The sequence below is a fragment of the Pseudonocardia ailaonensis genome, assembly GCF_039531635.1.
Lineage (GTDB): Bacteria > Actinomycetota > Actinomycetes > Mycobacteriales > Pseudonocardiaceae > Pseudonocardia > Pseudonocardia ailaonensis.
In genome coordinates this window covers 764433-876972 of the sequence record NZ_BAAAQK010000005.1, presented here as the reverse complement: position 1 = coordinate 876972, position 112540 = coordinate 764433, and the positions used below count along the sequence as shown (strand labels likewise).

Sequence of the window (112540 nt, the reverse complement as noted above, 5' to 3'; positions counted from 1 at the left end):
CGCCGGAGATGTTGCCGAGACCGGCGACGATGACGACGACGAATCCCTTGAGGATGATGCTCTGCCCGACCGTGGGATAGACGGCCTCGGCCGCGCCGGCGGTGGCACCGGCGAGCCCCGCGAGCGCGACGCCGACGGTGAAGGTCAGCCGGTGGACGTGCTCCACGCGGATGCCGGTGAGAGCGGCACCGAAGGGGTTCTCCGCGACGGCGCGCATGTGCCGCCCGAGCGGGGTCCGGTAGACCACCGCGAACATCACGACCGCGGTGAGCAGCGCCAGCCCGGCACTGAGCAGGCTCTGGACCGTGATGTGGACCGATCCGGCCGACACCGTGGAGTTGAGCCAGGGGAGGTCGGTCTGCTTCGGGTTCGGGTTCCACACGATCTGGGCGAGCTCGAGCATCAGGTAGCTGAGCCCGACCGTCCCGACCAGGGTGGCGGTCTCGTCGAACCGCACCAGGCGGGTGATGTAGACGCGGGCCAGGAGCCAGCCGAGGAGCGCCGCCCCCGCCACGGCGATCGGCACCCCGACGAGGTAGGGCCATCCGAGCAGGTTCGTCACCGTGTACACGATCAGTCCGGCGACCATGTAGAACTCGCCCTGCGCGAAGTTGATGATCTTGAGGACGCCGAAGACGAGGCTGAGGCCGAGGCCGATGAGGGCGTAGGTCACGCCGGCGGCGAGCCCGTTCACGAACAGCTGGACGAAGGTGCTCATCAGGCGCTCCCCGCTCAGGCCGGACCGGGCACGAGCGCCAGCGGACGGACCGGCGAGCCCGTGGCCCCGCGGAGCCGCAGCGGCGCGACGACCAGGAGGAACTCGCTCACGCCTGCGGCGCACAGCTCGTCGAGCGCGACGGCCTCCATGATGTGGATCCCGCGCTCGACCAGGAGCTGGCGGTGCACCGGCAGCCCCGGCCCGGGCGTGAACTCGAACGCCAGGGTGTCCGAGCCGAAGAGGTCCCCGCCGTGGTCGAGTGCCCACCCCACGGCCTCGGTCCCCGGGCCGGGCGCCTCGTGCACGTCCGGCAGGGCGGGCCAGTCCCGCGCCCAGCCCGTCCGGAAGAACACGGCCGTGCCCGGGACGATCCCGACGTCCTGACGGTGCAGGGCCGCCTCGACCTCGGCCGCCGACACCCGGTGGCCCTGCTCCAGAACGTCCACGCCGAGCAGCGCCGGAAGGTCGAGGACCACCGCCCGCTTGACGATCGGCGCCACGTTCTCGATTCCGAGGCCCGAACCGTGCTCGGGGCCCGGCGAGGGTTCGACCCCGCCGTGCAGCAGCCCGTCCTGGGAGATGTGGGCGAGCCCGTCGATGTGGGTCCCGACGTGCACACCGGTGACGAACATGTCGCAGGACGCGCTGAGCCCGTCGTCGTAGACGACGTCGCCGTGGCGCTTGGTCTGCTGGTAGAGGAAGGGCACGTGCGCGACGCCCCGGGGCACCTCCGGTTCGAGGACGTGCCCGAGGTCGAACACCCTGGCGTCGACGGCGAGCGCGGTCAGGGTGGCGAGTGGTGCCGCGGTGGTCACTGGTCCTGCACCTTCTGGATCTCGCCGTTCACGACGCGCGTCACGTACGGCGTGAGGTTGATCCGCCCGTTGGCGTCGAACACGTTGCGGCCGCGGGCACCCTCGAAGTCGACCTTGCGCATCGCGGCCGCGATCTTCGTCTTGTCGGTCGTGCTGTTCGCGCCCTTCATCGCCTGCGCCACGACCATGATCGCGTCGTAGGAGGTCGCCGAGAAGTACTGCGGGACCTGGTCGGGGTAGGCCTTGCGGTAGTCCGCGGTGAACTTCTGGGTGGACGCGTCGCCACCCGAGGTCGTGTAGACGGACGCCGTCGTGACGCCGTCGAGCAGGCCACCGGCGAGCTTGATCGCGGTCGGCGTGACCTGCTCCCCCGAGACCCACACGAACGGGATCGAGGAGTTGAGCTGCTTGAGCTCGCGCATGATCGTGGAGATCGTCACGGCGCTGCCGGTCACGTAGAGCCCGTCCGGCTTCGCCGCGATCGCCTTGGTCACGATGGCCGAGTAGTCCGTGTCCGTGGGCTGGTAGTAGGCCTCCGAGAGGATCTGCGGACCCTTACCCCCGGACCAGGCGTCCTGGTAGACCTTGAACAGACCTCGGCCGGCGTCGTCGTTCGACAGGACGAAGGCGGCCGTCCTGACCTTCCCCGCCACGTACTTCGTGAGCGGAACCTCCTTGGTCGTGAAGGCCGAGTTCGTCGCGACCACGTTCGGGTAGTTCGGTGAGGTGATGCCGTCCGCGGACGCGATCACCGAGACGAACGGGGTTCCCTCGCGCTTGACCGTCTCGATCTCGGCCAGACCGACGGTGCTGTTGTAGGCCGCCGCGATCGCGTTGTCACCGTTCGCCTGGAACTTCTTGACGGCCGCGACCCCGACCTGAGGGTTCGACTGGTCGTCCTGGATGTCGAGCACGATCTTGCTGCCCAGCACGCCACCCGAGTCGTTGACGGTGGTGGCCGCCAGCTGGGCGCCGCGGACCATCTCGGCCCCCTCGGCGGCGTAGAGCCCGCTCGTCGGGACGGTCATGCCGATCGTCACGGTCCCGCCGGAGGACGGGGAGCCGCCCTCGCCCGAACCGGCGCCGCCGGTTCCGCACGCGGCCACCGTGGTCGCCGCGAGTGCGACCACGCAGAGGGAACGGATGACGCCCGTACGTCTAGCCATGGTGGGTCCTTCCCTCGGGACCGGGTCCGTGCAGGAGGAGGACCGTCGCCCAGCCGGTGATGTGGGTCGTTCCGTTCTGTCTGTCCACGGAGAGCTCGAGATCGACGGCCCGTCCGTCGGAGCGGTCCTCGGCGGCGACGACGCGCCCGCGGTAGGTCAGCACGTCGCCGGGCCAGACCTGGGCGTCGAACCGGACACCGAAGCGGCGCACCGACTCCGGGCCGAAGGTCTCGGCGACGTACGTCCCGAGGATCCCCGCCTGGAGCATGCCGACGGAGAACACGCTCGGATAGCCGGCGGCCCGCGCGACCGCCTCGTCGTGGTGGAACGAGGTGAAGTCTCCGGAGGCTCCCTGGTAGCGCACGATGTCGGTGGCCGTGAGGGGATCGTCGACGAACTCGGTCAGCGTGTCGCCGACCTGCCAGCCGCGAGTGGTGGTCACGACTCCTCCTCCAGGGCGGGCCGGCCGGTCTCGATGGTGGTGTTGCGCATCTCGGCGACCACGTGGCCCGACTCGTCGCGGAACTCGGTGAGGGCCACGACGAACCGCATCGTCCCGCCACGGCGTCCGGTCTTGGTGTAGGTCTTCTCCACGCGCTGCTGGGCGGTGAGGCGGGCGCCGACCTTCGGTGGCGGGCCGCTGAAGACGAACTCCCTGCCTCCGTGCAGCACCCGGTCCGCCTCGAGCCCCTGCCGGGTGTAGGGCAGCGCGTCCGGCGGCGCCCAGTGGAGGAACACCGAGAGGAACGTCGGCGGGGTGACGGCGTCCGGCCGGCGGGAGTAGCCGTCGGTCCCCCGGGTCGCCCGCACGAACTCCCGGAACTTCCCGAGCTCCATCACGACGGGGAACGCGGGACCGTTCCCATCGGTCGGCCGGGTGTCGTCGACACCGGATTCCTGTGCTGCCATGTCCACCCCGAGACCGTCGACGACACCGAGAATGGATCCATGATCTCGGCGTTGAGTACGCGGCCGACAGTAGGGCGGCAAGCCGGTCTCGAACAGATCCTTGCCGCACAGTGGAAACGCGGTGTCGACCTCGGCGACGAGCTCAGGCGGGAGATGGTGATGTATCCATGGACGACAGACAGGCGGCGGCAACGATGTGTGCCACGCGGCCCGGCCTCTCGACCGGCACGAGGTGTGCCGCCCCCGGCACGGCGTGCGCGACGAGCCCGGGCCAACGCTCTCCGAGCACCCCCGCGCTGCGGGGAGGGGTACGACGGTCGAGCTCGCCCCAGATCCCGGTCACGGCGACGTCGCGGGCCGGGCGTGCGTCGTACGTCCGCGCGGAGGCGAGCACCTCGCAGCACCACGCATAGGAGCCGGGATCGACGGCGTCGAGCTCGCTCAGGAACGCGTGGGTGCGATCGGGGCGGGAGGCCCGGTAGGCGGCTCCGAACCAGTGTTCGGCGGCGACCCTGCAGACGCCACGCATCCCCGTCCGGCGGACCTCGCCGGCGCGCCCGAGCCAGTCCGCGGCCCCCGCATCGCTGCCGACCGACGTCACCACCACCGAGTCCAGCCGGTCGTCCCCGGCCACCCACCGCAGGCCCACGAGAGCGCCGAGTGCGCTTCCGACGTAGTGGACCGGCGGCCCCTCCGGGTCCGCGAGCAGCAGGTCCGCCACGCCCTTCCGCACCGCCGCGACGAGGTCGTCCACGGAGAACGAGCCATCGGCGACAGGGCTGTCCCCGTGGCCGGGCAGATCCCAACCCACCGCCGTGCAGCGGTCACCCAGCACCGCCACGACCGGCATCCACAGTGACCGGACGGACAGCCCGAGCGCAGGTCCGAAGACGAGGGTCGGACGGTCCCGTCGGCCCTCGTTGAGCTGTCGCACCACGATGTGCGGCCTCGCCCCGTACACCGGGTCAGCCCGGCGACGGGGTGAGAGGGTCAGAGTCCGACATAGGCGGTCCGCAGCGACTCGGAGGCGAGGATCTCGGCGCTGGTGCCGTCGGCCCGCACCCGACCCTGGTCGAGGATCAGGGCGCGGCGCGAGGCGCGCAGGGCCAGCCGGGCGTTCTGCTCGATCAGCAGCACCGCCACGCCGCGCTCGAGCAGCCGCGGGACCAGGCGGAGGATGACCTCGGTGGTGAGCAGCGGCGACAGCCCGAGCGAGGGCTCGTCCATCACGACGACCCGCGGGCGCGCCAGCAGCGCCTTGCTGATCAGCAGCATCCGCCGTTCCCCACCGGAAAGCGTGCCGGCGCGCTGGTCGAGGCGCTCGCGCAGGCGAGGGAACAGCTCGAAGCACGTCTGCAGGGCAGAACCACCGCCGGAACCACCGAACTCGTCGCTGACGGTGAGGTTCTCCCCCACCGTCATCGAGGTGAAGAGCCCACCGCGCTCGGGGACGAGGGCCAGACCCTGGCGCACGATCTGGTCGCCCCGTTGCCCCAGGATCTGCGTGCCGCCGAGCCGGACCGCCCCGCTCCCCGCACCGCCGATGCCGAGGAGGGTGCGCGCGAGGGTGGTCTTGCCGGCACCGTTGGGCCCGATGACCGCGACGCATTCGTCCGGCGCGACCTCGAGAGACACGGAGTGCAGGACCTGCCGCTTGCCGTAGGAGACCGAGAGGTTCTCGACGCTCAGCATCAGACGCCTCCCGTCCACTGTGGTAGCTCGGATCCGTCGAGGTCTGCCCCGAGGTAGGCGGACATGACGTCAGGGTCGGCGAGGACGACCTCCGGTGGGCCTTCAGCGAGGTTCCGGCCCCGGTCGAACACGTAGAGCCGGTCGGCCGCCCGCGACACCGCGGCCATGTTGTGCTCGATCATGAGGATCGAGAAGCCCCGTTCGCGCAACGTCGCGAAGATGTCCAGCGCCCTGCTCATCTCGACGTCGTTCATGCCGGCCAGCGGCTCGTCCAGGAGCAGGACGCCCGGGAAGACGGTGCAGGCGGTGACGCTCATGGCGATCCCGAGCAGGCGCTGGCTGCCGAACGGGAGCTCGTCGGCGTTCTCGTCGAGGGCGCCGGAGAGGTGGAACCGTTCCGCGATCGTCTCGACCTCCGCGCCTCTGCCGACGTCACGCCCGAAGGTGCGCAGCAGGGTCCGGAACGCGCCCGGCCCGTTCGCGGCCTGGATCCCCAGCCGGATGTGGTCTCGCACCGTTCGGGACTCGAACATCATGTTGGCCTGGAACGTCCGCACCAGTCCGCGGCGGGCGAGCTGCCAGCTCCGCTGACCGGTGACGTCGTCCCCGCGGAAGCGGACGGTTCCGCCCGAGGGCCGCCGCCGCCCGGACAGCACGTCGAGCGCCGTCGTCTTGCCCGCTCCGTTGGGCCCGACGAGCCCCAGGAACTCGTTCTCCGCCAGGGTCAGATCGATCTCGTCGAGGGCCTGGAGACCCCCGAACCGCACCGACACGGCCTCGGCGGTGAGCAGTGTCGTCATCAGGTCCTCCAGCCCAGGGCCGCCCGCACCCGCAGGACGACGAAGAGCAACACCGCGAACACGACGACCCGGTAGTCGTCGAGCGCGTGCAGGTACTCCGGCACGACCGTGAGCACGATGGCCGTGGCCACGGTGCCCCACGCGTTGCCGAGGCCACCGATCGCCACGACGACGATCGCGTTGAAGGCGGTGAAGATGGTGAAGTTGTCGGGGCCGACGAAGCTGATGTACTGCGCGTACATCCCGCCGGCGAGGGCCGCGAGGCCGGCCGAGAAGGCGAAGGTCGCCAGCCGGTAGAAGCCCGGCCGGAATCCGAGGCTCTCGACCAGCACCTCGGAGCGTTTGATCGACTTCAGGACGTTGCCGAACCCGCCGCGCAGCACGACGACGTTGAGCACGAGGACGACCAGCACGACGAGCCAGACCAGGTAGAACTGGCGCACCCCGGACTGGACGAAGATGCTGCCGGGCACCGGGATCCCGTCGAGCGGGGCTCGTGGGATGTTGGCCAGCCCCACCGAGCCGCCGGTCACGGACGTCCAGCCGCCGAACACGTTCGCCAGGAACAGGCCCATGCCGAGGGTCGCGATCGCGAAGCTGAGGGTACGGGTACGCAGCGCCGGGATCCCGACGGCGACTCCGACGGCCGTTCCCGCGGCCGTGGCGACGAGGAGGGCCGGCCAGAAGGACAGGGTGTTCCCCACCGTCAGGATGCCGAGCACGTACGCCCCGACGCCGTAGAAGCCACCGTGCGCGAAGCTGATCTCCCCCGGCCCGCCGATCAGGAGGTTCATCGCCAGGGCGAGGATCGCGAGCAGCCCCGCCGCCGTCGCCACGCGCAGCCGGTACGCGTCCGCGAAGACGAGCGGCGCGACCGCCACCAGCACGATCGCCAGCGGCAGGGCGAATCGCAGCGGCAGCCGCGGCACCGGGATCCGACGCCGCCGGCGGCCCCGCGCCGTGCCGGGCTCGGGAGGGCTGATCGTCTCGGTCACACCCGGGCTCCCTGCACTCCGTTCGGCCGCGCGATCAGCGCGACGAAAATGATCAAGAAGACGACCGCGGACGACCAGGACTGTGAGCCGAAGCCGGCGAGAAGGCTCTCCACGACGCCGAGTGCGAGCCCGACGACGGTCGCGCCGACGACGCTGCCCATACCGCCGACGACCACGATGGCGAACGCGACGAGCAGCGGCTGGTCCCCGAGGAAGGGGGTGATCGGCACGAAGGTCGCCAGCAGCAGACCCGCCAGACCCGCCAGGGCCGTCGCGATCACGAACACCCACCGGTGCACCCAGTCGACGTTGATCCCCGAGATGCGCGCGGCATCGGGATCCTCCGCCACCGCCCGGGTCGCGCGGCCGAACTTGGTGTGCCGCACCGCCCACGCGAGGACGGCCGTCGCCGCGAGGGCGACGACGAGCGCGATCACCCGCTGGACGGACAACGTGACGCCGCCCAGCGACACCGACCCGTCGAGCGGGAAGCTCACCTGCCGGGCGTACTCCTGCCCGAAGAACTTCTGGAAGCCGCCCTGCACGAACTGGTTGACCGCGAACGCGGCGAGCATCAGTGCGAGCTCGCCCGAGCGGCCGAGGGGCCGGTAGACGACCCGCTCCAGCACCAGACCCAGCAGCCCGAGCGCGACGATGACCACCGGGGCCGCCACGAGCAGGTTCCAGCCCATCGCCACCACGAGGGCGAAGGTCAGGTAGGCGGCCACCATCACGAACACGCCGTGGGCGAAGTGCGGGATGCGCAGGACCCCGAACACCAGGGTCAGCCCGACCGCGACCAGGACGTAGAGCGCGCCGAGGACGAGACCGTTCAGCGCGTACCCGACTGCCAGGCCCACGGGCTACTTCACCGACTCGGTGTCGACGATCTTCCCGTTCTCCCACTTGGCGGCCACGAAGTCGACCGAGATCTCGTGGCCGGGGCCGAAGATCACCCCGCCCTGGGCGTTGAGCGGGTAGAGCTGACCGGCGTACGGCTTCAGCTGCTGCAGCGCCCCGATCACCTTGCCGGGGTCCACGGTGCCGGCCTGCGTCAGACTCCCCGCGAGCGCCTTGACCGCCTCGTAGCCGACGAAGGTCAGGCCGCCCGGGTCCGCGTTGAAGCGGCCCTTGTACTCCGTGACCGCCTGCTTGGCAGCGGCACTGCCGTCGGCCTCCAGGTTCGCCCAGGTCGGGGGCGAGACCTCGTAGACGTTCGTCATCGCCGCGGCCGGGATCGCCACACCCACACGGTCGAGCGGGGTGGCGTTCACCCCGGTGATGGGGATGTTCCAGCCCAGCTGCCGCGCCTGCTTGACGAAGAGGAGCTGCTCGTCGGCATACATGCGCAGGAACACGACGTCCGGGTTCGCCGCGCGGATCTTGCCGATCATGGAGGTGAAGTCGGTCTGACCGGTCTGCATCGTCTCCTGCGAGATCAGGTCGATGCCGGAGGCCTGGTAGTCCGCGACGGTCTGCGGCGTGGCCTCCACCTCGCCGGCGTGCTTGATGTCGGTGACGATCGTCGCCCGCTTCGCACCGAGCGCCACCTGGAACTTGATGTTCTGCTTGTTGTACTCGGCGATCGTCGGGTTCATGCGGAAGACGCTGGGCACCTTGGTGAGCGGCCCGAGACCGGCACCGGCGACGATGACGGGAAGATCCTGCTGGTGCTGCTGCAGGAAGGGCAGGATCGCGTTGCCGACGCTGCTGGTGTCCGGCCCGATGAGGAAGTGGATGTCGTCGTTCTCCACCATCCGGGTCAGCTGGGTGAGACCCGTCGCCGGGTCACCGGCCGTGTCGTAGTGCGACACGGCCAGCTTGTAGGAGGTCGAGCCGACCTTCACCCCGCCGGCGGCGTTGACGTCGGAGACCGCCAGCTCGATGCCGTTCTCGATCCCCACACCGATGGACCCGGCGGGCCCGGTGGTCGCAATGAGTGCACCGATCTTGATCGTGTCGTCGGCGCCCGCGCTCTGGCCGCCCTGAGCACAGGCGGCCAGCGTGGCGGCGACCATCGCGGCCAGGGCGACGCGCAGTGCCCGCGACACCGCTCGGGTTCGGGTCATGACTCCTCCTGATCGTGGCCGTGCTGCCGCGCTGCTGCGTTCGTGTCGTCGAGGTGGGTGCCGAACCAGGCGACGGCGGCATCACGTGCCGCGGCGAAACCCGACTCGTACACCGCGTAGTGACCGCCCGTCAGCAACAGGAGCTGCTTCGGCTCGTGGGCGCGTCCGTAGGCCCAGAGCGAGTCGGCGGTCGGGGTCGTGCGGTCCCCGTCGCACACGATCATCAGCAGCGGGGTCGGCGCGATGCGCGGGACGAGCCACCCCGGCTCGTACCCGAAATACCATTCGTAGCTGCGGACCGTGACCTCCGGGCGGTACCCGGTGAAGTGCTCGGGATCGTGGCGGGCGCGGAAGGCGACCGTGTCCGTGGAGCCCGCGCGCGCATAGCCGGCCTCGCCACCGGCGAAGCGTCCGTCGCGGTCCTCGGCCCACCGGGCGCGCATCGCGGCCAGATCGTCCTGCGCGAGGCGGCCGGTCAGGTTGCGCCGGCCGCTGATCGTCTGGGCCTGCGACACCACGCAGGACACCCGGCGGTCGTCGGCCGCGACGGCGAGCACGTGACCGCCCGAGTAGCTCGTTCCCCAGATCCCGATCCGGCTCGGGTCGACGACACCGAGCGAGAGCAGGTAGGTGATCGCGTCGGAGTATCCACGTTGCTGCGCAACGGGATCGAGCTCCTGACGAGGCAGCCCGTCGCTCTCGCCGGTGCAGGGGTGGTCGTAGGACAGGGACACGAACCCGGCGTCGGCGAAGGCTCCCGGGTAGTCGTGCAGGGCGAAGGTCCGCTCGACGAAGGCGAAACCGTGAGTGGACACCACGGCGCCGAAAGGGCCCTCGCCCTCCGGGACACGGAGGGTGCCACGCAGGGTCAGCCCGCCGGACCCGAACTCGACGCGCGAACGGCGGTAGGCGCTCATTCGGCCACCTCGACCGCGGTCCCCGTCCGGGCTTCCCCGAATGCGCCCTCGGCCGTGAGGCTCGCGATCCGCTCCGCGCTCGCGCCGGTCCACTCCGCCAGGACCGGCTCGTTGTGCTCCCCCAGCTTCGGCGGCGGCAGGCGGGTCGCCGCCGTCGAGCGCGACAACCGGGCGACGTGGCCGGGGACGACGAACCGCGTCCCGTCCTCGGCGACCGTGCGGGAGACCATGTCCCGATGGCGGATCTGCGGGTCGGCCATCGCGTCGGCGATGGTGGCCACCGGCCCGAAGGGGATGCCGGCCGCGCCGAAGACCGCGCCGAGCTCCTCGAGCGTCCGGCTCGCGGTCCACCGCTGCACGAGCTCCTCGAGCTCTGCGCTGCGCCGCAACCGGCCCGACAGGGTTCGGAAGCCCGGGTCCCGCAGCGCCTCGATCCCGGTGGCGGTGACGAGCCGCCCGAACATGATGTCGTTGCCGGCACTGATGTAGGCGTGTCCGTCGGCAGCCTCGAACAGCCCGGACGGCGACACCATCTGGTCGCGGTTGCCCACCCGGGCCATCGACTCACCGGTGGCCGCGAGCGCCGGCACGGCGACACCCATGATCGAGAACGTCGCGTCGAGCAGGGCCACGTCGACCGACTGGCCGATCCCCGAGCGCTGCTTCTCGTAGAGCGCGGTCAAGGCGCCCAACGCGGCGTAGAGGCCCGTCACGTGGTCCGCGACGAAGGTCCCGACCATGTGTGGTCCGGTCCCGTCGGTCCCGGTGGCCCACATCAGCCCGGACAGCGCCTGGGCGATCGAGTCGAAGGCGACCTGGTCGCGCCGCGGGCCGGACTGGCCGAACCCGGAGACGGACACCACCACCAGCGCCGGGTTGAGGTCGTCGAGCACCTCGGCCGTCAGGCCCATCTTCGCGAGCGTGCCGGGCCGGAAGTTCTCGACGAGCACGTCGGCGGACGCGATGAGCTCGCGCAGCACCCCGAGGCCCGGGGCACCGCGCATGTCGAGGGTCATCGCCCGCTTGTTCCTGTTGAACCAGGACGTGTAGATGCTCTCGCCGTCGTAGGTCGGACCGGTCCAGCGTCCCGGCTCGCCCCCGGGACCCTCGATCTTGACGACGTCGGCGCCCATGTCCCCGAGGAGCATGGCGCAGAAGGGCCCCGCGATGAACCGCGACAGATCCAGCACGCGGATCCCCCGCAGTGCGCCGCGGCCGAACCCCGGATCGGCGGCGATCATGCGGGCACCCCCGCACGCAGGAAGCCCTGGGGGTCGACCTGCTCGCGGAGGACCGCGAGCTCGTCGGCCGTCGGGTCCGGTGTCGGCAGCGCGGCGGCGCAGTCGAGGTCGAACCCGGTCTCCTCGCGCACCCGCTCGACCGACACCCCCGGGTGGACGTACCGCAACCGCATCACACCGGTCACGTCGTCGAAGTCGAGCACCCCCAGCGGTGTCACGACCAGCGCGGGGCCCGAACCGGGGACCTGCATCTCGGCGCGTCCCGCCTTCCCGCCCGGGTGGCCGACGGCGGAGACGTAGTCGACGCGCTCGACGAACGTCCGCCGGTCGTGCCGCGGCATCATCACGATCTCGCGGCCGTAGAAAGCCATGTGCTCGGTGACCATCACGGGCCCGACGAGCCGGACGTGCGAACCGTCCGGCCGGTCGATCCGCACCGTGTTGACCGAACCGACCCGGTCGATCTGGGCCGCCGAGCAGAATCCGACGGTCACGTCGCTGCGGTACATCGAGTGGATGCCCGGCCAGGTGTCCTTGCGCGCCTCCGACGGCACGTCGTACCAGGACAGCGGAAACTCGGACCGGGGCAGCGCACCGAGGTCGCGAAGGCTGGGGTTGTGGCACCAGCCGGCCATGAACAGGGTGAGGTCGGGCGCATGCGTCAACCGCGCGAGCTGCATGGCCGCCACCGGGATGTAGGTCCCGAACATGGCCGTCGGGCCTCCGGTGGTCAGTCCGGTGAACCCCACGTCGTCGGCGCGCAGCGTCCGGGCGACGAGTACGGCGAGCCGCTCGTGCAGGGACACCTCGCTCACGCGATCACCGCCCAGCGCTCGCGGTGGAACAGCCGTGCCGCACCGACCGTCTCGAGATAGGCCTCGTGGGTCGCGCCGCGGACGTGGTCGTCGAGGAAGCCGTCGAAGGAGTCGGCCCCGGTGGCGGCCGGCAGATAGGTGTCGCGCATGAACTCGTCGTCCACCTCGTAGAAGCCCGGCAGGGCTGTGGGATGGGCGCCCCACGGCGCATGGGCGACAAGCGTCGTCCGGAACGCGGGGATCTGGGTCAGCTGCGGGTTGCGGAGCACGAAGTTGCTGTCCACGACCCGCTCGACGGTCACCAGGACGACGTCGGCGGCGCACGCCATCGTGAGGTCCAGCCCCTGGGGCAGCATCCGCGACTGCGGATAGAGGATGTTCCCGAACTCGTCCGCGGCCGGCGCATGGATGACCGCCACCTCGACGTTCGCCGCCGGCACAGCGTGATACGGACGCCCGGTCAGCGGACACGGGAACGGGACGATCTCCGGGTTGCGCGCCGCGATGTCGGTCCCGACCAGCTGCGCGACCGGCACGAACGTCAACCCCTCCTGCCCGGCCCGGAACCGGTCGAACGCGACGCCCTCGGAGTAGTCGACGACCTCGACCGCCCCCGCCTCGGCCGCCCGCCGGTAGTTGGGCGCCAGGCCGAACTCCTCGAGCCCGACGTAGGCCGTCTCGATTCGGCGCACGGCCCCGGCCGCGACGAGGACGTCGACCTCGATGCCGTTGCTCGTGCCGACGACGACCAGCTCCCGGGAACCGCGCCGGACCAGTTCCCGCACGGCTGCCATCGGCTTGCCGAACATCGGGAAACCGCCGAAGGCGATCCGGCAGCCGTCGGGCACGCGGGCCGCGAGATCCTCCAGCGCGACGAGCTTGACCGTGCGCGATGGCCGTCCGGTTCGGGCGGCTGTGGCCACGAGCGTCCTCCTAGCACTCCGGTGTGCAGCGATCACGGGTCGAATGCGCCTACGGAGGCTCCATGGATCCATCCGGATCCGTATCGGCCGGTTCGTCCAGGCAATTCGTCGTCCGCGTGCAGAGGCTACGACGGCAGATGTATCCATAGCAAGGGGCGGTCACCGTCGATCTGCTGTACGGTCAGCACACTCCTCGGGCGGGTGGCATCGCCGCGTGAGGGGCTTCCACCCGCACGAACCGACTACGCTGTCGTTCGGTCGCGCGAGGGAAGGCACGTCGCGACTCATCGAACGCCGAGGGGACATGTATCCAGAGGAGAGCCGGAACGGGGTGGAAGTCGCCAGCCATCGTGTGGCGCGGGAGATCCGGGAGCGCATCGTTACCGGCGACCTGCCGCCCGGGACACGCATCTTCCAGGATGAGCTGGCCGACGAGTTGCACACCAGCCGGATCCCGGTCCGGGACGCGCTGCGCATTCTCCAGTCCAACGGCCTGGTGACGCTGAAGTCCAACCGTGGCGCGTGGGTGATCAAGCTGTCCCACCGCCAGTACGACCTCAACTACAAGATCCGCGAGGAGCTCGAGCCGCTCCTCATCGCCGAGAGTCTCGCCCAGATCACCGACGAGGACGTGGCGGCGATCGTGGAACTGCAGCGCCGCATCGAGGAGGGGCCCGACGACGCGACCTATCTCGCCCTGGACCGCGAGCTCCATTTCAGGACGTACAAGGGGCACGAGGGTGAGCTGATGGACACGGTCACCCGGCTCTGGGACACGACGGCCCACCATCGCCGCATGTTCACCAAGCTGTCCCGACCGACGCTGCAGGTCGTGTTCAACGCGGAGCACCAACTGCTGATCGAGGCGCTGCGCAACCGCGACGCCGAGGACGCCCGCGCGATCCTGGCCATGCACATCCGGCGGACGCGCAGGAGCCTCGCGCAGCATCCGGAGATCTTCGAGTAGCCGGCTTTCCCGGCCGCGTCACCCGGCCGCGAACCGCGGGGACCGGTGCTCCCGGCGCGCCGCGAGAGCCTCGGCGACATCGGGCCGGCGCAACGACTCCGCCATCGGGGCGAGGGAGCGGTGGACCGCGGTCTCCATCGGCAGGGTGGTGTCGGCATAGAGCTGTCGCTTCATCTGCCGCAGGGCCCAGGGAGAGCAGTTGTCCGCGACGTCGTTCGCCCAGGCGAGGGCTCGCGTGAGCACCTCACCCGCGGGCATCGCCTCGACCGCCAGCCCGATGCGCGCCGCCTCGTCGCCTCGCAGAGTCCTGCCGGACAACAGGATCTCGACCGCGCGGCTCATCCCGACCACCCGCGGCAACAGCCACGCCGTCCCGTGCTCGGCGATCAGGCCGAGCCGGGCGAAGCTCGTGACCAGCTTGGCGTCCTCGGCGACGAAGGAGACATCGGCGCACAGCATGAGCGCGAAGCCGATCCCCGCGGCCGGCCCGTTGACGGCCGCGACCACCGGAGTGCCCAGCTCCAGCACGGCGGTCGGGAGATTGTCGAGGGTGCTGCGCTGGTGCGCCGGCCGATCAGCCGCACCTGCCAGGGCCGCGGTGTCGGCCCCCGCGCAGAATCCGCGACCCGCACCGGTGACGACGATGACCCGGACCTCCGGGTCGCGGTCGAGCGCCCGGAGCCGCTCGACCAGGTCGACCCGCATCTCGAACGACAGGGCGTTGAGCACCTCGGGACGGTTCAGCGTGACCACGGCGACGCGGTTCTCGACGCCGGAGGAGATCTCGGGGCGGGGGTCCTCAGACGACACCGTCACGCTTGAGCTCCTCGATCTCGTCGGGCATGAGGTGGCACAGGACGCGCAGCACCTCGTCGGTGTGTTCGCCGAGCGCCGGCGGTGGACGTCGGAGTGTGGCGGGCGACGCCGAGAGCTTCGCGGTGATGCCCGGCACCGCGCAGGCACCCAGGGTCGGATGAGGCATGGTCACGAGGAGCTCGCGGTGGCGCACGTGATCGGACGTGACCACCTGGTCGATGGTCGCCACCGGCCCGTACGGGATCCGCGACCTCTCCAGCAGCTCGCAGACCTCCGTGGTGGTGAGCTGCGACGTCCACGCCTCGACGACCGAGGCGAGCGCGTCCCGGTTGGCCACCCGCATGGCCGGCTCCGAGAACTCCGGCGCTCGCAGGCGCTCGTCGTCAACGGTCGCGGCGAGCGAGGCGAACAGGGCGTTGCTGCCCGCGCTGAGCCAGACGTGGCCGTCGCGGGTGCCGAAGACCTGGGACGGCGCGGTGAAGCGGTCCCTCCGGCCGATCGGGGGGAGCCGGGTTCCGGTCTCGGTGAAGGTCGGCACCGTCAGACCCAGCACCGAGAACAACGCGTCGAAGAGCGCGACGTCGACCTGCTGACCCTCACCGGTCGCCTCGCGCGAGCGCAGGGCCGCCAGCACGCCGATGGTGCCGTACAGGGCCGCAAGATGGTCGGCGACGAACGCACCGGCGAGCAGCGGTCCGGTGTCGTCGGTCCCGGTGAGCGACATCAGACCGGTCATGGCCTGGATCACCGAGTCGAAGGCAGCCCGCTCCCGCCAGGGGCCGTCCTGCCCGAACCCCGACAACGAGGCGACCACCAGCCGCGGGTTGAGCTCACGGAGACGATCGGCCGTCAGACCCATCCCGTCGAGGGTGCCCGGGCGGAAGTTCTCGACGAGGACGTCCGCCTCCGACACCAGGGTCTCGAGGACCGCGATCCCCCGCGGGTCGCGCAGGTTCAGCTCGATCGCCCGCTTATTCCGGTTGTACCAGTTGGAGTACAGACTGTTTCCCGCCTCGTCGCGGGCGATGTGCCGGGCGTCCTCACCGCCCTGACGCTCCACCTTGACCACGTCCGCGCCGAAGTCCGCGAGCAGCATCGCGCACATCGGACCGGCGATGAACCGGGAGAGATCGACGACCCGGATCCCGTCGAGCACGGGCGGCATCCCCGTCACCGGGCGACCGGCACGAGGTCGCGGCCGAGCAGCTGCAGGGTGGTCGACGCGAGCTCGGCGATCTCCCCGGGCGACGGCGGTGCCGTCTCGCCCTCGACCACGACCGCCGCGGGAGGACTCGCCGCGGGGCCGGTGAACGGGACGCACACGCGCCAGCGCCCACCGTCCCCACCGCGAGCGGCCGCCCACCCTCGCGCGCGGATGCCGGCGATCTCCCCGACGAGCTCGTGAGCGCCGCGCCGACGACCGGCGGTGCTCGTGGCCCGTCCCGGATGAGCACGGTCGACGGCTCGGTCCACGATGTCGAGGAGAGCGTGCGCTCCCCCGGCCTGCTGGGCGTAGAGGACCCGCCCGACGATCGACCGGACCATCGGCACACGATCCCCGATCCGACGGTCGACACCGCCGGGGTGGGCACTCGCGACACAGACTGCATCGATGCCCTCCTCGACGAAGACGAGCACGTCGAGGCCGGTCGAGCCTGCGATGGCGGCGGCCGGCGCGGCCACCGCGCGTCGCAGGTCCAGGACCGGGTCACCGATCGCGGCAGCCCATCTCACCATCGTGCGGCTGAGCCGGTAGTACTCGCCGTCGCGGACGAGGAAGTCCTCCACCACGAGGCTGCGCAGGATGCGAAGCGCCGTCGACACCGGGAGCGCGGTCGACCGGCTGACGTCCGCGAGGGTCAACTGCGCGTCGCGGGGCAGGAAGCACTGCAGGACACCGTGCATGCGGTGGATCGTCTGCAGCGCGGAGTCCGGCGGCGACGGCGCTGCCAGGGCCGGCGCGCTCACGCCGCGGCCACGGTGACGTGACGAAACGCGGGAGCGGTGACGACCGGAGCGCCGACGGGTCCGTCGACATCCGCCGGGACCACCTCGAGCCGCGCGATCTCCCGGACCTGTCCCTGCTCGACGCTCATGGGTGTCCCTTCGTCGGGCCGCGAGGCGCTCCCTCGCGCAGCGACACCAGGATCTGTAGTTCAACCCTCCAAGACAAGTGCCGCGAAGACCAACCACATCGCTTTCTGGGGGGTGCATCATTGTGCACATGGCCAACGCACCGGGGCTCAGCGTCGCAGCGCGGATCGCCGCTCATCTGGAGCGGGACACCTCGGCGCTGCTGGAACGGGTCGCCGCGACCTACCGCCGCAATCCCGGCTACTCGGGCTTCGACCACAGCACCTACCAGGCCGACGTCATGGCCGTCTCGGCGGCCAACCTTCGCCTTCTCGCCCAACGTCTGCGTGGCCAGCAGCTCGCCGAGGACGACATCGCGATCATCGCCGAGTCCGGCGCCCGCCGGATGACCCAGCAGGTACCGGAGGCGGAGGTCGGCCGCGCCTACCGGCTCTGGTCGATGGCCGTCTGGACCGAGATCACCGAGGCCGCCCGGGAGATCGGCGACATCGACGCCGCGGACGTCGTCCCCCTCGCCGCCGTCGTGCTCGAGCACAACGAGTACGTCGGCGGTCTCGCCGCCGACGCCTACGAGGGCGAGTCCCGCGGCATCTGGGTCCAGACGACCCGTCTCGACGACGTCACGATGGGCGAGCTCGTCACCGGCACCGCACAGCGCGAACAGATCGAGGCCCTGCGACTGCAGTGCCTGGGCGACCGGGCCGACGGCCCCGTGACGCTGTTGGCGGTGACGACCCGTGAGCGCGGGGCCGGCATCACCGCCGGCAACGCCGCGGTCCGGCAGGTCGTCGACTCCTGCCGGAGGGCGGCGGACACCCGCATCTTCGTCGGTGTCGTCGACCGCGACGTCATCCTCATCGGACAGCCGCCCGAGCCCGAGAGGTGGATCTCCGACCTCGGGGCCTTCGGGCTCCAGCAGGTCGCCATGGTCCACCTCCCCTCACTCGGGAGCTTCCGATCCGGCCTGATCGCCGTGCCCGAGGCCCGCGAGATGCTCGCCGCGGCGCGGGCCCTCCCTGCGCGCCGCACCCCCTACACGTGGCGCGAGACGGTGCTCACCGCGATCGGGATGACCGCCCCGCCCGGCTTCGCGGCACGCCTCCGGAACAGCCTCGTCCGGATCGTCGAGTACGAGGAGCGGAGGGGGACGCCGCTCCGACAGACCCTCCACGTCCATCTCGACAACGGCGAATCCGTCACCAGGACGGCGGACGCCCTGTTCTGCCACCCCAACACGGTGCGGCACCGACTCGGAAGGATCTCCGCACTCACCGGGCTGGATCCCGCCAACTCCACGGACCTGGCCGTCCTCGCCATCGCTCTGGCACTCGCGCCGAGCGCCGGACCACGCACCGGCTGAGCCGCCACCCAGTGGCGACCGCCGCACCGTGCGGGAACCAGGCCGACGCCGGGGGCACCGGACGCTCGCGGCGGACAGCTCGGGACGGAGAGTCATCTGTCTCGGTCGGTGTGGGGACGGATGACCGATCCACCAGCCCCGACCGTGCGCTTGGCTGGACCCTGACCGGGCGCATCGCCTGCCCGACCGGTCCCGCGTTCGAGGGAGAACGATGACCACCAGCAACGACCTGATCCGGGGCCTGCCCAGCGCGGTGGAGGTCGAGGGGTACATCGAGACGCTGTCGAACTGGGGGCGGTGGGGTGCCGAGGACCGACTCGGCACCCTGAACCTGATCACCCCGCAGAAGCGGGTCGAGGCCGCCGCGCTGGTCCGTGAGGGTCAGGTCGTGTCGCTGTCCCGCGACATCGACCCCGAGGACGCGGACCCGCTGCACACCGGAATCGCGAAGGTCCAGCGCTTCATGGGAATCGGCGAGCTGGAACACCACCTCGGCCGGGGGGTCTCCCGGTTCGACGGGATCACCGACTACGTCGGGATCGCGGCGCACGGCTCCAACACCCATCTCGACGGGCTCGCGCACTACAGCTGGGACGGCAAGCAGTACAACAACCGGCTCGTCACCGACACGGTCACCTCCATCGGCGGCTGTCTCGAGCTCTCGGTCCGGGACGCGTACGAAGGCATCGTGAGCCGCGGTGTCCTCCTCGACATCGTCGCCCTCCACGACGGCGACTGGCTGGAGCCGGGACACGCCATCGGGCCCGAGGAGCTCGAGGAGGCCGAGCGACGGCAGAAGGTCACCGTCGGATCCGGCGACGTTCTCCTCGTGCACACCGGGCACGTCGCCCGGACCCTGCAGCACGGCGTGGCGCGAGAGAACGGCAAGGTCAGACAGCCGGGCCTGCACGCCGGCTGCCTCCCCTGGCTGCGCGAGCGGGACGTCGCGACGCTGGCGAGCGACGCGATCCAGGACGTGCAGCCCTCCGGCTACCCGGACGTCTCGTTCCTGCGACCCATCCACACGGTGGGTCTGGTCGCACTGGGGCTGTGGCTGATCGACAACATGGAGCTGACCGAGCTGGCCGCCGCGTGCGCCGAGCGCGGGCGATGGGAGTTCTTCTTCGCGATGCTGCCCTGGCGCATGGCCGGGGTGACCTCCAGTGCCACCAACCCCGTTGCGATCTTCTGACCGCGCTTCTCGAACGACATGCCGCACGGCGAGATGAGGACACGATGAGCGACACGGTGGACGTCCTGGTGATCGGAGCCGGTTTCGCCGGCCTGCACATGGTCTACAAGCTCCGCGAAGCGGGCTTCGCCGTGCACGGCCTCGAGGCGGGCAGCGGCCCGGGCGGTACCTGGTACTGGAACCGGTATCCGGGCGCGCGCTGCGACTCGGAGGTCATGTACTACTCCTTCTCCTTCCTGCCCGAGCTGGAGCAGGAGTGGCCGCTGCAGGAGCGCTACCCCGCCCAGCCCGAGATCCTGCGCTACCTGGAGAGGGTCACCGAGCTGCTCGACCTGCACAAGGACTTCACCTTCGACACCCGGGTCGACCGCCTGACCTTCGACGCGGACACGAACCTGTGGACCATCCGTGGCGAGGCGGGCGGCGAGTGGACCGCCCGATTCGTCGTGACCGCCGTCGGATGCCTGTCGGCGGCCAACGTTCCGCAGATCCCGGGTGCGGACTCGTTCGCGGGGCGGACGCTGCACACCGCCGCCTGGCCGCACGAGCCGGTCGACCTCGGAGGGAAGCGGGTCGGTGTCATCGGCACCGGCGCGTCCGGGATCCAGGCGATCCCGGTCATCGCGACGCAGGCCGCCCACCTGACCGTCTTCCAGCGGACAGCGCAGTTCACGCTGCCCGCCGCGAACGGTCCGCTCGATCCTCGGATGGTCGAGCTCTGGAAGCAGAACTACCCGGAGTGGCGGCGGCGAGCACGGCTGTCGTCGGCCGGCATCCCGTACACCCCGACCGACGTCTCGGCGATGGAGGTCACCGCCGAGGAGCGGCGCGCCCGCTACGAGGCGGCCTGGGAGCAGGGCGGTTACCAGTTCGGGCTGGGCACGTTCAACGACATCCTGCTCAACGAGGAGTCGAACGCCACCGCGGCGGACTTCGTCCGGGGCAAGATCGGCGAGCTGGTCGACGACCCGGAGGTCGCGGAGCTGCTCACGCCTCGGGGCTACCCCATCGCAACCAAGCGGATGCCGCTGGACACCGGGTACTACGTCACCTACAACCGCCCGAACGTGTCACTGGTCGATCTGCGGCGGTCGCCGATCGAGGAGATCACGGAGGCCGGCATACGCACGACCGCGGGCCTGCACGAGCTCGACGTGATCGTCTACGCGACCGGCTTCGACGCCCTGACCGGTCCGCTCACCGCACTGAACGTCATCGGCCGCAACGGGTCCGCGCTGACCGACGCCTGGTGCGAGGGCCCTCGCACCTATCTCGGCGTGGCGATTCCGGACTTCCCCAACCTGTTCACCATCACCGGTCCCGGTAGCCCGTCGGTGGTCAGCAACATGCCGGTGTCCACGGAGCAGCACGCCGAGTGGATCGGCAACCTGTTGATCCACCTGCGCGAACAGGGGATCGAGCGGGTCGAGGCGACTCGCGAGGCCGCCGACCAGTGGACCGATCACGTCCAGCAGGTCGCGTCGGGGACGCTCTACCCGCGGGCGGCGTCGTGGTACATGGGCGCCAACATCCCGGGCAAGCCGCGCGTCTTCCTGCCCTACGTCGGCGGGGTCGGCAACTACCGCAAGAAGTGCGATGACGTCGCAGCGAGCGGCTACCCGGGGTTCGCGCTCACCGCGGGCCGGACCCGGGTCTGACCCCGACGGATCGAGACGGAGGAGACGACGATGGCGCTCGACGAGGCAAGCGCGGGCTTGCTCGAGCAGATGGCCCAGCTGGACGCGAAGCCGCTGCACGAGATGGCTCCCGAGCAGGCCAGGGACTTCGTGGCGACGATGGGCGGGCGTGGCGGACCGGGGCCCGCCATGCACCGCGTCCGCAACACCCGTGTCCTGGTCAGCGGCGGCGCGGTGCCGGTGCGGATCCTGACGCCCGCCGAACAGGTGCGCGGTGTCATCGTCTGGTACCACGGCGGCGGCTGGGTGCTCGGCGGGACCGACGAGGCCGAGCCGGTCGGCCGCACCTTGGCCGACCGCACCGGCTGCACGGTTGTGCTCGTGGGGTACCGGACGGCACCGGAGTACCGCTTCCCCACCGCGGTCGACGACGCCTGGGCCGCCTACACATGGACGCTGGAACGCCTCGACGAGCTGGCGGGCGGGACGGCTCCGGTCGTCGTCGCCGGTGACAGCGCGGGAGGGAACCTCGCCGCGGTCGTCGCCCAGCGAGCGGTTCGCCGGGGGACGCCGCTGCCCGCGCTGCAGGTCCTCGTCTACCCGGTGACGGACTGCGACCTGAGTACGACCAGCTACGAGGACCCGGCGAACCAGCTGCTGCTGAGCCGGGACACCATGACCTGGTTCTGGGACCACTACGCCCCCGACGAGGTCGCGCGGCTGCATGCGGACGCCTCACCGCTCCGGGGCGCGTTCGCGGGGCTGCCCCCCGCGGTCGTCCTCACCGCCGAGCACGACGTCCTTCGGGACGAGGGCGAGATCTACGCCACTCGGATGATCAAGGCGGGTGTGCAGGTCGAGCATCGCCGGTTCGCCGGCCAGATGCACGGCTTCTTCACCATGATCGGAGCTCTGCCGGGTGCGGAGGCCGGCATGGACTACGTCGTCGGGGCCATCGACAACGGCCTGGGCTGAGCCACCCGCACCGGCCGACACACCCCGGGGCGAGCTGGAGACGCCTCGCCTCCAGGGGACGTCACGGATCCGGGCCGTCGCCGCGGACCCACAGGGCGAGCTGCACCCTCGACCTGAAGTTGAGTTTCGTGAGGATGTGGCTCACGTGGGTGCGAGCGGTCCGTTCGGAGACGAAGAGGTCGGCCGCGATCTCGAGGTTCGACTTCCCTTCCGCCACGAGCGCCGCGACCTCGTGCTCCCGCTTCGTCAGCGCGGGAGTGGTGCGGCCGTCCACGGCCTGCACGAGCCGCAGGGCCAGGGCCGGGTCGAGGTACTGCTCGCCCTTCGCCGCGGCCCGGACGGAAGCCAGGATGGTGTCCGGCCTGCTGGACTTCATCACGTACGCGGAGACCTCCTGGGCGAGTGCCCGCCGGACGCGGTCGGAGTCCCCGTACGCGCTCAGCACGACGACCCGGGTGGGGGCCCCCAGCTCGACAACGCCACGAGCGATCTCGAGCCCGCCCACCTCGGGCATCAGCAGGTCGGTCACGACCACGTCCGCCGGACACCCCGCTCGGGCGAGCTCGTCGATCTCGCGCAGGGCCTGCCGCCCGTCCGCCGTCTCGCCGACCACCTCGACGTCCCCTGCACTCTCGAGGAACGCCCGCAGGCCCTGACGGACGATCTCGTGGTCGTCGACGAGGTAGGTGCGGATCTTCGACAACGGACGCCTCCGGAGCCGGCGGACTTGCCGGTGTGCGGCACACTACCGCGATGTGGACCAGCCGATGACGGACCGGGCGCCCGCCCCGTTCTCATGGGCCCGCGTGCATCCCGACGGCCGGTTCGTCGACGGGGACCGGCGGCTGTTCGACCTCGCCACGGCCCGCCGGTCGGTCCTCGTCCCGAGCGGGGGACGGCATGCCTGGGACAGCACGCCCGACCGCGATCTGATCTGGCGCATCGGGCCGAGCGGCACCCACTGGCTGCTGGAGGGATTCCCGGATCCCGGGCCGGTGCTGACCTGGACCGAGCTGCAGCGGACCGACGCGGCCCATTTCCTGTCCGTGACGGGCTCGACGACCATGGACGGCACGGTCCGCGACCTGGCTGCGGACTTCGTGGAGGCCAGCGGGCTCGCGGACCCGCTCGTGATCCTGATCGACTCGACCGGCGACCCGACCTTCGCGGGCGGGCAGTCCATCTCCCACCGAGCTCTGGCGGCGATGGAGCGCACCCGGCGGAACGGCGCTCCGATGATCATCTGGGAGGCGTTCGACGAGCGCCGGATGATCATCGATCCGGACTGGTTCGCCGTCGCTCGCCGCGACGAGCGCTTCGCCCCGGTGGGCGCCCTGCTCGCGGACGGGCGCGAGGGTGCCTACGTCGCCATACCGCTGGCCGTGGGCCGCCGCGTGATCGGAGTCCTGTCGGGGATCTGGACCCGATCGGAGCAGCTGGACGCCGCCCGCGTGGTCAGATGGTGGACACTCGCCGACCGGCTGACTCTGGCCCTGCGCTACTCCGACGCGAACCGGCGTACCCGTGCGCACGGTGCCGAGGCGGCGTGGGCCAAGCTGCGCGACGACCTGCACGCCACAGTGGCACAGGACGTCTTCGTTCTGTCTCTGGAGGTCGCCCGGCTCACCGCGGGGACGGGCCCGGTCTCACCGGCCGACATGGCGACGACGAAGACGCTCACCGAGCGCCTGGTCAGCGGAATCCGCGCCGTCATAGCGAGCCCCGACGAGGACACCGGCGACGTCGGCCCGGCCGAGCGGCTGCGCGAGCTCGCCGAGGACGTCCACTTTCGGTCGACCGCCCATGTGCACTTCGACCGGGAGATCGACTGGGACCTGCTCAGCTCCGCCTTCGCCGACGACGTCGTCCGGATCGTGGCCGAGGCGTTCCGGAACGCGCTCAAGCACGCCCACCCGACGACGATCACGGTGTCCGCCACGCTCGAGTCCTCGACCCGGAACCTGCGACTGGTGGTGGCCGACGACGGGCGTCCCCCCGCCGCCACGGTGCCCTCGGGGACCGGTGCGGGCCTCGACCTGCTACGCCGGATCATCGAGGAACGCGGCGGCGTGCTCACCCTCGACGTGTCGTCCGCCGGAGCCACCCTCACCGTCGTGGTGCCTGCGGAGCTGAAGTCGGAATGGGCGGTGGCCCAGCAGGCCCTCGACGAGCGCTCCCCCGAGCAGTCGGACACACGGCAGTAGGCGGTCGGCGGCATCGAGACGTATGTCGCACCGAGAAGGCGACACACCGCAGACGCAGGCGGGCTCGGGCCGCTGCGAGGCTGGGCACACGGCGTGGATCCCGGTCGGGCAGATCAGAGCGGTGTCCACCTCGGACAGCGCCGCCGCCTTCCCGATGCCGGCGGGCCCGGCCGTCTCACGCGGAGGGGTAACGGAAAGGCGAGCTCGGCCGGTGGCGAAGCAGCTCCGACCCCCTCGTCCCCGGATGGCCCGGTGGACACATCCGGAGACGTGACGAGCAAGGAGCACCACCTCGTGACCGACGCCGCGCACGCGCGTGTGAACCCCCTGATCGAGCTTCTCGAGGCCGACAAGCCGATCTTCTCCGTGTGGGCCAACTACTACGGTGTGGGCGCCGACTACCAGGTCGCCGCCTCCCTGCAGGCCAGTCCTCACTACGACTTCCTGCTCTACGACCTCGAGCACCAGCCCTACGACCTCGGGCAGCTCCGCAGGTTCCTCTGGGACCTGCTCGACCCGGCGACGCTCGTCACCGGTGGCCGCGGCGCGATCAAGCCGGTGATCGCCCGGATCCCGCCCGGCGGACGGGACTCCACCACCTGGGTCACCAAACAGGTCCTCGACATGGGCGTCGCCGGGCTGATGCTGCCCCACGTCGAGACGCCCGAGCAGGCGCTGGGGGCCGTTGCCGCCGCGCGCTACGCACAGCACCCCGACGCCCGGGATCTCCATCCGGAGGGCCTGCGCGGCTACAGCCCCGCCGTTCCCGCCCGGTACTGGGGGCTGGACCCGCACGACTACCAGGCGCGCTCGGACATCTGGGGCCTCGACCCCCTCGGTGAGCTCCTTCTGATCTTCATCATCGAGAGCAGGCGCGGGGTGGACAACGTCCGTGCGATCGCCGAGGGACTGACCGAGGCGGGCGTCAGGTGCATCCTCTGGGCCGGCGGCGGGGACATGTCGATCTCCTACGGCGAGCCGCCCTACGGCGGGGAGCAGCCGGCCACCGAGGCGGGCATCGAGGCGGTGCTCTCGGCCGGGCGGGAGTTCGGGCTGCCCGTCGGGATGAACAACTACCGGTCGGTGGAGGCGGACTTCGCGCGGGGCGCCCGCGCGTTCTTCACCCTCGGCCCCCAGGCGATCGCCACATCGCCGCTGTCCGACGAGGCCCGCCGGGCCGTCGGGCGCTAGCGAGACACGGGAAGGAACCACGGTCATGCCGGTCACAGACTTCACCGGGTCCGTCGCACTCGTCACGGGTGCCGCAGGGGGCATCGGCCTCGGGATCGCCGAGGCGCTCCTCGCCGAAGGCGCCCGGGTGGCGCTGGCGGACATCGACACGGTCGAGCTCGGACGGACCGTCGACGATCTGAAGGCTCGGGGGCATGCGGTCCTCGGGGTGGAGCTGGACGTCACCGACCGGGCCGCGTGGGCGGCGGCGGTCGATCTCGTGCGGGAGACCTGGGGCGAGCTGCGCGTCCTGGTGAACAACGCCGGCGTGAGCACGCTCGGCATGCCGTTCGAGACGATCGAGCCGACGCTCTGGGACAAGGTCGTCGACATCAACCTCACCGGCGTCTACAACGGCATCCACGCCTCGCTGGCCTCGCTGCTCGCCGACGGCGGGGGGCACATCGTCAACACCGCCTCGGTCGGGGGCCTGCTGGGCATACCGGCCCTGGGGCCGTACGTGGCGACGAAGTTCGCCGTGGTCGGCCTCAGCGAAGCCCTGCGAGCGGAGCTGTCCGACCAGGGAGTCGGCGTTTCGGTCCTGTGCCCCGCATCGGTCCGGAGCAGGCTGTGGCGCACCTCGCGACCGGTGCGTGGGCTACCGGACGTCGACACCCCGCCTGCGGACGCGAGCGGCCAGTCCGGGCGCGAGGGCGGTATGGATCCCGCCGAGGTGGGCCGGCGTGTCGTGGACGGAGTCCGGCGAAACGACCTCTACATCCTCACCCATCCCGAGATCCGGTCCTGGCTCGTTCGCCGGCACGACGGACTGGTCGCGGCTCTCGACCACGCAGGCGAGTACGTCGACTGAGCGAGACCGATCTCATCGAGCGCAACCCGGCTCCTGCCGCTTCCTTCCCGCCGTCCCGGGCCACGAGGGGGGTCGGCGAGGCGCTCGGGCCCGCGGTGCAGAACCTCGAGGTCGGTGACCGTTCGCACGAACCGCCCCGAACGCAACAGGCCCGAGAGTCAGGAGACTCATCGGGCCTGATCAGAAGGGTGGAGCTGAGGGGATTCGAACCCCTGACCCCTTGACTGCCAGGATTCTGTCGAGACCCTCACAAGCCTCTCACCAGCAACTACACCACCGGAGGGTTTCTCTGCAGCCTCTACAACTCGCACCACGCGCAGAGTTTCGCACCACGAATGGCTCCATGCCTCACGTCTGGTCGTCTGACACTCGGCTGCGACGGCAGCAGAGGATCCCGACGACAACCGGCGCTGTCCAGCACCAGCCGAGTACAGGTGACCGACGCCGAGCTTGATCCACCACTGAGCGCCGGGGCAGCACATCCGAGGCCATCTCCGGGGTGGCATGTGTTGTCAGCCTGCGGCCGATCACGATCGACGGCGAGACGATCAGCCCCCGCAACGGCTCACACCCCGAGCAATTTCTTCCGCCCGATCCCACGCCGCGGAATCTCCGCCCGGCTCGTACCGGGCGAGCTCGACCGAGGCCCGCAGCAGCGCCCGCAGCTCGGGCAGCCCACCCGCGACCGCGCCGAGCGCCCGGGCCTGGACCAGCGCGTTCCCGTAGGCGGCGGCCTCGACCGGCCCCGCCAGGACGGGCAGCCCGCAGGCGTCCGCGGTCAGCCGGCACAGCAGAGTGTTGAGGGCCCCGCCCCCGACTACGTGCACGATCTCGACCTCGTGCCCGGACAGGCGAACCGCGTCCCGCACCGCCCGCCGATGCGCGAGCGCGAGGCTGTCCAGGATGCAGCGCACCAGGGCGGGCCGCGACGCCGGCTCCGGATACCCCGCCCGTACGCACGCGGCCCGGATCCGGGCCGGCATGTCCCCCGGCGCCAGGAAGCCGGGATCGCCCGCGTCCACGACCGCGGCGAGACCGGGCTCCTGCGTGGCCGCGGCGAGCACCGGGCCGAGGGCGGGGTCGCCCCAGGACCGCAGGCACTCCTGCAGCAGCCAGAGCCCCATGACGTTGCGCAGGTAGCGCACGGTCCCGTCGACGCCGAGCTCGTTGGAGAAGTTGGCGGCCCGGCCCTCCTCCGAGGTCAGCGGGGCCCGCAGCTCGACGCCGGCGAGCGACCACGTCCCGGTCGCGATGTAGGCGTACCGGTCCGTGGCGGCGGGCACGCCCACCACGGCCGACGCGGTGTCGTGGGAACCCACCGCGACGACCGGGACGGGCCGGTCCACGCCCACCTCCGCGCGGACCGGCGCGGTCAGCCCGCCGACGACCGTCCCCGCCTCGACCAGCGGGGCGAACAGCACGGGATCGAGGCCCAGGCGCCCCATCAGGGTCGTGGCCCAGGCCCGCGAACGGGCGTCGAGCAGACCGGTCGTCGAGGCGTTGGTGACCTCAGCGACCCGGGCGCCGGTGAGCCAGTGGGTCAGCAGGTCCGGGATCAGCAGCAGCTGCTCGGCCGCCGCGAGCTGCGGGGTCCCCGTGGCCGCGACGAGCTGGTAGACGGTGTTGAACGGCAGCACCTGGACCCCGGCCGTCCCGTAGAGGACCTCCGCGGGGACCCGCTCGTGCACCCGCGCCGCGACCCCGTCGGTGCGGGCGTCGCGATAGTGCACCGGGTTGCCGAGCAGGGCGCCGGTCGCGTCGAGCAAGCCGTAGTCGACGGCCCATGAGTCGATGCCGACCGCGTCGAGCGGACCCCCGTGCGCCGTGCGCCGCAGGCCGGTCAGGATCCCCTGGTGGAGGCCGAGGACGTCCCAGTGCAGGGTCGGTCCGACCTGCACCGGCCCGTTGGGGAAGCGGTGCACCTCGGAGAGCGCGACGCCGCCGGGCCCGACCTCGACAGCCATGACGCGACCGCTCGACGCGCCGAGGTCGACCGCGGCGACCCGCACCGTCATCGCAGGAACGCAGCCGCGACGCCCGAGTCCACCGGGACGTGCAGCCCGGTCGTGCGGGTCAGGTCCCCGCCGGTGAGGGCCAGGACCGCGGCGGCGACGTGCTCCGGCAGCACCTCGCGCTTGAGGAGGGTCCGCTGGGCGTAGAACTCGCCGAGCTTGTCCTCCTCCACCCCATACACCGCGGCGCGCGAGGCGCCCCAGCCGCCGGCGAAGATCCCGGACCCGCGGACGACGCCGTCGGGGTTGATCCCGTTGACCCGGATCTGGTGCGGGCCGAGCTCGGCGGCGAGCAGCCGGACCTGGTGGGCCTGGTCGGCCTTCGTCGCGCCGTAGGCGACGTTGTTCGGGCCGGCGAACACGGCGTTCTTGCTGGAGATGTAAACGATGTCACCGCCCATCCCCTGCTCGACCATGATCCGGGCGGCCTCGCGGGAGACGTCGCCGGTGCCTCCTCGGACGACATGTCAGCGCTCCCCGGTCCGACGCGACCTCGGCACATCCCGGCACATCCCGGCTCGACACCCCGTCCAGATCGCTCCGCCAGCAACGGCGAATCCTACGTCGGTCGGGGGCCGGGCGGACCCGGCCGGCCACCAGCCCTTCCACCACACTCGCGCCGGGGTCGCGCAATCCTTGACACCCTTCGCGCGCCGATGCCACGATCAATAACATGAATTCAGCTCAGGATCAGGCGCAGGTGTCTCCGCCGACGGTCGCTGAGAGCCCCGGCGTCTATCCCGCCGGATACGGAACCCGGCTGCGGCGACCGGCGGACCCGGGCCGCAGGCCGAACATCCTCATGATCGTCCTGGACGACGTCGGGTTCGCCCAGTTCGGCTGCTTCGGTTCCGACATCCGTACACCGACCTTCGACCGCCTCGCCGGGGACGGCCTGCGGTACAACAACTTCCACGTCACCTCCATCTGCTCCTCGACGCGCGCGAGCCTGCTGACGGGGATGAACCACCATGCGGTCGGCATGGGCGCGCTGGTCGACCACCCGATCGACTACCCCGGGTACACGGGGCGGATCCCGGACGGGGTGGAGGCGCTGCCGGCGACCCTGCGCCGCGCGGGCTACAGCACGTTCGCCGTGGGCAAGTGGCACCTCATCCCCCGCTGGGACACCAGCGCGGTGGGACCGTTCGACCGGTGGCCGCTGGGGCTGGGGTTCGAGCGCTTCTACGGGTTCCTGGGCGGCGAGACCAACCAGTGGGCGCCGACGCTCGTCCGCGACAACCAGATGGTCGACCAGCCCCGTCGCCCCGAGGAGGGCTACCACCTGTCCGAGGACCTGGCGGACACCGCGATCGGCATGATTCTCGACCAGCAGCACGTCCGTCCGGACAAGCCGTTCTTCTGCTACCTGGCCCCGGGTGCGATGCACGCGCCGCACCAGGTCACCGAGGAATGGTCGGACCCCTACCGGGGCGCCTACGACCGGGGCTGGGACGACTGGCGGGACGAGGTATTCGCCAAGCAGCAGGAGCTCGGTGTCGTCCCGGCGGGCTCGGCGGCGAGCGACCGGCCCTCGTGGGTGCAGTCCTGGGACTCGCTGTCCCCCGACGAGCGCCGGCTGTTCGCGAGGATGCACGAGGTGTACGCCGGGTTCATGACCCACACCGACCACTGCATCGGCCGGATCGTCGCCACGCTCGAGGAGCTCGGCATCCTCGACGACACCGTCATCGTGGTCACCTCGGACAACGGGGCCAGCGCCGAGGGCGGCGACGTGGGCAGTGTGAACGAGCACCGGCTGGTCAACCGGCTGCCCGACGACGTGGCCCTGAACCTGGCACACCTCGACGAGCTCGGCGGGCACCGTGTGCACAACCACTACCCGTGGGGCTGGGCCTGGGCCGGCAACACGCCGTTCCGACTGTGGAAGCGCTACACCTGGCTCGGCGGGACCCGGGTGCCGTTCATCGTGCGCTGGGGCGCCGGGGTCGAGCAGGACGGACAGGTCCGGAGCCAGTTCTGCCACGCGGTCGACATCATGCCGACCCTGTGCGAGCTCGCCGGCGCGGAGCCCCGGTCCACGCTGCGCGACCTCGACGGCACGAGCTTCGCGGCCACGCTCCGGGACGGCGCCGCGGAGACACGCACCACCCAGTACTTCGAGATGTACGGCTCCCGGGCCCTCTACCACGACGGCTGGCGGGTCGTGACCGACCACATGGCCTCCGGGTTCGCCGTCGAGGACAAGGTCGAGGGGAGCCGGGACTTCGGCACCGACCACTGGTCGCTGTTCGACACCGCACACGACTTCGCCGAGGCGAACGACCTCGCGGAGACCCACCCGGAACGGGCCGAGGAGCTGGTCCGGCTGTGGTGGGCGGAGGCCGGCCGGAACAACGTCCTCCCGATGCTCGACGTGTTCGGCGCGCCGAAGAGGGACGTCCACCTGGGCCCGTCGCCGATGCCGTCGCGGCAGACCTACGTGTACCGGCCGGGCGGCTCCCCCGTCCCGGAACGGTGCTCGGCCCCGCTCGCGGGCGGGTTCACCGTGTCCGCCGTCGTCCACGTCGGCGACGAAGAGCCGTCGGGCATCCTCTGCGCGCAGGGCAACTGGAACAACGGCTGGGCCCTGCTGGTCGTCGACGGCGACTACCGCTACGTGCTGAACCGGGCGGGTTCGGAGATCGGCCTCGGCGCCCCCTGCACCCTCGGTCGCGGCCGGCACGAGCTGGGGCTGGAGTACCGCTGCGGGGACGGGGACGGTCGCCTCACGCTGCGCGTCGACGGCGAGGTCGTCGCCGAGAGGGGCCTGTCCGAGTCCATGCCCCGTCGCTGGCAGATCGGCGACGCGCCGTTGAGCATCGGGCGGGACAGCGGCTTCCCGGTCACCCCGGCGTACCGGCCGCCGTTCACCTGGAACGGGACCATCGAGACGGTGACGTTCGAGGTTGCGGACCCGGAACACGGCACGCCGAGTCTCGGCAGCGCTCTCGTCGCGGACTGACCGCACCCACGACGACACCGATCCCCGTGGCGGACCGCCACGGGGATCGGTCGTGTGCGCCCCCGGGTGTGCTGCCGGGGGGCGGGGGTCGGACCGGGGGTCGTGCGACGAGGCGACCTGGTCGGTCCCGACGGGTCACGGCCGGCGCGTCGACCGTCGACGAGGACGGCCCAGCCGGTTCAGGAACCTCCCCGCCGACGACGGGTGGGCACCGCAACTCTCACGGTCAGTACTTGCCGTCGCGGACCGCGGCCACCGGCGACTCGTCGAAGATGTCGTCGACCGTGAGGGTCTTGTCGTAGGAGAGCACCTTGGCCTCCCGGAACATGTTCTGGTACACCGGGAAGAGCTGCTTCTGGTTCGCGGCGTCGAGATCGGCCGAGTACTTCGCGAGGCCGCTCTGGATCACGTTCTCGGGTGTCGAGCCCAGGATCTGCGCCTGCGCGTCCAGGACGGTCTTGTCCGCGAGATAGTCCCCCTGCAGGTACGTGCGGTTCGTCCGCATGATCGCCCGGAAGAAGGCGGCCGCCGCCTCGGGCTCGTCCTTGAGCCACTGCGAGTTCGACAGGAACAGGGCGATGGGCGGACTCTGCTGGACCAGCGTGAACCGGCTCTTCTCCGGCTGCAGGACATTGACCGCCGCACCGAACAGCGAGCCACCGGCGATCTGCCCCCGGATCAGGGCGTTCGCGACGTCGATGGAACCCGGGATGTTCGCCAGCACGACGGAGTCCAGGGGCAGACCGACCTTCTTCGCCGCAAGGTAGAAACTGCCGGCCCCCGGGCTACCGAAACTCCCCGCACCGGGGCCGAAGGACACCTGCTGACCGCGGATCTTCACCGGATCGATATTGCCGTCCTTGACGAAGTCGTTGTTGACGTAGAGCCCCTCGCTCGGAGGCTGCTCCTGCGCCGCGGTGGTCGTGTACTTGAGGGGTGAGTTGTCCCGGGCCAGCAGGTTGAACGCCGCCGCGTTGAACCCGGAGAGCTGGACCTGCGCCTTCCCCTGCGCCGTCAGGACCGAACCGTCGGTCGTCGGGACGATCTGCAGCTCGACGTCGAGGTTCTCCTTGTCGAACTCCTTGAAGTGGTCCGCCAACAGGACACTCATGAACGACTGGGCCGGTGCGGAGTACAGCACCGTGACCTTGGCCCTCTTGGCCAGCGGCCGTGGTTGCGGCGTGTTCGGACCGGTACCGACCGAGGCCGGCCCTCCACCACCGCCGGCCGAGGTGCCCGACGAGGATGTCCCGGCCGAGCCGCAGCTCGCCACCGCCACGAGAAGTACCGCGCTGAGCACGGCGACGCAGATCCTTCGCCACCTGACTACGACATCAACCATGTTGTTCCTCGACTGGTTCGGATTCCTCAACGGTGGGCCCGAGAACACGATCCTCGGCCGCCCCGGACAACCACGCGGCGACGGTGCCGGGATCGACCGGCCGGTCGACGGGGTGGACTCGACGATGCGGGAACGGATCGGTCGTCCACGATCCGACGGTTCGCGGCCGGCGATCGCGGCGGGACATGGGCTGCGTGGTCAGCTCCTCATGCACCCCCGTCCGTCCGGACCGGTCGTCAGGTGCACTCGAGCGTCGCCTTCGGCGGCCCGGTGGGCGAACCGTGGGGAAGTCACGAGCAATCTGACGGCACTGTCGATACTCATCTAACTGAGTTGAACTCGATTCGAGCAACAGTGGCACAACGGCCCGGGCCGGTCAAGGCGGCACCTGGCTCACACAGGGCTGTTGGTCAGGACCCTGCGTCGGGCCCGGAGCCGAAGTCCTCGTGGAAGTCGCGGACATGGGCCTCCATGAGGTCCGCCGCCCGGGAGCCCCGGCCGTCGGAGATCGCGGAGTAGATCCCCTCATGCTCGCGCCGCAGCCGCTCCCGCAGACCCGCCCAGTCCCCCGGCGCCGTCATCGCCGTGAGGAGTCGGCCACGCAGGGACTCCCGGATGGCCACGGTCAGCTCGTCGACGAGCCGGTTGCCTGCCGTGCCCGCGACGGCGACGTGGAAGGCGACGTCGGCGTGGCTGAACGCCAAGGGGTCGAGGTCGGCTTCCATCGCGTCCAGCTCGGCGTGGATCCGCAGGAGGTCCTTGGCCGTGCGGCGCCGCGCAGCACGACCCGCGGCGAAGCCCTCCAGCAGGATGCGCGCCTCGATGACGTCGTCGACCGGGAACGACTCGAGCGCGAGGTGCAGCGCCAGCACCCTGCCCAGTGCCCGGGCGGGGGCCGGGACGACGATCGTCCCCGACCGGTCGCCGGTCCCCACCTGCGACCGGATCACCCCCTGGGTCTGCAGCACGCGCATGGCCTCCCGGACGGCCTGCCTGCTCGCTCCCAGCTGTGCTGCGAGCTCCCGCTCCGGGGGGAGCCGATCGCCCGGCCGGAGCTCGTGGGAGGTCAACAGTCGCTCGACGTGGTCGAGGACGACCTGGTACGTGCCCGGCCGCGGACGATCACCGGATGTCATGTGACCCCCTCATCGCCGCCCCGCCGGCCTCCGCCGGGTGGGACGGTACAACGTCCCCTGGGTTGCTTTGGTTGTACCATAGCGCTGCCTTGGTCCGACCATCGTACTTTTCCGTCACCGAGGACCCAGGAGGCCCGATGACCCGCGTCGGACTGATGGTCACCTGCCTGAACGACACCCTGTTTCCCGGGACGGGGCGGGCAGTGGTGATACTGCTGCGGAGGCTGGGCGTCGAGGTCGACGTTCCGCCCGAACAGACCTGCTGCGGCCAGCCGATGGTCAACACGGGCTACCTCGACGAGGCCGTTCCGTTGGTGCGCAACCACCTTGAGGCGTTCGAGGACTGCGACGCGGTCGTCGCCCCGTCCGGTTCGTGCGTGGGATCCGTGCGGCACCAGCACCGCCTCGTCGCCGAGCGTTCCGGGGACCCGGGGCTCGTGAGGGCGGTCGAGCAGGCGGCGCCGGTGTACGAGCTCACCGAGTACCTGGTCGACGTCCTGGGGGTCGTGGACGTCGGTGCCTACTTCCCGCACCACGTCACCTACCACCCGACCTGCCACTCGCTGCGCATGCTCGGCGTCGGCGACCGTCCGACCCGCCTCCTGCGAGCGGTGCGGGGGCTGCGGCTGCACGATCTGCCGGCGGCCGCCGAGTGCTGCGGGTTCGGGGGGACGTTCGCGGTCAAGAACGCGGACACCTCGGTCGCGATGGGCGGCGACAAAGCACGACGGGTCCGCGAGAGCGGCGCCGAGGTCCTCGTGGCGGGCGACAACTCCTGTCTCATGCACATCGGGGGCATGCTCTCCCGCCAACGTTCGGGGGTACGGGTGATGCATCTGGCCGAGGTGCTCGCACAGACCGGGTCCACGCCGACGGTCGAGGTGGCCGGCCGATGAGCGGCACCTTCCTCGGCACTCCCGCGTTCCCCTCGGCGGCGCGCGCGGCCCTGTCGGACAGCCAGCTGCGCCGCAACCTCGCGCACGCGACGGGGGTGATCCGCACCAAGCGTTCCGGCGTCGTCTCCGAGGTCGCCGAGTGGGAGGAGCTGCGGCTGGCCGGCGAGGCGATCAAGAACCGCGTCCTGCGCCACCTGCCGGAGTACCTCGAACAGCTGGAAGCCTCGTTGACGGCCGCGGGCGCCACCGTGCACTGGGCGCAGGACGCCGACGAGGCCAACGCCATCGTCGTCGACATCGCCCGCCGCCACAGTGCCGACGAGGTCGTGAAGGTCAAGTCGATGGCCACCCAGGAGATCGATCTCAACACGGCCCTCGAGCAGGCCGGGATCCGCGCCTGGGAGACCGATCTCGCCGAGCTCATCGTGCAGCTGGGCGACGACCTGCCCAGCCACATCCTGGTCCCCGCCATCCACCGCAACCGCGCGGAGATCCGCGAGATCTTCCTGCGGGAGATGGGCCGGGCCGGGCGTCCCGCGCCCGCAGGCGTGTCCGACGAGCCCACCGACCTCGCCGAGGCGGCTCGCGCCCACCTGCGCGAGAAGTTCCTGCGCGCCCGGGTCGCCGTGTCGGGCGCGAACTTCGCCGTCGCCGAGACCGGAACCCTGACCGTCGTGGAGTCCGAGGGCAACGGCCGGATGTGCCTGACGCTGCCCGAGGTGCTCATCTCCGTGGTCGGCATCGAGAAGATCCTGCCCACCTACCGCGACCTGGACGTCATGCTCCAGCTCCTGCCCCGCTCGTCGACCGGGGAACGGATGAACCCGTACACCTCGACCTGGACCGGGGTGACACCCGGCGACGGGCCGCAGGAGGTGCACGTCATCCTGCTGGACAACGGCCGGACGACGGTCCTGGCCGACCCCACGGGCCGGCAGGCGCTGCGGTGCATCCGCTGCTCGGCCTGCCTGAACGTGTGCCCGGTGTACGAGCGCACCGGCGGCCACGCCTACGGCTCGGTCTACCCGGGCCCCATCGGCGCCATCCTCACCCCGCAGCTGCGGGGCGCGGCCGGCGACGGGCCGCCGAACCCCCAGGCCGACTCCCTGCCGTACGCATCGAGCCTCTGCGGTGCGTGCTTCGAGGTCTGTCCGGTGCGCATCGACATCCCGGAGGTGCTCGTCCACCTGCGGAGCCGGGTCGTCGACCGCAGGAGGGCAGCCACGCGGCTGCCGTCGGCACAGGACACCGCGATGAAGCTCGCCTCGTGGACCTTCGCGACGGCGGGCCGGACGAAGGCCGCCGAACGAGTCGCGACAGCGGGTGGCCGGATCGCGTCGGCGTTCTCCCGCCGGACGCCCGGCGGACGCCGGGTGCTGGGGTCCGTCCCCGGCCCAGGTGCGGGGTGGTCCGCTGCGCGGGACATCCCGCTGCCGGCCACGGAGTCGTTCCGCGCGTGTTGGGAGCGCACCGACGGAGGGCGCACCGAGCGCCCCGGGAAGGACGGGCAGCCGTGAGCTCTCGCGAGGCGATCCTGCAGCGCGCACGCCGGGCCCTGGCCGACGTACCGGCCGGGGACCCCGCCGACGACGTGCCGGTGGTGCGGGCCGAGCCCTCCCGCCTGCTCACCCTCGAGCAGGTCGTGTCGCTGTTCGCCGAGCGGGTGGCGGACTACCGCGCGACGGTGGAGCGGATTTCCGCGGACCAGGTCGCCGGGGCTGTCCGCGCGGCGCTCGCGGAGCGGACCGCGCCGGGTACCGCGCGGCTGCTGGTGCCGCGCGACCTCCCCGACGGGCTCGTCCCGACCGGCGACGAGGTGGGCATCGACGTGGGCATCGAGGTCGTCCTCGACGGGCCGGACGTGCCGATCGCCGAGCTCGACCGCTGCGACGCGGTCCTCACCACGGCCCGGGTCGCCGTCGCGGAGACCGGGACCGTCGTGCTGGACCACGGGCCCGGCCAGGGTCGCCGCGCCGCCAGCCTGATCCCGGACCTGCACCTGTGCCTGGTCCGGGAGCACCAGGTGCGGCACGGTGTGCCGGAGGCGATCGCCGAGCTGGACCCGCTGCGCCCCCAGACGTGGATCAGCGGACCGAGCGCGACGAGCGACATCGAGCTCGACCGGGTCGAGGGAGTCCACGGTCCTCGAACGCTGCACGTCCTGATCGCCGCGGACTGAGCCCGGCGGCGGACCCACGCCGCCGGCCCGAGGAGCTCGGCCGTCAGCCCCGCAGCAGGGGGCGGGCGGGACCCCGGCGGGGACCGGCCTCTCCCGCCGGCCCCGGGCGGATGCCGTACCGGCTGATCCTGCGGTACACCGTGGCCCTGCTCATCCCCAGGCTCTCGGCGGCCTGGGCCACCGTGACCCCCGGCTGGGCGAGGGCCCGGGCGATCTCGTCCCGCTCGAGGGTCTCGAGCCGCGTGAGGACCCGGCCCGGACCGCAGAGGACCTCCGGGGCGAGGTGCCCGGAGTCCACGACGTCGCTCTTCAGGACCGCGTCGCTCACCACCCGGCGGAGCTGACCGACGTTGCCCGGCCAGGTGAAGGCCGCGAGGGCACGCGCGGCCGCGGGGGTGAACCGCACGTCGGTCCCGCGTGCGCACCGTCCGAGGTGCTCGGCCAGCGGGCTGATGCCGTCCGGGCGAAGGCGCAGCGGCGGGAGCTCCACGACCACGTCGAGCAGGCTCACGAGGGGGTCCGGGACGGCGGCGACGTCGGAGGCGGTGACCGCCAGCGAGACGCCCGGGGCGCCGGACACGATCCGCGCCAGCTCCGCGGCCGCCCACAGGGGCAGGGCATCGACCCCGCCGACGATGACCTCGGCCCACCCCTTCCGCAGCTCGGGCACCCACAACGCGAGCCAGGGCTCCAGATCGCGCTGGTCGGGCGGCCTCGCCTCGAGGATCCTCCGGTCGCGGCCGGCCTCCCGCAGCGCCGTCCTGAGCAACGCCGTCTTCCCGACGCCCGGCTCCCCGACCACTCCGGCGGTCCGGCCCGTCCGGACCGCGTCGACGACCGTGGCGAGCGCGTCGTCCCAGGACTTCCCCGCGCCGACGGCATCGGGTCCGTACCGGCCGGCGGGGACGACGCGGAAGACCTCGCCCCTGGGGGTCCGCTGCGGGACGGTGCCGTGGCCGGTGACCAGGGCGGAGATGTGGGCGGCGGCCGTCCGGGCCAGCGCGAGGAGGAGCGCGTCCGACCGGTGGGTCCACGTCGTGAGGTTGACGCTGCCCAGCAGGCGGTGGTGCACCGGGTCGATCACCGGCGCGGCGGCGCAGGTGTACCCCCACAAGCCGGTGCAGTAGTGCTCGGAGCCGCGGACCAGCGACGGGGCGCGGTCGGCGAGGGCCAGGCCCAGCCCGTTCGTCCCCGCCTCCCGCTCCGAGAAGGCGAACCCCGGTGCGAGGTGCGTGGCGTCCAGCGCCCGGGTCAGGGCGGGTTCGTCGCACATCCGGCTGAGCACCAGGCCGTCGGCGTCCGTCAGCATCATGCTGACGGGCTCGCCGCTGAGGGCCTCCTTCAGCCCGCGGAGGACCTCGTGCCCACACCGGAAGTACAGCGACTCGTCGTCGACGCCCCCGGCGAACACGGGATCGACCGCGTCCACCGGGGCACCGTAGTCCCTGCTCCGCCGCCAGGACGCGGACAACCGCGGGCTCACGACGACGCTCCGCTCGACCGTCACCCACACCTCCTCGTCGACCCGGACGCCGACACCCACGGACCTCAGGTGGCCGGTGCGACCTCGCCGAGGAACCCGAGCACCAGCTTCGTGACCGCATCGGGCTGCTCGACCATCGGCCAGTGCCCCGCGTCGGGGATGCAGACCTTGTCCAGCAGCTGCGCGAAGTACTCCTCCTGCTGGTCGAGCGGCGCCTTCGACAGGGTCGTGTCGAATTCGGCCGTCCGGCGCGTGACCGGCTCGTCACTGCCGTAGGCGAACATGGCGGGCACCAGGATGCGCGCCTCCTCGAGCCACGGCGTGAGCTCGCGGATGCGGGGCATGTTCCGGTAGTAGTTGAGCGGCCCGCGCATCCCCGACTCGCGGTAGAGGCTCAGGCAGTAGTCGATGTCGGCCTGGCTGTGTCCCGGGATGGAGGTCGGGGCCGGCCCGAGACCGTCGAACAGCGTGCGGTCCTTCGGCCCGCCGCTGATGATCTCGGCCATGTCCTTGCCGCTGTCGTTGCTCGACGCGGCGTACCACATCCACATCAGGCTGTTCGTGAGGTCGGCGTCGAACTCCGCCTCCGCGACACCCGGCTGCAGGAAGTAGCGGGCGTACCAGAAGGAGTCGGCGTGCATCGCCGGCTCGGCCCAGTTGCGGAGCATCTTCGGCACGTAGGGAACGGAGAAGCCGAGGACACCGCGGACGCGGTGGGGGTAGAGCAGCGCCACGTGCCACGCGGTGATGCAGCCCCAGTCCTGGCCCACGACCGTGAACTTCTCGGCGCCGAGGTGGTCGGCCAGCCCGACGATGTCGGCCGACACCTTCCGGATGTCGTAGTCCTCGACACCCGGGGGACGGTCGCTGAGGCCGTAGCCACGCTGGTCGGGAGCCACCACGCGGTAGCCGGCCTCGACCAGGGGACGCACCTGGTTGCGCCAGACGTACCAGCTCTGCGGGAACCCGTGGATCAGGACGACGAGCTCCCCCTCCCCCTCGTGGGCCGCGTGCAGGCGGAGGCCGTTGGTCGGGATCATCTCGGTGTGGATCCCGGCGGGGTTGTTCGCGCTGATGGGTATCGGTCCTTCCGGTCGTCGACGGTCAGCGACGGTACTGCGAGGTCCAGAGGTAGGGGCGGGAACCGTCGGAACTCAGTACCGGCCCTGCAGGACGTTGTCCACGGGGCTGGAGTCGAAGACGTCCTCGACGGTCAGGGTCTTGTCGTAGGACAGCACCTTGGCCGCCCGGGACAGGTCCTGGAAGACCGGGAAGTACGTCTTCGGCACCTTCGGGTCGAGGTCGGCGGCGTAGCCCGCCAGACCGTCGGCGACCAGGTTCTCCGGCGTGGTGCCGAGGATCTTGGCCTCGGCGTCGACCACCTTCTGGTTGTTCAGGTAGTCACCCTGCAGATAGGTGCGGTTCGTGCGCATGGCGGCCCGGAAGAACGCGGCCGCGACCTCCGGCTGGTTCTTGAGCCACTCGGCACTCGCCAGGAAGGTTCCCGTGGCCGCGTTGTGCTGCACCATCGTGAACCGGTCCTTCTGCGGCTGCAGCAGGCGCGCGGCGGCGCTCCACAGCCCGGCACCGGCGATCCGGTTGTTGAGCAGGGCGATGGCCCCGTCGGTCACGCTGCTGATGGTCGCCGGGGTGACGGCGTCCAGGGGGATGTCGTGCTCCTTGGCGTGCATGTACCACTGCAGCGCACCCGTGTTGCCGAGGCCGCCGCCGCCGGAGCCGAACATGACCGTCTGGCCCTTGATCTTGGTGGCGTCGACGTGGCCGTCCGTCACGAAGTCGTTGTTGACGTACAGACCCGCGGCGGGAGGCTCCTCCTGGCAGGCCGTGGTCACGTACTTGATGGGCGACGGGTTCTGGGCGAGCAGGTTCAGCGCCGAGGCGTTGAATCCGGCCATCTGCACCTGCGCCGCGCCCCGGGCCACCAGGACGGCGCCGTCGGTCGTCGGGACCTGCTTCAGCTCGACGTCGAGGTTCTCCTTCTCGAACTCTCCCATCTGGGCGCCGAGCAGCACGCTCATGAAGGTCTGCGCCGGCGCTGAGTACAGCACCGTCACCTTCGTGCGCTCCTTGAGCGGGCTCGGCTTCGGCGTGTTGGGCCCGGAGCCGACCGACGCCGGGCCACCCCCCTGGGCGACCGTGTTCGTGGAGCCGCCGGATCCTCCGGATCCACATGCGGAAAGGGCAATCAGCGCGATCGCCGTGACGGCGACCCCCAGTTGCCGCCCCCGTCTCCATTGACCAGAACGGAACATCACGGACTCCTTTGTGGACTTCGTGGGGCTGTGCGTTCCTTGCGCGGGGCCGCTCCGCTCACCGGCCCCGGGGCGCCTCGACCGAGGCGTGCGTCGTGCTGCGCGGACACCCACCGCGAGCGATCGAACCTCCGGCGGGTGAGCCCACTGCCGAAACGTCCCGCTCGCGGTGTCGCATAGCGTAACCTGTATTGAGTTCATGTCAATCCCAGTTCCCGCCGACGCGGGAAGGATGTCCGGTCGAGCTGAACCGGCATCAGCACGAGCCCGGGCACCGCGGGTGCCGGCTCACCGGTCCGGACGTACGACGCCGACCGGAGGAGCCGGGGTGGTCGGCCCCTCCGGTCGGCGAGGACGTGCGGAGGGTGCTGCGGTCAGGCCCGGCGACGCCGGCCCGCTCTGCGGAGCCCAGTCATTCCCGAACGCCCGGGACCACGACCTCGGGCATGCTCAGTGGGCGGGGCAGGGGCAGCGCGAGGGAGTACGGAATGGCCGAGATGAGCTCGTGACCCACCCCGTCCGGGTCCGTGAACACCACGACCCGGCGGGTCCCGCCGAAGTCGGGCCCGAAGTCCCACTCCTCGGGCGGACCCGAGACGCGGACGCCCGGGAACTGCGCCGCCTGCTCGACGAGCGTGGCGTACGCGGCGTCGATGTCGTCCACCTCCAGGGCCAGGCGCTGGAAGCCGAGATGCAGACCGCTCTCGTAGGGGATCCCGGAGTTCTCCGGGCCACCGGTCCACGACAGGCGGTCGAGGAACAGCCGGGGGTCCCCACGGGCGGCGAAGAAGGCCGCGTCGTATCCGGCCTTGCCCCCGTAGGCGTCGAAGGTGTTGGTGACCGGCGGCCCTGAGACGCTGGCGGTGTGGTCGACGCCGACGAGGTCGCGGTAGAAGCGAATCGTCTCGTTCACGTCCTTGGAGCTGCTGGCCAGGTGGGCCAGACGATCGACGGAGGCGGGTGCCGCACCCGGCCGCCGGTCGACGAACTCCAGCACGATCCCGTCCGGGTCGGGGAAGGCGATCGCGGTGACGTCCTCGGCGGGCGGGCTGAACGGCTGGACGCCGGCGGCGACCAGCTCGTCGTACACCACCCGGGTCGGCCGCTCGGACCGGAAGGCCAGCCGGTACCACCCGATCTGCGACGCGCGGTCGTAGGGACGGCCGACCGGCTCGGGGGTGAGCCACTGCACGAGATGAACCGCGCAGTAGTTCGGGTTGTGGGAGTTCTGGGTCGGGGTGACGACGCCGCCGTCGGAGGCGTCGCGCAACAGGTACCCGGTGAACTGCCCGCGGTCGATGCCGAGCGCCGGGAACGACTGGACCGGGGACCGCGTCCGACCGAACACCCGCATCGGGGTGTGGCGCTCCCAGAACTCGCGGGCCCGCTCGAGGTCCGACACGTTGACGACGATGTGGGAGATCCGGTTGATCCAGGGTCGCAGACTGGCGGGCCGCGGCCCGCTGCCCGAAGAGCTCATCGAGGAGCCTTCCTCTCGTGCGGTGGGTCGTGGGCGACCGGGACCGCACCCGGCCGGCTAGTACTTGCCCTGCAGGACATCACGTACCGGGGTGTCGTCGAATGCCTTGTCCGTGGGAAGCGGCGCCCCGTAGGAGAGCACCCCGGCTGCCCGGGACAGGTCCTGGTAGCTCGGGAACAGTCCCTTCGGGACGGAGGAGTCGAGGTCCGGCGAGTAGCGCGCCAGCCCGTCCGCCACCACGTTTTCGGGGGTCGACCCGAGCAGCTTCGCCTCGATGTCGAGGACGTTCTTGTTCTCGAGGTAGTCGCCCTGCAGGTAGGTGCGGTTGGTACGCATCACGGCCCGGAAGAAGGCCGCGGCGACCTGCGGCTGGTCCTTCAACCACTCGCTGTTCGCCACGTAGACGGCGGCGGCCGCGTTGTGCTCCACCATCGTGAAACGGTCCTTCTGCGCATCCAGCAGGCGCGCGGCGGAGGTGAACAACCCGCCCCCCGCGATCCGGTTGTTGAGCATGGCGATCGCCCCGTCCGTGGAGCTGCTCAGGACCGCAGGCGTGACGGCGTCGAGCGGGATGCCGTTCTTCGTCGCGTGCGTGTACCACTGCAGTGCGCCGGGATTGCCCAGCCCACCGCCACCGGGACCGAACATCAGCGACTGGCCGCGGATCGCGGCCGGATCGACGTGGCCGTCCTTGACGTATTGGTTGTTCACGTACAGCCCGGCCGTGGGGGGCTCCTCGACGCTGGCCGACGTCACGTACTTGATCGGGGCCGAGGACTGGGCGAGCAGGTTCAGCGCCGAGGCGTTGAACCCGGCCATCTGCACGTCGGCCTCACCGCGGGCGACCAGCACGGCGCCGTCCGTGGTCGGCACCGTCCGGAGCTCGACGTCGAGGTTCTCCTTCTCAAACTCGCCCATCTCCTTCGCGATCAGGACGCTCATGAAGGAGGTGGCCGCGGTGGAGTAGAGCACCGTCACCGTGGTGCGTTCCTTCAGCGGGCTGGGGTTCGGGGTGCCGGGGCCCTGACCCACCGAGGCCGGGCCGCCTCCGTCGGCCTCCACCGGGCCCGAGGCGGACCCTCCGGATCCGCATGCGGTCAGCGCCATCAGCGCGACCGCGCCCATGGTGATCCCCCACCGCCATCGACCGGAACGGAACATCCTTGCTCTCTCCTTCGATGGTCCTGTGACGTGAACGGGTCGGCTGCTGCCTGCTACTCCCAGGAGACCGGGAGCGAGTGGAGGCCCCGGATGATGAAGGAGTTCCGCCAGACGGGGTCGCCGTCCACCTGCAGGGCGCGGGGCTCCCGGGCCAGGGCCGTAAACACCTCGTTCGCCTCGAACCTCACCAGCGCGGCCCCCACGCAGAAGTGCATGCCGAGGCCGAAGGTGAGGTGGCGGTTCTTCGGCCGCGCGATGTCGAAGCGGTGCGGGTCGGTATAGACCTCGGGATCGCGGCCGGCGGCACAGATCAGGCCGTAGACCTCGGACCCCTTCTCGATCCGCTGACCGCCGAGCTCCATGGTCTCCGGGGCGATGCGGTGCAGGCTGTTCCGGGCCGGAGGCTCGAAGCGCAGCATCTCCTCGATCGCTGCGGGCACCTGGGAAGGGTCCGCCTGCACCGCCCGGTAGGCCTCGGGGTTGTTGGCCAGCAGGTAGATACCGCTCGTGATCAGGTTTGCCGTCGTCTCGTGGCCGCCCACGTGGAGAGCCACGCACATCGCGACGACCTCCTCCAGGCTCAGCTTGGAGTCCTCGGCCACGGACGCCTCGACGAGCATCGTCATCAGCGAGTCGTCCGGCTGCCGGCGCTTCTCCTCGATCAGCTCCTCGAAGAACTCGAGGCACTGCGCCGCCGCGACGTCCGCGGCCTCCAGCATCTCCGCGGTGTGCACGCCGGGCTCCTGCGCCTCGACCATGATCTGGGACCAGGTCAGGAAGTCGTCCTGGCGCTCGGCGGGCACTCCCAGGAGGCGACAGATGATCTGGACGGGCAGGGCGAAGGCGAAGTCCCGGTAGAACTCGAAGCCGTCGAGCTCGCGGACCGCGTCGAGCTGCTCGGCGACGAGCTGCCGGATGAGCTCCCCCCGCCGGCGGACGGCTGCCGCGGTGAACGCCGGGGCGACGGTCTTGCGCAAGCGTTCGTGGTCGGGCGAGTCGTACGAGGCGACGTTCCGCAGGAACACCCGGTCGGCGAGCCGCATGTCGGCCTCGCTCATCTGCGGCACGCGGGACCAGCGGTTGTCCTTCAGGAGGTCGTTGACCCCCTCGTAGGACGAGACCAGCCACTTCCCCTCGGTCACCTCGAGCACGGGCGCGTGCTCCCGCAGGCGGTCGAAGAAGGGGTACGGGTTCCGGCGCAACGCCTCGTGGCGGGGATCGGAGCCGGTGAAGTACCAGCGGGCTTCGTCCTCGACGCTGTCGACGGCGGTCCCTGTGGACGAGTCGGTCACCATGGCTTGCAGTCCTTCCTGATGCCGGATGACGGCCCGGGCGCGGGCGCCGCACCACCTCCCGACGGATCCGTCCCACCGGTCGCTGCGCGACGCACAACCGAAGTCAGTTCAGTTTATCGCTGTACCGGGGCCCCGTACAGGGATTTCCCCCGCATCGTCCCCGGGGTCGCCGGTCCGGGCGGCTCACGCCATCCCCCCGGCCACCTCCCAGACGGTGCCCTGGACGTAGCTGGCCGCATCGGACGCCAGGAAGGCGACGACGTCGGAGACCTCGTCGGGCGAGCAGGTACGCCCGAGCGCGGTCCGCACCACGGTGTTCGTCAGCCCGCTCGCGTAGTCGGCCTGGTTGTCCGAGTCCTCGAGGATGCTGATCGCCCGCGCGCTGGAGATGGTGCCGGGAGCGACCCCGGTGACCCGGACCCCGTGCTCGGACAGCTGCCACGCGAGCGTCTTCGTCAGCATGCTGACCGCCGCCTTGCAGGCGCAGTAGACGTCGGCCTTGGTCCACGTCACGTTGGCGCCCTGAGAGGAGACGTTGACGATCACGCCCTTACCCTGCGCGATCATCACCTCGGAGACGGCCCTGATCATGTAGAGGGTGGCGAACAGGTTGCGGTCGACGATCCGCGCGATGTCCTCGGGGGACTGCGTGAGGAAGTCCCCCACCCCGCCACCGCCGACATTGTTGACGAGGATGTCCACCGAGCCGAGCAGCTCCTCGGCCTCCGCGACGATACGGAAGGCCTCCTCGGCCCGGGTGACGTCCGCGGCCACCGAGAACGTCTTCACCCCGTACCGCGCCTGGACGTCGGCCGCCACCTCCGCGGCAGCCGCGCCGTCCAGGTCCACGACCGCGACCGACGCCCCCATCGCCGCGAGACGCCGCACGATGGACTGCCCCAGCCCCGGCCCACCGCCACCGGTCACCAGCGCCGTGCGCCCGGCCAGCGACATCAGCTCCGGGAGCGGCGTGCGGCCCTCCGGGGTCGGGGCGGTCGCCCGCAGGATCTCGAGCATGTCCACAGCGAATCGGCTCCTCTGCACATAGCGGTTCGACGGGCGCCTCGGGGAGCGGCGTCCGGGGGTGCGCTCCTCAGACGATGGAGGCGCCGACCCGGCCGATCACCTTCTTGCCCGGGTCGAAATCGGTCCACTCGTTCCGCAGGTCGGCCCCGAGACCGTCGCCCATGGCCAAGGCGAACGACTCGAAGGTCCAGCCACCGGCCGGACAGTACGCGGTGCGCAGCAGCTCCGGCTCCGAGTAGAGCGCGACCTGCGAACCACGGAGGAGGAACGTCGCACCGTTGACGTTCGCCGCACGCTCGGACACGAGGTAGGCCATGACCGGCGCGAGCTCCTCGGGCTCGGGGATGTCCGCGACTACGGACAGACCGGCCGCCGAGACCGGCATCAGCCGGGTCTTCGCGATCGGCCGGACGGCGTTGCAGGTGACCCCGTGCGGGCCGAGCTCGCGCGCGACCGCCCGGGTCAGGCCGATGACCCCTTCCTTGGCCGCGCTGTAGCTCGCCTTCCCCGCGTCACCGAGGCCCGACCGGCTCGACATGTTCAGGATCCGGCCGTAGCGCTGCGCCATGAACACCGGCGCGGCGTTGCGGATGAGGTTGAACTGGCCCTTGAGGTGGACCCGGATGATGGAGTCCCAGTCGTCCTCGGACATCTCCCAGATCGGCGCGGCACGGTAGTGACCGGCGTTGTTGACGATGATGTCGAGCCGGCCGAACTCGCCGACCGTCGACCGGACCAGCTCGGCCACCTGGTCGAAGTCGCCGACGTCCGCCGGGTTGGTGCGGGCCGTGCCGCCCAGCGCGGTGATCTCGTCGACGACGAACTGCGCGGGCGAGGTGCTGGATCCCGTCCCGTCGTGGGCCGAGCCCCGGTCGTTGACGACGACCGTGGCCCCGTGCGAGGCGAGCTCGAGCGCCGCCGCCCGGCCGATCCCGGCGCCAGCGCCGGTCACCACCGCGACTCGCCCGGACAGGTTGCTCGACATGGTCCCTCCTCTCGTCGGGTGCGTCATGACACCGTGCCGGGGCCGGCGGGTGTCAGCACGACGAGGGCCATCACCCGCTCGTGGCTCGCGGCACCGGAGTCGTAGGCACGCACATGGGGGCGCCGCTCGCTCGCCAGAGCGAGCAGGCGGTCACGTTCGTCACCGGTCGTGATGCGGGCCGTGGCCCGCAGCCGCCGGCGTCCGACCGTGACGACGACGTCCGGGTCGGCACGGACGTTGTGCACCCACAGGGGGTCGGTGGGGCCGCCGCCGTTGGACCCCACGACCAGCATGTCCCGGCCGCCGGCCGGGGTATAGGGCAACACGACCTCGCGGGCGAGCCCGGAGCGGCGGCCCACGGTCTCGAGCAGCAGCGCGGGCGCGAGCGGGACGTGGCGGGACAGGGACACCTGGCCCAGGATCACTGAGAACCCGAGGCGGCGCACGGACCACTTGTCGAGCCGGGTGCCCCACTTGCCCCGCACGGGGCGCAACCTCCAGTACCAGCGGTGCCGCGAAGGGCCGCCGCCCGCCGAACGACCGGTCATCACGACCTCTCGGAGGCCGGCCGGAGACCACCGAAGAAGCTCCGGAGGTCGGCCAGCAACGAGTCGGGGTGCTCCATGGCGGCGAAGTGACCTCCGTGCGGGTGCTCGACCCAGGCCCTGATGTCGCTGAACCGCCGGTCGATCCACGCCCGCGGGATCCGGGTCATCTCCTTGGGGTACTGCGAGATGGCGGTGGGCACCGGGACCGGCTCCATCGGCGGACTGACGGCGCTCTCCCAGTACAGGCGGGCCGAGGAGGCCGCGGTGTTCGTCAGCCAGTACATCATCACGTTGTCGAGGACGCGGTCCTTCGCGAGGGGCCAGTCGTCACCCGTGGGGTCGACCCACTCCCGGAACTTCTCGGCGATCCACGAGCACTGACCCATCGGCGAGTCGGCCAGCGCGTACCCGACCGTCTGCGGGCGGCTCGACTGCAGGACCGAGTAGCCGCGGCCGTTGCTGCGGAAGAGGTCCGTCGCGGCCGTCCGCGCCCGGTCCGCCTCGTCGAGGTCGGCGGTGTCCGGATCCGCCTTGGCGAGCGGCAGCGTGATGTGGATGCCGAGCACCTCGTCCGGAAGCGCCGCACCGAGGGACTCCGTCACCGCGGAGCCCCAGTCGCCCCCGTGGGCGGCGTAGCGCGGGTAACCGAGACCTCGCATGATCTCCGACCACGCCAGCACGATGCGCTCGGCGCCCCAGCCCGTCCTCGTGGGCTTGCCACTGAACCCGAACCCGGGCAGCGTCGGCAGGACCACGTGGAACGCGATCTCCGACGGGTCCTCCGGATCGGTCAGCTGCGGGAGGAGGTCCAGGTACTCGACGATCGAGCCCGGCCAGCCGTGGGTGACCAGCAGGGGCATGGCGTCGGGCCGGGGCGACCTCGCGTGCAGCACGTGGATGTCCAGGGGCTCGTCGCCACCACCGGTCACCGGCACGAGGACCTGCTCGTAGGCGTTGATCTGCGCTTCGCAGCGCCGCCAGTCGTACTCCGTGAGCCAGTACTCGTGCAGCTCCTTGGCCAGCGCCAGCGGCAGCCCTTGCGACTCGTCCGGCACCGTCTCGGGCGCCGGCCACCGACAGCGTTCGAGCCGCTCGCGCAGGTCGGCGAGCGCGCTGTCGGGGACCGCGACCCGGAACGGCGTGGTGCCCCGGGCAGGCGAATCGGACGCGGAGTCGTGCGAGGAAAGGGTGAACACGGACCTGGCGAACCGGTCAGAGCCCATGTGCCCACGGCACCATTCGCCGACCGATGACGCCGACCAGCAGGGTGAAGGCCGACCCGGTGACCGCGACGACGACGATGCCGACGTACATGCGGTCGGGGAGGAAGACCTGCCACGAGTTCCAGATGATGTAGCCCAGTCCGCCGCCGCCGATCACGAACTCCGTCGCGACCGCGACGAGGATGGCCGCACCGGACGCGATCTTCAGCGACACGAAGACCTCGACGAGCGACGACGGCAGCAGCACGTGCCGGAACAGCTGCCACGGGCTAGCCGAGAAGGCGCGCGCCGTCTCCAGCAGCTCCGGAGAGGCGCCGGCGATGCCGGCCGCCGTCGGGATCATCACGAGGAAGAGCGTGTTCAGGATGATGAGGACGATCAGCGGCATGCTCCCGAGTCCGAAGATCAGCAGGAGCAGCGGCAGGAGCGCCAGCTTGGGGATGGTCCACAGCGCGTAGAGGACGGGCTCGAACGCCGCGCGCAGGATGGGCACGGCACCGATGGCCACGCCGGCGATGAACCCGATCACGGCACCGACGCCGAACCCGAGGAGCGTCCGCCAGCCCGTCAGCACGAAGGCCTCGGTCATCGTGCCGTCGCTGAACTGCGAGATGGCCGTGCGGAAGATCTGGTCCGGCCCCGGGAAGTACAGCGTGTTGATCCACTGCTGCGAGGCAGCCAGCTGCCACAGGGCGATGAGCACCACCGGGGTCGCCCAGCGCAACGTCAGGTGGAGGTACTTACGCCTCCGCGCACCGACGACCGACTCGTGCGCGGCCGGCGTGAAGGTGACGCCCCTGCCCTCCTGGCTCGACGGTGCCGCAACGGTCTTCTGCTGTGTCTGCGCAGTGGTCATTTCTGCCTCCGTCCCAGGCGGCGCGGGCTCCGGCTCAGGGTCAGCTTCTGGTTCTCCGACACCTGGGCGTCCACCTCGGCCTTCAGGCTCGTCCAGATTTCCTCGTGCATCGCGGCGAACTCCCCCGTCGCTCTCAGCTCGTGCCGCCGGGGGCGCGGGAACGGGACCGTGAACTCACGCGTGATCCGCCCCGGCCGCGCCGAGCACAGGAGGACCCGATCGCTGAGGATCAGGGCCTCCTCGATGCTGTGGGTGATGAACAGGACCGTCCGGCGGTGCTGCTCCCAGATGCTGAGGAGCTCGTCCTGCAGCAGCACGCGCATCTGCGCGTCGAGCGCGGCGAAGGGCTCGTCCATCAGCAGAATGGCCGGGTCGATTGCGAGCGCGCGGGCGATCGCCATCCGCTGCCGCATCCCGCCCGAGAGCGCGCTGGGCAGGACGTCGGCGAAGGCCGTCAGGCCCGTCGTCGCGAGCCACTGGTCGACGGTCTTGCGGCGCTCCGCCTTGGACAGCCTGCCGGCGAAGTCCAGTCCCATGCTGACGTTCTCGCGGACCGTCTTCCACGGGAAGGCGCTGCTGGCCTGCGGGACGAAGCCGTACCAGCCGGTGCCGGGTTCGACGTCCGCGATGTCCACGACACCCTCGGTCGGGGGCAGTAGGCCCGCCACGACCCGCAGCAAGGTGGACTTGCCGCAGCCGGACGGCCCGACCACGGAGACGAACTCCCCGTGTCTGAGCTCCACGTCCATGGGCCCGAGAGCGTGAACCGGGTTCCCGCTCCGCGATGTGAACGTCCGGGTGACACCCCGGACGCGAATCTTGGCGTCGGTCCCGGACCCCGCCGTTCGATCGTCTGCGACCGGATCGGGGGACGCGACGGAGTCTCGAGCTGCTTCGGTGGTCGGAATGCCCACGGGCTCTCTCCTGACGCTACGTTGCGGTTGAGTCAGCGTAACCTGGACTGACTTCATGTCAATAGTGGCCGGCCGTCACGGCCGGTCGAGCGAAAGGTGCTCCCGGAACCAGTCGAGAGCCAACCGGGCGGAGACCTTGAACCACCGCCCGGTGTACATGTCGTAGTGGTGGCACGGCAGGCACTCCCAGCGCTTCGGGGCCGGAATGAGGTCGAAGGCCTTCCGGTACTCCGCAGCGAGGGTGAGGTCGTCGTGCTCGGCCGCCACGAGCAGACTGGGAGTCCGCTCGATCAGGTGCACGACGTCGAGGGGCCGGTAGGACAGCGTGTCCTCCGCCGTCCCCCACGGCACCAGGGCGGCGAAGCCCGGGTGCTCCTCGTTCATCCGCGCCACGTACCGCTGAGTGTCCGGGCTGTCCAGGATCTCGGTCGCCGGCACGAGCGCACCCGCGCCCTCGAACACCCGCCTGCGCCGGTCCTCGGCCAGCCGCGCGAAGAAGCGGTCCGGGTCCGGACCGGTCGGGCGGTCCAGGACGAGCTTGCGGCCGTCGGCGTAGCCGTTCTGGCCCACCATGACCTTGACCCGCTCGTCGCGCGCGGCGATGGACAGCGCGTGCGCCCCGCCGTTGGACACGCCCCAGACGGCCAGCCGGTCCGCGTCCACCCGGGGCTCGTGCTCGAGCCAGGTGAGCGCGTTGCCGATGTCCTGGAGCTGCTCGTTCTGGACGAGGCGGCCGCGCGGGCCCTCGCTCCCGCCGAAGCCCCGGTAGTCGAAGGTCAGGGTGGGGTACCCGGCCCGGGCGAACTCCCGCGCGTACCGGGCGCCGAGGCGGTCCCGCACCGACCCGAACCCGCCGAGGACCAGGACGGCGGGCCTGGCGTCGGTGATCCCGCCGGGCACGAACAGGTCCGCCTCGAGCCCGAGCCCCTCGCTGAAGAACCGGACCGTCTCGACGGCGAAGCCCGGTGACTCCGTCTCCCCCATCGCTAGTACCTCCCCTGCAGGACCGCGGCCACGGGTGACTCGTCGACGATGCGGTCCGCCGTCAGGTCCTTGTCCTAGGACAGCACCTTCGCCTGGATGGAGGACCCGCCCGTTCCCGGGTTGCCGTACCCCCGCCACCGCCGCCCAGCGAGACCTGCTTGCCGCTGAGCTCGACCGGGTCGATCCTGCCGTCCGTGACGACGTCGTTGTGGAAGGAGAAGCCCTCGGTCGGCGGCTGCTCCTGGGTGCCGGTCGTGGTGTAGCGGATCGGCGCGGGGTCCTGCCCGCCCCCGGAGGTGACGGCGCCGGGCGCCCCGCCCCGGGCCGCCCCGCAGCCCGTGACCACCAAGCCCGTGACCACCAACAGCCCCAGGACGACGGCGGCGACCCGGATCCGCCGCCGGCCGCGACCGGAACCGAGCATCCTTTTGGCCCTCCACTGAGTCGAGCGGGCACCAGCCGGACAGGGACGCCTCCCGGCGCCGGGACACGTCAGTGGGTCGCGAGATAGCTTCCGCCGTTGACCGAGAGCACCTGCCCGGTCAGGAAGTTGCACTCCTCGGACAGCAGGAAGGTGACGATGGCCGCGATCTCCTCCGGGTCCGCCAGCCGGTTCATCGGGTTCAGCCCGGCGGCCGCGCGAACGGGGTCGGACGCCCGCTCCTCGGTGAGCGCCAGCCCGGTCGGGGTGGCGACCATGCCGGGCGCGACGCAGTTGGCCCGGATCCCGTGCGGGGCCCAGCGGCGGGCCGTGTGCCGGGTCAGCGCCTCGACGGCGGACTTCGACACCGAGTAGGCCACCTCGGTCGCCCCCGTCACCGACGCGACGGACGACATGTTGACGATCGCGCCGCCGCCCCGCTCCAGCATGGATGGTACGGCCGCCTTGGTGGTCAGGAAGTAGCCGGTGAGGTTGATCTGGAGGGTCTCGCTCCAGACGGCGGGATCGATGTCGACGACGTCGGCATCCTGCGAGTAGAGCGAGTTCGCCCCGAGGCTGGCCGCGACGTTGTGCAGCAGGTCCAGCCCGCCGAACTCGGCTCCGACGAAGGCGAACAGCGCCTCGATGGACTCCGCGTCACCGAGGTCGAACTCCACCGCGACGGCCTTGCTGCCGGACTCCTCGATGGCGGCCGCGGTGTCGCGGGCGCGGGGCAGGCTGCGGTCCGCGACCACGACCACGGCGCCCTCGCCGGCGAGTCGGTGCGCCGTGGCCGCGCCGATGCCCTGGCCGCCTCCGGCGACCACCGCCACCTTGCCCGTCAAGCCCTTCATCGAAGATCTCCTCGCGCCGGGTGGCGCAGCTCGAGGCCGTCCATCGACCCGGCAGCGCGCCAGTCCTCCAGAATCTGCACGAACTTCAGCGTCCCGCCCCCGAACTTCCTGGTGAAGAAGCTGAACGGGGCCGCGACATTACCCTCGCCGTTGATGTAGCTCGGGGTGCACTCCTGCCACCTCTTCAGCTCGGCCTCGGTGGCGTGCTCGACCATCTCCGACCGCCACCGCGCCTCTCCGTCCGGCGTCACCTCGACGATCTCGTACCCACGGTCGCGGACCTGTGAGACCACGTGGGCGAGGTGCACCGCCTGGTGCGTCAGCATCTCCGTGAAGTTGATCGACGAGGCGTTCTGGATGATCCCCATGGTGAACAGATTGGGGAACGAGCGCGACTGCAGGCCGTGGAGGGTTCGCGGCCCCTCCTGCCAGCGCTCGGACAGGTGCACACCGTCCCGGCCGACGGGGTCGAAACCCGTCTGGCTCCGGTAGGACGTCGCCACCTCGAACCCGGTGGCCAGCACCATGCAGTCCAGCTCGACGACCTTGCCGTCCACCTCGACGCCCGTCTCGGTGAAGCGACGGACCGGGTGCGTCGCGGTGTCGACCACCTCGACGTTGGGCCGGTTGAAGGCGGGCAGGTACTCGTCGTGGAAGCAGGGCCGCTTGCAGTGGGTCTGGTACCAGGGCAGCAGCGCCGCCGCGGTCTCGGGGTCGCTCACCGTGCTGCGGATGCGGTCACGGAAGCGCTCGCCCTTGAGCATGTCGATCAGCTCGACGACGTCGCGCTTCTCGGCCGGGTCGAGCTCGCGGCCGAGCTCCTGCCCGATCTTGGCCAGCTCCTCCTCGGTGACCGCGCGGTAGAGCTCGGTCCAGGAGTCGTGCACCCGGTCCACGTCGTCGAGCTCGCCCGACAGGATGCGGGTGAAGTTCTCCATCCGCTTGCGCTGCCACCCGGGCTTGAGCGAGGCCGCCCACTCCGGGTCGGTCGGCCGGTTGTTGCGGGGCACGACGACCGACGGGGTGCGCTGGAACACGATCAGCTTCTCGGCAGCCTCGGCGAGGTGCGGGACGACCTGGACGGCCGTGGCCCCCGTACCGATGATGCCGACGGTCTTGTCCCGCAGGCCGTCGAGATCGCCCGCGGTGCTGCCGCCCGTGTAGTCGTAGTCCCACCGGCTGGTGTGGAACACGCGCCCGCGGAAGTCGGCCAGGCCCTCGATGCCGGGCAGCTGTGGGCGGCTCAGGTTCCCGTTGGCGATGACGACGAACCGGGCGTGGAACCGGTCCCCGCGGTCGGTCGCGATCTCCCAGCCGGCCTGCTCCTCCTGCCAGGTCAGCTCGGTGAGCTTGGTCTGCAGCAGCGCGTCCCGGTACAGGTCGTAGTGCTCGGCGATGCGCCGGGTGTGCGCGAAGAGCTCCGGGCCGTAGGCGTACTTCTCCGTCGGGACGTAGCCGAGCTCGTCCAGCAACGGCATGTAGATGTAGGACTCCACGTCGCACTGGACGCCCGGGTACCGGTTCCAGTACCAAGTCCCGCCGACATCCGCCGCGGTGTCGATCATCCGGATGCGTTCCACACCGGCGTCACGCAGCTTCGCGCCGGCGAGGAGACCGCCGTGCCCGGCCCCGATCACGGCGACGTCGACGACGTCGTGACGGGGTTCCCTGGCGACCGGGTCCCCGGCCGCCGGGTCCTTCTCGAAGGCCTCCCATCCGGCGGTGATCCGTCGGTGGCCGGCACCGCCCGGGCGTACGCGCCGGTCGCGCTCGCGCTCGTACACCGCACGCAGCGCGTCGGTGTCGAACCCCTGGGGTGCCAGGAGCTTCAGGACGTCGTTGTTCACATGGTCTCCCGAACCGAGTTGAACTCGCTTTGGTACCCTGACACGGCCCCACTGCACCGGTCAAGGGCACGGGCGGCGGGCTCAGAGGAGCGTCTGCCCGCCGTCGACGCGCACCACGCTGCCGGTCACGTAGGAGGACAGGTCGGAAGCGAGAAACGCCACGGCCCCCTTGAGCTCGTGGGGCCGCCCGAGCCGGCCGGCCGGGATCTGGTCGACCATCCGCTGCTTGCGCTCGTCCGGCACGGACTCCATCAGACCGGAATCCATCGACCCAGGCGCCACCGCGTTCACCCTGACCCCGCGGCCCGCCCACTGCGAGGCGAGATCCCGGGTGAGGGTCACCACGGCCCCCTTGCTGACCGTGTAGCTGAGCGTGGATCCGACCTCCGGGAGGAAGGAGATGAACGCGACGCTCGAGGCCATGTTGATGATCGAGCCCCGGCCGGCGGCCAGCATGACCCGCCCCGCGGCCCGGCAGACGAGGAACGTGCCCGTCAGGTTCACGTCGACGACCCGCTGCCAGCCGCGCTCGAGGGGCACGTCCTCGGGGGGTGCGGCCCAGAAGGTCGCCGCGTTGTTCACCACGACATCCAGGGACCCGTGTCGCGACACGACCCCGGCGACCAGGCCGTCGACCTGAGCCTCGTCCGACACGTCGAGCTGGCGGACGTCGACGGTCGCGCCGAGGCGCGTGACGAGGGAGTCGGCGAGCTCCTCGCACGGGCCGGTACGACGGGCGGCGAGGACGATCGAGCAGCCGAGCTCGGCCAGTGCCGCCGCGATCGGAGCGGCAAGAGGGCCGTGGCCCCCCGCGAGCAGGGCGACCCGCCCGCTCAGGTCCATCATGTCGGCCAGGGTGGGTTCGGCAGCTGCCACTTGGGGGGACCTCGCTCCTGGGGTACGTTCCACGGCTTGCGCGACACGCGGGCCGGTGGCGGATCGCCCGGCATAGAACCAGGGCGTCGAGATGAGTAGCCTAGGACGCGCTGACAGATGAAGCGAGTTCGTGTTACCTGCTCGCTCCGGTTGCGCACGACCCGCCCGAGAAGGAGTGATCCGATGGCGAGGCCCGCCGCCCCGAGGACCAAGCGAGCTCCCGCGAAGGCTTCGGCCACGAGTGACCCCGAGCCGGCCGCGCCGCAGAAGACCTCGAGACGCAGCAAGCGGGCGATCATCATGCGGACGGCGGTGAAGCACTTCGGCACCGACGGCTACGACGAGACGAAGTGGGCGGAGGTCGCCATCGAGGTGGGCCTCGGCGGCACCGCGCTGTACCACTACTTCGAGTCCAAGCAGCACTGTCTCTTCGAGATCATGGCGGACGCGCTGGCCAGCTACCGCGAGGCGTTCGCCGCGGCCACCGGCGCCCACGACGAGTACCTGCCCGGTCTCCGGGCAGCCCTGCGGTCCGGCTTCGCCCTCGACGACTACGAGATCCTCCGGATGCGGGTCCTTGTCGACAAGCAGGGCTCGATCGGCGGGAAGTCCTCCACCCCGCGGGAGGAGGAGTCCCGCCTGCGTGCCCGGAACAACATCCGGGGTCTGGAGATGGACTGGGCGGCCTACCTGGCCCGGGGGGTGGCCGGGGGGCTGATCCCCAACAACGACATGCGGCTCCTCGCCCGTGCGGTGCTCGCCATGAACACCAGCGTCTGGCAGTGGTACCGGCCCGACGGGGCGATCCCGCTGAGCGAGGTCGCCGACTTCTACGTCGGCAAGCAGCTGGCCATCATCGGCATCGACTAGCGGCCGGGCCCCCCGGACTCGCGCCGCACCCGACCGGTCCGGGCCAGGCTGCGACGCGAGTGGCACGGGTCAGCGCCGCACCGGCCGGGGTGTCACGGCGGTCGCGATGGCCGCGATCACCAGGGCGAGGGCCGAGACGCCGAAAACGACCATGTACCCGAGGGACGTCGGGACCGCACCCACCTGGTCCGGGGCGGCGTGCGGAGCCGCGATGAACGCAGTGACCACCGCGACCGACACCTGGGTGCCGATGGCGCCGCCGGTCGTCCGCACGATGGTGTTCGCGCCGGTCGCCTGGCCCGTCTCGGCCGGCTCGACCGCCTCGATCGCCTCGATCGCCTCGATCGCGAGGTTGACCACGGACGAGAACGAGAAGCCGACCCCGATGCCCAGCACCCCGGCGCCCACCGCGATCGCCCAGAGGCTGCCGATGCCGAGCGCGAACACGCCGTACCCGACCGCGGCCACGACACAGGCCAGCAGCAGTGTCGTGCGGAAGCCCACGCGGGAGCCCAGCCGCCCGGCCAGCGGGCCGGCGAAGAGCATCGTCACGGCCATCGGCAGCAGGATCAGCCCGGCCTTCGTGGCGGTGGCATCGAACCCGTAGCCGAACCGGCTCGGGGTGGCGAGCAGCTTGGGCACCAGCGTGAACGCGCCGTACAGCCCGAAGCTGACCAGCAGGCTGACCGCGTTCGGGACGGCCACCGCGGGCCGCCGCAGCAGCGCCAGGTCGAGCAGCGGCTCGCGGGAACGGCTCTCGACGAGAGCGAACGCGACGAGGGCCACGACCGCCACCGCCAGCACGCCGACGACGGCCGGGACCGACCACCTGCTGGACTGGCTGATCGCCAGCAGGGCGACGAGGGCGGCGCCGACCAGCAGCGCTCCGGCCCAGTCGACCCGCCCGCCGAGGGTGGGTGGTGAGTGCGGGACGAGCAGCGCCACGGCCAGCAGGGCGAGTACGACGGTCACCAGGCTCAGCCAGAACAACCACCGCCAGCCGAGGTGGTCGAGGATCGGGCCGGGGACGACGAGCCCGATCCCGAACCCGATCCCGAACATGGCACTGATGGTCCCGATGGCCACGGCCACCCGTTCCGGCGGGAACAGCTCCCGGACCAGCCCGAAGGCCAGCGGGAACGTGGCCGCGCCGAAGCCCTGCACGGCGCGCCCGGCGATGAGCACGCTCACCGACCCGGCGAGGGCCGCCACGAGGGTGCCCAGTCCGAGCAGGCCGATGCTGACCAGCAGCATCCGGCTCTTGCCATAGCGGTCCCCGAGCCGGCGGAGCAGCACCGTCGCCACCGAGGACGACAGCAGGAACGAGGTGAGGACCCACGACGCGTTGGCCGGGGAGGTGTCGAAGACGACCTGGAGCTGCGGTAGCGCGGGCACCACCGTGGTCTGCAGGAGGGAGAAGGAAAGTACGGCCGTCAGCAGGGCGGCGAACGCGGCCCGCGGTGAGCGGGCCACCGTGGCCGTGGGCGAGAGGAGTGTCATCGTGGGTCCGTCTGCACCACGCCGACCCTGCGAGAGGCGGATGCGGTGGTCATGTCCGGCCTTTCAGAGGAGTGAGGATGTCGGGGAGAGCCGGGGGTGCACGACGGGCGCGACCTCGTCGGCGAGCCGCTCGACCGAGCGGAGCAACGGCACCTGCGGGATCCCGCCGAGGTCGACCTGGCCGACGAAGCGCACGGCACCGAGGGCCTCGCGCTGGCGGAGCATCTTGTCGCCGATCTCCGCCGGGCTGCCGACGAGCAGCGCGCCCTCGGGCCCGGCCATCTCGTCGAAGGCCGCACGGTCGAGGTGCACACCGCGGCCCTCCCGGAAGTAGGTCCGGTAGTAGGGATAGAAGTCCTCCCGGGCGCCCTGGGAGGTCGCACCGACGTACAGGTGGCTCGCCAGGCCCACGTCGGCGGCACCGGGGTGGCCGGCGTCCTGCCAGGCCTGCCGGTACGCCCGGACGAGCCGCGCCGCACTGCCCGGCCCCCCGATGAGGTGGGCCAGGGTCATCGGCAGCCCCAGGGCGCCGGCCCGGCGGGCGCTGTCGGGCGAACCACCGACGCCGACGCGGACGGGGAGCAGCCGGTCCAGCCGCGGCACGATCGTCGAGTCGCGCAGCTCGGGACGCAGCCTCCCCAGCCGCTCCCCCGCGTCGTCGGCACGCAGCGCCAGCAGGAGGTCGAGCCTCCCGGCGAAGATCTCGTCGTACCTGTTCCGGTCGACCCCGAAGAGGGTGAACGGCTCGGCGTAGGCGCTGCGCCCGACCGTGATCTCGGCCCGCCCGCCCGACACCTGGTCGAGCTGGGCGAAGTCCTGGTAGAGGCGGATCGGGTCGAGCACGCTCAGGACCGACACGGCGCTGGTCAGCGTGATCGAGGACGTCCGAGCGGCGACCGCGGCGAGGACGACGGCCGGCGAGGACACCGCGAACCTCGAGGTGTGGTGCTCACCCACCCCGAACACGTCGATGCCGACCCGATCGGCGTGGACGCCAAGCTCGACGATGTCCGCGACGCGGCGTGCGGGAGGGACACCGGCGACGACGTCGGCAAGTGACTGGACGCCGAGCTCGACCCGCTCGGGCCCGGCAGGGGTTGATCTCATGGACCGAACACTAGGAAGCCGACAGGTACCCGTCGGTACCCGACGGCGTGACAATATCGGTCCCGTGAGCCTCCGACCCGGGACCGTGTTCCTCACCGACTGCCCCACCCGCCTGACCATGGAGGTCATCACCGGCAAGTGGGCGGTGATCGACCTGTTCGCACTCGGCGACGGTCCCGTGCGGCACGGCGATCTCGCCGAGCTGGTGGGCTGCATCTCGCGGAAGGTGCTGACCCAGACGCTCCGGCGCCTGCAGGACAACGGCCTGGTCGAGCGGCACGTCTACGCCGAGGCCCCGCCCCGGGTCGAGTACGGCCTGACCGAGCTCGGGCGCACCCTCAAGGAGCCCATCAAGATGCTGACGGACTGGGCGGTCGTCCACGGCGAGGCCGTCGCCGAGATGCAGGAGACCGCGGGCCGCAGGGCCGAGGACGCAACGGGTCAGCGACCCGCGGCGGCCTCGACGACGCGCGACCAGCGGACCACCTCGTCCGGTGCCTCCAGATAGGGCGAGTGCCCCACCTCCTCCAGCACGCGGACGACCGCACCGCACCGCTGCGCGAGCTCGAGCTGGTCCTCCGGTCGGACGCTCCGGTCGAGCAGCCCCTGGAAGACCACCGTGGGCACGACCCGCCGCGGTTCCCGCGCACGGTGCTCCCGCAGAGCCGCGAGCTGCCGGTACATGACCCCGTCGGCGCGCGACGCGAGGTCCTCCCGCCGGGCCCGCACGTGCTCCTCGACCGGGTGCCCGAGGCCCGACCGGGCGACCTGGTCGAAGACCTCCGGCCCGGCGTCGTCGAGCAGGGAAAGGGTGGAGCGACCGACCCGGATGCCGAACCCGGCGGCCATCGCCACCATGCCCGAGACCTCGGTCCGCCACCCCAGCTCCAGTGCCACGACCGCACCCAGCGACGCACCCACCGTGACGAGCGGCCCGGTGACGTCCAGCTCGGCGACCTGCGCGGCCACCGCGTCGGCCATGTCCGCGACCGACCCCAGGTCGGGCACCGGCAGCACGACCGCGCCGAGCTCCTCGGCGACCCCGGCCCACGCCGACCCGGAGAAGCCCGCACCCGGGAGGATCAGGAAGGTCACTGCGCCGTGTGCTCGCGGGAGGCGATCATCCGCGCCGACCGGTAGGTGAGGACGACCTCGTCGCGCTGGTTCACCACCTCGTGCACCAGCTCGAGCACCCCCCGCTCGGGATTCGAGCTCAGCCGTGCGACCGCCACCTCCGCGCGCACGTGGATGGTGTCGTTCACGAACGTGGGAGCGTGGAACCGGAGCTGGTCCAGGCCGAGGTACGCCCGCGCGTTGTGGGTCTGCCCGGTCTGGATGTAGAGCCCCTCGGCGACGGTCAGGATCAGCAGAGCCGGGATGACCCGCTGTCCGAAGAGGCTCTTGGTGGCGGCGTACTCGATGTTGAGGAAGACCTCCTCGAAGATGCCACCGAGGTTCACGAAGGTGATGAGCTCGACCTCGGTCAGCGTCCGCCCGCGCGTGACGTGGACCTGGCCCGGCTCGAAGTCCTCGATGTACCAGTCGTCGCTCACGCGTGGTCTCCCGTCACGTCCCGGCGGATCCCGGCGCGGTCGAGCTTGCCCAGCTCGGTGCGGGCGAGCGCCGTCACCGGGAACAGGTGCTCCGGCAGGCTCTGCCGCCCGATCCCCTGGGAGCGGAGGAACTCGCACAGCTCTTCGAGGCCGGGGAGCTCGTGCTCCTCCGCCGCCACCGCGACGACGGCGGCCTTCTCGCCGAGCCGCTCGTCGGGCACCCCGACGACGACGACCTCCGACAGCGCGGGGTGTCCGGCGAGGAGGTTCTCCAGCTCGATGGGGTCGATCTGGAGCCCACCCCGCCTGATGATGTCCTTCGTCCGCCCCATCCAGGTGAGGTACCCGTCCGCGTCCTGGCCGATGAGGTCGCCCGGCGAGTAGAACCCGTCGTCGGTCACCGCCTCCCGGGTGAGATCCGGCCGGCCGGCGTAGCCGAGGAACAGGTTGGGTCCCCGACACGAGTAGGGGCCGGCCGCCACGAACCGGGCGTCGGCGTGCGGGCCCTCCCCGATCCGGGTCTCCATACCGGGGAACGGGACGCCGTCGCGCAGCAGCCGGGTGCTGCTGTCCTCGTCGAGACGCCCCAGCGCGTGTCCGGGGGCCTCGGAGAAGCCGTACATCCGCACCAGGGTGAAGCCCAGCGACTTCTCCCCCTCGACGAACAGCCGGTCGGGACCGGCACCGGTCGCGGCGACGCGCATCGACCGCAGCTTGGTGGCGCCCGCGGCGCCCAGCTGCACGAGGTCGTAGATGTGGGTCCCCATTGTCAGGCAGTAGGTCCCGCCCCACGTCTCGATCGCGTCGGCGACCTCGGCCGGAAGCCAGACCGGGGCCGGCAGCACGGTCGCCCCGAAGATCAAGGGCATGTAGATCTCGAACACCGAGCCGCCCGCGTGCCCGTAGGGCGCGATCGCGACGTGAACGTCGGACTCCCCGTAGCCGGTGGCGGCGGCGAAGTGACGTGCCGCGAAGACGACCGCCTCGGAGGCGTGCAGGATGCTCTTCGGGGTCCCGGTAGAGCCACCCGTGGACAGCACGATGGTCGGGGCGAGGGGCCGCGGGGGTACGGCCGCGGCCCGCTCACGGCCGTTGAGATGGAGGTCGAACTCCTCGAGTCCCTCGGCATGCCCGGCGGTGGTGACGATCCGCCCCCGCGGGAGGCCCATCTCCGGCAGCGCCTGCGCCCAGCGCTCGTCTCCGACCAGCGGCGCGTCGATGACCAACGCCCTGATCTCGAGCTGGTGGGCCAGGTTCACGGCCAGCACCGGCGAGATCCGGGAGGAGCGCGGGGCGAGGACCAGTCCGCTGAGCGACGCCGCGACCTGCAGCACCATGCCACGCCAGCCGGCCTGCATGACGGCCAGGACGCTGTCCCCGGCCTCCAGACCGGTACCCTGGAACCACCGGGCGACGGAATGGGCGCGCTGCCACAGCTCGCCGTAGGTCATCGGCTCCGGCCCGGTGACGGCGAGCCGGTCCGGGCTGCTCTCGGCCCAGTCCCGGACGAACTCGTAGAGGACGCGGCCCTCCCAGAAACCGAGCTCGCGGTAGCGCTGCTGCAGCTCGTCAGGCAGCAGCGGATGCCGGTCCAGGGCGGGCTGACCCGGACCGCCGGTCGGCTCCGTCGACGTCGACGTCGGCGATGTCGTCGGCGATGTCGTCGGCGATGTCGTCGGCGATGTCATCGTGTCCCTTCCTCGTCGTGCGGCCTGAACCACAGGATCCCGAAGTCGGCGACGCCTTCGATCTCCGCAGTCACCGGCAGTCCATCACGGAGCAGGCCCGGATCCCCGGAGAACCGCCCGACCAGCCGGCCCCCGCCGTCCAGGTCGACGGCGACGATCCCGTACGGCACGTCGCCCGCGAACTCCTCGGCGAAGGCACGGTGCACCACGACCCAGGAGTAGACGGTCCCGTCACCGGCGTGCGGCTGCAGCTGCGCCGAGGTCGAGCCGCAGTGCGGACAGTACGGCTGCGGCGGGAAGAACCGTCGCCGGCAGTCGTCGCAGGTCGGCACCGTCAGCTGTCCCTCGGCGAGCGCCTCCCACCACGGGACGGTGTCGTGGCCGGGCTCGGGCTCCACGAACCCGGTCATCGTCCGCTCGCTCCTGTCCGTCGGGCCCGTCATTCGCCGACCAGGACGAGCGCCGAGCCGTCCATGAGCGCACCCGACGTCACCAGCGCGACGTCGTTGCGCTGCAGCTGTCGCTCGCCCTCGTTGCCCTGGATCTGCAGCACCGCCTCGGCCAGGGTGTTCATCCCGTGCAGGTAGCCCTCGCTGAGCAGGCCGCCGTGCGTGTTGACGGGCAGGGGGCCGTCGGGACCGGTCCGGCCGTCGGCGACGAACCCCGGCGCGGCACCTCGCTCGCACATGCCCAGCCCCTCCAGTGCCATCGGCACGACCGCGCTGAAGCAGTCGTAGATCTCGGCGAAGTCGACCTCCGCACGGCTGACGCTCGCGCGCTCCCACAGCTGGTCGGCCAGGTAGGAGTGGCAGTTCCGGGACCAGTCCGGCCACATGAACAGGTCCGCCATGTCCAGGCCGGAGCAGCGGGGGGTCACCCATGCCGCCGAGTCGATGACCGCGGGCCGCTGCCGCAGGTCGCGGGCACGGTCCCGGGAGGTGACCAGGACGGCGCAGGCACCGTCGACCTCGGAGGTGCAGTCGGCCCGGCGGAAGGGGTCCACCACGTAGGGCATCGCCAGGTACTCGTCCATCGTGATCGGATTCCGCACGATCGCGCGGGGGTTGCGTTCGGCGTACGCCCGCTGGGCCAGCACGATCGCGCCGAGATCCTCGGCGGTCCCACCGGTCTCGACCAGGTACCGGCGGGCCCACATCGCGATATATTGGGGATAGGCGCCGAACCCGATCGGGTACCGGAACTCCGAGGTGGGTGAGGCGTAGCTGGTCGACCCGATCCGCAGGGCGCTCCGCCCGTTGAGGGCCCGGTAGACCAGCACGTTCTCGGCGAGACCGGCGTCGACCGCCATGGCCGCCAGCGCGACGGCGTGGCACGGGGCCTGGCCGCCGAGGTTGAGGTCCACGGCGTAGCTCAGCTCGACCCCGCCCAGCCCGGCCGCGACGGCCTGGCCGAGGACGGAGTCGTTCAGCACGCTGTAGCTGACGATCCCGTCCACCTGGTCGGGCTCGAGCCCGGCGTGGTCGATCGCCGCCCGGCACGCCTCGACCGCCTGCGCGAGAACGCTCCGTCCGGAGTTGCGGGTCAGCTCGGTGTAACCGACGCCTGCGATCGCGGTGTTCCCCGCGAACGACGGGCGGGAGCTGCTCAACGCAGCCGCCGGTAGTCGGGCTTGCGCTTCTCGATGAACGCCCGGATGCCCTCCATGGAGTCCGGGTTGGACATCAGGTACTCCAGCGCGCTGTCCCGCTCCAGCCGCAGCGCGGACGGGGTGTCGGTCGCCAGCCCGTTCCATACCGTCTTCTTCATGTACTCGGCCGCCTTGCGGCTCTTGCCGGCGAACTGGCGCGCGAAGTCGAGGGCGGCCGGGAGGAGGTCCTCGTCCGGCAGGACCCGGTTGACCAGGCCCCAGTCCAGTGCCTCGCGGGCGTCGAGCATCCGCCCCGACAGCATCAGCTCGAGCGCCCTCGAGGACCCGATCAGCCGCGGGAGCCGCGCCAGGGCGCCCGCACCCCCGATTTGGGCGAAGTTGATGTGCATGTCCCCGATGCGTGCCGACTCGGCCGCCCAGGCGAAGTCGCAGGCCAGGAGCAGCTCGGTCCCGCCGGCGGCGCACAACCCGTTGACCAGCGCGATGACCGGCTTGTCCAGCTTGCCGATCAGCTCCAGCAGGCCGCAGTACTCGTCCAGGAACTCCGTGAAGGCCTCGGCGTCGGCCTGGAGCTCGGCGTAGGCCTTGATGTCACCCCCGGCGCTGAACCCGCGACCGGTCCCGGTGACGAAGATGATCCGGACGTCGTCGTCGGTGGCGGCCTCCTCGATGGCCCGGATCAGCACACGCTGCACCGTCCAGCTGATGGCGTTGAGCTGCTCCGGGCGGTTCAGCCGGACGACGGCCGCGAACTGGCCGTTCTCGTCAAGCGGCACTCGTTCGAGGGCGACGTACTGGGCGTCGCCGCTCGTGGCGGTCTCGATGTTGAGCGACATCTCTGCGAATCTCCGATGTGAATCGGGAACTGAACTGACCTAAGTTCATCCTCTTGGTCCACCACTGTCAAGACGGTCTGCCGACGAGCGCGACCGGGGACGACGTGGTTGACACCCGGTGACCGGACGCCCGATGCTAACTGAAGTTAAGTCGGTTTATTCGTCACGAACTGTGAGTGAGGCGTAGTGGGGGAAGCAACGGAGCGCCCGGAGACCCGCGTGCTCGACACTGACGTGCTCGTCATCGGCGGCGGGATGGCCGGGATGACCGCGGCCGCACGCGCCACCCGGCGAGGAGCCCGGGTGGTCCTCGTGGAGGTGGCGCCAAACCTGGGTGGGTCGGCCACCTACGCCGGCTACATCTGGACGGCGCCGAGCCACGAGGTGATGGACGTCGAGAACCCACAAGGGGGCCTCGAGCTGCGACGCGCACTGGTGGACCGGTTCTCCGACGGCGTGGACTGGATCCGGCAGATGGACGTCCTGTGCGGACCGGAGGTGACCGTCGCGCACGTCGGCCGGGGTCACCAGTTCGACACCATGCACTACGTCGACCAGTGCCGCCGCGAGGTGGAGCGTTCGGGATCGGTGCACCTGGGCGCGCGGGTCGAGCGGCTCGAGACCCACGAGGGCGCGGTGGTCGGCGCCGAGGTGACGATGGCCGACGGGGAGACCTGCCTCGTGCGCGCCTCCTCGACGGTGCTCGCGACCGGTGGGTTCCAGGCCAACCCGGAGATGCTGGTCGAACGGGTGCACCCGCAGGCCGACCTGATGACGCTGCGGTCGAACCCCGAGAGCCGCGGCACGGGGCTGCGGCTCGCGACCTCCGTGGGTGCCGCCACCGGCCCAGACGACGCCGGCTTCTACGGCCACCTCGTCCCGTCGGGGATCACCCTCGACCCGTCCGAGTTCGTCGCCCTGGCGCTCTACTACAGCGAGCACGCGCTGCTGTTCAACACCGAGAACCGCCGCTTCGTCGACGAGACGATCGGCGACCACCTCAACAACATGGCCCTGGTCACCCAGCCCGGCGCCCGCGGGCTGCTGATCGCCGACGCCCGCGTCCACCGGGACTGGATGACCACCGCCTACGTCGAGGGCGCCATCAGCCTGGACAAGTTCGAGCTGGCCCAGAAGCGCGGCGCGCGGTGCGGGTACGCCGAGGAACTCGACGAGCTGGCCTACCTCCCCGAGGAGTGGGGGTACGACGGGAAGGCGATCCGGCAGGCGATCGAGGCCCACAACGAGGCGGCCCGCGCCGGTACGGCCATCACCCCGGAGCGCAGCCAGGATCCCCTCCCCCTGGACGAACCGCCCTACTACGTCATCGAGTGCGTGCCGGGCATCACTTTCACCTTCCACGGCGTCACCATCGACACCTCCGGGCGCGTCCTCGACACAGCCGGCCGTCCGATCCCCGGGCTGCTGGCGGCGGGCTCGGATATCGGTGGCCTTTACAACCACGCCTACCTGGGCGGTCTCGCGTCCGCGCTGATCTTCGGACTGGCCGCCGCGGACTCCGCGACGGCGTCGTCGTGACCCGGCCGGACACCCTGCCCGTAGCCGGTCTCGACCTCGATCGTCTCGAGCCGTGGTTCCGCCGCCACGTCCTCGGCGTCGCGGGTGGGCTCACGGCGACGCTGCTGACCGGGGGCATGTCCAACCTGACCTTCCTGGTCACCGACGGGTCGCGGAGCTGGGTCGTACGCCGGCCGCCGCTGGGGCACGTCCTGGCGACGGCGCACGACATGTCCCGGGAGTTCCGGGTGATGACGGCGCTGCGCGACACCGGCGTCCCGGTGCCGGCGGCCCACGCGCTGTGCGACGACCTCGATGTTCTCGGTGCGCCCTTCTACGTCATGGAGTACGTCGCGGGACGGCCGTTCCGCCATGCCCACGAGCTCGCCGGCCTGGGCACCAACCGCACCCGCGCCGTCTCGACCGCGCTGGTGGACACGCTCGCGGCCCTGCACCGGATCGACCCGGCCGACGTCGGCCTCGCCGACTTCGGGCGCCCGGCCGGCTTCCCGGCCCGCCAGGTCCGGCGCTGGCGCAAGCAGCTCGACGCGTCCCGCAGCCGCGAGCTGCCCGACGCCGACCGGCTGCACGCGGCGCTCGTCGAGAGGACCCCGGCCGACGCCCGGCACGCGATCGTCCACGGCGACTACCGGCTCGACAACGTCCTCGTCGACGACGTCGACCGGGTGGCGGCCGTCGTCGACTGGGAGATGTCGACGCTCGGCGACCCGCTCACCGACGTGGCCCTCCTCGTCCTCTACACCCGGCTGCCGGAGCTGCTCCCGGGCCATCCGGCCGTCGCCGACGCGCCCGGCGCGCCCGGCTTCCTGACGGCCGACGCCCTCGCGGGGCGCTACGCCGAGAGCAGCGGTCACGATCTTGGGGACTTCGGCTTCTACCTGGGGCTGGCCGCCTTCAAGCTGGCGGTGATCAACGAGGGCATCCACTACCGCTTCCTCGCGAAGAAGACCGTCGGGGACGGCTTCGACCGTGCCGGCGAGGCCGTGCCACCGCTCCTGGAGTTCGGGATCGCGGCGCTCGAGCGGTAGCCGCGGGCGACCCATGAGATACCTCTGGGTATCTCACGGCCGCCTAGCGTTCGGCCCATGACATCGACCATCGAATCCGCTCCCCGCACCTTCGTCCTCGTGCACGGGGCGTGGCACGACGGCCAGGCCTGGCAGCGGGTCGTCCCACTGCTCCGGGCCCACGGCCACCGCGTCCTGGCCCCTACCCTGACCGGCCACGGCGACACGACGCACCTGCTCGGCCCCGACATCGACCTGAGCACCCACGTCGAGGACATCACCGCCACCGTCCTCGACAACGACCTCACCGACGTCGTCCTCGTCGGACACAGCTACGCCGGCATGATCATCTCCGCGGCCGCCCACCGCATCCCTGACCGCATCGCCCACCTGGTCTTCGTCGACGCCATGGCCCTCATCCACGGCGAGAGCGCCCTCGACGTCATGCCGATCACCCAGATGATGATCGACGACGCTGCCGCCACCGACCAGCCCTGGCGCATCCCCCCGCTGCCGGAGATGCCCGCACCCCACGGCCTGTTCGGCGTGACCGCCCGAGGACCTCGACTGGGTCCGCCCCACCCTCGGCGCGGAGTCCGTGCGCTGCTTCCTCGAACCGGTCACCCTCTACAACCCCGACGCCGACGCCATCCCCCGCACCCACGTCCACTGCGTCGGCACCGGACCCGCCGACATCGCCCGTCGGCCCGTCCCCTCCCACCAGCCCGACGGACAGCCCGCCCGCATCCGTGAGCTCACCACCGGACACGACTGCATGATCACCGAACCGGCCCGGCTCACTGACCTCCTCCTCGACATCCCCACCACCGAACCCACCGCGACCGGACACGGCGCGGCCTGAGGCCGACCCCGTCGCCCCTTCCCCGAGCGCCGTGCGCCGAGCGGGGTCGGCCGGGCCGTCCGCTCCGGGGAGGACGGCCCGGCCCCGGGGCACCGGCGCTCCCGCTGCATCTGCCCAAACCGTGGACGTTGGTCCGCTCGAAGTCGCTCTCCGCGAACCCCCACTCCCGCGTGCACGCGAGCACCTGCGCGGGGAACGCCTGGTTCAGCTCGATGAGATCGACGTCCTTGAGCGCGACCTCCGCCACGTCCAGGGCCTTGGCGACGGCCGGGACCGGGCCGATGCCCATCGTCTTCGGCGCCACCCCACCCAGGCCCAGGACACCAGCTTCGCCAGCGGGCGCAGGCCCAGCTCGGCCGCCTTCTCCGGCGAGGTGACGATGCAGATCGACGCGCCGTCGTTCTGCCGCGACGCGTTCCCGGCGGTCACGGTGGCGTCCGGGTCCTGCTTGCCCATGATCGGGCGCAGGGTGGACAGCTTCTCCACGTTCGCGTCCGGCCGGATGTGCTCGTCGGAGTCGACGACCGTGCCGTCGGCGGAGCCCTTCCGGCCCGGCAGGGTGACCGGCACGATCTCCTCGGCGAACACCCCGGAGGCCTGCGCCGCGGCCGCCCGCCGGTGCGAGCGCACCGCGTAGGCGTCCTGCTCGGCGCGCGGGATCTCGTACTCCGCGCGGAGGTTCTCGGCGGTCTCGATCATGCCGCCGGGCACGGGGAAGTTCTCCCCGCCTGCGGTCACGCGGCCGCGGGCCAGCGCGTCGTGCAGCAGCACGCCGGGCCCGGCCTTGGCACCCCAGCGCATGGCGGTGGAGTAGAAGGGCGCGTTGGACATCGACTCCGCCCCGCCGGCCAGCACGACCTCACTGACCCCGGTCTGCACCTGCATCGCGGCGAACAGCACGGCCTGCAGCCCCGACCCGCAGCGGCGGTCGATCTGCAGCCCCGAGGCGGTGATCGGCAGCCCGGCGTCGAGCGCGGCGACGCGGCCGATCGCCGGGGCGTCCATCGTCGGGTAGCAGTTGCCGAGCAGCACGTCGTCGACCGACTCGGGGGGCAGCCCGGACCGCTCGACCACGGCCCTGATCACCGTGGCGGCCAGCACGTGCGCCGGCACCTCGCGCAGGACGCCGCCGAACCCACCCACCGGCGTCCGCAGGGACTCGCAGATCACCGCCGGCCCCTCGGCGCCGAGCGTCGCGAAGAGCGCCCGAGGACGTCCAGGACGCCCTGGCGAAGTCCGTGACCTTCCCCCAGCGCCTCGCCGAGCCGGACGAGTACGCCCGTCTCGTCGCGATGATCACGGAGCACGACTACCTCAACGGCGAGACGATCCGCATGGACGGCGCCATCCGGATGGCGGCCCGGTAGCCGCGGGCCGCCGGTCCGGACGCCATCCCGTCGCGTCCGGACCGACCGGGCTACGGCTGGACCGCGGCGTGCCGCCGCACCGCCTCCGCACCCGCCCGCGCGCACTCCCGGTCCTCGGACAGCGAGCCCCCCGAGACCCCGATGGCGCCCACCGTCCGCCCGCCGATGTCCAGCGGCCACCCCCCGGCCATGAACAACAGCCGGGGATCGGCCACGGCCGCCTGCCGGACGGCGGAGAACCCGTCCGCCCCCGACAGCTCGTCGGGAGGGCTGTGGAAGACGAGCGCGGTGTACGCCTTCTTGAGTGCGAAGTCGCGCGCGATCAGCGGCGCGCCCTCCTGGACGGCCACCATCTGCGGGTCACCGTGCCCGTCGACGACGACCACGGCCACCTTCACCCCGCTCTGCTCGGCGCACCACAACGCCGCGTCGGTGACCATCCGGGCGATGGCCAGGGTCATCGCTGTCATGGGTACACGCCTTCAGGTACTGCTGCCGTCGCTGTCCGCACCCGTCTAGTTCTGCCCGTTCCAGACGAGTTCGGCGCAGGTCGGCGCGCTCTTCAGCACACCACCGGTGACGGCCGCGGCGAGCGCCTTCTCGATGGGTCCGCAGCTCAGGTCCGTCGAGTAGTGGGTGGACACGACCGTGAGCGCCTCGGGGATCGCCGCGTCCGGCACCCCGAAGGAGCTCTTGAGCATCGCCGTGATCGGCTCCTTGTTCGCGGGGTCGGCCAGGTACTTCATGGAGTCACCCGCCGCCGCGCAGAAGGCCTTGGCCGCGTCGGGGTTCGCGGCGAGCCAGGACTCCGTGGCCAGGTAGCCGCCCTGCGCCTGCTGTCCGATCGCCGCGACCCCGTCCGTGCTGAAGTCGAAGACGACGGGATAGTTCTGCGACGCCATGATCTGCTGCACGAAGGGCGAGGTGGCCACCAGGTCCACCTTCTTCGTGTCGAGCGCGGACGTCGCCGCAGCGCCGAGCCCCACCGCGACAAAGGTGATCTTCTTCTTGTCGAGCCCGGCCGCGTCCGCGACGAGCTCGAGCCAGATCTGCAGCGCTCCCCCCAGCGTCGGCACCCCGATGGTGGCGCCCTCCCAGGCCGAGACCTCGGTCCGCCAGTCGCTGGTCCTCGCCCGGGCGAAGCTGCTGTCCGGGCGTGCCATCACCGCAAGGGCGATCGTGTTCAGCACACCGCAGAAGAGCTTGAGCTTGGAGCCGGTCTGGCCGGACTGGACGGCGAATGCGGGCGACTGCGTCATCACGTTGATCGACCCGCTCGCCAGTCCGGCGGCCGCGGGACCGGCGCCACCGACGGGCACCAGGTCCGGCACGATCCCGTGCGCGGCGAACATGCCGTGCTCGGCCGCGATCTTCGCGATGATGTCCACATCGGAGCCCTGGGTGGCGATCACCACGCGGTGCTGGCCTCCGGCGGCGCCGCCGGTGTCCTGGGCGGCACCGCTCGAGCACGCCACGGTGAGCGCGCCCACGAGGGCCGCCCCCAGGATGGCCTGCAGCTTCTTCATCGAGCTCCTCCTGTCCTGGTCGCGGGCCCGGTCAGCGCAACCGGGAGCCGGCGTCGACGCGGAGCTCGGCGCCCGTCACGAACCGGGCCTCGTCCGAGCAGAGGAACGCGACCGCGTCGGCGATGTCCTGGGGCTCGACGAAGCGCACGGGCATCGCGTTCGCGACCGCCAGCTTGTCGTCCGGGTCGATCGTCCCGAAGCGCTCGTGGACCATGGGGTTGTCGGTCATGGGGGTGTTGACCCCAGTGGGGTGCACGACGTTGACCCGGATGTGGTGCGCGGCGAGGATGCTGGCGTAGTTCTGGGCGAGGTTGACCACCGCAGCCTTGGCCGCGCTGTAGCCGAGCCCGCCCAGGGTGCGTCCGCCGAGGGTCCGCATCATCGGCTTCAGCGCCGCCATCGAGCCGGTGAGCACGATGGACCCGCCGGTGCCCTGTTCGAGCAGGCGCGGGTACGCGGTCTCGACCGTGTGCAGCACCCCGGTGAGCATCACGTCCAGGCTGTCCTGCCAGGCGAGCATCGTGTCCGAGTCCCGGCCCCAGATCGGCATAATCCCGGCGTTGGCCACCACGAGGTCGACGTGACCGAACGTGGCCTCGCCCTCCGCGTAGAGGGCCCGCAGCGACTCAATGTCGCGGACGTCGCCCGCCCCGGCGATCATGCGCCGGCCGTGCTTCTCGACCAGCTCGACGGTCTCCTGCAGGTCCTCGGGCGTGCTCATGGGGTAGTCGACCGAGTCGATCTGCCCGCAGATGTCGAGCCCCACGATGTCGGCGCCCTCGCTCGCCAGCTTCACGGCGTGGGCACGCCCCTGGCCCCGGGCCGCCCCGGTGATGAATGCGACCTTGCCCTCGAGACGTCCTGTCATGATGTCGACCTCACTGTCGTCGGTGTTTTCGATGGGCCGCAGGGCGGCCGGGCGGACGACGCTCTCGTCGTCGCCGGGTTCAGTTCTTGCGCGCCTCGGCCAGGATCTCCGCCGCACCGCCGCGCAGGCACGAGGTCACCGAGGTGAGGATGTAACTGGCACCTCGCTCCCGCGCCGCCCGGACACCTGCGGCGGAGTCCGCGCCGAGACCGAAGGGGCGGTTGGCCGCCAGGCACATCGAGGCGATCGCGTCGGACGCCGCACGGACCGTCGGATGGTCCTTCTGGCCGACGAGGCCCAGGGAGTCCGAGAGGTCTCCCTCGCCGATGAGGATCACGTCGATCCCGGGCATCTTCAGCAGGCTCGGCAGGGCGTCGATGCCCTCTTGGTCCTCGATCGCCACCATCACGATGGTGTCCCCGTTCGCCGTCCTCATCATCTCGGTCGGCCATCCCTCCCGCAGACCGAAGTCGGACGCGCGGAAGTTCCCCACCGACCGGGTCCCCAACGGCAGGAAACGGGCCGCCCCCGTGACCTCCTCGGCCTCCGCCACGGTCCGCACCCGCGGGATGTGCAGGCCGGACAGGCCCATCCCCAGATAGCGCTCGATCTGCGGCCCGGAGACGGGCAGCCGGATGATGCTGGCGGTCTGCGTCAGCGCCGCGGCCCGGGCGACGTCCTCGACACAGCTGTCGACCACCGGACCGTGCTCCCCGTCGATCACGACGCAGTCGAACCCCAGGTTGCCCAGGAACTCCGTCAGTCCTGCGTGGACGAAGTTCACGGTCACCCCGACGACCAGCTCGTCGTAGGCCATCCGGGCCTTGATGAGTGATCCCAGACCCATGGTCTTCTCCTCGTTGTCAGTCGGCGAGAACGGTGATGGCCTGCGTCGGGCAGACCCGCTCCGCCTCGCCCAGCCGTCCCGCGGATGTCTCCTCCACGGACTCCTGCAGCAGGCTCAGCCCGCCGTCGTCGAGGATCGCGAACACCTCGGGACAGATCTCCGCGCAGAAGCCGTGCCCGTCGCACGCGTCGAAGTCCACCGACACCTTCACCCGCCACCGCCTCCTCGACAGTCAGGACGTTCCTCGATCGGACTCACCGCGCCGGCGCGAGGTAGGCGGGGTTGAGCAGACGCCCTGGACCGGTCCCGCCCTCGCAGAGGAACGACACGGCCGTCTCCGCCGCCGCCAAGGCCACGCGTGCCGCCCCCTCCCAGCTCAGGCCCCCCACGTGCGGGCTCGTCAGGACGTTCGGGAGGTCGAACAGCGGGTTCCCCGGTTCCGGTGGCTCCACCTCGAACACGTCGAGGGCCGCCGCAGTGAGCCGGCCCTCCCGGAGCGCGACCGCGAGGGCCTGCTCGTCGACGAGGCCCCCTCTCGCCGTGTTAACGAGGATCGCGCCGGGCTTCATCGCGGCGATCTCCTCCGCGCCGACGAGGTGTGCGGAGCCCGTCGTCAGCGGGGCGTGGAGCGTCAGGACGTCCGCCATCCGCAGCAGCTCGCCCAGCGACCCGGCCCGGGTGACCCCCGGCACCGCTTCCGCGTCCTCGGGCAGGAACGGGTCGTACGCCACGACCCGCATGCCGAGGCCCATGGCGCAGATGTGGGCGACGCGTCGGCCGATGTGCCCGAGTCCGACGATCCCCAAGACCTTGTCGTGGAGCTCGGTCAACCGCCACACGTCGCGCACCCGGTAGTCGCCCGACCGGACCGCCTCGTGCGCGGGGACCGCCCGCCGGGCGGCGGCCATCATCAGCATGACCGTGTGCTCGGCGACCGCGACGGCCCCGGCCTGCGGCGTGTTGACCACGGCGACCCCGCGGGCCGTGGCGGCGTCGACGTCGATGTTGTCGACCCCGGCGCCGTGTTTCACGATGACCTTGAGCCGCGGCAGACCGGTGATCACCTCCGCCGTCGCCCGGAACGCCCGGACGATCATCCCGTCCGCCTGCCGCAGCATGCCGGCGAGCTCGTCGGGGGTCACACCACCGAAGCCGCGGACCACCTCGACGCGCCCGGTCAGGAGGTCCAGGCCCGCCTGGTCGATCGGGTCCGTCAGCACCACCGTCGGCCTAGCCATTCGCCACACGCTCCGAGGTGAGGCCGTAGAGGTCGCCCGCGGTGCCGCCGAAGACGTTCGGGTGCCATTCGGCGGGCAGGGTCGCGCGGACGCCGGCGACGGTGTCGAAGTCCCCGAACGGCATCCCGCTGCCGTAGCAGAAGATGCTGCCGGAGTCGTCGACGGCTCGCAGCACGCTCCGCCACGACTCGGTCGAGGGAGCCTTCTCGAGGTGGTAGGTGCTGACCCGGATGTTGCGGAGAAAGTAGTCGTAGGGCAGCGACCTCAACCAGGGGGCCTCCCGGCCGAACGGCCCGAAGTTCGTCTGCATCCGCCAGAGGAACGCCGGCACCCAGGCGATCCCGCCGCCCATCAGGACGACCTTCAGGTCCTTGTACCGCTCGAACACGCCCTGGGAGATCAGGCTGCTGGCGTGGGTCATGAGGCTCTGCGCGCTCAGCGCCCGGTACTCGGCGTACGAGGCCGCGACCCCGCCGGCGAGGCTGTGCGGGAGTGAGTCCGCGGCGCCGTCGGCGAGCGTGTGGATGACGACCGGCATGCCCGTGTCCGCAGCCGCCCGGAAGATCGGGTCGTAGACCGGATGTCCGAAGGGCTTGCCCAGCCCGTTGCCGCCCAGCGCGACCTGCACCATCCTCGGATGCCGGGAGAACTCACGGATCCACTCGGCGCTGAGCTCGGGGAACTGGTTCGCGACCAGGATGCTGCCGAGGAACGGGGAGTCGTCCGGGTCGAGCCAGTTCTCCACGGTCCACCGGTTGAGCGCATGACACAGCTCCCGGCCGAGGTGCGGGTTGTTGTCCGCCGGCATGAGCATGCTCTTGCCGTACACGAGGACGCCCTTGTCCGCCCCCGAGCGCTCCAGCCGGGCGGCCAGCTCCGCGTACCCGGGGGTGGGCGACTCCCCCATCGCCGCCGACCGCGGGTGCATGTACGGCACGTCCAGGGAGATGTCCTTGGTGCCGAGGCCCCACGAGAACCACTTCGACTCGCCGACGTACTCGCGCCACGCGCTGCTCAAGTAGCGGACGATCTCGTTCTGGTCGCGCCAGTCGTGATGGACGGCCGTGTCGATCACACCGGATCCCACGCCCTCCGACGTCGTTGATGTCATGTCCTCCCTACCCTTCTCGGCCCGGTCGCTTCGACGTGTCCACGTAGATGGTGTCGTCCTCCTGCCACACCTTGAACGTTCTCAGCGCGGCCCGCGGGTTCCGCACCCCGCGCCCGGTGCCCAGGTCGTACTCCCACCGGTGCCACGGGCAGATGACCACGGGCCGCGACTCGTCGGTCCCGGCCGTGCCCGTCCGGTCGCTCACCAGGGGGGTGCGGACCCGGCCGCACCCGACGGGGCCCTGCTCGTGCGGGCAAGTGGCCCGGAACGCGTAGAGCTTCCCCCTCCACACCGCGACCGCGATGCCGCCGACCTCGGCGGCCACGACCGACGGAACGCCCTCTTCGAGGTCACGGACGTTCCCCGCCGTGATGACCGGTCCGGCGTTCACGAGAGCACCCGCTCGGGGAGCTTGAACAGCCGCGCCGCGTTGTCGTAGAAGAGCCCCGGCAACCAGTCGGACGGGAGGAACCGCTGGATGTAGTCGACCTCGTCGGCGTCCCAGTGCGGGTAGTCGCTCGCGAAACAGAGGCTCTTCTCCAGCCCCTCCACCGCGCCGAGCAGCGCGGCCTGGTCGCGGATGCCCGGGCCCGGTTCCAGGGGCTGTGTCGAGATCCAGATGTTGGACTGCAGGTACTCGCTGGGTCTGCGGGTCATCGTCGGGTTCTCGCACCTCAGGTCGTCGGCGTAGGCGTCCAGCTGCCAGAGCACCCACGGCACCCAGTTCACCCCGGCCTCCAGCATGACCATCCGCAGGTCGGGAAAGCGGTCGAAGCAACCTTGGGTGAAGAAGCTGGCGAAGTGGTGCATCCCGGCCTGGTTCAGCAGCGTGTAGTAGTCGAGCCGGTTCAAGGGGAGCCCGCCGGCCGACATCTGCGCGAGGCCCCCGAACGTCGGTGATCCGAAGTGGATCGCGACCGGCAGGTTCAGCTCGGTGCAGGCCCGGTAGATCGGGTCGTAGACCGGGTGACCGAACGGGTGGCTGGCGCCGCAGTCCGAGAACAGCACCTCCACCATGCGCGGGTGCGATCCCACCCGCCGGATCTCCGCAGCGGCACGTTGGGGGTCCTGGGCCGCGACGAGCACCGCACCGTAGAACCGCTGGTCCGCGTCGAGCCAGTTCGCGATGGACCAGTCGTTCGACGCGGACGCCATCGCGGTTGCGTAGTGCGGGTTCGGATGGCTCATCTCCTCACCCACGTCGTACCCGAGCACCGCGTGAGTGACACCGAACTTGTCGAGGAGCTGGCTCCGCAGCATGTCGTGCGAGGTGCCTGGGGGCTCACCGTTGGGGCCGAACGTGTCCAGCCTCTTGTTGGTCCCGAACGGGAACGGGTAGTGCACCGGAGGAGGGGCCAGACGAGTGTTCAGCACGTACTCGCGCCACTGCTTCGGCAGGAACTCGGCAATGTCCCGGATGTCGCGCCAACGATGGTGGACGTCGCAATCGATGATGGGACCCTGATATTCCACGCCGCGCCTTTCGATTCATGGACGACCGGTCGCACCGAGCCGTGCCCCGCCCGTGCGGACCAGTATCTTCGGTTCCGGCCACACCTGTCATGGTGCATTCCGAAGGGTCGTGCCGCCGATCTACGAGGACTTGTGTGCATTGCACGAGAGCCGCCCGGTCAGGGGCGACCAGGAGCCGCCGCCACCCGCGCCTGCTCCGGTCCGATCGAGCCCGTTCTCCGCAGCGGCGGTGGCTCCCAGTCGCCGCTGATCACCGCCTCGTCGGGCTGGTAGGCCCGGATGACGAGATAGAAGCGCCCCGGAGGGCACGGCAGCCAGTTCGCCCCGGCCGCCTCGCCGGGCGGGGCGTCGTGGGAGATCACGAGGTGCACGCTCCCGTCGTCCCCCCGGCCGAGACCGGGTGACGCGCTGTTGATCGAGTAGCGGCCCAGCGGGTTGGCGCAGTACTCGCCGGTGCGCCGGTCATAGGCCGAGACGGACCAGAATGCGCTCACCGGCGGCGGGGGCTCGAACCTCAGCAGGTACGCGCCGGCCTCGCCCGTCAGCTCGCGGAGATCGCCGTCGACGAAGGCGACGAACGACTGGTTCTCCTGCACCACCGTCGCGCCCTGGCCCATGATGTTCTGAGCCGCGCGGAGGTTGTAGTTGAAGCCCCAGGCGCCGCAGTCGCTCCGGCGCCACGCCCCACCGGAGACGGCCTGGCCCTTGTTGGCCAATGTCGCGGCGGCGACCCGGTACCCCGCGGCGAAGCCCCGCGCCAGCCCCTCCCGCGCGGCGGGCGCCAGCACGTCAGGATCGAACGCGGAGGTCGGCACGCCGATCCCCAGCACTCGCCATCCGAAGAGCAGAGCGTCCTCCTGCCGCGGGTGCCCGTTGCGGCGGATCAGGTGGTCGAGGGTCGCGAAGAAGGCGAACGCGTCCGTGCGCACCGTCTCCGGGCTCACCACCGGATGGTCCGCGGCGCGGACCGCGCCCGGCCCGACCGGGGCCAGGGTGACGCCGTCCTGGAGCGCGCACGCCGCCGCCAGGTCGTCGGGGCCGGCGGCGAAGATCCTCAGCAGGATCCACGAAAGGTCCGTCGCCACCCGGAAGGGGGTCGCACCCTCGACGACGCACCCCGGCTCGTCCGTCGCGTACAGCAGGTACCGCCCGGCCTCCCGCCCCGACGTCGAACGGCTGATGTTCGTCGCGTTCCCCCACGCGTCGAGGAAGTTGACCGTGAAGTACCGGCCCGCGAAGTCCGGCAGCTCGAGCACGACCGGCCCGGCGCTCAGGTCGAGCAGGCAGTTCGAGTACAGAGTGTCCGAGTTCGGGCTGCCGAACACGGCGTAGCCCGGGCCGGCCAGCTCGCGCCCGTGGACGAGGCGGTTCACGACGACCGGCGCCCCGGGAGCCGGCACCGTCTCGGCACAGAGGTGCGCGTACTGCACGACCGCCGGGAGCCCGTACACCGTCGCCTGCAGGCCGAGGGCGAAGGCGAGGTCCGAGAGCGCCTCCGGTTCGGCAGGCAGGGCGTCGGGTGTCCCGTCCACCTGGAGGATGTCGACGTCCGTGAGCTCGTAGCCAGTCCGGCCATGGGCCGGGTACCCGTCGGCCGGACGTGGGCGCGGCCAGACGTACCCCGCACCGGTCTCCGAGGACCGCGCTCCCGTGCCCGCTCCCCCTACTGCCACCGCAGGAGCCACTTCTCGAGGAGGCCGGTGATGATCCCGAGCAGCGTCGCGATCGCCGCGAGCACCACCAGCACGGCGAAGATCCCGTTGGTGTTCAGCGCGTTCGCCGACGTGACGATGCTGACGCCCATCCCGTCCCGCGCCGCGATCATCTCGCTGCCGATCACGCCGAGCAGCCCGTAGGTCACCGACAGCCGGACACCGGCCACGACCGACGGCACCGCGAACGGAAGGGACACCTTCCGCAGGACGCTCCGCGACGAGAGCCCGAGGAGCGTCGCGACCTCCATCATGTCGGGATCGACGTTGCGCACCCCGGCCCGGGTGTTGAAGATCATGATGAAGAAGATCAGCGAGCTCGCGAGGGCGACCTTCGACCAGATGGTCAGGCCGAACCAGAGGAGGAACAGGGGCGCGAACGCCAGGCGCGGCAGGCTGTTCACGGGAATGAGGAAGGGCGAGACCACGCGGTCGAGGAACCGGTTGTTGGCCAGGAGCAGCCCCACGAGGGTGCCGAGCGGGACCGCGATCAGCAGCGAGAGGAACAGCGCCCCCAGTGTCGCCGCACTCTGGGTGACCAGCTTGCCCGAGTCCGCGAACTCGACCAGTGCTTCCACCGTCCCCAGCGGGCTCCCGACGAAGGTGGGCGAGACCCATTGCAGCGAGGCGGCCAGCTGCCACAGCCCGAGCACGAGGCCGCCGAGCAGGATGCGGGAGAACACGATGAACGGCGTGCTCGCCAGCAGCCCGGAGTCCCGGCGACGCCTCCCGGCCGGCTGTACCGGCTGCGGCGCTTCGGTTTCGGTCGTTACGATCGTCATGTCACATGATGCTTTCTTCGAGCATTTCGAAGAGCTCCGCGTGCAGGTCGTGGAACTCCGCGCTGAACAGGATCTCCCTGAGGTGCATGGACCGCGGCCGCGGCAGGTGGACCTCCTTCTGCACGGCGATGCGCCCCGGCCTGGGCAGCATCAGCACGACGCGGTCGGCGAGCAGCAGCGCCTCCTGCAGGTCGTGCGTGACGAAGACGACGCTCCGGCGCCTCCCCGCGTCGGAACCCTCCAGGATCCTCAGCAGCTCCACCTGCAACCGGATCCGGGTCTGGGCATCGAGGGCGGCGAAGGGCTCGTCCATGAGCAGGATGCTCGGGTCGGGCGCGAGTGTCCGCGCGACAGCCGCACGCTGGCGCATGCCGTGGGACAGCTGGCGGGGGTAGGCGTTCTCGAAGCCGGCCAGGCCCACCGTGTCGAGCAGTTCCCTGGCCCGCTGCCGGCGCCGTACGCGCGGCCAGTCGGGGCGCTCCTCCAGCGCCAGCGTAACGTTCTTCTCCGTCACGCGCCACGGGAGCAGACCGTCGCGTGCCGACATGTAGCCCACGTCCGGCGGGGGGCAGACCGGCTGCGCGCCGTTCACCCGCACGCGCCCCGACGTCGGGGTGACCAGGCCCGCGAACATGTTGAGCAGGCTCGTCTTCCCGCAGCCACTGGCGCCGACGATGCTGACGAACTCCCCGTACTGGACGTCGAGGGAGACGTCCCGCAGCGCTTCCACGCTGCCGCTCCGTTGCCGGGCCGGATAGACGAGGTCCACCGACTCGGCGGACAGGGCGAGGTGGTCCCGGGCGCCCCGCACGTCGTCCTCGACGGCCGAGACGGCGGTCGCGATGTCATCGGTGCGTTCCACGGTCACTTCATGCCTCCGGTTCTCGCTCATCGCGTCAGGGACTCCAGACGAGTTCCCGACAGGTCGGTGCCTGTGTGAGAACTCCCCCGGCGACGGCGCTCGCGAGCGCCTTGTCGATCGGGCCGCAGCTCAGGTCCGTCGAGTAGTGCGACACCGCCTCCACCGCCTGCGGGATCGCACCCTCCGAGACGCCGAAGTCCTTACTGAGCATCGCCGAGATGGTCGTTCTGTTCGCCGGGTCGCGGAGGTACCCGACCGCATCGCCGATAGCGTCGCAGAAGGCATTCGCCAGCTCCGGATTCTTCTCCAGCCAGGCCTCCGAGGCCAGGTACCCGCCCTGGGCCTGCTGTCCGATCGCGGCGACCCCGTCGGTGCTGAAGTCGAAGACGACGGGGTAGTCCTGCGCGACCATGACCTGCTGGGCGAACGGCGAGGTCGCCACCAGGTCGACCCGTCCGGTCTGCAACGCCGAGGTGGCGGACTGCCCGAGCCCGACCGCGACGAACGTCAGGCCGCTCTTGTCCACCCCGGCGGCCTGGGCCACCTGCTGGAGCCAGATCTGGATCGCCCCGCCCAGGGCCGGCACGCCGATCGTCGTGCCCTTCCAGGCGGCAACCTTCCGCTTCCAGTCCCCGCCGGCCGCCAGCTGATCGAAGGTGCTGCCCGGCTTGGCGACCACGGCCAGCGCCAGCTGGTTCTTGGCCCCGCAGAACAACCTCAGCCTGGTCCCGCTCTGGCTGGACTGGACGGCGAAGGCCGGCGACTGGGCGATGACGGTGATCGATCCGCTCGCCAGGCCCGCCGCGGCCGGGCCGCCCCCGTTCACGCCCACGAGATCGGGCACGATGCCGTGCCGGGCGAACATCCCTTGACTGACCGCGGTTCTCGCGATGATGTCGGTGTCCGCACCCTGCGTGGCGATGACCACCGCCTGCCCGTCTGACGCCTTCTGGGCATCTCCGGACGAGTTGTTCGCGCACGAGGCGAGGAATGTCACACCGAGCAGCAGCGCGAGTATGCCACACAACTTCTTCATGAGCAGCGACCTCTTCGTTGAGACCCTGATGAGGAACGGGAGCAGGACTTCGGGCGCCTTCGGGCGACGTTGGCCCGGGGACGGAAAACAGCTTTCCCGACCGAACTCACGCGGACGGACGGGGCGCGTGCCGTCCTCTCGGGCGGCGGGATTGGCCGGGGGGTCGGATTCCAGTATGGTTCGCGTCACAGGAGGTGTCACTGGGGGAAGCACGGATTTTCACCCCACTAGACGCACTCTCTCCTCACTTTCCATAGTCATCAGGGCTCTTGTGGCCCGGCCGGCGACCGCGAGCGGAGGCATGCCGCCATGATCGAAGCCGACGACGGCGACGGGCTCCGGTACCTGTGCGACCGGATCCTCGCGGAATTGCCCACCTCCGCGGTCGCCATTACCGAGAACGTCCGCGAAGCATTTCCGGATTACACGCTCGTCAGCAAAGAGGAGCATTATCAGCACGTTCTGGAACAGGAGATCCGGCTGGTCACCTCGATCAAGGAGTCGCGCGCGCCCAATGAGGAGGATCTGAAGAGGGCGGCCGCTCTGGGGCGGCTCCGGGCGCGCCAGGGGGTCAGCGTCGCCTCGGCCATCGGCGCCCATCAGGCCTGCTACCAGGAACTGTGGAAGATCATGCAGAGCACGAGCTCGGACCAGGGCGTCCTGGCGCGGGCGGCCACGGCGATGTGGTCGACGATGCTGGAGATCACCACCGAGGTCGCGGCGGCGCACACGTCGACCCGCAGCCTGCAGGCCAACGAGATCACGCTGCGCCACCGCCTGATCGAGCTGCTCGGGGACCGCCCGGAGGACGACGAGACCGAGGCGGTCGCCAAGGGCCTCCGCTTCGACCCCCGGGGCCGGTTCGTGGCCGCCGTCGTCCGCGGAGGCGCGGTGCGCACCGACGATGTCGGGGAGCTCCAGAGACGCTTCAGCCGCTTCATGTCCCCGGCCATCGCGGTGCGCCGCGGCCTCGAGGTCGTCCTCGTCTGCCAGGGGACGGACGCGGTGCGCGTCGCCGCTGCGCTCCGCGAGGAGTGGCCTCAGGCGCACGCCGGCGTCGGGCTCGCGCGGATGGGCCTCGCCGGCGCCGCCACCAGCATCGACGACGCGGACCTCGCCCTGGCGCTGGTCGACAGGGAGCACCCCGTCCAGCAGTTCGAGGCCGTCTGGCTCCAGGCCGCGCTGCTGGCCCAGGCCGCGCGCCTCGGCCCGCTCGTGGGCGACCTCGTCGACGTCGTCGGCCAGCAGGCCAGCCTGGTCGACGCGCTGGCGGCCTACCGGGACCACGGGTTCTCGATCGTCGACGCCGCCCGGCAGCTCCAGATCCACCCGAACACGGTCACCTACCGGCTGCACCGGTGGGAGCACCTGACGGGGATGGATCCGCGCACCTACGAGGGGATGAACCGCTCGGTGCTCGCCTGGCTCCTCACGCGGTCACGAGGGGCCGAGGCCGGCCCGGCGGACTGAAGACACGCCGGGCGCGCGGACGCTAGACCCGGTGCGGGTGGAGCGGGAGGCCCTTGCCCGGCCAGCCGTCGGCGACCAGGACGGCACAGTCGTCGGTGTCGGTCACGATCAGACGACCGTCCCCGCTCAGGGCCACGTTGGTGTAGTAGTGGCCGGAGCCCAGCTGGATCCGTTCCGAGAGCGTTCCCTCCGGTGACCAGACCTGCAGCTCACCCGGTGCCGAGAGATCGGACTCGGTCCCGACCGTCGCAATGATCATGTTGCCGTCGGTGTCGAACGCGAACCCATCCGGGTGTCCGTACGGCATGGTGATGAAGTCGTGCTCCGCTCCCAGGCCGTCCGGGCTGAACTCGATGCGTCTGATGACGCTCTCGCCGGTGGAGGCGACGTAGACGAAGTCCGGCTCCGGCCCGAAGCCAATGCCGTTCGGGTACCACGGCACCGACCTCAGCAGGACCGCCACTCCCGTGAGCGGATCGACGCGCCACAGGCGACCGTCGTTCCGCGCGGGGGTCCGGGTGGGGTCGGTGACGTAGAGCGCCCCGTCGGGTCCGAAGCACAGGTCGTTGGGTGAGACGGGGTCCATCGTGAGCCAGCGCAGGCTGCCGGCGACCGGATCCACGACCTGGACACCACCGGGGCAGATCGGGCGGATGTTCCAGGGCCCGCGACCACCGTTCTGGGCGACGTAGAGGCGACCGTCCGGGCCCTCGGTCAGACCGTTCGGTTCCCCTCCGGTGTTCATCACCCTCGCGGTGACGCCGTCGGCGTCGACCGAGTACAGGTGTCCACGGTCCATCGACGTCACGAGGACGTCCCCGGAGCCGGCGAAGACCGGGCCCTCGGTCCGTCCGAGGTCACCCGCCAGTCGCTCGAACTGCATCAGTCATGCCACCTTCCGATTCGGGGGATCACCGTCGCCGCGGCCGGGGGGCCCGGCCGCCCGGCTTCGCGTCGATCCCGAGCACCTCTCGCACCGACCTGGCGGGACGTCCGCGGTCGGCGTGTACGAACAGGCCCTTCCCCACGACCGGCTCGGTCTCCCGGTCGGTGAGCTCTTCGCCGCACTCGGAGCACACGACCCGGGCGTTCACCCGATGCCCGCAGGGCTTGTGCAGGACGTCGATCGGGGGCGCGGGCAGACCCGTCCACCTGTTGCCCCACTCCATGATGGCGAGGTAGGCCGGGAAGAGATCGTGTCCCTTGGCCGTCAGCCGGTACTGCCGGTGCGCCCCGCCGTCGTCGGCGGGACGGCGCTCGAGAATCCCGTGCTCGACCAGCAGGGTGAGCCGGTCCGTCAGGATGTTCCTGGCCAGGCCGATGCCCTTCTGGAACTCCTCGAAACGGCGGGCACCGTTGAAGGCCTGGCGCAGGATCGGCCAAACCCAGCGCTCGCCGAGCACGGCGGACGAGCGGGCGATGGCACAGTTCTCGTCCAGCAGCTCCTCGTGCTTCACGGGCGTCAGCATAGGATGTTTGCGTTGTATTTTGCTACCGCATGCCGCCACGGATCCGTTCGGAACGCCCCTAATCGCCGCGGTCCGGCGCGACACCGGCCTTCCCTTTAGTAGCAGTGTGCAACTACATTCCCGTCGGACTCGACGACGAGGAGACGACGATGACGAACCCGGCGACACAGGCCGTCGACCGCAAGGACGTCGGCCACGGGCCGGTGGTGACGGTCGAGCGGCGAGGCCACCTCCTGCTGATCGGGCTGAACCGCCCAGAGAAGCGCAACGCGTTCAACCTCGAGCTGATGGACCAGCTCGCCCAGGCCTACCACCGGCTCGAGACCGATCCAGAGATCCGGTGCGGGGTGCTCTTCGCCCACGGCGACCACTTCACCGGTGGACTCGACCTCCTGGAGGTCGGGCCGGAGGTCGCCCGGGGCGCGTTCACCTTCGACCGCGACGACCAGCGCGATCCCTGGCGCACCGACGGGCCGTGGACCACGCCGTTGGTGATGGCGGTGCACGGCTGGGTCATGACCCTGGCGATCGAGCTGATGCTGGCCGCGGACATCCGGGTCGCCGCCTCGAACGCCCGGTTCGCCCAGATGGAGATCAACCGGGGCATCTACGCCTTCGGCGGCGCGACGGTCCGCCTCCCCCGGGACGCGGGATGGGGCAACGCCATGCGTTGGCTCCTGACCGGGGAGCCCTACGACGCCGCCGAGGCCCTGCGGATCGGGCTGGTCCAGGAGGTCGTGGAGCCGGGCCGGCAGCTCGACCGCGCCATCGAGATCGCGGAGTACATCAGCGAGAAGGCGTGCCCGCTCGGAGTGCGGACGACGCTGGAGTCGGCCCACCGCGCACGGTTGGAGGGCGAGCGTGCGGCGATCGAACGCCTGGCACCCGATGCGGCCGCCCTGCTGCGCACCGAGGACGGCGTCGAGGGCATGCGGTCCTTCGTCGAGCGCCGCGAGGCCCGCTTCGTGGGGAGGTGACACGGCCTGTGAAGCACAGCGTCCGCTCCGACGTCCCCCTCCTCGATCCCCGCGACCTAGACTTCCTGCTCTATGAGTGGCTGGACGTCGAGTCGATGTGCGCCCGGGAGCGTTTCGCCGACCACTCGCGCACGACGTTCGACGCCGTCCTCGACCTCGCCGCCGACCTCGCGGCCGACCGCTTCGTCCCCCACAACAAGGCCGCCGACACGACCGAGCCGTACCGGGCCGACACCGGCGAGGTGGTGACCGTCCCGGAGGTCGCGAAGGCGCTGGAGGCGCTCGGCGGGGCCGGCTTCCTCGCCGGGGAGTTCGACGCCGGGCTCGACGGCATGCAGCTCCCGTACGTGGTGTCCAAGGCGGCTCACTGCTGGTTCCAGGCGGCCAACGTCAGCACAAGCAACTACGCGCTGCTGACCGTGGCCAACGCCCATCTGCTCCAGGCGTACGGCACCCCGAAGCAGGTCGAGCAATGGGTCCGGCCGATGCTGACCGGCGAGTTCCTCGGCACCATGTGCCTCTCCGAGCCGGAGGCCGGCTCCTCGCTGGCCGACATCACCACGAGGGCGGTGTCGCAGGACGACGGCACCTACCGGGTGACCGGCACCAAGATGTGGATCACCGGCGGCGACCACGAGATGAGCCGGAACATCGTCCACCTCGTCCTCGCCAAGACCCCGGGGGCCCCGCCCGGTGTCAAGGGCATCTCGTTGTTCCTCGTGCCGAAGTACGTCCTGGACGAGCACGGCGAGCCCGGTGACCGCAACGACGTCGCCCTGGTCGGGCTCAACCACAAGATGGGCAACCACGGCACCACCAACGCGCTCCTCGCCTTCGGCGACGGGAGCCACCTACCGGGGGGAACGGCCGGGGCCGTGGGTCACCTCGTGGGCCGGGAGAACCAGGGCCTGGCCCAGATGTTCCACATGATGAACGAGGCGCGCATCGGCGTCGGCCTCGCCGCCACCGCGCTGGGCTACACCGGCTACCTCCAGTCCGTGGACTATGCCCGGACCCGGGTCCAGGGCCGGCCGCTCGGGGCCGCGAGCGGCGCCCAGGTGCCCATCATCCGGCACCCGGACGTCCGCAGGATGTTGTTGGCGCAGAAGAGCTACGTCGAGGGCGCCCTGGCCCTGGGCCTCTACTGTGCCAAGCTCGTCGACGACGTCGCCACCGCCGGGGAGCCCGAGGAGCGGGACCGAGCCCGGCTGCTCTTGGAGCTGCTCACGCCGATCGCGAAGAGCTGGCCTGCCCAGTGGGCGGTGGAGGCCAACAGCCTCGCCATCCAGGTCCACGGCGGGTACGGCTACGCCCGGGACCACAACGTCGAGCAGCTGTACCGGGACAACCGGCTCAACTCGATCCACGAGGGCACCCACGCGATCCACGGCCTCGACCTGCTCGGCCGGAAGGTCCGGATGGCCGACGGGGCCGCGTTGCGCCTGCTCCTCGACGTCATGGAGGACACGGCCTCCCGGGCCGCGGCGGGACCGGGGGCGCTGCCGGGCTGGGCCGAGGCCCTGCGCCGGGCCGCGCAGCGGATCACCACCACCACCGCACGGCTCTGGGGCCCCGGACGGCCCGAGGTCGCCCTGGCTAACGCGACCGCGTACCTCGAGGCCGTCGGCCACTGCGTCCTGGCCTGGATCTGGCTCGAGCAGGCGCTGACGGCAGCGGGCGGGGAGGGCGACTTCTACGAGGGCAAGCGCGTGGCGGCCCGCTACTTCTTCGCCTACGAGCTCCCCCGGACGGGTGCCCAGTTCGATCTGCTGGACAGCCTCGACCGCACCACGCTCGACCTGTCCGAGACCTGGTTTTGACCCGCCGGCGGCGCCGCGCCTGGGGAAAGACACAAGTGCCGCACCGATTCCCACCGGGATCCGTGGGAAACGTCGATGAAATCTGGAGGCCCGTTCGTGAGACTCAGTTCATGACCCGAGACTTCACGCTGGCGGATCGCTACGAAGCGGAGTCGGGCGAGATCCTGCTGAGCGGGCTGCAGGCCCTGGTGCGGCTCCCGCTGGAGGCGCACCGGCTCGACCGGGCCGACGGGCTGCGGACCGCCACGATGATCTCCGGTTACGAGGGGTCGCCGTTGGCCGGACTCGATCTGGAGCTCGCCCGGCGCTCCGAGCTTCTCGCCGAGCACGACGTCCTGCACCGACCCGCGGTGAACGAGGAGCTGGGCGTCACCATCGTGCAGGGCACCCAGCTCGCCCCGCAGGTGGGCCCGTTGACGCACGACGGGGTGCTGGGCATCTGGTACGGCAAGGCCCCCGGCCTGGACCGCGCGACCGACGCCCTGCGCCACGGGAACCTCGGGGGCGCACACCCGCGCGGCGGGGTCGTACTGCTGGTCGGGGACGACGCGACCGCGAAGTCCTCCACGGTCCCGAGCGCCTCCGAGGCCGCCATGGCGGAGATCGGGCTCGTGGTCCTCGTACCGCGCGATCCGCAGGAGATCCTGGAGTTCGGTCTGCACGCCGTCCGGATGTCGCGGTTCAGCGGTCTGTGGGTCGGGCTCAAGCTCGCGACCAGTGTCGTCGACGGCTCGGGGATCGTGCGGATCGCACCGCCCCGGCCGGACCGGTACCGCATCCCGACCTCGGCCGACGGCCGCGCCATGGGACACGACCACGAGGTCTCGGCCCGGTTCCTGCAGCCCCGGCTCGCCGATCTCGAGCGCACGCTGGCCGCCCGCACCGACCTCGCAATGCGGTACACGGAGCTGAACGAGCTCAACCACATCACCGGCGACCCCGGGGCCACGATCGGCTTCGTGGCCGCCGGAGCCACGTTCCGCAACGTGGTCGCGGCCCTCACCGACCTGGGGATCGACCAGGAGAACCTGGAGCGAAGCGGCGTCCGGCTGCTCCAGCTCGGCGTCGTCCACCCGCTCGACGGGCGCGCGGTCGGCCGCTTCGCCGAGGGGCTCGCCGAGATCGTCGTCGTCGAGGAGAAGCGGTCCTTCGTCGAGTCGGCGGTGAAGGACGTGCTCTACGACCGGGCGGAGCGCCCCATGGTCCTCGGCCGCCGGGGACCCGACGGCGAGCCGCTCCTGCGGACCGACGGCGACCTCCCTCCGGACGTGATCGCGGCCGCGATCGCGCCGAGGCTCGCGGCCCGCCTCGACCTGGCGGCCGTCCGCGCGTGGCTCGCCCGCCGCGAGCGGCCCAGGATCCACCTCCCGCTCGTGGGCGCCAAGCGCCCGCCCTACTTCTGCTCCGGCTGTCCGCACAACCGCTCGACCGAGGCGCCGGCGGGCACGCTCGTCGGCGCCGGCATCGGGTGCTCCGGCCTCGTGACCATCATGGACAACGACCGGATCGGCGACGTCGTCGGCTTCTCCCAGATGGGGGGCGAGGGCATGACGTGGGTGGGGATGGCACCGTTCCTGCGCGACCCGCAGCCCTTCGTCCAGAATCTGGGGGACGGCACCTACCACCACTCCGGCAGCCTCGCCGTCCGCGCGGCTGTCGCCTCCGGGGTCACGATGACCTACAAGATCCTGCTCAACGGTGCCGTGGCGATGACCGGGGGGCAGGCCGTCGAGGGCGGCCGGGGCATCCGGGACCTGATCGGCAACCTCGTCGCCGACGGGGTACGGCGGGTCGTCGTGACCACCGACGACCCGCGCCGGTACCGGGGCCGGGCACTGCCGGGAGGCGTGCAGGTCCGGCACCGGGACGACCTGGTCGCGGTCCAGGAGGAGCTGGCCGGCGTCCCCGGCGTGACCGTGATCGTCCACGAGCAGGAGTGCGCCACCGAGCTGCGGCGCAAGCGCAAGCGAGGCAAGGCAGCGACTCCCGGCTCGCGCGTCCACATCAACACGCGGGTGTGCGAGGGCTGCGGCGACTGCGGGCACAAGTCCAACTGCCTCTCGGTGCGGCCGGTCGACACCGAGTACGGGCGGAAGACCCAGATCGACCAGCACTCCTGCAACATGGACTTCTCGTGCGTGCTCGGCGACTGCCCGGCCTTCGTCTCGGTCGTCCCGGGCGCGCCCCGGGACCGGGCGGTCGCGGACCTCCCGGAGCACGAGCTGCCGCCGCCGCCCGCGGCGCCGGTCCCGGCCGTGGTCACCGTGCGCATGCTGGGGGTCGGGGGGACGGGCATCGTCACCGCCGCCCAGGTGCTCGCCACCGCCGCGGCCCGCAGCGGCCTCCAGGTCAGCACGCTCGACCAGCTCGGCCTGGCGCAGAAGGGCGGTGCGGTCGTCTCCGACCTCAGCTTCGGCACGGCGGTCGCGGAGTCCAACCTCATGGGCGCCGAGCAGTGCGACGTCTACATCGGTTGCGACCTGCTGGTCGCTGCCGACGCCGCGAACCTCGCGGTGACCTCGCCCACGCGGACGGTCGCCGTGCTCTCGACCGGACGGCTCCCGACCGGCCCGATGGTGGCCGACCCGGACGTCCGGTACCCCGAAGGGGAGCGGCTCGCCGCCGCCGTCGTCGGTCGGTGCCGGGAGGGCGAGAGCCGCACGTTCGACGCCCAGGCGCTGGCGAAGGGCCTGCTCGGCAGCGAGCAGACCGCGAACATCCTGATGCTCGGTGTGGCCGTGCAGCTGGGCGCGATCCCCCTGTCCCCCGAGTCGCTCGAGGCCGCGATCGCGCTCAACGGAGCCGCGGTCGGACAGAACGTCCAGGCCTTCCGGCGGGGCCGGCAGTGGGTGGTGGATCCGGGGACGGTGGAGGCGCTGGCCGGGACGGCGGCCCCACCACCGGCGGTGCCCACGGCCGCCGCCGTCGACGTCGTCGTGGCGGCCGGTCTCGACCCGGACGGGCCTGCGGGCACACTGATCGTCGACCGGGTACGGGAGCTGATCGCCTACCAGGACGTGGCATACGCGCGGCACTACGCCACCGAGGTCGCGACGGTGCACCGGATCGCGGGCGGCTGGGGCGACGACGCGCCGGTCACCCGGGAGTTCGCCCACCATCTGCACCGGCTGATGGCCTACAAGGACGAGTTCGAGGTGGCCCGGCTGTCGCTCCGCCCGGAGCTCGCGGGCGAGATCGAGCAGACGTTCGGCTCCGGCGCGAGCCACTCGTTCCTCCTCCATCCCCCGGTGCTGCGGGCAATCGGGATGCGCAGGAAGATCGCGCTCGGCCGACCGGCCCGGCCCCTGCTCGGGCTGCTCGCCGCGAGCCGGGCCCTGCGGAGGTACCCGGCCGTGAACCCCTTCGGGTGGGGGCGGGTCCGCGCACTCGAACGCGCCCTGCCCGGCGAGTACCGCGAGCTCGTGGGGGCGGCCCTGGCCACGTCGGACGCGGACGACGTCGAGGCCGTCCTCGAGGTGGTGCGCGCCGCGGACCTCGTGCGCGGGTACGAGGCGGTCAAAGTCGCCGGTGTGGCCCGGTTCCGGGAACGCGCCACCGAGGCGCTCGCCGGCCTCGCCGAAGGGCGCACCGCGGCCCGGGGGTGAGACCAGGCACGTCCCGGTCCCGCGCCGCGGACCTCACCCCCCGCCCTGCCTGCTCCACCGGCGCAGGCAGGGCAGTGACCGCTGTTCCTCCGGCGGCCGGGCCGGCAGCTCGAGCATCGTCAGGTGGGCGACGTTCACCTCGGCCACGTTGTGCCCCGAGGCCGGCCGTGAAGCGGGCCCCGGCCGACCCGGCGGCGCGGGAGGCGTGGTTCGCTGACGTCGCGCGGGTGCGGACGGCGCAGCACGCGGCATTCCTGCGGATGCGCGGGCCGGCCCGCGATCGGCGGTGGGAGCGCCGGCGGCGCCCTCACGGCCGCCGTCGCCCTGATGAGCCGCGACCGCGGCGGGCCGGCCCTGCGGGGGCAGGTCCTCACCATCCCGGCGCTGGACAGCAGCTGCGACACCGGGTCGATGCACCGCTTCGCGGAGGGTTTCGCCATGACCCGCCGGCACTCCGAGGACGTGTGGGAGGTGTACCTCGCCTCGCCCGCCGACGCGTTCGGGCCCATACGCCTCGCCGGCACACGCCCCCGACCTCCGCGGGCTGCCACCGGCCCTCGTCGTCCTCCGCGACTTCGAGATGCTCCGGGACGAGGGCCCGGCCTACGCCCACCGCCTCGTGGAGCACGGCGTGACCGTGACGGCGCGGCGGCTGCCGCAGTGCCACGGCGCCGCGGTGCCCGAGGTCGGGGCGGAGACCGAGCGGCTCACCGACGAGTTCCTGCGCGCGACCCTGTGCGTTCCCGGTGCGGATCGACTGCGCGAGTGACGATCCCGCACCCCGGGAGCGCTCAGCCGAGCGCCGGGTCGACGTCGACCAGGACTTTGCCGACCGCGCCCTGCTCCACCGCCTCAAAGGCCCGGCCGAGGTCGGCCAGGGGATGGTGGTGGACCTGGAGCCCGGCCGCGGTCCCGACCCCGAGGACCCCCGCCGCCACGGCGTCCATGACGGCGGCGACCGCGGCCCGCTTGGCCGGCTCGGGCATCGTGAAGATCGAGACGAACAGCAGCCGCGCGTTGGCCCCCATCGACGCGCCGAGGTCCACCGGGAAGGTAGCGGCGCCGCCGGCGTACACGGCGACGGTGCCGCCCGGGGCGAGGACCTGCAGGTCGAGGTCGAGGTTCGGGTCCGGCGCCAGCTCGACGACGACGCCCCGTCCGGGGCGTGGCCGCGGACGGCCTGCGCGGCGTCGACGTCCCGGTGCCGGACGACGTGCCGCGCGCCGGCCGCCCCGGCGAGCGCGGCCTTCTCGGCCGTGCTCACCGTGGTGAGGACGGTAGCGCCGCTCCAGCCGGCGAGCTGGATCGCGGCGTGCCCGAGCGCGCCGGCACCCCCGGCCACCAGCACGGTGCGCCCGTCGAGCGCGCCCGGCGCGAGGCGGGCGGGCCCGTCCTCGGCGACGGTCAGACAGCGGTGCGCGGTCACGGCGGGGACGCCGAGGCAGGCCCCCGCGTCCAGGCCGACGCCCGCCGGCAGCGGGACCGCGTTCCCGGCCGGCACGACCGTGAGCTCCTGCGCGCCACCGCCGCACCGCTGGCGGGCCGTCTCCCAGAGCCACACCCGCTCACCGACGCGGGCGGGATCGATGCCCGGCCAGACGGCGTCGACGACCCCGGCGGCGTCCTGGAGCGGGACGACCGGGTCGCCTCCCGAGTACCGCCGCCGGTTCCGCCAGTCGGCGGGGGTTGATCCCGGCGACCCCGACCCGCACCCGGACCTAGCTGTTCTGCCCTGAGAGGTTGGGAACACGGCTGGCGGGTGGGTGACCCTCCGATGCCGGTGTGTCCGCGGTGGTGATTGTAGAAGTGCAACCACGCGGGTAGGTCGGCTCGGCGGTCGGCTTCGCGCTGGTAGGGGCGGGCGTAGGCCCACTCCTCGAGCAGGGTGCGGTTGAACCGTTCGACCTTGCCGTTGGTCTGGGGCCGGTAGGGCCGGGTGCGTTTGTGCACGATGCCCTGGTCGGCGAGGCCATCGCGCCAGACGCGGGAGCGGTAGCAGGCCCCGTTGTCGGTGAGCACCCGCGCGACCTCGATGCCGCAGCCGGCGAAGTAGGCGTGGGCGCGGGCCCAGAACCCGACCGCGGTGATGGCCTGCTCGTCGGCGTGGATCTCGGTGTAAGCCAGTCGGGAGTGATCGTCCACGGCGTTGTGCAGGTAGGCGTAGCCGGTCCCGGTCCGCTGGCGGCGCCGCCCACCGGCGCGGCCCAGGACGCGGTGTCCGCCGCCGTCGGGGATGTTGCCGAGCTTCTTGACGTCGACATGGACCAGATCCCCTGGTGTGGGGTGTTCGTAGCGGCGCACCGCCTTGCGGATCATGACGCCGGTGGCGCGGTCGAGCTCGGACAGCCGCGGGATCCGGTAGCGGCGCAGCACCGCGTGCACGGTCGAGGCGGCCAGCCGCAACAGCCCGGCGATGCGTGCCGGTCCCCAGCGTCGGATGACTCTGACCTTGATGATGCGCCGCTCGATCCGGGTCGGGGTCCGGCGCGGGCTGTGGTGCGGGCGGGAGGAGCGGTCGGCCATGCCCGCCGCGCCGTAGAGGCGGTAGCGGTCGGCCCAGCGCTTCGCGGTGCTGACCGCCACCTGGAAGCGGTCTGCGGCCCGCCGCAACGGCCAGCCGTCGTCGACGACACAACGGGCCAGCCGCAATCGACCGGTCTCGGACAACGGGGCGTTACGGTGGGTCATGAGGGCCTTCCAGGTCACGGGGTAGATGTCGCAATCCACACCGGACCTGGAGGCCCTCACCTACTTCAAGATCATCCCGCCCGTGTCGCCGTACTCAACCTCCATGGGCAGTACACCGCCCTCGGCGGGCTCCGGGACGGGGCGACGGAGCTCGTGGACCTCCCCGCCCCGCGCGTACGCCATGGCGCACACGTCGGTCATCGGCCGCTGCCCGCGCCCTCGGGCAGCTGGCGGGCGGCCTGCGCCACGTCCGCTATTCCCAGGTCGGCTCTCCGCGATCTTGCGGGCCCGGGCGAACAGCGGGACGCTGCCGTCGGACAGCTCGCCCTTGCGCAGGTAGAGGGTGTCCTCCAGGCCCGCGCGGCTGTTGCCGCCCAGGGCCAGGCCGACCGCGGTCAGCTCCAGGTTTGCCCGCCCGATGGCGATCACCTGCCACACCGCGTCCACCGGCCTGCGGCGCACCATCATCAGATTCTCCGCGGTCGCGGCCATCCCGCCGCGCACCCCAGCACGATGCTGAACTGCAGCGGCTCGGCGAGCAACCCCTCGTCGCGCAGGCGCAGGCAGGCGTCGAGGTGACCGGTGTCGTAGATCTCCAGCTCCGGCTTGACCCCAAGCTCCTGCATGCGGGCCGCCAGCCTGCGGACACCGGCGGGCGGGATCAGGAACTCGCCGGCGCCGAAGCGCATGCTGCACGGGTTGCGTGTCGCCATCGCCGGGCGCAGCTCGACCAGCTTCTCGCGCTCCTCGAACGGGACGCTCAGGCCGACGCCGGAAGAGAGCTGCACCAGGATCGGGCAGCGCTCGCCAATCAGGTCGATCGTCGTATCCGTTCGGCGAGTGGACATACGGTAGGACGATGAACCCGCCCCGAACAGAGGAGGTCGGCGGACTCACGGTCATCGCCAAGGTCGGCCTCGTTCTGCGGACCGTCGGAGCCGCCGCCGGCGGCGCCACCACCTCAGAGGTGGCCCGCGAGGCCAGCCTGCCACGCCCCACAACACATCGACTGCTCGGAGAACTCACCGACAGGGCCTCGTCGACCGCGACGACGGCCGATGGCACCTCGGCCCCGAACTGTTCCTTCTCGGCGCGGTCGCCGCGGCCCGCCACGACGTCACCGACTACGCCCGCGACATCCTCGCCGACCTCGCAGAACAATCCGGCGAGAGCGCCTTCCTCTACGTGCTGCGCGACTGGGAGACGGTCTGTCTCGCCGGGTGCGAAGGCAGCTTCCCGCTGCGCTCACACGTCCTCCACGAAGGCATCCGCTTTCCCCTCGGCGTCGCCTCGGCAGACCTCGCGATCCTGGCCCACCGGTCAAGTCCGCTGGCGTGGTGTGTGACGACTACCGCGTGATCTTCTAACTGTGTCAGGCGCTGAGCGCCGGGATCGTGTCGGTCGAGGTCACCTCCTCGCCGCTGGAGGCCGTGTCAGGGACCGCGGTGACGCGGGAGCGGGCCAGGACCTCGAGCCCGAAGTAGCGCCGTCCCTCGACCCACTCGTCGTGCTGCTCGGCCAGCACCGCACCGACCAGGCGGATCAGCGAGTCGCGGTCCGGGAAGATCCCGACGACGTCGGTGCGACGGCGGATCTCCCTGTCCAGCCGCTCGCTTGGGTTGTTGACCAGATCTGGCGCCACACCTCCTTCGGGAAGCTTGTGAAGGCCAGGACGTCCGCGCGCGTGGTCGAGGTGCTCGGACACCTTCGGCAGCTTCTCGGCCACGGCGTCGAGGACGCGGTCGAACTGGGCGTGAACGCTCGCGGCGTCGGGCTGGTCGTAGACCGAGTGCAGCAACGCCCGCACCCACGGCCAGGACGACTTCGGGGTCGCTGCCATCAGGTTCGCCGCGTAGTGGGTGCGGCAGACTCCCACTGTCAACCCGCGAGGTTTTCGATCTTCTGAGTCAGTGCAGCATCGAGCGGCCGCGTGGCGTTGTCGCCGGCAGCTGAGGAAGGGGTGCTGGTCAGCCCGCGGAGAGTGCGGCCTGGGCGGTGGTGTGGCGTTTCAGGGCGCAGGGGGTGTGAGTGCTCCAGCAGGTCCAGAGCACGCGCATCCAGCGAGCGGCGAGACCGCGAAGCGCCCGATGGTAGTGCTGGCCGCGCCGGTCACGAGCCTCGCGGAAAGCCGCCTTGGCCCAAGGTGCTTCCTTCATCGAGTTGTAGGCCCACCACATCGCGGCCTCGCGCAGGATTGTGTTGGCAGCGTAGCGGAAGCGGACTTTGCGTGAGCGGCCGGAGGCGCGGGTGACCGCGGCCAGCCCGGACTCGGCCAGCAGTGTCGCCGGTGTCGGGAAGCGGCGCGGTCCTCACCGATCTCGGCGAGCAGTGTGCAGGTCAGGACCGGCCCGAGTCCGGGGAAGCCGGCGAAGATCGGTGTGTCGGGGTGCTCGGCGACCGCGGCGGCGATGGCGTCGTCGTACCCGGCGAGCTGGATGTTGAGCAGTTGGAGCAGCCGGGCGAAGGATTGGGCGGAGTAGGACTTGCCTGCGACTGTGCCGGTCGAGGCGGCGAGCAGGTTCTCGCGCAGCCGCTCGGCCAGGACGTGCCCGGGGACCCGGCCGGTGTAGTGATGGCGGGTCAGGAACCCGCTCATGCGGGTGGCCTTGATCCATGACGCCGCGGCCGGTGTTGGGTAGTCCAGGACGAAGTGCAGAGTGATCTGCCGGTCGACCGAGGAGGACAGCCGCGCGGGCGCCGGGTGGTAGGCCTCGAGGATGGCGCGTAGCTGGGACTCGGTGGCCTGCTGGGTCTGCTGTAGACGATCGCGGTCGCGGGTCAGGGCTCTGATCTCAGCCAGCAGCGGCGAGGGGATGCTCAGAGGTCGCCAGTGATGGTGCTCGTGGCGGAGGGTGTCGGCCAGGACGTAGGCGTCGAGCCGACCGTGGCGACTCAGTAGCGTTCCCGCGCTCGGGCGGCGATGCGGGGCGAGATCGGGAAGACCGTGTGGCCCTGGGACTGCAGGTGCTGGACGAGCACGACCTCAGCCCGCTCGACGGCGACGGGTAGGGCCTCGCCATGCTCGGCGAGGGAAGTGTCGAGCTCAGCGAGCCCGGCGACGTCATGGGTGACCCGCTGCTGGGTCAGCTGAGTTCCAGTGGTGTCGAGGACGCAGAGTTGGTGCTCGCTGCCGCCCCAGTCGACGCCGACGAACGCCGGCCAGCCTGGCGGGGGGGTGGTTGGGCAAGAGGAGCTCCTTCGGAGGACAGATCCACTCCGGCTCGATCCCCCTCGGGCGCACCGGCCGGGTCGGCGAACCCAACTTCATCACCTGCTCCGTGGCCAAGGCCGGGGCGATGGCGGTGATGCGCTCGGTGACCAAGGCCGTCGGCCGGTACGACGTCAGCGCCAACTGCATCGCCCTGGCGACGATCGAGACCCCGACCACCGCCCCCGTGCTCGCGGGCAAGGCGACACGCAAGGCCATGCTGCGCCACTACCTCATCAAGCGGCTGGGCCGGCCCGCGGACGCGGCGGGCCTCGCCGTGTTCCTCTCCAGCGATGCCGCGTCCTGGATCACCGGGCAGACCTACCCGGTGAACGGTGACTACTCGTCGTCGCTCTGACCAGGCGCTTGCGGGCCCATCGCGAACATACCGCGCCGGTTGTCGAGGTCCGCCTTGGTGATCGAGTGCCCGATGGCGTTGCAGCACACGACCGTCATGTGCAACGCCTTGACGTCCGGAGAGGCCGGGAGCCGACCGGTCCGAGCGAAGTGCATTTTGTGTTGGTCTGTCGTTGAAGGGCGCACGTCGCTCTCGTCCGATAGGTTCTTGGCTTGTTGAAGGTCAAGGTCCAGCGGGTGTAGGGCGAGCTCGTCCACCGAACCTCTACCCAACCCGGGAAAGGGCGCACGTCGCTCTCGTCCGATAGGTTCTTGGCTTGTTGAAGGTCAAGGTCCAGCGGGTGTAGGGCGAGCTCGTCCACCGAACCTCTACCCAACCCGGGACCTGACCAATTCGTGTTGCTAGGTGTGCTGCCCGGGGACGTTGGTCGAACCGGGGGTCGTGTGACGACACGACATGATTGATCTTGATGGGTGAGGACCTCTCGGAGTGGTGTGGAGCTGTCTGACGGCATCCACGCCCGGCTCCGGGAGGTCCTCGTGCTCCACGCTAACGCGGCTTTGACCCCACGCGCCCGATTACGGCTGGCGCGTCTGATCGTCGACGAGCAGTGGCCGGTCTCGACGGCCGCGGCCCGGTTCCAGGTGTCGTGGCGCACGGCGAAACGGTGGGCCGACCGCTACGCCGCCGAAGGCCCCGCCGGAATGTTCGACCGCTCCAGCCGGCCCCATCACAGCCCGAACAAGACCCCCGAGCCGGTCAAGCGGAAGATCGTGCACCTGCGGCTCAAGCACCGGCTGGGCCCGGTCGAGATCGCCGCCCGCGTCGGAGTGGCCGCCTCGACTGCCCACCAGGTCCTGCGCCGCTGCCGGATCAACCGTCTCACCGGGCTGGACCGGGCCTCCGGAGAGCCGGTGCGCCGCTACGAACACCCCGCACCCGGGGACATGCTGCATGTCGATGTGAAGAAGCTGGGCAACATCCCCGACGGCGGCGGCTGGCGCTACGTCGGCCGCCACCAGGGACGACGCCACCGGGCCGCGACCCCGGGCAAACCCCGCAACGAGTACCGAAACCCGAAGATGGGCACCGCGTTCGTGCACACCGTGATCGACGACCACTCACGGGTGGCCTACGCCGAGATCCACGACGACGAGACCGCTGCCACCGCCACCGCGGTGCTGCGCCGGGCCGTGGCCTGGTTCGCCGCCCGCGGAGTCACCACCCGTCGGGTGCTGTCGGACAACGGCAGCGCCTATTGCTCACACCTGTGGCGCGACACCTGCACCGAGCTCGGGATCAGCCCGCGCCGGACCCGGCCCTACCGGCCGCAGACGAACGGGAAGATAGAACGGTTCCACCGCACCTCGCCGACCGCTGGGCGTTCCGACGCTTCTACGCCAGCGAGTCACAACGCCGAAACGCACTTCCGGCGTTCCTCCACGAGTACAACCACCACAGGCCCCACACCGCTCTCGGAGGTCAACCACCCATCACCCGGTTGACCAACCTGTCCGGGCAGCACAGCTAGGTCCGGTCGAATCGCTCGGCCTCACCGTTCGTCCACGGGCAGTGCGGGCGGGTGAACCGCCGCCGGATCACCAACTCGGCACAGGACGCTGTCCGGTGCCGGTCGACCCGGCAGCCCCTGGCGCTGTCGGTGAGCACCCTGGCGACGTTCCCGCCGTGAGCGGCAACCCAGGCCACCGCACGGCGCAGAAACCCGCGCTGGTCAGGTCTCGCTCATCGGGCAGGGCCTCGCCGGGGGCCAGGCGGGAGTGGTCGTCCACGGCGACGTCGAGGAAGTCGTAGCCGACCCCGCGCCCGCGGACGGCCTCCCGGCGCTGTGCAGGCGCCAGCCACCGCCGTCGGGAACCCGGCCGGGCTTCACATCGACATCCAGTAGATCACCGGGGTGCGGGTGTTAGTAGCGGCGTCTGGAGTGCTGACGACGGAGCGGGGCACCGGTGATCGCGTCGATCGCGCGCAACGCGGGCACCCGGTGGCGGTGCAGGATCCGGCCCGTGGTCCGGCGACCAAGCCCAGCTCACGGGCCAGGAACACCGGTCCCGTATGGCGTCGACGCGCAACGCGAGTACCCGTTGTTCGACCTCGGCGGGGTGCGGGTCGGACTGCGGTGTGAGCGCGAGGAACGGTCGGCCCGCCCGGCCCAGCTCTCCTCGCGGTAGCGGCAGATCCATTTGTGCACCGTGACCCGGGAGATCCCGAGCTGCTCAGCGATCCGGGCGGCGGACCGCCCGGCCTTCCCGCGGGTCACGACCAGCCGCTGGGCGTTGACGGTCGTGCGGGCATTAGCGTGCCTGCCCAGGTCGGCCCCGCACCGTCAGAGCGCCGGCAGCGCGCGTGCCGGCGCTGCTGCTGGCGTGGATCGACCGGCCCTTCGTCGTCGAGGAGCCGGACGCGTTGCGGGACCACGTCCGCGCCCTGGCCGCGCGACTCACCCGCGCGGCCGCCACCCCGGACGTGTGACCGGAGTCAGGTGATGGTGATGCCGCCGTCGACCGCCAGCGTCTGCCCCAGGACGTAGCTCCCGGCGTCGCCGGCCAGGAAGATGAGCGCGGCGGCGAGCTCCTCCGGATCGCCCTTGCGGCCCAGTGGGACCCGGAGCATCGTCTGCTCGAAATAGCCGGGCGGGTACTGCTCGGTCATCTCGGTGTGGAAGAACCCCGGCGCGAGGGCGTTGACCCGGATCCCCTTGCGTCCGCCCCACTGCTGGGCGAGGTCCCGGGTCATGCCGATCAGACCGGCCTTACTCGCCGAGTACGCGGCCTGCGGCAGCGCGGCGGTGGTGATCCCCAGGATGCTGGAGATGTTCACGATGCTGCTGCCCGGCTTCATGACCCGCCCGCACGCCTGCGCCATCCAGTAGCAGCCGTTGAGGTTCACGTCGATGACCTTCGTGAACTCCGCGACGGTCTCCCGGGTGGACGGTACCGCAGTGCCCACGCCGGCGTTGTTCACCAGCACGTCCACCCGGCCGAACTCCGCCATCGCTTGCGCGACGACGGCGTCGCAGTCCGTCGGCACGGCGACGTCGGTGGCCACCGCCAGGGCCCGCACCCCGCAGTCCTCGACGAGCTTCGCGGTCTCCGCAAGGCGGTCGACGCGGCGGGCGGCGAGCACCACGTCCGCTCCCGCCTCCGCAAGGGCCTGGGCGAAGGCGACACCCAGCCCCGAGGACGCGCCGGTGACGATGGCGACCTTTCCGTCCAGGCGGAACCGCGACAAGACCGTCATTCTTCGATCCTCCGTGATCGGGCGACCGTCATCCCCGCACCCCGAGAAGACGGCTCGCGAACTCGATGTACAGAACTCCCAGCTCGTGGGGGGTCCACGGGCTGTGCGGCGTGTACCAGCGGGCCACGTCGATCCCCAGCGAGAGGATCGCGGCCGCGGCCCCGCGGACGTCGGGGACGACGAAGTCGCCGGAGCCGACGCCGCGCTCGACGAGGCCGCGCACGGACTTCTCGGTGTCGCGGCGCAGGTCGGTGATCACGTCGGCATGCTCCGCCCGCAGCGCCCCCAGCTCGTACTGCACGACGCGGGCAAGGGTCCGCTGCTCGGCGTGCCAGCGGGTGAACGCGTAGACGAACACCCGCGCGGCCGTGACGGCGTCGGCGACCCCGGCCGCGGCGGTGACCATGTCCAGCGCGATCTCGTGTCCGCGACGGCTCAACGCGAAGAGCAGCTCCTCTTTGGAGGCGAAGTGCACGTAGAGCGCCGCGGTGCTGAGCCCGGAGCCCTGGGCGATGTGCTTGAGGTTGGTCCCGTGGAACCCCCGGTCGGCGAACGACTCGACCGCGGCCCCGACGATCGCGCTCCGCGTCGGCTTCGCCTCCTCGTGGCCGCCGGCGAGCTCGGCCAGGATCGCCTCGCCGAGCGCCGCGGCTGTGCCGGCGTTCGTGACTGCGCCCATACCGTCGGCTCCTTGACCTCGGCGGCGCATCGCGCCAGAGTCAGATTACTGATTGATCAGTAATCCTGGAGCGATGATGCCACACGTGAGCCGCGACCTCATCCTGTCCCGTGCCGACCTCGAGTTCCTGCTGCACGACTGGCTGCACGTCGAGGAGCTCACGAATCGCAAACGCTTCGCCGAGCACTCCCGGGAGACCATCGACGCGGTTCTGGAGCTGGCCGCCGACCTCGCGACCGAGCAGTTCGCGCCCCACAACAAGCGCAACGACGCCGAGGAGCCTCGGTTCGAGCAGGTCGACGGCGTCGGGTACGCCCGGCTCCATCCCGAGGTCGGGCCCGCGCTGGCCACCGCCGCGGAGGCCGGGCTGCTCTCCGCGACCATGGACGCCGAGGTGGGCGGCCTGCAGCTCCCCCACGTCGTCGGCATCGCCGTGGCGGCCTGGTTCCAGGCTGCGAACCCGGGCACCTGGGCCTACGCCATGCTGACGGTGGCCAACGCCAACCTGCTGGTGGCGCACGGTTCGCCGGAGCAGGTCCGGGCCTTCGTGCCGCCGATGCTGGAGGGCCGGTTCCACGGGACGATGTGCCTCTCGGAGCCGCAGGCCGGCTCCTCGCTCGCCGACATCACCACCCGGGCCGAGCCCCGCCCGGACGGCACCCACCGCATGTTCGGCTCCAAGATGTGGATCTCCGGCGGCGACCACGAGCTGGGCGAGAACATCGTCCACCTGGTACTGGCCAAGATCCCGGGCGGGGGGCCCGGGGTCCGGGGCATCTCGCTGTTCCTCGTGCCCAAGTACCTGCTCGACGCGGACGGGGCGGTCGGCGAGCGCAACGACGTCACCCTCGTGGGCCTCAACCACAAGATGGGGTACCGCGGCACGGTGAACACCCTGCTCGCCTTCGGCGACGGCACCGTGACACCCGGCGGGGAGGCCGGCGCGGTCGGCTACCTCGTCGGCTCCCCGGGCAGTGGGCTCGCGGCGATGTTCCACATGATGAACGAGGCCCGCATCGCGGTCGGGGCGGGCGCCGCCGCGCTGGCGTACACGGGGTTCCTGAAGTCGCTGGACTACGCGCGCACGCGCCCGCAGGGTCGGCCCGCCGGCGCGAAGGACCCGTCCGCCCCGATGGTCCCGATCGTCCGGCACGCCGACGTGCGGCGGATGCTGCTGGCGCAGAAGGCGTACGCCGAGGGCGCCCTGGCCCTGATCCTCTACTGTGGACGCTTGGTCGACGAGGAGCGCACCGCAGGCGACGCCGCAGCCCGCGAGCGCGCCCACCTGCTGCTCGAGACGCTGACCCCGATCGCCAAGAGCTGGCCCTCGCAGTGGGGGCTCGAGGCCAACACCCTGGCCATCCAGGTCCACGGCGGCTACGGCTATACCCGCGAGTACGACGTCGAGCAGCACTACCGCGACAACCGTCTCAACCCGATCCACGAGGGCACCCATGGCATCCAGGCCGCCGACCTGCTCGGCCGGAAGGTCGTCATGAACGGCGGCGCCGGGTTCACGGCGCTGCGGGAGACCGTCACCGCGACCGTCGCCCGTGCCGAGGAGGCCGGAGGGTTGGCCGCGACCTGCGGGGCGGCACTCCGGCAGGCGACGGACCGGCTGGTCGAAGTCACCGCCCTCGTCCACACCTGCCCGCACCCCGAGGACCGGCTGGCCAACGCCGCAGTCTACCTGGAGGCGGCCGGCCACATCGTGCTCGCGTGGATCTGGCTCGAGCAGCTGCTCGCGGTGCAGGAGCGCGACGACGACTTCGCGAACGGCAAGCGAGCTGCGGCCCGCTACTTCTTCCGGTTCGAGCTGCCGACGGTCGGCCCCCGGCTGGACCTGCTCGCCGCCGGGGACCGCACCGTCCTCGACACCGCGCCCGACTGGCTCTGACCGTGCACGTCCCGCAGCGACCCGACGACGAGAGGCTCCCCCGATGAGCAACCTGACCTTCGACTTCACCGGCCGGACCGTGATCGTGACCGGGGGTGCGCGCGGGGTGGGCAGGGCCATCGGCGAGCACTTTCGGTCTGCCGGCGCGGACGTCTATCTGGTGGACCACGACGCCGACGTCGTGAACGCGACCGCACAGGAGATCGGCGCGGTCGGCCTGTCCGCGGACGTCGCCGACACCGCGCAGGTGGAGGAGACCGTCGAACGGGTGGTCTCCGACACCGGCCGGCTCGACGTGGTGGTCAACAACGCCGGGATCCTGCGCGACGGGATGCTCTGGAAGCTGACCGACGACGACTACGCCACGGTGATGGCCGTCCACGCCGGCGGGACCTTCCGGTTCACCCGGGCGGCCGTCCCGCACTTCCGTCGCCAGGGCGGCGGCCGGGTCGTCAACGTCACCTCCTACACCGGGCTGCGGGGCAACGTCGGCCAGTCCAACTACGCCATGGCCAAGGCCGGCATCATCGGCTTCACCAAGACCGCGGCCAAGGAGCTCGCCCGCTTCGGCGTCACCGTCAACGCGATCTCGCCCAACGCCGAGACCCGCATGATCGCCTCGATCCCCGAGGCGAAGCGGGCGGAGCTGACGGCGGGGATCCCCATGGGCCGCTTCGCCGATCCCTCCGAGATGGCCGCCGCGGTGGCGTTCCTCGCGTCCGACGAGGCGGGCTACATCACCGGCACGGTCCTCCCGGTCGACGGCGGCATCTCGATCTGAGCCCGGTCACGACCGCAAAGAGCACCCGGAAGCCCGGAAGCACGTCCACTCCCGATTCCGGGCGGCTGGCTCCCCTGAGTCGGCGGGTGGAGGTGGCACGGCCTGGGCTGCACGGCGCGATCTCTAGTGGCGTCCAAGGTGGGTTTGACCGCGTCCTTGACGCGGTGGCCGTCAAGCTGCCGAAGGTGTGCGAGCACCTCGACGCCGCCCGCGCGGACGTCCTGGCCTTCACGAGCTCCTCGCCAGATCTGGTCGAACAACCCCAGCGAGCGGCTCAACCGCGAGATCCGCCGCCGCACCGACGGGGTCGGATCTTCCCCGACCGCGACTCCCTGACCCCCCTCGTCGGCGCCGTCCTAGCCGAACGGCATGAACGGGGCGAAGAACACCGGATCATCGAGCAGCGCATCGACCCGAGCAAGCTCCTCCGGCAGCCGCAGGACCTTTTCGAGAAGCACCGCCTCCGACAAGCTCACCTCGCCGCGTGTGTCCGCAGCATCAGGCCTCGTTTCCCCGGCTCACCGAGCTACAAGACCACTCTCCCGCGCACTCCACCCCGACACCGAAGGCGCCGAGCATCTCCGCAGGTCAGCGGCCTGACGCGCCGCTATCTCTTCAGGGCGAAGTAGCTAGTGCCTCGTCCGGGAGCGTTGCCGTTGTAACCGGGTTGGGGTGATCGCCTGGGAGGCTGTCGTCGGAGGTGGGCGATGGCTCGGCAGCCTGAGGTGTTCGTCCGGGAGTTGGACCCGGCTGAGGCGCAGCGACTGGTGAAGATCACCCGCACGGCCCGGAATCGGGTCCGGCTGCGGCGGGCGGGGATCGTGCTGGCCTCGGTGCAGGGCCGCTCCGCGGCCGAGGCGGCAGCGATGTTCGCCGCGACCGCGCAGTACGCGCGGGAGGTGATCCACGCGTTCAACGACAAGGGGTTCGCTGCTCTGGACCCAAAATGGAGCGGGGGCCGACCTCCTAAAGTTCGGCCCCCACGTCCGCGAGCTCGTCTGCCGGGTCGCCCGCACGCCGCCCCAACAAGCCGGGCGCCCGTTCACCACCTGGAGCCTGACCAAGCTCGTCGAGCACCTCGCCACCACGCATCGGGCGCAGGTCAGCACCGAGACAGTCCGGCAGATCCTGCGGGCATCGGGAGTGCGCTGGCAGGCCACCAAGACCTGGAAGGCCAGCACCGACTCCGAGTTCGCGCAGAAGATGGCCCGGATCCTCGATCTCTACGACCGCTCCGCCGCCGGGCAGCTCGACCCGGGCGCCAGGGTGATCTGCGTGGACGAGTTCGGCCCGTTGAACCTGCAACCCCGCCCGGGCCGTGGCTGGTTCCCGTCCGGTCGCCCGGCCCGGCTGCGAGCGACCTACCACCGCTACGGCGGGGTCCGACACATGATCGCCGGTCTCGACCTCGCTTCCGGACAGCTATTCTACCGGCTGCGTGACCGCAAGCGCTGGCAGGAGTTCCTCGCGTTCCTGCACCAACTCCGACGCCGGTTCCCGTCCGGGCGACTCCACGTGGTCTGCGACAACTTCTCCCCACACCGCAAGGCCGAAGTGCTTGCCTGGTGCGCCGGCCACGACGTCGAGCTGGTGTTCACCCCGACCCACGCGTCCTGGCTGAACTGGATCGAGTCCGAGTTCACCGCGCTGCGCTACTTCACCCTTGACGGCAGCGACTACCCCTCTCACGCCGCCCAGGAAGCCGCGATCGCCGGCTACGTCCGCTGGGCCAACCGCCATGCCAGACCCAAGAAACACTTCGCGCCCGAGTCCAAGATTCGCACCCGATTACCTACCGAACGTTTGCCTGACGAGGCACTAGCCTGATGGATTGCCTCATAGCACCCCGTTGACATCACTCGCTCCTCCTGATCAGCCGGCGAGGGCCAGCAGCGCCGGGACGGTAAGGACCGATGTGTAGTAGCACATGAACTGAACGCCGACCCCGAACCCGAGGGCCCGGCTCATCAGACCGCCCACCGCGCCCATGATCACCGTGACGAGGAGGCCGGTAACCCCGCCCTCCCACACGCTGATCACGACGATCAGCGAGACGAAGGCGGCGATGAGCGCCTCGTGGCTCCCCTTGCCCATCACCCAGGAGGCCGCACGGTGCGCGTAGTTCATGGCGAAGGGGTAGGGGCGATGAGGACGGCGATGAGCGCCGCGGCAAGGCCGAAGAACAGGAACTCGGGCACGCTGAGCATCGTGTGAAGGTTGTTCACCTCGCCCGTTCTCGGATCGACGGTGAACCGCGGCGGAGCGTTAAACAACGGGGCCGCCGGGCCGATGGCGACCGGGCTCAGGGGCAGGCCGAACGCGATCAACGGGATCAGGACCTCGGCGATGTAGGTCGACTCGGTCACCCCGTTGCGGACCGCGAGTACGGAGGTGAGCCTCCGGTAGGCGTGCTTGGTGCGGGCACCGACGTACTCACCGACGGCCACCGTCGTGGCGACCGGGCTGAACACGAACGTCGCGCTGGTCACCGCGGCGGCCGTGACAGTTGTGCGGGTCTGCCCGGGGTCGAGGACCTTGAACGGGTTGGGCATGAACCCGCTCCAGCTCTTGACGTCGGGTGCCATCGAGACGCGGCGGTGCTCCGTGCGGGACATGCTCCGGCGTTCCCTGGGCGACAACGAGCGCAGCAGGTCGATGATCAGCGGACCGGCAGTGACCCCGAGAGAGTAGCTGACCGAGGGCTTGAGGCCGTGGGCGGTGGAGAACGCCTGCAACGCCGCGACGAGGAACACGAAGGGGACGATCGCGACGACCGAGGCCCAGCGTCCCGGCGAGAAGTAGGCGATGAGCACGGACGCACTCAGGAAGATCCAGGGCGCCGCTGCGGAGATCACGCTGCCCAGCGGGCTGAGGATGACGGCGAACAGCACCGACAGGGGCAGCGAGACGAACACCGCGACGACCGACGCCGACACCATCTTGCACAACGCCACGTGCGGGGCGCCGAGACCGCGCATCGGGTTCGCCTCGCGCATCAGCGGGATCGCCATAGTGTCGCCGGGGATGCCGAGCAGGGCGGTCGGGATGGCGTGGGTGATGTGTTTGGCCACCATCGCCGACATGAAGAAGCCGAAGACCGCGGGGGCCGGAGCACCGAGCAGAACCACGAGCAAGGTGAGCGGGGCAATCGTGGCGGTCTCGTCCGTACCGGAGACCAGCCCGATCAGCGTGAAGGCGAGGGTGCCCAGGACACAGAAGCCCAGGACGACGAGGATCGTCAACGGATCCATCGCTCAGCCCTCGCGTCCGGTGGGCTGGTGCTCCGCCTGCACCGAGGCGGTCGCCGGCGCCGCACCGAACGCCTCGTATAGCCCGAGGGACCGCATCTCCGCTGCCGTGCGCTCGTCAAGGTCCGCTTCGGTGCCGAGCCCACCTCGGTCCGCGGCCAGCACGGCGAGCACTTCGTCACGCGAGCTGCCGCCAAGGGTCTCCTGGACAACGAGGGCAGGGCGGCGGGCTGCCGGAGATCGTGCTCGCCTGCGAGGAGGACGGCCGCGCCCTCGCGCCCGTCCCGCTCGCCGGACACCTCATGGCAGCGAGGCTGCTCGTCCGCGTGTGGCCGAACCATCCCGACACCGTGTACGCAGCCCGTAGCGAGGAGATCCTGAGCATCGCCACCGTGTCGGCCGACGCCGGCGGTCCGCAGCTCGCTCCCGCCGGCGCTGTCGCGTCCGAGTGCTCGCCGTGCACGCCAGCGATCTCGTGCTCCTCCGCCGCTCGACGCCTCCGCCGCACGAGCCCAACGACGCGGCGCTCCCGGTTGCCTGATGGGGATCCCGCGATCTCGCGACCGAGGTGATTCCCGTCGCGTCGGGGGCGCAGGCACACGAACTGTGGACCTCCGCGGCGGGCGACTACCGGGTCGCCGTCGCGGCCCATCTCACAGGCCTCGCGACCGCCGCTACCGACCTGGCGTGGCGCTACGCGGTCGAGCGCAAGGCGTTCGGCTCACCGATCGCAGGTTTCCAGGCGATCAGCCACACACTCGTGGACTGCGTAGCCGCCACCGACACCGCCCGCAACCTGACCCGCCGGGCATCGTGGCTCCACGAGCACGAACCGCGGTGCCGACCAGGGCTGTCTGCCATGGCATTGACCTTCGCCGCCTCCACCCCACCCGGGTGACCGCGAAGGCCGTGCACGTGCACGGTGGCTTCGGGCTCACCATGGAGGCGGACGTTAGCCTCCATCACCGTCGGTCGGTGGCCTGGAGCCAGCTCACAGGGGGATGCCTCGCACAGAGCCCACGCTAGAGCGGCTCACCGAGCCGCGGCGGGCCGCGATAGCCGGTCCGGCCGCAGCAACATCGACGTCCGCGGAGACACAATGAATTTCGCACCCATCGAGCTGACTGCCGAGCAGACGGCGCTCGTCGCCGAGCACGGGGGTGCTCGACGAGCACGGGGGCCCCGACGATCACGCCCTCTGCGTGGGCCACGACCAGCCCCCACCTGAGCTGCAGGAGATCCTCGCCCTCGAGCGGGAACATCGTGTCGGTGTTCATCGGCGCGGTGAACGTCGGGGAGCCGCATCGCAGGTCGAGCCAGGGGCACAGCAATACGAGGCCGTCCACCGGCGCACCGGAGTGTCGGGCGACCTGGCCAGCCGAGAGCGCGAGCTCGGCGCCCGCCGAGTCCCCGACCAGGACGACGGCCTCGCGGCCCGCCTCCGCGCGGACCTCGCCGAGGACGGCGAGGACGTCCCGCAGCCCCGCCGGGTAGGGATGTTCCGGCGCGAGCCGGTAGTCCACGAGCACCACCCGCCCCCGTGGCGACCAGCGAGGTCGCGGACCCGGTATCGGCGGTCGGTGTACCCAGCCGAAAGCCACCGCCGTGGACGTAGACCAAGACGCCCCGACCCTCAGCGTCCCCGCGACTTCGGGAACGACTGTCCGGCAGGCGACTCCGGCGATATTGACGTCGGTCACTCTGACCCAAGGATCGGCCCGGCGTGCGGCTCTCGCGGCAGCCGCACGCCGGGCTGCCAGACCCTCGCTCGCGGGCCGCCCCAGCCGCTCGACGGGCAGGGACGTCGGGGGCGGGGTCGACAACCGGAGTACCTCGCCATCAGTTGTGGGGGTTTTGTCCCTGACCGACGTACTGCTCTCGACTGGGGATGCGGACAGGGTTCTTGACGTGTCTGTCACACCAGGATTCTCCATGCAGATACACTGTGTGTATTACATCAAAGGTGGGAAGCGAGTCTGCGTCACGATCATCCCGCGGAGGGCTTGCCGGAGGAGATTCGCGCCTGACTGGGGTGATATCTGTCAAGCGCTTGCTCGGTCGATACACCGCCCTCCCGCCCCACCCCAGCAATGTAGGAGAAACGATCAGCAACGCCCGGCAGCAGACCGCTCCCGCCCCAGCCCGGCCGGACGACTCCTCCGTGCCGCCCGATCTGGGCGACCGGGCGGCCCGCACACGCCAGATGATCATCGAGTCGTGCCGTGAGCTCTTTCTCACACGGGGGTACGCAGGCACCCGCATCAACAACATCACGGACGCGTGCGGGATCTCCCGAGCAGGCTTTTACACCTACTTCCGTGACAAGCGCGAAGTTTTCAACCTGCTCGGCCAGGCTGTGCACGACGAGAGCATGGCGGTGCTTTCCGAGTGGAACGACCTGCCTCGACCGTGCTCAGTCGAGGACGTCTCGGCGTGGGTGCAGCGCTACTTCGCGTTCCTCGACCGGCACGGGGGCTTCGTGCTCTCGTCCCACTCGACCCCAGACGATCCGGATCTGCAGCCCACGGTCGTGCGGCACACGATGCGCGCGTTCTTCATCCTCGGCGTCGGCCTGCGGTCCCATCAGGCCACGCCGACCACTGAGCCCGAGCTGTTGGGCATGATGGTGAAGTCCGCGCTCGACCGCACGTGGCAGCAGATGATGATCCCTGGTCTGCCCCTCGAGCAGGGCGACATCGTCGACGCGACTGCCCGCATGATCATGGCCATGTTGCGGGAACCGGGGTGAGCACCAGCCGCTGGCGGTGCAGCTGTTTAGCTGATGCAGCGTACGCCGGAACGGCCCCGGGTCAGACGGGCTCGGCGACGGGACCGGACCCCGCCGGTGTCGCGCGGTTCGTCCTACCGACGCTGGCGAGGGAGATCCCCTTGGTCTCCCTCGAGACCGCGATGAGGATGATCGTGGCGACCGCAGTGGCGATGACGTACCAGGTGAAGATCTGCGGAGTGCCCCTCGCCGTGAGCCAGGTGTTGAGGTAGGCGGCGGTGCCGCCGAAGATGGCGGACGAGAAGGCCAGGGTCCCGCTAATTGCGAGGCCGCGGGTCCGGGTGGCGAACTGCTCCGACAACCAGGCGACCTGCATCCCGGTGCCGAAAGCGAGGACCACGTTGGCCAGGCACATCGCGATCAGCAGGGTCCAGGCGCTACTGCTTAGCAGGCCGGACAGGGGGAAGGACAGGGCCGCGACCAGCACTCCGTAGATGATGAGGTTCCCCCGGCGGCCGATCTTGTCGGAGAGCCGCCCGGACAACAGGATGGCCCCGCCGTAGAGGACGGTTGCGACGACACCGACCCACATCGCCGCCGTCGGGTTGACCTTGTGGAAGGTGATCGCGTATGTGGGCGCCATGACCGACCACTGGTAGCCGAAGACCAGTGTCGACCCGGTGACGACAATCGCGCGCAGGACCAGCAGGAAGGTGCCCCGGCGCGAGATCTCCCCGCGGGCCGCGGCGGCCACCGGGGCCACGGACGACGCGGCCTCGGGCAGCGTCGCGCTCTCTGCGACATCTCCCGTGGTGGTCCGTGTGAAGGTCTCGGGCTCCGCCAGCGAGCGGCGCAGGTAGAGGACGAACACCCCGAGAACGGCACCAATGATGAACGGGATCCGCCAGCCCCACGCGGTCATCTCCGCCTTGGTGAGCAGGGTGCTGAGCAGCGCCCCGAGCAGCGTCGCCAGGGTCAGGCCGACCACCACGAAGGCGGTGTTGGTGCTGCCGAGGAACCCGCGGCGGGCCGCCGGGACGGCTTCTCCGACATAGGTGACGGAGCTGCCCTGCTCGCCGCCCTGGGCCATGCCGAGCGCGATCCGCACCACCACAATCCACACCGAGGCGCCAGCGCCGATCATCCCGTAGGTCGGTGCCACGGCGGTAAGCAGGCAGCACAGCGAGCTGATCGAGATGGTCAGGACCAGGACCAGCGTCCGGCCCCGCCGGTCGGCGAGGCGTCCGAAGACGATCCCCCCGATCGGCCGGGCGACGAACCCGAGTCCGAACACCGCGAGTGTGGAGAGTAGGTTCGACACGTCGCTGTCGCCGTGGAAGAACTGACTCGAGAAGTAGATCGCGAAGATCGCGAAGATCGTGAAGTCGAAATACTCGAGCGCTTGCCCGAAATTGACCGCCAGCAGCTCCTTGCGCCGCGACGGTGAAGGCCGATCCGCCATTGGACCCTCCTGAAAGAGAACGATGAGTACGCACGTACGAACTGCTGCACGACAGCTTCCACCGATACCGGAAACACTCGTGGGGCACGGCCGACCGGACACAGCCCGGGGGTGGCCAGGGCGCTACACCGGCGGCTTGAGGCCGGCTTCCTGACCGCGTTCGGCGGCGTAGTCGTAGTAGAGCCGCCAGGCGGCGATCTTGTCGCCCTCGAACTCGAAGACCCCACAACACGGGATCTCGTAGTGCATGTCGTTGTGGTCGGAGGTGTCGAGCCATTCGACCGCGACCCGGTTCCCCGACGCCGTCACAGTCTGCGGCGTGGTCACTACATCGGTATAGTGGGAGGTCCACAGGGTGAACATCCGGTGGATCTCCGCCCGCCCGGCGTACGGCTCCTTCATCATCATCTGGATGTAGCCGTCCTCGGTGAACAGGCTCGTCGCCTCGTCCGGGCTCAGCTTCCCCATGTCGCGATGGAATCGCTCGACAACAGCGACGATCTCGTCGGTACCTACCGTCATTCCACAGTCCTCTCCACACGGACCTCCGCTACACCCTGTCACGGGCCCGGCGGCGCGGTGGGATCCGCGTCGCCGGAACCATCGGGATCTTCGTCACCGCTCGGGGACCTGCTCGCGGTGGGCGAGCGGACCGGAGCGGAAGGTCGTACAGCCGGGTCTCGGCGTACCGGGCCTCGTCGTTGTAGATGTCGGTCCGACGAACAGCGGTCCGTAGGACGTACATCGTCCACCGCACTTGACGATTATGTCAATAGCGGTCTTACGCCCGCCGCCACGGGCTCCGACTCGTTCCGGCGATGCCGCGGGACGCGCACATGCCGCACCGATCGCGTCATGGATCACCCTCCCGCCGCAGCGGACCGCTGTCGTGCCCGGGACCCGGACCGACAGCTCCCTCGCCGGTCGTGGCCTGACACACTACACCAAGCAAGCGACCGCTCAACTCGATTCAGGCGGTTAGTTCTGAAGTCGGTCACCGGGCTGCGCTCGATTAAGAGCCGCTGCATCTCCCGGCGGAGGAACCTTCACCGCCGTCCCGGACCGCGTGCGATCGTGGCAACGGAAGATCAAGGTCTCGACAGAGGTCGGGTCTTCCACCTGAACGACCCGCGCCGTCGCGCTCAGCGTACCGGGGTCGGACGTCACGCGGACGACCATCCCCGCGACGCCGTGCACCGTGAACGTACTGCTCTCGGTCCGGCCCAGCGCCCCGCGAACGGCCTGGCGCCCGGTGATCTCGATGTCCGGAAACGACTGCGCCGTCCTTCACGACCGATACGGCAAGGACGCCGTCCTCGGCGAACAGATCCGCCGCTCCGTCGAAGTCACGTGCGTCCACGGCTTGTGCGTACTAGTCGACGAGGGAGCGCAACTCCTCATGCACTCCTGCAGGTACGACGTTGACGTTGCGGCCCCACTGACCGACCCGGCGGCCACCTTGCCGCCGAAGTGCTCGCGGAACGCACGTACGAACTCGGGCAACAGATCCGATGCCCGACCCCCGTTGGACGCGAGAGCGGACAAGCGGAAGGACAGGTCGGTCACGCCCGATTCGAGCAGCGCAGGCACCCGGTCCAGCGTCGCGGCGAGGTCGATAGCCCCGTCGCCGCACGGACATCCGGAACCTTGCCCTCCACCCGGAACGACGCCGATGCCGATGTGGACGCCGATCGTCATCCCGGATTTCAGCCGGGCGACGACGTCCGTAGTCGTCATCAGTTGGTCGGACATGGCACCGCTTCCGTTCCGGACTGGGTGGGTACCGGGCCGACGCCGACGAGACCGGATACTACCAAGCACTTGGTTGAACAGTTTCGCATGGAGCCGCGGGCGCCGGCCCGGCCGCACCGAAGAACAAATCAAGCGCTTGATTTAGCCATTGTCTGGGTTCGGACGCGGAAGTGGGACGCTTCATGACGACGCAAGCCGACCACAGCTCGACCCAGACCTCGCCAATGGTGGTCGAGGGGCTCGAGACGCTGCGGGCCGCAGCAGGCACCCGCCTCGGGCCGACACCGTGGCTGCGGGTTGACCAGGCGCGGATCGACGCGTTCGCCGAGGTAACCTGCGACCACCAATGGATTCATGTCGACCAGGTGCGCGCACGGACCTCATCGGGTCGACGATCGCCCACGGCTATCTGACCCTGTCGGGGCAGGTTGCGGTGCCGGCGGCCGGTTGTTCGCCAGCGGGACTCCGGCAGCCCGCCACACAGGGAGGGGATGTCCTCGGTCAGACCCCACGGGGATCGGTTGCCCGCCCCCGTCCACCACGATGCAGTGGCCGGTGATGCGCTACGCGATGTCCGAGGACAGGAACAGCAACGCGTTCGCCACGTCCACGCCCGGCTCGGCGCCAGGGGGTTGAACGGGTTGC

110 protein-coding genes and 11 pseudogenes (2 of these 121 only partly in view) are annotated in these 112540 nt (G+C 71.0%); 37 read left to right on the top strand and 84 right to left on the bottom strand.

Translation table 11 applies throughout. The annotated features are described in order from the left end of the window. The 15 genes from ABD324_RS12960 to ABD324_RS12890 all read right to left on the bottom strand — a co-directional run. Nucleotides 1-718, bottom strand: the 5' portion of a protein-coding gene (locus ABD324_RS12960; RefSeq protein WP_344415925.1) for a branched-chain amino acid ABC transporter permease. 152 nt of this gene lie to the left of the window's left edge; 718 of the gene's 870 nt are visible here — the first part of the coding sequence; it begins with the start codon at nucleotides 716-718; its stop codon lies beyond the left edge, outside the window. Nucleotides 719-732: 14 nt separating this feature from the next. Then, nucleotides 733-1533 (bottom strand): cyclase family protein, encoded by an 801-nt coding sequence (locus tag ABD324_RS12955; RefSeq protein ID WP_344415923.1) that lies wholly within the window; start codon nucleotides 1531-1533, stop codon nucleotides 733-735. Further along, nucleotides 1530-2699, bottom strand: coding sequence for an ABC transporter substrate-binding protein (locus tag ABD324_RS12950; protein ID WP_344415920.1), 1170 nt, complete (start codon nucleotides 2697-2699; stop codon nucleotides 1530-1532). Before ABD324_RS12950 ends, ABD324_RS12955 begins: the two co-directional genes overlap by 4 nt. Continuing rightward, a complete protein-coding gene (locus ABD324_RS12945) occupies nucleotides 2692-3141 on the bottom strand; it encodes a MaoC/PaaZ C-terminal domain-containing protein (RefSeq protein WP_344415918.1) in 450 nt (149 codons plus the stop codon). The genes ABD324_RS12950 and ABD324_RS12945 overlap by 8 nt, the downstream gene beginning before the upstream one ends. After that, nucleotides 3138-3608, bottom strand: a complete 471-nt coding sequence (locus tag ABD324_RS12940) for an FAS1-like dehydratase domain-containing protein (protein WP_344415916.1) — start codon at nucleotides 3606-3608, stop codon at nucleotides 3138-3140. Before ABD324_RS12940 ends, ABD324_RS12945 begins: the two co-directional genes overlap by 4 nt. 142 nt (nucleotides 3609-3750) lie before the next feature. Continuing rightward, nucleotides 3751-4569: an alpha/beta fold hydrolase gene (locus ABD324_RS12935; protein ID WP_344415914.1), complete on the bottom strand. Its 819-nt coding sequence runs from the start codon at nucleotides 4567-4569 to the stop codon at nucleotides 3751-3753. A 29-nt stretch (nucleotides 4570-4598) separates the two neighbouring features. Beyond that, entirely contained in the window at nucleotides 4599-5300 is a 702-nt protein-coding gene (locus ABD324_RS12930; RefSeq protein WP_344415912.1) for an ABC transporter ATP-binding protein, read from the bottom strand. Next, nucleotides 5300-6100: an ABC transporter ATP-binding protein gene (locus ABD324_RS12925; protein WP_344415910.1), complete on the bottom strand. Its 801-nt coding sequence runs from the start codon at nucleotides 6098-6100 to the stop codon at nucleotides 5300-5302. Before ABD324_RS12925 ends, ABD324_RS12930 begins: the two co-directional genes overlap by 1 nt. After that, nucleotides 6100-7095, bottom strand: coding sequence for a branched-chain amino acid ABC transporter permease (locus ABD324_RS12920; RefSeq protein WP_344415908.1), 996 nt, complete (start codon nucleotides 7093-7095; stop codon nucleotides 6100-6102). Before ABD324_RS12920 ends, ABD324_RS12925 begins: the two co-directional genes overlap by 1 nt. After that, complete coding sequence (locus ABD324_RS12915; RefSeq protein WP_344415906.1) at nucleotides 7092-7955, bottom strand: branched-chain amino acid ABC transporter permease; 864 nt, start codon at nucleotides 7953-7955, stop codon at nucleotides 7092-7094. The genes ABD324_RS12920 and ABD324_RS12915 overlap by 4 nt, the downstream gene beginning before the upstream one ends. A gap of 3 nt (nucleotides 7956-7958) precedes the next feature. Then, on the bottom strand, nucleotides 7959-9164 hold the full coding sequence (locus tag ABD324_RS12910; protein WP_344415904.1) for an ABC transporter substrate-binding protein: 1206 nt from the start codon (nucleotides 9162-9164) through the stop codon (nucleotides 7959-7961). Further along, complete coding sequence (locus tag ABD324_RS12905) at nucleotides 9161-10081, bottom strand: alpha/beta hydrolase (RefSeq protein ID WP_344415902.1); 921 nt, start codon at nucleotides 10079-10081, stop codon at nucleotides 9161-9163. The genes ABD324_RS12910 and ABD324_RS12905 overlap by 4 nt, the downstream gene beginning before the upstream one ends. After that, nucleotides 10078-11322: a CaiB/BaiF CoA transferase family protein gene (locus tag ABD324_RS12900; protein ID WP_344415900.1), complete on the bottom strand. Its 1245-nt coding sequence runs from the start codon at nucleotides 11320-11322 to the stop codon at nucleotides 10078-10080. Before ABD324_RS12900 ends, ABD324_RS12905 begins: the two co-directional genes overlap by 4 nt. Beyond that, entirely contained in the window at nucleotides 11319-12137 is an 819-nt protein-coding gene (locus ABD324_RS12895; protein WP_344415898.1) for a CoA-transferase, read from the bottom strand. The genes ABD324_RS12900 and ABD324_RS12895 overlap by 4 nt, the downstream gene beginning before the upstream one ends. Next, nucleotides 12134-13060, bottom strand: coding sequence for a CoA transferase subunit A (locus ABD324_RS12890; RefSeq protein WP_344415896.1), 927 nt, complete (start codon nucleotides 13058-13060; stop codon nucleotides 12134-12136). The genes ABD324_RS12895 and ABD324_RS12890 overlap by 4 nt, the downstream gene beginning before the upstream one ends. 214 nt (nucleotides 13061-13274) lie before the next feature. Between ABD324_RS12890 and ABD324_RS12885 the strand changes: the two genes are divergently transcribed. Next, nucleotides 13275-14027, top strand: a complete 753-nt coding sequence (locus tag ABD324_RS12885; protein ID WP_344415894.1) for a GntR family transcriptional regulator — start codon at nucleotides 13275-13277, stop codon at nucleotides 14025-14027. An 18-nt stretch (nucleotides 14028-14045) separates the two neighbouring features. Here ABD324_RS12885 and ABD324_RS12880 read toward each other — a convergent pair whose 3' ends face one another. Genes ABD324_RS12880 through ABD324_RS12865 form a run of 4 tightly spaced genes read right to left on the bottom strand, consistent with a single transcriptional unit; the run spans nucleotide 14046 to nucleotide 16939 of the window. Further along, nucleotides 14046-14843, bottom strand: a complete 798-nt coding sequence (locus tag ABD324_RS12880) for an enoyl-CoA hydratase-related protein (protein WP_344415892.1) — start codon at nucleotides 14841-14843, stop codon at nucleotides 14046-14048. Then, on the bottom strand, nucleotides 14827-16008 hold the full coding sequence (locus tag ABD324_RS12875; RefSeq protein ID WP_344415890.1) for a CaiB/BaiF CoA transferase family protein: 1182 nt from the start codon (nucleotides 16006-16008) through the stop codon (nucleotides 14827-14829). Before ABD324_RS12875 ends, ABD324_RS12880 begins: the two co-directional genes overlap by 17 nt. A 5-nt stretch (nucleotides 16009-16013) precedes the next feature. Next, entirely contained in the window at nucleotides 16014-16811 is a 798-nt protein-coding gene (locus ABD324_RS12870) for a helix-turn-helix domain-containing protein (RefSeq protein ID WP_344415888.1), read from the bottom strand. After that, complete coding sequence (locus tag ABD324_RS12865; RefSeq protein WP_344415886.1) at nucleotides 16808-16939, bottom strand: hypothetical protein; 132 nt, start codon at nucleotides 16937-16939, stop codon at nucleotides 16808-16810. The genes ABD324_RS12870 and ABD324_RS12865 overlap by 4 nt, the downstream gene beginning before the upstream one ends. A 128-nt stretch (nucleotides 16940-17067) precedes the next feature. Between ABD324_RS12865 and ABD324_RS12860 the strand changes: the two genes are divergently transcribed. From ABD324_RS12860 to ABD324_RS12845, 4 genes are all read left to right on the top strand, one after another. Then, a complete protein-coding gene (locus ABD324_RS12860; protein WP_344415884.1) occupies nucleotides 17068-18297 on the top strand; it encodes a PucR family transcriptional regulator in 1230 nt (409 codons plus the stop codon). 211 nt (nucleotides 18298-18508) lie between these two features. Then, the gene (locus ABD324_RS12855; RefSeq protein WP_344415882.1) at nucleotides 18509-19489 is read left to right on the top strand and encodes a cyclase family protein; all 981 of its coding nucleotides are present in this window, start codon (nucleotides 18509-18511) and stop codon (nucleotides 19487-19489) included. A gap of 44 nt (nucleotides 19490-19533) precedes the next feature. Then, on the top strand, nucleotides 19534-21147 hold the full coding sequence (locus tag ABD324_RS12850) for a flavin-containing monooxygenase (protein WP_344415880.1): 1614 nt from the start codon (nucleotides 19534-19536) through the stop codon (nucleotides 21145-21147). A gap of 30 nt (nucleotides 21148-21177) precedes the next feature. Beyond that, complete coding sequence (locus tag ABD324_RS12845) at nucleotides 21178-22101, top strand: alpha/beta hydrolase (RefSeq protein ID WP_344415878.1); 924 nt, start codon at nucleotides 21178-21180, stop codon at nucleotides 22099-22101. 61 nt (nucleotides 22102-22162) lie between these two features. Here ABD324_RS12845 and ABD324_RS12840 read toward each other — a convergent pair whose 3' ends face one another. Beyond that, nucleotides 22163-22804: a response regulator gene (locus ABD324_RS12840; RefSeq protein WP_344415876.1), complete on the bottom strand. Its 642-nt coding sequence runs from the start codon at nucleotides 22802-22804 to the stop codon at nucleotides 22163-22165. A gap of 52 nt (nucleotides 22805-22856) precedes the next feature. Here ABD324_RS12840 and ABD324_RS12835 point away from each other — a divergent pair, with 52 nt between their 5' ends. From ABD324_RS12835 to ABD324_RS12825, 3 genes are all read left to right on the top strand, one after another. Then, on the top strand, nucleotides 22857-24305 hold the full coding sequence (locus tag ABD324_RS12835) for a sensor histidine kinase (RefSeq protein ID WP_344415874.1): 1449 nt from the start codon (nucleotides 22857-22859) through the stop codon (nucleotides 24303-24305). Between the two features lie 252 nt (nucleotides 24306-24557). Beyond that, nucleotides 24558-25496, top strand: coding sequence for an aldolase/citrate lyase family protein (locus tag ABD324_RS12830; RefSeq protein ID WP_344415872.1), 939 nt, complete (start codon nucleotides 24558-24560; stop codon nucleotides 25494-25496). Nucleotides 25497-25521: 25 nt separating this feature from the next. Then, on the top strand, nucleotides 25522-26346 hold the full coding sequence (locus ABD324_RS12825) for an SDR family oxidoreductase (RefSeq protein ID WP_344415870.1): 825 nt from the start codon (nucleotides 25522-25524) through the stop codon (nucleotides 26344-26346). A 548-nt stretch (nucleotides 26347-26894) separates the two neighbouring features. On the opposite strand, the gene ABD324_RS12820 is transcribed toward ABD324_RS12825, so the two are convergent. Both ABD324_RS12820 and ABD324_RS12815 read right to left on the bottom strand, forming a co-directional pair. Next, a complete protein-coding gene (locus ABD324_RS12820; protein WP_344415868.1) occupies nucleotides 26895-28361 on the bottom strand; it encodes a rhamnulokinase in 1467 nt (488 codons plus the stop codon). Continuing rightward, nucleotides 28358-28798, bottom strand: a pseudogene (locus tag ABD324_RS12815) (SDR family oxidoreductase); the annotation flags it as partial. The pseudogene ABD324_RS12815 and the gene ABD324_RS12820, both read right to left, overlap by 4 nt. A gap of 260 nt (nucleotides 28799-29058) precedes the next feature. Here ABD324_RS12815 and ABD324_RS12810 point away from each other — a divergent pair. Then, nucleotides 29059-31323, top strand: a complete 2265-nt coding sequence (locus tag ABD324_RS12810) for an arylsulfatase (protein WP_344415866.1) — start codon at nucleotides 29059-29061, stop codon at nucleotides 31321-31323. Between the two features lie 226 nt (nucleotides 31324-31549). Here ABD324_RS12810 and ABD324_RS12805 read toward each other — a convergent pair whose 3' ends face one another. Beyond that, complete coding sequence (locus tag ABD324_RS12805; protein ID WP_344415864.1) at nucleotides 31550-32434, bottom strand: substrate-binding domain-containing protein; 885 nt, start codon at nucleotides 32432-32434, stop codon at nucleotides 31550-31552. Here ABD324_RS12805 and ABD324_RS12800 point away from each other — a divergent pair. Continuing rightward, nucleotides 32433-32993 carry a hypothetical protein gene (locus tag ABD324_RS12800; RefSeq protein WP_344415862.1) on the top strand — a complete coding sequence of 187 codons (561 nt, stop codon included), beginning with the start codon at nucleotides 32433-32435 and terminating at the stop codon, nucleotides 32991-32993. The genes ABD324_RS12805 and ABD324_RS12800 overlap by 2 nt on opposite strands. Nucleotides 32994-33075: 82 nt before the next feature. Here the strand turns inward: ABD324_RS12800 and ABD324_RS12795 are convergent, their stop codons facing one another. Then, on the bottom strand, nucleotides 33076-33801 hold the full coding sequence (locus ABD324_RS12795) for a FadR/GntR family transcriptional regulator (protein ID WP_344415860.1): 726 nt from the start codon (nucleotides 33799-33801) through the stop codon (nucleotides 33076-33078). 137 nt (nucleotides 33802-33938) lie between these two features. Between ABD324_RS12795 and ABD324_RS12790 the strand changes: the two genes are divergently transcribed. From ABD324_RS12790 to ABD324_RS12780, 3 genes are read left to right on the top strand one after another with little or no spacing between them, the layout of a single operon-like run. Then, nucleotides 33939-34697 carry a (Fe-S)-binding protein gene (locus ABD324_RS12790; RefSeq protein ID WP_344415858.1) on the top strand — a complete coding sequence of 253 codons (759 nt, stop codon included), beginning with the start codon at nucleotides 33939-33941 and terminating at the stop codon, nucleotides 34695-34697. After that, nucleotides 34694-36214: a lactate utilization protein B gene (locus ABD324_RS12785; protein WP_344415856.1), complete on the top strand. Its 1521-nt coding sequence runs from the start codon at nucleotides 34694-34696 to the stop codon at nucleotides 36212-36214. Before ABD324_RS12790 ends, ABD324_RS12785 begins: the two co-directional genes overlap by 4 nt. Beyond that, nucleotides 36211-36876 carry a LutC/YkgG family protein gene (locus ABD324_RS12780; RefSeq protein WP_344415854.1) on the top strand — a complete coding sequence of 222 codons (666 nt, stop codon included), beginning with the start codon at nucleotides 36211-36213 and terminating at the stop codon, nucleotides 36874-36876. Before ABD324_RS12785 ends, ABD324_RS12780 begins: the two co-directional genes overlap by 4 nt. Before the next feature lie 43 nt (nucleotides 36877-36919). Here ABD324_RS12780 and ABD324_RS12775 read toward each other — a convergent pair whose 3' ends face one another. The 17 genes from ABD324_RS12775 to ABD324_RS12695 all read right to left on the bottom strand — a co-directional run bounded on the left by ABD324_RS12775 (nucleotide 36920) and on the right by ABD324_RS12695 (nucleotide 55102). Next, nucleotides 36920-38383: a GAF domain-containing protein gene (locus ABD324_RS12775; RefSeq protein WP_344415852.1), complete on the bottom strand. Its 1464-nt coding sequence runs from the start codon at nucleotides 38381-38383 to the stop codon at nucleotides 36920-36922. Between the two features lie 41 nt (nucleotides 38384-38424). Then, the gene (locus tag ABD324_RS12770) at nucleotides 38425-39399 is read right to left on the bottom strand and encodes an alpha/beta fold hydrolase (RefSeq protein ID WP_344415850.1); all 975 of its coding nucleotides are present in this window, start codon (nucleotides 39397-39399) and stop codon (nucleotides 38425-38427) included. 114 nt (nucleotides 39400-39513) lie between these two features. After that, nucleotides 39514-40434 carry an ABC transporter substrate-binding protein gene (locus ABD324_RS12765; protein WP_344415848.1) on the bottom strand — a complete coding sequence of 307 codons (921 nt, stop codon included), beginning with the start codon at nucleotides 40432-40434 and terminating at the stop codon, nucleotides 39514-39516. A gap of 610 nt (nucleotides 40435-41044) precedes the next feature. Then, nucleotides 41045-42112: a VOC family protein gene (locus ABD324_RS12760; protein WP_344415846.1), complete on the bottom strand. Its 1068-nt coding sequence runs from the start codon at nucleotides 42110-42112 to the stop codon at nucleotides 41045-41047. 57 nt (nucleotides 42113-42169) lie between these two features. After that, nucleotides 42170-43273 (bottom strand): ABC transporter substrate-binding protein, encoded by a 1104-nt coding sequence (locus tag ABD324_RS12755; protein WP_344415844.1) that lies wholly within the window; start codon nucleotides 43271-43273, stop codon nucleotides 42170-42172. Between the two features lie 53 nt (nucleotides 43274-43326). Beyond that, the gene (locus tag ABD324_RS12750) at nucleotides 43327-44568 is read right to left on the bottom strand and encodes a cytochrome P450 (protein WP_344415842.1); all 1242 of its coding nucleotides are present in this window, start codon (nucleotides 44566-44568) and stop codon (nucleotides 43327-43329) included. A 183-nt stretch (nucleotides 44569-44751) separates the two neighbouring features. Next, nucleotides 44752-45585, bottom strand: a complete 834-nt coding sequence (locus ABD324_RS12745) for an SDR family NAD(P)-dependent oxidoreductase (RefSeq protein ID WP_344416386.1) — start codon at nucleotides 45583-45585, stop codon at nucleotides 44752-44754. Between the two features lie 76 nt (nucleotides 45586-45661). Continuing rightward, the gene (locus tag ABD324_RS12740; protein ID WP_344415840.1) at nucleotides 45662-46579 is read right to left on the bottom strand and encodes an SDR family NAD(P)-dependent oxidoreductase; all 918 of its coding nucleotides are present in this window, start codon (nucleotides 46577-46579) and stop codon (nucleotides 45662-45664) included. A gap of 23 nt (nucleotides 46580-46602) precedes the next feature. After that, on the bottom strand, nucleotides 46603-47064 hold the full coding sequence (locus ABD324_RS12735; RefSeq protein ID WP_344415838.1) for a nitroreductase/quinone reductase family protein: 462 nt from the start codon (nucleotides 47062-47064) through the stop codon (nucleotides 46603-46605). A 62-nt stretch (nucleotides 47065-47126) separates the two neighbouring features. Further along, the gene (locus ABD324_RS12730) at nucleotides 47127-48350 is read right to left on the bottom strand and encodes an epoxide hydrolase family protein (RefSeq protein WP_344415836.1); all 1224 of its coding nucleotides are present in this window, start codon (nucleotides 48348-48350) and stop codon (nucleotides 47127-47129) included. Further along, complete coding sequence (locus ABD324_RS12725) at nucleotides 48340-49206, bottom strand: ABC transporter permease (protein ID WP_344415834.1); 867 nt, start codon at nucleotides 49204-49206, stop codon at nucleotides 48340-48342. The genes ABD324_RS12730 and ABD324_RS12725 overlap by 11 nt, the downstream gene beginning before the upstream one ends. Further along, complete coding sequence (locus ABD324_RS12720; RefSeq protein ID WP_344415832.1) at nucleotides 49203-49955, bottom strand: ABC transporter ATP-binding protein; 753 nt, start codon at nucleotides 49953-49955, stop codon at nucleotides 49203-49205. The genes ABD324_RS12725 and ABD324_RS12720 overlap by 4 nt, the downstream gene beginning before the upstream one ends. 240 nt (nucleotides 49956-50195) lie before the next feature. Then, the gene (locus ABD324_RS12715) at nucleotides 50196-51104 is read right to left on the bottom strand and encodes an alpha/beta hydrolase (RefSeq protein WP_344415830.1); all 909 of its coding nucleotides are present in this window, start codon (nucleotides 51102-51104) and stop codon (nucleotides 50196-50198) included. A gap of 61 nt (nucleotides 51105-51165) precedes the next feature. Beyond that, nucleotides 51166-51528, bottom strand: a complete 363-nt coding sequence (locus ABD324_RS12710) for a hypothetical protein (protein WP_344415828.1) — start codon at nucleotides 51526-51528, stop codon at nucleotides 51166-51168. Nucleotides 51529-51596: 68 nt separating this feature from the next. Then, entirely contained in the window at nucleotides 51597-52379 is a 783-nt protein-coding gene (locus ABD324_RS12705) for an SDR family NAD(P)-dependent oxidoreductase (RefSeq protein ID WP_344415826.1), read from the bottom strand. Further along, nucleotides 52376-54226: a flavin-containing monooxygenase gene (locus ABD324_RS12700; protein ID WP_344415824.1), complete on the bottom strand. Its 1851-nt coding sequence runs from the start codon at nucleotides 54224-54226 to the stop codon at nucleotides 52376-52378. The genes ABD324_RS12705 and ABD324_RS12700 overlap by 4 nt, the downstream gene beginning before the upstream one ends. 81 nt (nucleotides 54227-54307) lie before the next feature. Then, a complete protein-coding gene (locus ABD324_RS12695) occupies nucleotides 54308-55102 on the bottom strand; it encodes an SDR family NAD(P)-dependent oxidoreductase (protein ID WP_344415821.1) in 795 nt (264 codons plus the stop codon). Between the two features lie 183 nt (nucleotides 55103-55285). Here ABD324_RS12695 and ABD324_RS12690 point away from each other — a divergent pair, with 183 nt between their 5' ends. After that, nucleotides 55286-55972, top strand: coding sequence for a TetR/AcrR family transcriptional regulator (locus ABD324_RS12690; RefSeq protein ID WP_344415819.1), 687 nt, complete (start codon nucleotides 55286-55288; stop codon nucleotides 55970-55972). Nucleotides 55973-56041: 69 nt separating this feature from the next. Here ABD324_RS12690 and ABD324_RS12685 read toward each other — a convergent pair whose 3' ends face one another. Both ABD324_RS12685 and ABD324_RS12680 read right to left on the bottom strand, forming a co-directional pair. After that, nucleotides 56042-57472, bottom strand: coding sequence for an MFS transporter (locus ABD324_RS12685; protein WP_344415817.1), 1431 nt, complete (start codon nucleotides 57470-57472; stop codon nucleotides 56042-56044). Nucleotides 57473-57535: 63 nt separating this feature from the next. Continuing rightward, complete coding sequence (locus ABD324_RS12680) at nucleotides 57536-58579, bottom strand: LLM class flavin-dependent oxidoreductase (RefSeq protein WP_344415815.1); 1044 nt, start codon at nucleotides 58577-58579, stop codon at nucleotides 57536-57538. 64 nt (nucleotides 58580-58643) lie between these two features. On the opposite strand from ABD324_RS12680, the gene ABD324_RS12675 reads away from it, so the two are divergent. Next, nucleotides 58644-59087, top strand: coding sequence for a winged helix-turn-helix transcriptional regulator (locus tag ABD324_RS12675; protein WP_344415813.1), 444 nt, complete (start codon nucleotides 58644-58646; stop codon nucleotides 59085-59087). Here the strand turns inward: ABD324_RS12675 and ABD324_RS12670 are convergent. The 6 genes from ABD324_RS12670 to ABD324_RS12645 are packed head-to-tail and all read right to left on the bottom strand — an operon-like array spanning nucleotide 59021 to nucleotide 64265. Then, nucleotides 59021-59674 carry an alpha/beta fold hydrolase gene (locus ABD324_RS12670; protein WP_344415811.1) on the bottom strand — a complete coding sequence of 218 codons (654 nt, stop codon included), beginning with the start codon at nucleotides 59672-59674 and terminating at the stop codon, nucleotides 59021-59023. The genes ABD324_RS12675 and ABD324_RS12670 overlap by 67 nt on opposite strands. Beyond that, on the bottom strand, nucleotides 59671-60132 hold the full coding sequence (locus ABD324_RS12665; RefSeq protein ID WP_344415808.1) for a MaoC/PaaZ C-terminal domain-containing protein: 462 nt from the start codon (nucleotides 60130-60132) through the stop codon (nucleotides 59671-59673). Before ABD324_RS12665 ends, ABD324_RS12670 begins: the two co-directional genes overlap by 4 nt. Next, the gene (locus ABD324_RS12660) at nucleotides 60129-61820 is read right to left on the bottom strand and encodes a class I adenylate-forming enzyme family protein (RefSeq protein ID WP_344415806.1); all 1692 of its coding nucleotides are present in this window, start codon (nucleotides 61818-61820) and stop codon (nucleotides 60129-60131) included. The genes ABD324_RS12665 and ABD324_RS12660 overlap by 4 nt, the downstream gene beginning before the upstream one ends. Further along, nucleotides 61817-62230 carry a Zn-ribbon domain-containing OB-fold protein gene (locus ABD324_RS12655; protein ID WP_344415804.1) on the bottom strand — a complete coding sequence of 138 codons (414 nt, stop codon included), beginning with the start codon at nucleotides 62228-62230 and terminating at the stop codon, nucleotides 61817-61819. Before ABD324_RS12655 ends, ABD324_RS12660 begins: the two co-directional genes overlap by 4 nt. Nucleotides 62231-62259: 29 nt before the next feature. Continuing rightward, nucleotides 62260-63429, bottom strand: coding sequence for a thiolase C-terminal domain-containing protein (locus ABD324_RS12650; protein WP_344415802.1), 1170 nt, complete (start codon nucleotides 63427-63429; stop codon nucleotides 62260-62262). Further along, nucleotides 63426-64265, bottom strand: a complete 840-nt coding sequence (locus ABD324_RS12645; RefSeq protein ID WP_344415800.1) for an enoyl-CoA hydratase/isomerase family protein — start codon at nucleotides 64263-64265, stop codon at nucleotides 63426-63428. Before ABD324_RS12645 ends, ABD324_RS12650 begins: the two co-directional genes overlap by 4 nt. Before the next feature lie 219 nt (nucleotides 64266-64484). Between ABD324_RS12645 and ABD324_RS12640 the strand changes: the two genes are divergently transcribed. The 3 genes from ABD324_RS12640 to ABD324_RS12630 are packed head-to-tail and all read left to right on the top strand — an operon-like array spanning nucleotide 64485 to nucleotide 67564. Further along, nucleotides 64485-65804 (top strand): FAD-dependent oxidoreductase, encoded by a 1320-nt coding sequence (locus ABD324_RS12640; RefSeq protein WP_344415798.1) that lies wholly within the window; start codon nucleotides 64485-64487, stop codon nucleotides 65802-65804. Beyond that, nucleotides 65801-66832: a phosphotransferase family protein gene (locus tag ABD324_RS12635; protein WP_344415796.1), complete on the top strand. Its 1032-nt coding sequence runs from the start codon at nucleotides 65801-65803 to the stop codon at nucleotides 66830-66832. Before ABD324_RS12640 ends, ABD324_RS12635 begins: the two co-directional genes overlap by 4 nt. Nucleotides 66833-66889: 57 nt before the next feature. Continuing rightward, nucleotides 66890-67564 carry an alpha/beta fold hydrolase gene (locus ABD324_RS12630; protein ID WP_344415794.1) on the top strand — a complete coding sequence of 225 codons (675 nt, stop codon included), beginning with the start codon at nucleotides 66890-66892 and terminating at the stop codon, nucleotides 67562-67564. A 191-nt stretch (nucleotides 67565-67755) separates the two neighbouring features. Here the strand turns inward: ABD324_RS12630 and ABD324_RS12625 are convergent. After that, nucleotides 67756-68843, bottom strand: a pseudogene (locus ABD324_RS12625) (acetyl-CoA C-acyltransferase); the annotation flags it as partial. A gap of 56 nt (nucleotides 68844-68899) precedes the next feature. Here ABD324_RS12625 and ABD324_RS12620 point away from each other — a divergent pair. After that, nucleotides 68900-69040, top strand: a pseudogene (locus ABD324_RS12620) (3-hydroxyacyl-CoA dehydrogenase); the annotation flags it as partial. A gap of 50 nt (nucleotides 69041-69090) precedes the next feature. On the opposite strand, the gene ABD324_RS12615 reads toward ABD324_RS12620, so the two are convergent. The 13 genes from ABD324_RS12615 to ABD324_RS12555 all read right to left on the bottom strand — a co-directional run bounded on the left by ABD324_RS12615 (nucleotide 69091) and on the right by ABD324_RS12555 (nucleotide 80495). Beyond that, nucleotides 69091-69510, bottom strand: coding sequence for a GlcG/HbpS family heme-binding protein (locus ABD324_RS12615; protein ID WP_344415792.1), 420 nt, complete (start codon nucleotides 69508-69510; stop codon nucleotides 69091-69093). Nucleotides 69511-69555: 45 nt separating this feature from the next. Next, entirely contained in the window at nucleotides 69556-70566 is a 1011-nt protein-coding gene (locus ABD324_RS12610) for an ABC transporter substrate-binding protein (protein ID WP_344415790.1), read from the bottom strand. Nucleotides 70567-70597: 31 nt separating this feature from the next. Next, entirely contained in the window at nucleotides 70598-71434 is an 837-nt protein-coding gene (locus tag ABD324_RS12605; RefSeq protein WP_344415788.1) for a mycofactocin-coupled SDR family oxidoreductase, read from the bottom strand. A 79-nt stretch (nucleotides 71435-71513) separates the two neighbouring features. After that, entirely contained in the window at nucleotides 71514-72281 is a 768-nt protein-coding gene (locus ABD324_RS12600; RefSeq protein WP_344415786.1) for an HpcH/HpaI aldolase family protein, read from the bottom strand. A gap of 16 nt (nucleotides 72282-72297) precedes the next feature. After that, nucleotides 72298-72492 carry a ferredoxin gene (locus ABD324_RS12595; protein ID WP_344415784.1) on the bottom strand — a complete coding sequence of 65 codons (195 nt, stop codon included), beginning with the start codon at nucleotides 72490-72492 and terminating at the stop codon, nucleotides 72298-72300. A gap of 43 nt (nucleotides 72493-72535) precedes the next feature. After that, on the bottom strand, nucleotides 72536-73519 hold the full coding sequence (locus tag ABD324_RS12590; RefSeq protein WP_344415782.1) for a hydroxyacid dehydrogenase: 984 nt from the start codon (nucleotides 73517-73519) through the stop codon (nucleotides 72536-72538). After that, on the bottom strand, nucleotides 73512-74630 hold the full coding sequence (locus ABD324_RS12585; protein WP_344415780.1) for an amidohydrolase family protein: 1119 nt from the start codon (nucleotides 74628-74630) through the stop codon (nucleotides 73512-73514). Before ABD324_RS12585 ends, ABD324_RS12590 begins: the two co-directional genes overlap by 8 nt. Before the next feature lie 7 nt (nucleotides 74631-74637). Further along, complete coding sequence (locus ABD324_RS12580; RefSeq protein WP_344415779.1) at nucleotides 74638-75021, bottom strand: Rieske (2Fe-2S) protein; 384 nt, start codon at nucleotides 75019-75021, stop codon at nucleotides 74638-74640. After that, nucleotides 75018-76103, bottom strand: a complete 1086-nt coding sequence (locus tag ABD324_RS12575) for an amidohydrolase family protein (RefSeq protein WP_344415776.1) — start codon at nucleotides 76101-76103, stop codon at nucleotides 75018-75020. Before ABD324_RS12575 ends, ABD324_RS12580 begins: the two co-directional genes overlap by 4 nt. 158 nt (nucleotides 76104-76261) lie before the next feature. Next, complete coding sequence (locus ABD324_RS12570; RefSeq protein ID WP_344415774.1) at nucleotides 76262-77635, bottom strand: DUF1254 domain-containing protein; 1374 nt, start codon at nucleotides 77633-77635, stop codon at nucleotides 76262-76264. 131 nt (nucleotides 77636-77766) lie between these two features. After that, nucleotides 77767-78597: an ABC transporter permease gene (locus tag ABD324_RS12565; protein ID WP_344415773.1), complete on the bottom strand. Its 831-nt coding sequence runs from the start codon at nucleotides 78595-78597 to the stop codon at nucleotides 77767-77769. Between the two features lies 1 nt (nucleotide 78598). Further along, the gene (locus tag ABD324_RS12560) at nucleotides 78599-79459 is read right to left on the bottom strand and encodes an ABC transporter ATP-binding protein (RefSeq protein WP_344415771.1); all 861 of its coding nucleotides are present in this window, start codon (nucleotides 79457-79459) and stop codon (nucleotides 78599-78601) included. Between the two features lie 34 nt (nucleotides 79460-79493). Continuing rightward, nucleotides 79494-80495 carry an ABC transporter substrate-binding protein gene (locus tag ABD324_RS12555; RefSeq protein ID WP_344415768.1) on the bottom strand — a complete coding sequence of 334 codons (1002 nt, stop codon included), beginning with the start codon at nucleotides 80493-80495 and terminating at the stop codon, nucleotides 79494-79496. 309 nt (nucleotides 80496-80804) lie between these two features. Here ABD324_RS12555 and ABD324_RS12550 point away from each other — a divergent pair, with 309 nt between their 5' ends. Continuing rightward, nucleotides 80805-81965 carry a PucR family transcriptional regulator gene (locus ABD324_RS12550; RefSeq protein WP_344415766.1) on the top strand — a complete coding sequence of 387 codons (1161 nt, stop codon included), beginning with the start codon at nucleotides 80805-80807 and terminating at the stop codon, nucleotides 81963-81965. Nucleotides 81966-81987: 22 nt separating this feature from the next. Here the strand turns inward: ABD324_RS12550 and ABD324_RS12545 are convergent, their stop codons facing one another. Both ABD324_RS12545 and ABD324_RS12540 read right to left on the bottom strand, forming a co-directional pair. Continuing rightward, nucleotides 81988-82848, bottom strand: a complete 861-nt coding sequence (locus ABD324_RS12545) for an SMP-30/gluconolactonase/LRE family protein (protein ID WP_344415764.1) — start codon at nucleotides 82846-82848, stop codon at nucleotides 81988-81990. Nucleotides 82849-82876: 28 nt separating this feature from the next. After that, the gene (locus ABD324_RS12540; protein ID WP_344415762.1) at nucleotides 82877-83422 is read right to left on the bottom strand and encodes a winged helix-turn-helix transcriptional regulator; all 546 of its coding nucleotides are present in this window, start codon (nucleotides 83420-83422) and stop codon (nucleotides 82877-82879) included. A gap of 161 nt (nucleotides 83423-83583) precedes the next feature. Between ABD324_RS12540 and ABD324_RS12535 the strand changes: the two genes are divergently transcribed. The 4 genes and pseudogenes from ABD324_RS12535 to ABD324_RS37265 all read left to right on the top strand — a co-directional run bounded on the left by ABD324_RS12535 (nucleotide 83584) and on the right by ABD324_RS37265 (nucleotide 90605). Continuing rightward, entirely contained in the window at nucleotides 83584-84411 is an 828-nt protein-coding gene (locus tag ABD324_RS12535) for a crotonase/enoyl-CoA hydratase family protein (protein ID WP_344415760.1), read from the top strand. Nucleotides 84412-84419: 8 nt separating this feature from the next. Further along, nucleotides 84420-86231 carry an acyl-CoA dehydrogenase gene (locus ABD324_RS12530; RefSeq protein WP_344415757.1) on the top strand — a complete coding sequence of 604 codons (1812 nt, stop codon included), beginning with the start codon at nucleotides 84420-84422 and terminating at the stop codon, nucleotides 86229-86231. Between the two features lie 110 nt (nucleotides 86232-86341). Continuing rightward, complete coding sequence (locus tag ABD324_RS12525) at nucleotides 86342-89836, top strand: indolepyruvate ferredoxin oxidoreductase family protein (RefSeq protein ID WP_344415755.1); 3495 nt, start codon at nucleotides 86342-86344, stop codon at nucleotides 89834-89836. Between the two features lie 327 nt (nucleotides 89837-90163). Further along, nucleotides 90164-90605 (top strand): annotated as a pseudogene (locus ABD324_RS37265) (alpha/beta hydrolase fold domain-containing protein). 22 nt (nucleotides 90606-90627) lie between these two features. Here ABD324_RS37265 and ABD324_RS12515 read toward each other — a convergent pair. After that, nucleotides 90628-90912: an MDR/zinc-dependent alcohol dehydrogenase-like family protein gene (locus ABD324_RS12515; RefSeq protein ID WP_344415752.1), complete on the bottom strand. Its 285-nt coding sequence runs from the start codon at nucleotides 90910-90912 to the stop codon at nucleotides 90628-90630. 89 nt (nucleotides 90913-91001) lie between these two features. Between ABD324_RS12515 and ABD324_RS12510 the strand changes: the two genes are divergently transcribed. Further along, nucleotides 91002-91526 (top strand): hypothetical protein, encoded by a 525-nt coding sequence (locus ABD324_RS12510; protein ID WP_344415750.1) that lies wholly within the window; start codon nucleotides 91002-91004, stop codon nucleotides 91524-91526. 28 nt (nucleotides 91527-91554) lie between these two features. Here ABD324_RS12510 and ABD324_RS12505 read toward each other — a convergent pair. Further along, nucleotides 91555-92524 (bottom strand): annotated as a pseudogene (locus ABD324_RS12505) (IS481 family transposase). Nucleotides 92525-92584: 60 nt separating this feature from the next. Further along, a pseudogene (locus tag ABD324_RS12500) lies at nucleotides 92585-93372 on the bottom strand (beta-keto acid cleavage family enzyme). Between the two features lie 11 nt (nucleotides 93373-93383). On the opposite strand from ABD324_RS12500, the gene ABD324_RS37260 reads away from it, so the two are divergent. Further along, nucleotides 93384-93869 (top strand): helix-turn-helix domain-containing protein, encoded by a 486-nt coding sequence (locus tag ABD324_RS37260; RefSeq protein ID WP_425565829.1) that lies wholly within the window; start codon nucleotides 93384-93386, stop codon nucleotides 93867-93869. A gap of 27 nt (nucleotides 93870-93896) precedes the next feature. Here ABD324_RS37260 and ABD324_RS12495 read toward each other — a convergent pair whose 3' ends face one another. The 5 genes and pseudogenes from ABD324_RS12495 to ABD324_RS37245 form a co-directional block, all read right to left on the bottom strand. Further along, nucleotides 93897-94400, bottom strand: coding sequence for a transposase (locus ABD324_RS12495; protein WP_344416384.1), 504 nt, complete (start codon nucleotides 94398-94400; stop codon nucleotides 93897-93899). A gap of 91 nt (nucleotides 94401-94491) precedes the next feature. After that, complete coding sequence (locus ABD324_RS37255; RefSeq protein WP_425565848.1) at nucleotides 94492-94785, bottom strand: hypothetical protein; 294 nt, start codon at nucleotides 94783-94785, stop codon at nucleotides 94492-94494. Beyond that, nucleotides 94677-95120, bottom strand: a complete 444-nt coding sequence (locus tag ABD324_RS12490; protein WP_344415748.1) for a hypothetical protein — start codon at nucleotides 95118-95120, stop codon at nucleotides 94677-94679. The genes ABD324_RS37255 and ABD324_RS12490 overlap by 109 nt, the downstream gene beginning before the upstream one ends. A gap of 162 nt (nucleotides 95121-95282) precedes the next feature. Further along, nucleotides 95283-95345: pseudogene (locus ABD324_RS37250) on the bottom strand (hypothetical protein); the annotation flags it as partial. 71 nt (nucleotides 95346-95416) lie between these two features. Next, a pseudogene (locus ABD324_RS37245) lies at nucleotides 95417-95614 on the bottom strand (IS110 family transposase); the annotation flags it as partial. 89 nt (nucleotides 95615-95703) lie between these two features. Here ABD324_RS37245 and ABD324_RS12485 point away from each other — a divergent pair. Then, a complete protein-coding gene (locus ABD324_RS12485) occupies nucleotides 95704-96090 on the top strand; it encodes an SDR family NAD(P)-dependent oxidoreductase (RefSeq protein WP_344415746.1) in 387 nt (128 codons plus the stop codon). 539 nt (nucleotides 96091-96629) lie between these two features. After that, a pseudogene (locus tag ABD324_RS12480) lies at nucleotides 96630-97621 on the top strand (IS481 family transposase). Between the two features lie 516 nt (nucleotides 97622-98137). On the opposite strand, the gene ABD324_RS37240 reads toward ABD324_RS12480, so the two are convergent. Then, a complete protein-coding gene (locus tag ABD324_RS37240; RefSeq protein WP_425565847.1) occupies nucleotides 98138-98419 on the bottom strand; it encodes a leucine zipper domain-containing protein in 282 nt (93 codons plus the stop codon). 35 nt (nucleotides 98420-98454) lie between these two features. Here ABD324_RS37240 and ABD324_RS12475 point away from each other — a divergent pair, with 35 nt between their 5' ends. Then, complete coding sequence (locus ABD324_RS12475) at nucleotides 98455-98580, top strand: hypothetical protein (protein ID WP_344415744.1); 126 nt, start codon at nucleotides 98455-98457, stop codon at nucleotides 98578-98580. A 6-nt stretch (nucleotides 98581-98586) separates the two neighbouring features. Here ABD324_RS12475 and ABD324_RS12470 read toward each other — a convergent pair whose 3' ends face one another. Together ABD324_RS12470 and ABD324_RS12465 are read right to left on the bottom strand one after the other, a co-directional pair. Continuing rightward, entirely contained in the window at nucleotides 98587-99348 is a 762-nt protein-coding gene (locus tag ABD324_RS12470) for an SDR family NAD(P)-dependent oxidoreductase (protein WP_344415743.1), read from the bottom strand. Nucleotides 99349-99376: 28 nt separating this feature from the next. Continuing rightward, nucleotides 99377-100027 carry a TetR/AcrR family transcriptional regulator gene (locus ABD324_RS12465; protein WP_344415742.1) on the bottom strand — a complete coding sequence of 217 codons (651 nt, stop codon included), beginning with the start codon at nucleotides 100025-100027 and terminating at the stop codon, nucleotides 99377-99379. Between the two features lie 76 nt (nucleotides 100028-100103). On the opposite strand from ABD324_RS12465, the gene ABD324_RS12460 reads away from it, so the two are divergent. The 5 genes and pseudogenes from ABD324_RS12460 to ABD324_RS12440 all read left to right on the top strand — a co-directional run bounded on the left by ABD324_RS12460 (nucleotide 100104) and on the right by ABD324_RS12440 (nucleotide 104532). Beyond that, a complete protein-coding gene (locus ABD324_RS12460) occupies nucleotides 100104-101924 on the top strand; it encodes an acyl-CoA dehydrogenase (RefSeq protein ID WP_344416382.1) in 1821 nt (606 codons plus the stop codon). A gap of 43 nt (nucleotides 101925-101967) precedes the next feature. Then, complete coding sequence (locus ABD324_RS12455; protein ID WP_344415740.1) at nucleotides 101968-102705, top strand: SDR family NAD(P)-dependent oxidoreductase; 738 nt, start codon at nucleotides 101968-101970, stop codon at nucleotides 102703-102705. 122 nt (nucleotides 102706-102827) lie between these two features. Continuing rightward, nucleotides 102828-103097: pseudogene (locus tag ABD324_RS12450) on the top strand (transposase); the annotation flags it as partial. 315 nt (nucleotides 103098-103412) lie between these two features. Next, nucleotides 103413-103604 (top strand): annotated as a pseudogene (locus ABD324_RS12445) (IS630 family transposase); the annotation flags it as partial. A gap of 31 nt (nucleotides 103605-103635) precedes the next feature. Continuing rightward, on the top strand, nucleotides 103636-104532 hold the full coding sequence (locus ABD324_RS12440; protein ID WP_344416380.1) for an IS630 family transposase: 897 nt from the start codon (nucleotides 103636-103638) through the stop codon (nucleotides 104530-104532). 45 nt (nucleotides 104533-104577) lie between these two features. On the opposite strand, the gene ABD324_RS12435 is transcribed toward ABD324_RS12440, so the two are convergent. The 3 genes from ABD324_RS12435 to ABD324_RS12425 are packed head-to-tail and all read right to left on the bottom strand — an operon-like array spanning nucleotide 104578 to nucleotide 106127. Then, nucleotides 104578-104832: a hypothetical protein gene (locus ABD324_RS12435; RefSeq protein ID WP_344415738.1), complete on the bottom strand. Its 255-nt coding sequence runs from the start codon at nucleotides 104830-104832 to the stop codon at nucleotides 104578-104580. After that, nucleotides 104829-105956 carry a tripartite tricarboxylate transporter permease gene (locus ABD324_RS12430; protein WP_344415736.1) on the bottom strand — a complete coding sequence of 376 codons (1128 nt, stop codon included), beginning with the start codon at nucleotides 105954-105956 and terminating at the stop codon, nucleotides 104829-104831. Before ABD324_RS12430 ends, ABD324_RS12435 begins: the two co-directional genes overlap by 4 nt. Nucleotides 105957-105959: 3 nt before the next feature. After that, nucleotides 105960-106127, bottom strand: a complete 168-nt coding sequence (locus ABD324_RS12425; RefSeq protein ID WP_344415734.1) for a hypothetical protein — start codon at nucleotides 106125-106127, stop codon at nucleotides 105960-105962. Nucleotides 106128-106521: 394 nt separating this feature from the next. Between ABD324_RS12425 and ABD324_RS37235 the strand changes: the two genes are divergently transcribed. Further along, the gene (locus ABD324_RS37235) at nucleotides 106522-106851 is read left to right on the top strand and encodes an acyl-CoA dehydrogenase family protein (protein ID WP_425565827.1); all 330 of its coding nucleotides are present in this window, start codon (nucleotides 106522-106524) and stop codon (nucleotides 106849-106851) included. Nucleotides 106852-106975: 124 nt separating this feature from the next. On the opposite strand, the gene ABD324_RS12420 is transcribed toward ABD324_RS37235, so the two are convergent. Next, nucleotides 106976-107485, bottom strand: a complete 510-nt coding sequence (locus ABD324_RS12420) for an alpha/beta hydrolase (RefSeq protein WP_344415732.1) — start codon at nucleotides 107483-107485, stop codon at nucleotides 106976-106978. 629 nt (nucleotides 107486-108114) lie between these two features. Here ABD324_RS12420 and ABD324_RS12415 point away from each other — a divergent pair. Continuing rightward, complete coding sequence (locus ABD324_RS12415; RefSeq protein WP_344415730.1) at nucleotides 108115-108702, top strand: TetR/AcrR family transcriptional regulator; 588 nt, start codon at nucleotides 108115-108117, stop codon at nucleotides 108700-108702. 61 nt (nucleotides 108703-108763) lie between these two features. Here ABD324_RS12415 and ABD324_RS12410 read toward each other — a convergent pair whose 3' ends face one another. From ABD324_RS12410 to ABD324_RS12400, 3 genes are all read right to left on the bottom strand, one after another. Beyond that, entirely contained in the window at nucleotides 108764-110143 is a 1380-nt protein-coding gene (locus tag ABD324_RS12410; RefSeq protein ID WP_344415728.1) for an MFS transporter, read from the bottom strand. A 123-nt stretch (nucleotides 110144-110266) separates the two neighbouring features. Further along, a complete protein-coding gene (locus ABD324_RS12405) occupies nucleotides 110267-110665 on the bottom strand; it encodes a nuclear transport factor 2 family protein (protein WP_344415726.1) in 399 nt (132 codons plus the stop codon). Between the two features lie 765 nt (nucleotides 110666-111430). After that, a complete protein-coding gene (locus tag ABD324_RS12400) occupies nucleotides 111431-111895 on the bottom strand; it encodes a hypothetical protein (protein WP_344415724.1) in 465 nt (154 codons plus the stop codon). Nucleotides 111896-112077: 182 nt separating this feature from the next. Here ABD324_RS12400 and ABD324_RS12395 point away from each other — a divergent pair, with 182 nt between their 5' ends. Then, nucleotides 112078-112308 carry a MaoC/PaaZ C-terminal domain-containing protein gene (locus ABD324_RS12395; RefSeq protein WP_344415722.1) on the top strand — a complete coding sequence of 77 codons (231 nt, stop codon included), beginning with the start codon at nucleotides 112078-112080 and terminating at the stop codon, nucleotides 112306-112308. Here the strand turns inward: ABD324_RS12395 and ABD324_RS12390 are convergent. Then, a protein-coding gene (locus ABD324_RS12390; protein ID WP_344415720.1) for an SDR family NAD(P)-dependent oxidoreductase crosses the window boundary here: on the bottom strand, nucleotides 112248-112540 show its 3' portion. It continues 364 nt past the right edge of the window; only the last 293 of its 657 coding nucleotides appear in the window; its start codon lies beyond the right edge, outside the window — the gene reads right to left on this strand; the stop codon is at nucleotides 112248-112250. The genes ABD324_RS12395 and ABD324_RS12390 overlap by 61 nt on opposite strands.

Coding starts and splice junctions, on each gene's coding strand:
- ABD324_RS12395 (WP_344415722.1), top strand. CDS start 112,078: ATGACGACGCAAGCCGACCACAGCTCGACCCAGACCTCGCCAATGGTG.
- ABD324_RS12845 (WP_344415878.1), top strand. CDS start 21,178: ATGGCGCTCGACGAGGCAAGCGCGGGCTTGCTCGAGCAGATGGCCCAG.
- ABD324_RS12820 (WP_344415868.1), bottom strand. CDS start 28,361: ATGACGGTGCGGGTCGCCGCGGTCGACCTCGGCGCGTCGAGCGGTCGC.
- ABD324_RS12615 (WP_344415792.1), bottom strand. CDS start 69,510: ATGACAGCGATGACCCTGGCCATCGCCCGGATGGTCACCGACGCGGCG.
- ABD324_RS12875 (WP_344415890.1), bottom strand. CDS start 16,008: ATGCCGCCCGTGCTCGACGGGATCCGGGTCGTCGATCTCTCCCGGTTC.
- ABD324_RS12800 (WP_344415862.1), top strand. CDS start 32,433: ATGAACGACTGGGCCGGTGCGGAGTACAGCACCGTGACCTTGGCCCTC.
- ABD324_RS12725 (WP_344415834.1), bottom strand. CDS start 49,206: ATGACCACTGCGCAGACACAGCAGAAGACCGTTGCGGCACCGTCGAGC.
- ABD324_RS12435 (WP_344415738.1), bottom strand. CDS start 104,832: ATGAACTACGCGCACCGTGCGGCCTCCTGGGTGATGGGCAAGGGGAGC.
- ABD324_RS12900 (WP_344415900.1), bottom strand. CDS start 11,322: ATGATCGCCGCCGATCCGGGGTTCGGCCGCGGCGCACTGCGGGGGATC.
- ABD324_RS12525 (WP_344415755.1), top strand. CDS start 86,342: ATGACCCGAGACTTCACGCTGGCGGATCGCTACGAAGCGGAGTCGGGC.
- ABD324_RS12710 (WP_344415828.1), bottom strand. CDS start 51,528: ATGCTCGGTTCCGGTCGCGGCCGGCGGCGGATCCGGGTCGCCGCCGTC.
- ABD324_RS12795 (WP_344415860.1), bottom strand. CDS start 33,801: ATGACATCCGGTGATCGTCCGCGGCCGGGCACGTACCAGGTCGTCCTC.
- ABD324_RS12455 (WP_344415740.1), top strand. CDS start 101,968: ATGAGCAACCTGACCTTCGACTTCACCGGCCGGACCGTGATCGTGACC.
- ABD324_RS12715 (WP_344415830.1), bottom strand. CDS start 51,104: ATGGGGGAGACGGAGTCACCGGGCTTCGCCGTCGAGACGGTCCGGTTC.
- ABD324_RS12605 (WP_344415788.1), bottom strand. CDS start 71,434: ATGACAGGACGTCTCGAGGGCAAGGTCGCATTCATCACCGGGGCGGCC.
- ABD324_RS12740 (WP_344415840.1), bottom strand. CDS start 46,579: ATGTCGAGCAACCTGTCCGGGCGAGTCGCGGTGGTGACCGGCGCTGGC.
- ABD324_RS12790 (WP_344415858.1), top strand. CDS start 33,939: ATGACCCGCGTCGGACTGATGGTCACCTGCCTGAACGACACCCTGTTT.
- ABD324_RS12940 (WP_344415916.1), bottom strand. CDS start 3,608: ATGGCAGCACAGGAATCCGGTGTCGACGACACCCGGCCGACCGATGGG.
- ABD324_RS12610 (WP_344415790.1), bottom strand. CDS start 70,566: ATGAAGAAGCTGCAGGCCATCCTGGGGGCGGCCCTCGTGGGCGCGCTC.
- ABD324_RS12825 (WP_344415870.1), top strand. CDS start 25,522: ATGCCGGTCACAGACTTCACCGGGTCCGTCGCACTCGTCACGGGTGCC.
- ABD324_RS12405 (WP_344415726.1), bottom strand. CDS start 110,665: ATGACGGTAGGTACCGACGAGATCGTCGCTGTTGTCGAGCGATTCCAT.
- ABD324_RS12600 (WP_344415786.1), bottom strand. CDS start 72,281: ATGGGTCTGGGATCACTCATCAAGGCCCGGATGGCCTACGACGAGCTG.
- ABD324_RS12590 (WP_344415782.1), bottom strand. CDS start 73,519: ATGGCTAGGCCGACGGTGGTGCTGACGGACCCGATCGACCAGGCGGGC.
- ABD324_RS12905 (WP_344415902.1), bottom strand. CDS start 10,081: ATGAGCGCCTACCGCCGTTCGCGCGTCGAGTTCGGGTCCGGCGGGCTG.
- ABD324_RS12655 (WP_344415804.1), bottom strand. CDS start 62,230: ATGACCGGGTTCGTGGAGCCCGAGCCCGGCCACGACACCGTCCCGTGG.
- ABD324_RS12855 (WP_344415882.1), top strand. CDS start 18,509: ATGACCACCAGCAACGACCTGATCCGGGGCCTGCCCAGCGCGGTGGAG.
- ABD324_RS12545 (WP_344415764.1), bottom strand. CDS start 82,848: ATGCAGTTCGAGCGACTGGCGGGTGACCTCGGACGGACCGAGGGCCCG.
- ABD324_RS12550 (WP_344415766.1), top strand. CDS start 80,805: ATGATCGAAGCCGACGACGGCGACGGGCTCCGGTACCTGTGCGACCGG.
- ABD324_RS12850 (WP_344415880.1), top strand. CDS start 19,534: ATGAGCGACACGGTGGACGTCCTGGTGATCGGAGCCGGTTTCGCCGGC.
- ABD324_RS12755 (WP_344415844.1), bottom strand. CDS start 43,273: ATGTTCCGTTCCGGTCGATGGCGGTGGGGGATCACCATGGGCGCGGTC.
- ABD324_RS12865 (WP_344415886.1), bottom strand. CDS start 16,939: ATGAGCGTCGAGCAGGGACAGGTCCGGGAGATCGCGCGGCTCGAGGTG.
- ABD324_RS12660 (WP_344415806.1), bottom strand. CDS start 61,820: ATGACATCGCCGACGACATCGCCGACGACATCGCCGACGACATCGCCG.
- ABD324_RS12930 (WP_344415912.1), bottom strand. CDS start 5,300: ATGCTGAGCGTCGAGAACCTCTCGGTCTCCTACGGCAAGCGGCAGGTC.
- ABD324_RS12730 (WP_344415836.1), bottom strand. CDS start 48,350: ATGGGCTCTGACCGGTTCGCCAGGTCCGTGTTCACCCTTTCCTCGCAC.
- ABD324_RS12750 (WP_344415842.1), bottom strand. CDS start 44,568: ATGGTGACCGACTCGTCCACAGGGACCGCCGTCGACAGCGTCGAGGAC.
- ABD324_RS12860 (WP_344415884.1), top strand. CDS start 17,068: ATGGCCAACGCACCGGGGCTCAGCGTCGCAGCGCGGATCGCCGCTCAT.
- ABD324_RS12410 (WP_344415728.1), bottom strand. CDS start 110,143: ATGGCGGATCGGCCTTCACCGTCGCGGCGCAAGGAGCTGCTGGCGGTC.
- ABD324_RS12460 (WP_344416382.1), top strand. CDS start 100,104: ATGCCACACGTGAGCCGCGACCTCATCCTGTCCCGTGCCGACCTCGAG.
- ABD324_RS12470 (WP_344415743.1), bottom strand. CDS start 99,348: ATGACGGTCTTGTCGCGGTTCCGCCTGGACGGAAAGGTCGCCATCGTC.
- ABD324_RS12925 (WP_344415910.1), bottom strand. CDS start 6,100: ATGACGACACTGCTCACCGCCGAGGCCGTGTCGGTGCGGTTCGGGGGT.
- ABD324_RS12950 (WP_344415920.1), bottom strand. CDS start 2,699: ATGGCTAGACGTACGGGCGTCATCCGTTCCCTCTGCGTGGTCGCACTC.
- ABD324_RS12465 (WP_344415742.1), bottom strand. CDS start 100,027: ATGGGCGCAGTCACGAACGCCGGCACAGCCGCGGCGCTCGGCGAGGCG.
- ABD324_RS12705 (WP_344415826.1), bottom strand. CDS start 52,379: ATGAAGGGCTTGACGGGCAAGGTGGCGGTGGTCGCCGGAGGCGGCCAG.
- ABD324_RS12535 (WP_344415760.1), top strand. CDS start 83,584: ATGACGAACCCGGCGACACAGGCCGTCGACCGCAAGGACGTCGGCCAC.
- ABD324_RS12760 (WP_344415846.1), bottom strand. CDS start 42,112: ATGAGCTCTTCGGGCAGCGGGCCGCGGCCCGCCAGTCTGCGACCCTGG.
- ABD324_RS12685 (WP_344415817.1), bottom strand. CDS start 57,472: ATGACACTCCTCTCGCCCACGGCCACGGTGGCCCGCTCACCGCGGGCC.
- ABD324_RS12785 (WP_344415856.1), top strand. CDS start 34,694: ATGAGCGGCACCTTCCTCGGCACTCCCGCGTTCCCCTCGGCGGCGCGC.
- ABD324_RS12645 (WP_344415800.1), bottom strand. CDS start 64,265: ATGTCGCTCAACATCGAGACCGCCACGAGCGGCGACGCCCAGTACGTC.
- ABD324_RS12720 (WP_344415832.1), bottom strand. CDS start 49,955: ATGGACGTGGAGCTCAGACACGGGGAGTTCGTCTCCGTGGTCGGGCCG.
- ABD324_RS12565 (WP_344415773.1), bottom strand. CDS start 78,597: ATGACGATCGTAACGACCGAAACCGAAGCGCCGCAGCCGGTACAGCCG.
- ABD324_RS12680 (WP_344415815.1), bottom strand. CDS start 58,579: ATGAGATCAACCCCTGCCGGGCCCGAGCGGGTCGAGCTCGGCGTCCAG.
- ABD324_RS12430 (WP_344415736.1), bottom strand. CDS start 105,956: ATGGATCCGTTGACGATCCTCGTCGTCCTGGGCTTCTGTGTCCTGGGC.
- ABD324_RS37260 (WP_425565829.1), top strand. CDS start 93,384: ATGAACCCGCCCCGAACAGAGGAGGTCGGCGGACTCACGGTCATCGCC.
- ABD324_RS12910 (WP_344415904.1), bottom strand. CDS start 9,164: ATGACCCGAACCCGAGCGGTGTCGCGGGCACTGCGCGTCGCCCTGGCC.
- ABD324_RS12745 (WP_344416386.1), bottom strand. CDS start 45,585: ATGCTCGAGATCCTGCGGGCGACCGCCCCGACCCCGGAGGGCCGCACG.
- ABD324_RS12555 (WP_344415768.1), bottom strand. CDS start 80,495: ATGAAGAAGTTGTGTGGCATACTCGCGCTGCTGCTCGGTGTGACATTC.
- ABD324_RS12770 (WP_344415850.1), bottom strand. CDS start 39,399: ATGATCCCGACCAACGGCCTCCGCCTGCACGCGGCCCACGAGGGGGAG.
- ABD324_RS12630 (WP_344415794.1), top strand. CDS start 66,890: ATGACATCGACCATCGAATCCGCTCCCCGCACCTTCGTCCTCGTGCAC.
- ABD324_RS12690 (WP_344415819.1), top strand. CDS start 55,286: ATGGCGAGGCCCGCCGCCCCGAGGACCAAGCGAGCTCCCGCGAAGGCT.
- ABD324_RS12585 (WP_344415780.1), bottom strand. CDS start 74,630: ATGACATCAACGACGTCGGAGGGCGTGGGATCCGGTGTGATCGACACG.
- ABD324_RS12400 (WP_344415724.1), bottom strand. CDS start 111,895: ATGTCCGACCAACTGATGACGACTACGGACGTCGTCGCCCGGCTGAAA.
- ABD324_RS12805 (WP_344415864.1), bottom strand. CDS start 32,434: ATGAGTGTCCTGTTGGCGGACCACTTCAAGGAGTTCGACAAGGAGAAC.
- ABD324_RS12490 (WP_344415748.1), bottom strand. CDS start 95,120: ATGAGCGGGTTCCTGACCCGCCATCACTACACCGGCCGGGTCCCCGGG.